Genomic DNA, 115343 nt, shown 5'->3' on the forward strand with positions numbered 1-115343 from the left:
GGTTTACCTGGCTGCACCCCATCTCTCAACTCGTGGTGAGCATCGACGACTTGCTCGACAATGAGTCAGAACTCTCGCCCGTTGAGGTGGAGCACTTTCTCATAGAAGCCCGAGCCCTCATCCGTCCTTCGGAGGAAGGAGACGGATTCGAACGGTGTTACTACGAAGCGCTTCAGCGGGAACCGGACGTCATCTTCGCCCACGTCGAAGTCAAAAAACTGCTGACCAACATCGCCGCGTAATCCCTTCTGCATCCGTCTGTCATTCCATTTCCACCCCTCAGCGCATAGAACTTCAGGCTATGGGCCTTCGGCCTATCCTGTTCAAACTTGTGTTACCGTGAAATATGCTCTTCATGGAGGCCCTCTATGAATTTCCTGACCCCTCGATTCCTGTGTGTGCTGGCCAGCCTCTGCCTCTTCGCCAGCATGGCTGTGGCCCAAGGCCATCGCGGAGACGTCACGATCGCAGTGATGCACGACAAAATCATCGCGTTGCCGGCCGGCGGGAGAGGGATGGAGGAATCTCTCGGGCTGAATGAAACCGTCATCGTCGCAGAGGCATGGGGACAAACCGCATTTGCCCAGACCACCAACCGGCTCTTGGGATTTCCTTCTGAGCTTCGACGGTGGACAGACGTACAGCTGGACAGCGGGGAAGAGGTCGGACGCCATCACGTCCTACCACGATTAATTCTCGCGCAAAGCGACCGACGGGTCTATGGATTCCAGGAGGGGCGAGGACATTGGACGGCTGAACCGCTCGGAACCAGGGAGACCGTGAAGCAGCTGCATGACCGGGGACATGTCGCTGTGGCGATCACGGCCGAACGCGCCATGGCATTCTCCTCCTACACAGGTGGCATCTTCTCCATCCCCTGGTCGACCGACGAAAAGGTGTTGTCCGTAGAAGACTCACACGACTCTTATATGGTCCGGACCTCGACTCGCATGTTGGTATTCCGCTCACAGAGTACCAAATGGATGGAGGTGAAATAGGCCAAAACAGTCTACGGGCCATCCGGCCCCTCGTCAGCTGAACCGAAAACTTGAGCCTCGCCCCTCACATTGCAGTAGCCACAAATCAAGTTTTTCTCGCCTCTACCGATATCCTCTGTAGAATTCAATACGGAGGTCCTAGCAATGCAACCACGATGTCGTCTTCGAGTGCCGGTCGGCTATGCTGCCCGTATCCAAAGCGATACCGGCGCAGGAGAAGGGGTCTTGCTCGACCTCTCGCCCACGGGCTGCAAGATGCGCAGCGACATTGCGCTGAATGCAGGGGCTTACCTCACATTACACATTGCTGTCGCTCAAGAACCAACCCCCCTCGCAGTGGAAGTCTCGGTGGTGCGCTGGTGTAAAGACGGCCACATCGGCGTAGAGTTTCTTCGGTATAGACAGGGAGACCGTGAACGAGTCACCGACCTTGTCGAGCCCCTGCCACAGACTGAACTATCTGCCCATCCCGATTACGCCACATCGACCTTAACCGCCGTCAGCTCTTAATTCGCTGTTCGTGCGAGACTCGCGAGACTTGCGCGAAACGCGAAGCGAACGAGACCGGAGACAGTTCGAAGTTCGAGGTTTTCTGAACTTCGAACCTAGAACTTCGAACCGCGCCTATCGCGCACATCTTGCCCGTCTCGCCCACAGCTCTACAAACACGAAGGCGGCCGGCCCTGAAGGACCGACCGCCTCGTTTTCAACCTATGCTACCGAGTGGCGCTATCGCTTAGTGCTTCTCGCCCTTGTCGCCCTCTTCGTGCTTGTCGCCATGCTTCTCACGGTCTTTGTGCTTTCCACCCTTCTTATGCTCGCCATCTTTCCGGTGCTTTCCGCTCTTGCCATGCTTTCCCTTCTCGCCTTCGCCCTTAGGCGCTTCCACCGCTGGAGCTGGAGCAGGAGCGGCTGCAGGAGCCGTAACCTGAGGAGCCGGGGCGGCTGGTGCTGCGGCTGGAGCCGCATCAGGCGCTTGGGCCAAGGCACCGGTAAAAGCGTACAACACGGCGGCAGCCGTCAAAGAAGCCACTGTTCTGGTCATGCGAATCCTCCCTGGATTTAGTTCAAATAGTGAGGTGGCAACCACCCCTCGGCCTCATCATCGCAAGGCCAATGCCACGGTTATGCCACAAATCGCTGCAAATTTCTCAAGAAACTAGAAGGTCACCCCTGCCACAGAACAAATCCACTCAAAAAATGAGGCAATATGGCTGGTTCTTCCTCCATCCCGCCCCAACGAGATCAATCGAGTTAGATGACGGTCTGGCAAGGCTTTCAGCCCCTCAACGCCAGATGAATCAGCCTGCGAATTTGAGATCCTATACCTAGGCTGTTCAAAATGGCCGTTCAGCAAGGCCGCAGCGAGTGAAGACCGGAGACGTACCCTCAGGGGTACGTTGAGGATCTGAACGATGCGAGAACGATGCTGGCGGACTTTTTCAACAGCCTAGAGACGTCCTTCGTCGAGTTCGATCGCATCCACCCATGTCGAAGCAGGAGGGAGAGAGCTGACCGCGACGCCACGCTTCTTGGCAACATCATCCAGCCGCCCCTGAAGCCGGGCACGAGTGGCGTCATCTTTCGGACCGGACGACAGCAGCCCCTGCGTCCACTGCGCGATCTCCTCGTGCGAATGCGGCTTGCCATTCGCCACGACCCAGGCGAGCAACTGCTCATCCGTCCCACCGGCCAATACTTGTTGCTCAAACGCCTTCGGATCGATCTGCAGAAAATCGACCAGGTACTTATCGAACCCAGCGGTGATGTAGTTGTAGTCCTGAATCTTGCCTGCATGCCGCAGACGAATCTTATCGATAAACCGCCCCAAGTGGGCAATGCCACCGAGAAGGGCTTTAGGACTACGGGGATAGGTTTGTTGCGTCATCATCATTTCTCCAGATTTGTGATTGTTCAAAACATACAGATGAGGAAGAGAGAAGTCTAGGAGGGGTAATCCACTTGACGAGCGCTGACATGCTGCCGCTGCTCCCCACCTCCCAGAACGGCCCTTCCGGGCTTGGCAGAGCGGAAGCCTTCTGGAATTCCTTCGGCTGCGGTCAACGACCGCAGTACCTCAGTCAGTTCCAGCTTTCCCAGCGCGCATGATCCATGAGGGCTCTACTGCAACTGCAGACACGCCGCTACGACAAGCCAGTATGCTCATAGTCTACATACTGGCGGGCGGGCTCGCCCCTCCCGACCTCAACGTACTGCTTCGAGTACGCCTCGGCCTCTCGGGGCTCCGCGCGCCCGTCTCGCTTGGCGTCTCCACAGTTTCGTAACGAGCCCCCATGAATCAAGCACGCTAGCCAAGCCTCGGTGGGTCCCCGTTCTTCCGGTGAGGTCGCGCGGCAGCATGCCAGCGCTCGGAGAAATCAACGGTTCGTAAATTCTTTTCTTTGCATGAACCTATTCTTTGCCGAGCGCCAGTCTTACGTACACATTTGCGGGTTTAGCGTTGGCGGTAACCGGCCTGCCGGAGGCAGGTTCGGTTGCCAGAAGGGTTAGGCAAATGAATCACTTGCAGCTGAATTGAACTTCAGCACCGGCGAACGAAGAGTAAGGCATATAAGGTTTCGCATCCGAGCTTTGTACTGACATTTGCTTTTCTTGCTTCGCACAGAATGCGGCGGCCTCTTTTAAAATTTCTACTTTCGTTGCGTTTCCGTTGTAAGCCCATGCATCCTCTTTTGCATAGACGTAGTTACCTCCACCGAGATCAACGATGCCTGAATTTGTTGCGCACCCAGACAGTGCCAGTGGGATAAGTGCAACAATAATAATTCGCATATTTACTCCTCGAAGATTGAGTTGCCTAACAATGTTCAGGCCGATCCGCATAAGAGCCGAGCCTGCCATTTCTGTCCGCGTAACACGCCATCAATGATCGTGAACAATATCCCATAATCGACGGGGGTCCTATGCGGATCCGCATAACAGCACCTCCGAAAGGGGGTTCAAAGTCCGTCCAGCGGACTGCGAACAGCCCCTGGCCCTCGGCTGAGCACATGCGTGATGATCATTGTCGTTTTGACGTCGCGATGCCCCAAGAACTCCTAATGGTTCGAATGTCAAAGCCGCTTTCGGGCAGATGCGCGGCAGAAACAACTGTGGCTGCCACCTTTGCTTTCTCCACGAGAGATACAGGAGCCTGATTACTTTATTTTTCCTGCTCAACAAGATGCAAAGTCAAGCAACGCCCCCGCACTTTGACGTGAGGTGCGCGTATACGCGCGTCGCTCTCAATCCGCGGGCTAGACCTTATCACCGACCATCCTTTCGGCGTGTTGTAACAGCTTGACCCAGAACTCCAAACCACCGACGTGCTCCGGTTTAACACCGTCGCCATCGAGAGCTGTTGCGTCAAACGTGAACGTCGAGCCGTTATCAAGGACGATTGGATAAGCATTTCGGTATTTCTGGAACACGAGCCACTTGGGGCGCCACGGATTGTGGGCGAACGCGTTACGCAGTTGGCTCACCATGACTCTGATCCCGACCCGATTAACATCAGTATCAGCTGATAGCTTGTCGAACACTTGATCGAATGTTTCGTCGACAGTGAGGGCAGAGGCGCTAAGCGCAATGAGAACGAGGTTGGACGCTCCGAGTTGGAGGTCTTGAGCTGTTCCTTCCGGAAAGGATGGAAGAAACACGCCAGCACCTCCAGTAATCACACTGACCTCGTGCTTGAATATCCCTGCATCGATCCGACCGGACAGTACCTCGGCATTCAGCCGGAACGCCAAATTCAGAACCGCTTGTGCGGTAGCGATCTTGTTCGCTGGATTTTCGATACCATGACCGCTTGCCATAGAGATCTAACGGGAAGCTAAGGGTCGCCGCGCTTGCGTGGCATCCCGCTTGAGCGCATGGTTAGACTTAGCCATTGGTTGGCAAGACCATTGGTATGGTGAACTGTATGCGAGATTGTGAGGTATTGGACGCATCACTCTTTCCCTGACTGCCAAGTGCTACCATGCCAACCATCAAGCCTACTCCACCTTTAGTTTCGGTGCCTTGAGCAACGGAAACAGCAACATCAAAATTTATACTTTGAACAGCTTGGCGCATCTTTTTATCTTCGGATACATAACCATAGACCTTTGCATCAGCTGTTCCATGAGCTCCGACTACACTACGAGGGTTTACAATTGCACTTGTCCCCTTAAGCGCGATACTTGCCTCGTCAATGCCCTGAGCGATTTGCACTAAAGTTTCTTTAATGAAATTTCGTAAGTCCATAAAAATTCCTCTATGTCTAACTATTAAGTGAGCAGCGGAAGGGACATGGCTACAGGTAACCTATCCCTGCCTGCGCCAGAACTCTGGTTACTGAAAAGCTGAGAGATCATCCGCATTTCGAGGATCTGTGTCAATAACGACCCACAAGAATACACTGCCATTCGCGCGACCTATCTTCCTATTGGAAGATTCAAATGGCGGCTGGAACTGTTTCAGACTTCAATTAGGTGTGTCGGAGCGAAGAGCGAACTTTTCGAAGGACCAGGGATGGGGGCTGATTGATCTTCCACCGCGCGCGTCTTCTCACTTCCCCATTTCATTTTCAAGGGTAGCCTGGTCGATCCTCAATTGCGCGCGTCGAACGAGCACATTCTGATCGTGCGCGTTCCGCGAGCAGGAGGACGGCAAGGCTATCCTTCCCATCCTTCGGAGGCCGCGCGTTGCGCGAGCACAGAAGAGCATCAGGCTCCATCCCCTCCGCATTCTGCGAGCAGAGGAGATTGACCAGGGTGGACTTAGATTTAATCGAGGGGGGGGGGAATTTAGGAGGCTGACTTTTTGGCAGACTTGCCTGCACGCAGGTATTGATCAACCCCCGCCGCCATCTTGCGCCCTTCGGCAATCGCCCAAACGATGAGTGAGGCGCCGCGCTTGGTGTCGCCGCCGGCAAAGACGCCGTCGAGGTTGGTCATGAAGCCTTCGTCCACCGACACGGCACCACGGGCGTCATACTTCACGCCAAGGCTATCGAGCAGGCCGTTCTTCACCGGGCCGGTGAAGCCCATCGCCAGTAGGATCAAATCCGCATCCATCGTGAAGTCGCTGTTGGGAATCGGCATGAACTTACCGCCTTCGAACTTCACCTGATTGCCGTGAAGCTTCGTGACCTGGCCATTCTCGCCGGTGAACTTGGTGGTCGAAATGCTCCATTGCCGGTCGCAGCCCTCTTCATGCGCATGCGAGGTGCGAAGCTGCATCGGCCACAGCGGCCAGGGTGTCGAACCCGCGCGGGTTGGGGGCGGCTCCGGCATCACTTCAAACTGATGGGCTTCGACGCAGCCCTGCCGATGGGCGGTACCGAGACAGTCCGAGCCGGTGTCGCCGCCGCCGATGATGATGACGCGCTTGCCCTTCGCCAGGATCGGCTCGTCCGTCACGGGAAGGCCCGACGTGCGTCTGTTCTGCTGGGTCAAGAACTCCATCGCGAGATGCACGCCCTTGAGTTCGCGGCCAGGAATCGGCAGCTCGCGGGCCTGCTCTGCCCCCATGGTCAGGCCGACGGCGTCGAACTGCTTCCGCAACTGCTCACCCGTGATGTCTGTCCCAATCGTCACGCCGGTCTTGAACTCGACCCCCTCGGCCTTCATCTGATCCAGGCGCCGGTCGATGACCCACTTTTCCATTTTGAAATCGGGGATGCCGTAGCGCAGCAGGCCGCCGATACGATCGGACTTCTCGAAAAGCGTGACGCGATGGCCGGCACGCGCAAGCTGCTGCGCAGCGGCCATACCCGCCGGACCTGACCCGATAATCGCCACCGTCTTGCCCGTCTTCACCACTGGAAGAATCGGTTCGACGTAGCCCTCATTGAAGCCACGATCGATGATGTTCCACTCGAGAATCCGAATCGAGACCGGATCTTCGTTGATGCCGAGCACGCAGGCCCCTTCACAGGGCGCCGGGCAGAGGCGGCCGGTGAACTCGGGGAAATTGTTCGTCGTATGGAGCGCCTTGAGCGCGTCTTTCCAGCGGCCACGATAAACGAGATCGTTCCACTCGGGAATCAGGTTCACGACCGGACAACCGGTCGACCCCTGACAGAAGGGCACGCCGCAATCCATACAACGCGCGCCTTGCGTCTTGAGCTTCTCCTCGGCGAGCGGCTCGTACATTTCCTTCCACTCAAGCACGCGCAGCTCGACCGGTTTCCGCTTGGGGCCCTCACGGGCGAATTTCATGAAACCTTTTGGATCACCCATTTCTTCTAGTCCTACGTGCTGAGTTCTGAGTGCTGCGTGCTGAGTTCTGAGTCATATGTCCAACATACTGAGACCTAAGTATCGATTCTGAAAGACTGACGTCTCAGCACTCAGGACTTTGAACTCAGCACTGTCCCCTTATCCCTTACTTGATCGAGGCCGCTTTCTTCTTCCGCTCTTCCAAGACTCGCTTGTAATCGACCGGCATCACCTTCTCGAACTTCGGCAGGATCGCCTCCCAGCTATCCAAAATACGCTTGGCGTTCCTGCTGCCTGTATGCATAAAGTGCGACGTGATCATCTCATGCAGTGTCTTCTTGTCTTCTGCCGTCGTCACCTTTTCTAATTCCACCATACCGAGGTTGCAGCGGGATTGAAACTTGTCGAGTTCGTTCAACACGAACGCGACGCCGCCCGACATGCCGGCCGCAAAGTTTCGTCCCGTCCGGCCCAACACCACGACCACCCCGCCGGTCATATATTCACAACCGTGATCGCCGGTGCCTTCGACTACCGCTCTGACACCGCTATTCCGCACCGCAAACCGCTCGCCCGCCATGCCGTAGCAATAGGCTTCACCCTGTGTACCGCCATAGAGCGAGGTATTGCCGATGAGAATCGTTTCTTCCGGCACATAGAGCGCCTGCTTCGGTGGAAATACAATAATCTTTCCGCCAGAGAGTCCCTTGCCCAGATAGTCGTTAGACTCGCCTTCCAGGATGAGCGTGATGCCGCGAGACAAGAACGCGCCGAATGACTGTCCGGCTGACCCCGAGAACTTGATCGTGATGGTATCTTCCGGCAATCCCTCAAGCCCGTATCGTTTCGCCACACGGCTGGACAGCATCGTCCCGACCGTACGATTCACATTGCGAATCGGCAGATCGAGCGTGATCTTCTCTTTCTTGTCCAACGCCGGCTTGCAAAGTTCAATCAATTTGTTGTCGAGCACGCCCGCAAGACCGTGATCCTGCTTCTGCACACAGTAGCGAGCAATCTCCGGCCCGACATCGGGAGCCTGCAAGAGCGGGGTCAGATCGAGCCCCTTGGCCTTCCAATGGTCGACGGCTTTGTGGACTTTCAATTTATCGACACGCCCAACCATTTCGTTGATAGTCCGGAAACCCAGCTTGGCCATAATCTGGCGCAGCTCTTCGGCGATGAAGAAAAAGAAGTTCACGATATGTTCCGGCTGTCCGGCAAACTTCTTTCGCAAGGCCGGATCCTGGGTCGCAATGCCGACGGGACAGGTATTGAGGTGGCATTTCCTCATCATGATGCAGCCTTCGACGATCAAGGGCGCGGTCGCAAACCCGAATTCTTCGGCGCCCAACAACGTGGCGATCGCCACGTCGCGCCCGGTCTTCATTTGCCCGTCGGTCTCCACCCGGATGCGGCCGCGGAGATCGTTGAGCACGAGGGTCTGATGCGTTTCCGCCAGGCCCAGTTCCCACGGCACTCCCGCATACTTGATAGAGGAAAGCGGTGACGCGCCGGTGCCGCCGGAGTCGCCGCTGATAAGCACCTTGTCCGCATGGGCCTTGGCCACCCCGGCCGCAATGGTGCCGACCCCCACTTCCGACACGAGCTTCACGGACACCGCTGCGTCAGGATTGGAGTTCTTCAAATCGAAAATGAGCTGCGCCAGATCCTCGATGGAATAGATATCATGGTGCGGCGGCGGCGAAATGAGCTGCACGCCCGGCGTGGCGTAACGGAACTTCGCAATGTTCTCATCGACTTTGTGTCCCGGCAACTGCCCGCCCTCGCCCGGCTTCGCTCCCTGCGCCATCTTGATCTGAAGTTCTTTGGCATTGACCAGATAATGGCTCGTCACGCCGAACCGCGCGGAAGCGACCTGCTTGATATAGCTGTTCTTCGAATCCCCGTTGGGCATCGGCTTGAATCGCTCGGGATCTTCCCCGCCTTCGCCGGTGTTGCTCTTGGCGCCCAGGCGGTTCATCGCAATGGCCAGCGTCTCGTGCGCTTCCTTGCTGATCGAGCCGAAAGACATGGCGCCGGTCGTGAACCGCTTCACGATCTCCTTGGCCGATTCCACTTCCTCGACCAGAATCGGTTCCGGCAGGAACTTGAACTCAAGCAGCCCGCGCAGGTTCGAACGCCGCTTACTCTCGTCGTTCACGAGCTGGGAGAATTCGGCGAAGGTCTTTGGATCGTTCGCCTTCGTTGCATGCTGCAGCTTATAAATCGTGTCCGGATTCCAGTTGTGATGCTCCCCCTGGATGCGATAGTGGATTTCCCCGCCGAAATCCAACTGTCTGATCGGCGCCGGCTCATAGGCCAAACGATGCCGTCGCAATGTTTCGTCCCCGACCTCGCGGATGCCGATTCCCTCCACGCGCGACGGGGTACCGGTGAAGTAGCGGCCAATGAGTTCACGATTCAATCCGATCGCCTCGAAGATCTGCGCGCCACAGTAGGACTGCACCGTCGAGATGCCCATCTTCGAGAAGATCTTGAGGAGCCCCTTATTGATCGCTTTGATGAACTTGCCTTCCGCGGTCTGCGCGTCCAACCCCTCGGGGAAGTAGCCATCGCGCTCCAGGTCCACAATCGACTCGAACAGGAGATAGGGATTCACGGTTCCGGCTCCGTAGCCGATCAAACAAGCGAAATGGTGCACATCGCGGGGTTCGCCGGTTTCCACAATGAGGCCGACTTCGGTCCTCGTGCAGTCGCGCACCAGGTGATGGTGGACGGACGCGATGCCCAGGAGGCTCGGAATCGGCGCCCATTCTTCGTTGACCCCGCGATCGCTCAGGATCAGAAATTTGTAGCCTTCTTTAATCGCCAGGGAGGCCTGTCGGCAGAGATCGTCGACGGCGGCTCCGAGCCCCTCAGGCCCCTCAGCCACCTTGAACAACATCTTCAGCGTCTTACTCTTAAAATGCGGATCGGCGATCTCGCGAATCTTCTGGAGCTCGGCATTGGTCAGAATCGGCTGTTTGACCCGGATGCGTCGGCAGGACTCCGGATGTTCATCCATCAGATTCGGCTTGGGCCCGATGCTGGTCGTCAGGGACATGACCAGTTCTTCGCGGATCGGATCGATCGGCGGATTGGTCACCTGAGCGAATAGTTGCTTGAAATACTTAAAGAGCAATTGCGGCCGCTCAGAGAGCACCGCCAGCGGCGTATCCGTGCCCATCGACGAGGTGGCTTCCTGCCCCTCCACCACCATCGGGGTAATGACCATCTTCAACTCTTCAACCGTGTAGCCGAAGGCCTGCTGGCGCTGACGGATCGTCGGATGATCCGGCTGCGGCACATTGCTGGGATCGGGCAACTCGTCGAGCGAAATCCGATACTGCGTGACCCAGGACCGATAGGGCTTGCGGCTGGCGATCTCGGCCTTCACTTCCTCGTCGTCGATGATGCGCCCCTTCACCGTATCGACCATGAACATTCGGCCGGGCATGAGGCGCCCCTTTTGCCGGATCTTCTGAGGATCCATCGGCAGCACACCGGCTTCCGACGCCAAGATCACCAGGCCATCGGTCGTCACTTGATAACGGCAGGGACGCAGGCCGTTGCGATCGAGCGTCGCGCCGATGAACTTGCCGTCGGTGAAACAGACCGCCGCCGGACCATCCCAGGGCTCCTGCATCGCCGCGTGATACTCATAGAACCCGCGCCGGTCGAGATCCATTTGCGGATTCGCCACCCAGGGTTCGGGAATCAGCATCATCATCACGTGGGGGAGCGAGCGGCCTCCCATGGTCAGGAATTCCACGGCATTGTCCAAACAAGCCGAGTCGCTCTGCTGCTCGGACACGATCGGGTAGAGCTTGGCCAGATCCTCGCCGAACAATTCAGAATTAAGCCGGCCTTGCCGCGCGCGCATCCAATTCACGTTGCCCTTGAGCGTATTGATCTCGCCGTTATGGCAAATGTAGCGATAGGGATGGGCCAGGGGCCAGGTGGGGAACGTGTTCGTACTGAAGCGGGAATGGACGAGGGCCAGCGCGCTCGTCAAACGCTCATCCTTCAAGTCCTGGTAGTAGGCGGACATCTGCTCCGGGAGCAGCAATCCCTTATACACAATGGTGTTCGCCGACAGGCTCGAGATGTAGAAGTAGTCGCGCCCTTGAATCGCCGATTCACGAACGGCCTTTTCCACCCGCTTGCGAATGACATAGAGCTTCCGCTCAAACTGCCCTTCGTTGAGGACATCGCGGGCGATGAAGACCTGCCGCATAAAGGGCTCGGTGCTGCGGGCCACGGGGCCGATCGCATCGCTCTTGACCGGCACATCGCGCCACCCGAGGAGCCGAGCGCCCTCCTCGCCGATAATTTTACTAAAGAGCGCTTCACATTGTTGCCGCGCATCGACCTGAGGCGGAAGAAACACCATCCCCACGCCATACTCCCCGGCATTGGGTAACGTCACCCCCACATCGCCGGCGGCACGCTTGAGAAATTCGTGCGGGACTTGGAGCAGAATCCCTGCGCCGTCCCCCGTGCAAGGATCGCAGCCTTGCGCCCCCCGGTGGCTGAGATTCTCGAGAATCTGAAGACCCTGCTGCACAATCGTATGGGATTTTTGGCCCTTGATATTGACGACAAAGCCGATGCCGCAGGAGTCCTTCTCCTGTTCAGGGTCGTAGAGGCCTTGCTTCGGTGGAAGCCCGGGGATGCTCATCGTTCGTATCTCGTTAAAAAGGTAGGCGGTTAGAGTCCTAGACGGAGGCTACACCAGAGAGGCAATCGGGATGGATAACCCCGTCACTCACAAGGCTTATTCCGTTCGTCTCAGCTGCGCTCACCTTAATAGAAGGACGATTCTTCTGTCAAGATTCCCCCTCGCGCCGCTGCTCCTTCCCCACGTGCCCCCCAAAGGGGTGATTGGCTTGACTTTGTTTCCCCCTCTGCCCTACCATCCGCCGCATGCCCCAAGGCCCAATCACCTCCACTATCAACAACATGGCGGACGTCTGGGAGGCGTACCGCGATGAATTGGACGGTGTGGAGCGCCAAGTCCGAACGAACCTCGACTCCAGTGTCGCACTGGTCAATACCGTTGCCGCCCATATCCTGAACAGCGGCGGAAAACGAATCAGACCGCTCTTACTCCTCCTCTCTGCCCGTCTCTGCGGCTATACCGGCCGCGATCATCACCAGCTCGGCAGCCTGGTGGAGTTCATTCATACCGCGACCCTGCTCCACGACGATGTGGTCGACGATGCGGATATCCGCCGAGGCCAGCGAACCGCCCGGAAAATCTGGGGCAACCAAATCAGCATCCTCGTCGGCGACTACCTCTATTCCAAAGCCATCTGCCAAATCGTCGACTTCCGGAGCCAGGGGATCAACGAAGTGCTCGCCGAGGCCTGCAAGAAGATGGCGGAAGGCGAAGTGCTGCAGCTCTATTACAACGGCAACCCCGCCATGCCGGAATTGGAATATCTCAAAGTGGTCGAACACAAGACGGCCGGCTTGATTGCCGCCTCCTGCCGCATGGGCGCCATTCTCGCCGACGCCACAGAGGCCCAGCAGGACGCGCTCTTCCGGTTCGGCCAATATCTCGGGATGGCATTTCAAGTCGCCGACGATACACTCGACTACACGGCCAATGGCGAACGGTTGGGCAAGACGCTGGGACAGGACCTCCGCCAAGGCAAAGCCACGTTGCCGCTGCTCCATCTGCTGCGTCATTGCTCCGAGCAGGACCGGCAGATGATCATCGACCGCATGGAAACCAGGACGCTGACGGAGGAAGACCTCGGACGGCTGATTCGCCTCATGGAAGAGTTCGGCTCGATTGCCCATGCCATGGATCGCGCACGAACCTTCGTGGCCTCGGCTCAACAAGAACTCAGTCAGTTCGAAGACAGTACGGCCAAGCGAGCCCTTTCGGTGGCCGCCGACTATATGGTTACCCGCGATCGATAGCCGTTCCTCCCGCGTATCCCACGCCATGGGGCGTTGGAAGGCACCGCGGAGCGTGAACGACTCCATCCTTCTGGCCGCTGCGTCGCAACGGCTTCAACCACTTACGGAGTAGAGGACTTCGCTATGTCGACGATCATTCCATTTCACGGCACCAGGTACAATGCAACGGTTGTTGGCGATGTGAAACAGGTGGTGGCGCCACCGTACGACATCATCGACGCAGCCGGACAGAAGGCCCTGCACGATCGCCATCCGCAGAACATCATCCGCCTGGAGCTCGGCCTCGATCAGCCTGGCGACGGTCCGACGCACAATCGATATACCCGCGCCGCTTCGACTCTTCGCGACTGGCTCACGAGCGGGGCGCTCAAACGCGATGCGCAGCCGACCCTCTACTACCATACGATCGAATACCTGCCGCCCTATGCTCCAGCCGGTTCGCCGACGAAGACCCTGAAGGGATTTCTCGCCACCGTCAAACTGGAAGCGCTCGACTCGGGCCACATCTACCCGCACGAGAATACGCGCTCGGCGGCGAAGACCGATCGTCTGAATCTCCTCGAAGCCTGCAAGACCAACTTCAGCCCCATTTGGTCGCTCTACTCCGACCCTCAAAATACAGTCCTGGGGCTGCTGGAAGCCGCGATTAAAGGGAAGCCGGCTGATATCGACTTTCGCGACGATGTGGGATTCCGGCAACAACTCTGGGCGGTGACGGACCCAGCCGTCGTCACACAGGCGGTCGATACCCTCCGCAGCAAGCCGCTGTTCATTGCAGACGGTCACCACCGTTACGAAACCGCATTGAACTATCAGAAACTCCGCCGTCAACAGGCCGGGGCACCGGCAGGCCTCCAGCCGTTCGACGGCGTGCTGATGCTGTTGACCTCCCTCGAAGATCCGGGCTTGACCGTGCTCCCGACACATCGGGTCACGACGACGGCGCTGCCGTCCTATGACCGTGTGCAGGCATTGCTGGGCGCCACGTTCGACCTACGAGAATATCCGTTCACTGCGGCCACACAAACAGCCTCGCGCGCAACATTTATCGAGGCGATGCGGACGAATGGACGCACCGTACCGGTGTTCGGACTCGCGCTGAAGGGAGACAGCCGCTACACCACCTTGACGCTGAAAGCCTCACATCGCCCGAACGCGCAAGCCTCTCCCCGCACCAAGCTCGACGTGTCCCTGCTCCAACAACTCGTCGTCACGGCACTCTGTCCGACACAACAGGAACAAGAGGCCATCCTCTATACGAAGGACGACCATGAAGCTTTGGATTGGGTCGCGAAGGGAACGGGAACCGGAGCTTTGCTGCTCAACGCCACGAAGGTCAGCGAAGTACAAGCTGTCGCGACGGCCGGCGAACGGATGCCGCACAAGTCGACCTACTTCTTTCCGAAGCCGCTGACGGGTTTGGTTATTAACGTGATGGAGGGCTAGAGGCGAGGGGCAAGCGGCCAGGGGTAGGGAAAAGATAAGAACTTTCTGCCACTCGCCCATTGCCTCATGCCTTTCGCCTACGCTGGAGCGCGATGAAAGCGAAAATTCTCATCGTCGACGACGACCCCGACATCGCCACCATGTTGGAGGATCGCCTGCAGGCATCCGACTACGGAACCGTGATCGCACGGGACGGGATCGAAGCGCTCGAGCTGGTGGAGCAAGAAGCGCCGCACCTCATGCTGCTCGATCTGGATATGCCACGCATGACCGGCCTGGAAGTCCTCAAGCGGCTCCCGAAAGTCAGACCGGCCGAAGATCTTCCGGTGATTGTCATGACCGCCCATGCCTCGATCGATGCCGCCGTCGAAGCCATGAAAACCGGCGCCTACGATTTTCTCACCAAGCCCCTGGACAAGGATCACCTCCTCTTCGTGATCAACAAGGCGTTGGAACGAAACACCCTCAAACGGCAGGTGGCCTGTCTCAAATCTGAAGTCGACAGCCGGTATGCCTCGATTGTGGGCATGAGCACGAAGATCCGGGCCGTGATGGAGTCCGCTCAGCGCGCAGCCAACTCCGATGCCAGCGTCTTGCTGCTGGGGGAAAGCGGCACGGGCAAGGAACTCTTCGCCCGCTCCGTTCACCAATGGAGTCCGCGTCAGGCCATGCCGCTGGTCGTCATCAACTGTGTGGCCCTCACGGAGACGCTACTCGAAAACGAACTCTTCGGGCATGAACGCGGCGCCTTCACCGGCGCGGATCGGCTGCAAAAAGGCAAGCTGGAGATGGCGGACGGAGGCACGATCTTCCTGGACGAGATCGGAGACATGTCCCTCCCACTGCAGGCGAAGCTGCTGCGTGTGCTCCAGGACCGGGAATTCCATCGCGTCGGCGGCACGAAACTCGTGTCGGTCAACATCCGAGTCATCGCCGCCACGAACAAGGATCTCCGCCAGGCGGTGAAAAACGGTGAGTTTCGCGAGGACCTCTTTTTCCGGCTCAACGTCATCAGCCTGACCCTGCCCCCGCTTCGCGAACGAACCGATGACCTGCCTGCCCTGGCCAAGTTCTTCTTGAACCGGCATGCCAAGGAGGCGAAGCGTCCCGGCATGATGTTCAGCCCCGCAACCATGGACGCCATGGGCCGATACGGCTGGCCGGGGAACATTCGCGAACTGGACAACGTGATCGCGCGAGCCGTCATCCTGAACCAGTCGGACACGATCGAACCGGACATGCTCACGCTCGATGGAATGAGCCGCACCTCGCCGGGCGAATCCCTCCCCTACCTCTCACTCCCGTACCATGAGTCGATGGAAGAACATAGCCGTCACATCATCGAGCGAGCCATCAAGGAAGCGGAAGGGAATCAGACCAAAGCCGCAGACCGGCTCAAGCTCCAGCGCACCTACCTCGCCCGCTTGATCAAACAGCAGAAGACAAAAGAAGAGCAAGAATAGCTGTAGCAAGCTGCAGAAGAACTACTGTGGCCCCCTCGACCTTCAGTGTTCCCATCTGAGGAATGAACAGGAAAACATTCCCGCAGGAGGCTCAAAAAGGCCGTTCAGCAAGGCCGCAGGTGAATCGAAACCGGAGGCGTACCCTCGGGGTACGTTGAGGATTTCGATGAGCCGAGAACGAAGCTGGCGGGATTTTTCAGCCTCCTGCTAGGTGGGGAGCTGTCTGGCCGCAAGAGAAATCAGGCCAAGCGACGCATCATGTTCGGCCTGCGCATACCGTTCAGGAGTCCCGACATCCGACCAGTAGCCGGTACAATCGTAGCCCAACACCGTTTCTCCCCGCTCAATCGACGCCACATAGGGGTCGATGATGGTCGATGCCACACCCTTCGGCACCTCGCGGAGCAGCCGCGTACGGAGCACATGAATTCCTGCAAACATGCGAGGCCGGATCGGCACCTGATCCGGACGGCCACGTCCCGTGATTCGCACGATGCGATGGTCCTGATCCATCTCGACAAGACCCCACTGTGCCGCCTCAGGATCTTCGCGCAAGACCAACGTGGCCATGGCATTGCGCTCTTGGTGAAACGCACAGAGCGCTCCCAAGTCGAGCTCGACGAGGGTATCGGCGTTGAGCACCAAGACCGATTCACCGCAAAAATGCGGCTCTGCCTGCTTCAGCGCCCCCCCCGTACCCAGGATCACCGGCTCGCGCGAGTAAATGATCCGCAGCCCGTACCGGGAACCATTGCCGAGCGCCTGCTCGATCATCGGTCCGAGGTGATGCAGATTGATCACGACATCGCGGAACCCATGCCGCTTCAGCAGCAAGAGGTTCCAGACGATCAGGGGAGTTCCCGCAATGGGGAGGAGCGGCTTCGGAATCGAGTTGGTCAGCGGCCTCAGACGCGTGCCTAAGCCCGCTGCGAGGATCATGGCTTTCATCGATGGCTCGTGCTGGCAAGAGGCACGGGGCGAACGGCAAAAGGGAAAACAAGGGACAGAGGGCTAGCAGCTAGAGAGAAGATTATTCTACCCATTGCCTCTTGCTCCTCACGGGTCCGATCGCCCATAGCCCCTAGCCTCTTGCCACTAGCCTGGATTTTTCATTGCAACTCCGGCACATACCGGATTAACTGTGCGCGGAGCGCGGACAGCTCCGGATACTTCTGGAGATTTCGCCGGACATAGCCCAGCGTACGGGGGATGTCGGCCAGAAACTTGGGATTGCCTTTGATGCGATCGATGTAAACGAATCGCCCGGCTGCTTTGAGGTTGCGCTGGATACTCGTGAAATCGAAGAGGCGCCGAAAGGTCTCCCGGTTGATCCGGGCTTGCCCGGCTGTTGCCATTCGATCGAAGAAACGATCGATTAACCGGTCGATGAGCGCCTCGTCGAGTTCGATATAGGCGTCGCGCAGCAACGAGGCGAGATCGTACGTCGCAGGCCCCATCAAGGCATCCTGAAAGTCGATCACGCCCAACCGTGCGCCGTCCACCATCAGGTTGCGAGAATGGTAATCCCGATGGACAAACACCCGTGGCGCTCCCGCCAACAATTCGGCAATCTTCTCGAATTCGCCGCGAATCGTGCGTCGAGACTCGGCCTCGATCGGTGCGCCCCGCTGCGCCTCGATGCCGTACTCGAGAAAATGATCGAACTCCCACATCAGGAGCGGCACATCGAAGCTTCGGTGGAACGCGAGACAGTTCGGATCGGCTGGTGAGCTGGCCTTCGCTTGCATCTGCGCGAGGACATCGACCGCCTGCGTATAACGCGCTTCCAACTCCTTCGCACTCGCCTGACGACAGGCCTCCGACAGGGTGAGGTCCCCGAAATCTTCGAGATAGAGCAGTCCTGCCGCCCGATCATAATGATAGAGGCGAGGAACGGAGACACCGGCTTTGGATAGATGGGAGAGGATGTTCAGAAACGGCAACTCGGTGACCTGATGTGCCGCCCCGCTGACAGCTTCTTCCGATTGCTTGAAGGCCTCCGCCTCGGCCAACTGCATGAGAATCACAGGGCGAGCAGCGGGCCCGGTCAACTCGATGCGAAAATACCGTCGGTTGGAGGCATCGCCCGCTAATGGCGTGAGGGATTTGAATTGTCCCTGAAAGGGCAGTCGAGATTCGACTGTGGCTGCCACGAGGATAGGATCCGGCAAGGCCAGTGGCTGTTTCGGCGCGGCAGGATCGACAGTAGCCATTGGTCTCGCATTATACCGATGCAGTCAAACCTTGTCACGACATGGATATTCATTACGTGGTGCAGTGGAATTGGAGGGTGGGCTACCGGTCCCCGGTGCTCGTTAACCGCGCGCAGTGGAGGCCACCCCGCCGCATCATTCCGATCTGATGGACCGCCAGCTCATAGCCCCAATGACCGCACCAATGGTATCGGCCAGCCAATCCTGCCAACTGGACTCGCGAAGAGGGACGAAGGCTTGATGCACTTCATCCGTGATGCCGTAAACCGAAGCCGTCAGGATCGCGAGCACGACTGCCTGCCGGGCGATAGCCGGCCCTGCTGCCCAGCGAAATGCCCGGTAACAGAGCACGGCCAAGAGGCCATACTCCACCGCGTGCAAGACCTTGTCGCTCACCTCTTTGAACAAGAACGATGGTAGGTCATCTTCCGGATGCGACTGGGCCGACAGAAAAAAAATCAATCCGGCATACAGGGCCACCGGCAACCAATACCAAAGAACCTGAGTCGTCGTATCTTGCCTAGCCACGTCACACATTAATTTCCTCTCGCTCCGTCCCCTACCCTATGAGATACTTATAACGAACAGGTTGCGGAAAGACTATATCGATAGCCATGCAAAAACTTCCACGACCCTTTTGTGTAATGTAACCAACAGAACCCTACTCCTGCAGGAGGCTCAAACAGTTCGTCCAGCAAGGCCGCAGGCGAGTCGAAACCGGAGGCGTACCCTTGGGGGTACGTTGAGGATCTCGATGAGCCGGGAACGAAGCTGGCGGACTGTTTCAGCCTCCTGCTACTAGCATTCAACCATGAAAACCGCCCACATCTGTTTTCTCTGGCACATGCATCAGCCCTATTACACGGACCCGGTCGCGGGGTCTGCCAGCATGCCCTGGGTGCGGCTCCATGCCACCAAGGCCTACTACGACATGGCCTATGTACTGGAGAAGTTCCCCTCGATCAAATCCACGTTCAACTTTACCCCCTCGCTCCTGCGGCAACTGCAAGAAGTCGGATCAGGAGCCGTACGCGACCTCTTTCTCGAACATGCGCAGCGCCCGGCGGCGGATCTTCGTCCGGAAGAAAAAGCCTTTCTCATCCGCCATTTCTTCTCCGCCAATTGGGCCACGATGGTGCGCCCCCACCCGCGTTACCATGAATTGCTCGTGAAGCGCGGAACGGACGTCTCAGGCCGCGAACTGGAGCGGGTGGCGCGGCAGTTTTCCACGCAGGATCTGCTGGACTTGCAGACCTGGCACAACCTCGCCTGGTTCGGCTACGGCACCGTCAGTCGCTATCCACGCCTGGCAGCCCTGCGTGCGAAAAACCGGGGCTTTACGGAAGAGGACAAACAGGAGGTCTTGGCCCTCCAGCTCGTCGCAGTCCGGGAGATCGTGCCGCTCTATCGACGACTGCTGGAGCGTGAACAAATCGAGCTCACGACGACGCCGTTCTTTCATCCGATCCTGCCGCTCGTCATCGATACCGACTTTACTAGACGCGCCAGACCGGACCTTCCGCTCCCCTCACGATTCCATGCGCCGGAAGATGCCGAGACGCAGCTACGGCGTGCCGTCGAGTTTCATGCCGCCACATTCGGCCGAGCCCCGGTAGGCCTCTGGCCGTCGGAGGGCTCCGTCTGTCCGGAACTGATTCCCATGCTGCCGAAGGTCGGGCTGCGCTGGCTCGCGACCGACGAAGGCATCCTCGCGCGTTCGCTCAACGCGGCCCAGCAACCCTGGGAACGCCACCGGGATCTCTATCAGCCCTACCAGGTCGGGCCGGACGGCCAGGACGTCACGATGCTGTTTCGGGATCGGGAGATCTCCGACGCGCTTGGATTCGTCTACCACAAAACCACGCCTGAGATGGCGGCCGAGGATGTCCTGCGCCGGCTGCGCCAGATCATTCACGATGCGCCACAGGAACAGGTCACCATCGGGATCGTGCTCGACGGAGAAAACCCCTGGGAGCATTACCACGAGGGAGGCGAGCAGTTTCTGTCTCTCCTCTATAAGGCTTGCTCGACCGGCGCGCTCGATGGCCACGAGCTCCGCACCACCACCGCCACGATTTCCGACGCGCTCGATGCCGCGCCGGCCACCCGGCGGGTCAGCCACCTCCATTCAGGTTCCTGGATCAATCAGGACTATAAGATCTGGATCGGCCATCAGGAAGACAATCGGGGATGGGATCTGGTGAGCCACACGCGATCCCGCCTCGCCGAGATTTCTGCGACCCTCCCCGCGGATCGGGCCCAGGCCGCCTGGGATGAGCTCTATGCCGCCGAAGGCAGCGATTGGTTCTGGTGGTATGGGGACGATTTCGATTGCGGCTACAACGAGGAGTTCGACCGGCTCTTTCGCACCCACCTTCGCAACGTCTGGACGATCGCAGGACTGACGCCGCCGGATCTCTTGAATCAAGCGATCTGTAGTCCACGCGGTATGCCGGATACAGATCTGGTGACTGCGCCGCTTGCGTTGCTGAACCCCTCCATCGATGGGCGCGTAACCGACTTTTTCGAGTGGCGCGGAGCAGGGAAGATCACGACGCAGCCGCCGCTCGGTGCGATGTGGAAAGCCGAAGGCGTACTGACCGATATCCAGTTTGGCTGGAGTCTGGACCACCTCTATCTCCGGCTCGATCCGGACGAGCAGTCGCAGCCTCGGCAGGCAGGACTCACGGTCGAGCTGCAGCTGCACACACCCGAGCACCTCTATCGGCTGTCCTGTGCACTCGCGCCCTCAGCCACAGACCAATTTATCCTCTCGCAAAAATTGGCCAGTGGGTCGTGGCAGGAGATCGGCCCCTACTCATCGATCTGTCATCGGCAGATTCTCGAACTGGCTGTGCCGTTCAAGGACTTACAGCTCACGCCCGGGCAGGAACTCCGCATGACCATTCTGATCCTGGAACATCGCTTGGAAGTGGCACGTTACCCGCAGTACAAGCCCGCGATCTTTCTCGTGCCAGGCCCGGAGTTTGAAGCGAATCTGTGGCGCGTATGAAACTTTGGCGAGAGGCCAGAGGCTCGAGGCGAGAGGGAAGAGAAGACTTAACCGCTGGCCTCTAGCCCCTTGCCCCTAACCTGTCTGGAGGAAAAGATGCCTGATTTACGACGTGATCCGATTGTCGGCCGGTGGGTGATTATTTCAACGGAACGGAATGCCCGGCCACACGACTTCGTTCCCGTGCATGCCGCACGGCCATTGGCGGCGTCTCTCTGCCCCTTTTGTCCAGGCCAAGAACGATTGACGCCGAAAGAAATCATGGCCTATCGTCCGCAACCGCTGGAGCCCAACGGCCCGAACTGGACCGTGCGCGTCGTGCCGAACAAGTTCCCCGCGCTCCAAGTCGAAGGCGGCCTCGACCGCGAAGGCCTCGGCCTCTATGACCGGATGAACGGGATCGGCGCCCATGAAGTGATCATCGAAACCCCAAGCCACACCGATAGCCTAGCCGACATGCCGACGAAGCGAATCGAGGATGTCCTATGGGCCTATCGCGATCGCATGATCGACCTGAAGAAAGACCTGCGGTTCCGCTACATCCTGATTTTCAAAAACCAGGGTGCGTCAGCCGGCGCCACACTCGAACACAGCCACTCACAACTCATTGCCCTGCCGATTATCCCCACCAGCGTCCAGGAAGAACTCGATGGTTGTCGGGCGCACTACGAACAGAAAGAGCGCTGCATCTATTGCGACATTCTCCGACAGGATCTCGCAGATGGCGATCGCATCGTGGCGGAGAATCCGGAGTTCGTCTGCGTCACGCCATTTGCGCCACGCTTTCCCTTCGAAATGTGGATTCTCCCCAAGCGCCATGCCGGCTACTTCGAGGAAAGCCAAAAGACCCAATTCGAGTTTCTCGCGCCGATTCTCTCCGAAACACTCCGACGCATGAACAAGGTGCTGGCCAACCCCTCCTACAACTTCATCTTGCATAGCTCCCCCCTCCACGAGAAGACCGGGGACTTCTACCATTGGCATATCGAAATCATTCCCAAGCTGACCCAGGTGGCCGGCTTCGAATGGGGCACGGGATTCTATATCAATCCTGTGGCACCGGAAGAATCGGCGAAATTTCTGCGCGAAGCAGCGATCTAAACGACCGTCAGACGTGAAACGTGAGACGTCAAACGACATGACGGATGTCCGCACGTGTACCACAACAGAAAAACCCTCCCGCAGGATGCTCAAAAAGGCCGTTCAGCAAGGCCGCAAGCTCATCGAAATCCTCAACGTACCCCCGAGGGGTACGTTGAGGATTTCGATGAGCCGAGAACGATGCTGGCGGCATGTTTCAGCATCCTGCCAGACTTCGCCCCTTGCCTCGTGCCTATCGCCCAGCCTATGATGCCCCCATGCAAGTCCAACTCAGCCATCCAGCAAGAACAGTCGAAGTCAAAGGCCCCAAGAAGGTCAAAGATCTCTTGAGAGAGTTGAACCTCGTCGTCGAAGCACATCTGGTCATCAAGGGCGACGACCTCGTCACCGAAGATGAGATGCTGTACGACGCCGATCAGGTTGAAATTCGACCGGTCATTTCCGGTGGCTCTCCACATTTCACCCCGCATGGTTCACGCCTCACGAGCCAAGAATGAATTGCACAAAATGTAAAACCAAAGCGGTCATCGGTCTCCCCCGCCACAATGCGGCCTTCTGCAAAGGCTGTTTCAACGGCTTCGTGCACGATCAAGTGGCGCGGGCGATCAAGTCGGAATGGATGTTTGGGAAAGAAGAGCGGATTCTCGTCGCCGTGTCAGGCGGCAAAGACAGCCTGGCGCTCTGGGACATTCTCCTCAAGCTGGGCTATCGCGCCGACGCGCTCTATGTCAACCTCGGCATCGGAGCCTATTCCGAACAATCCCATGCCAAGGTGACGAAGTTCGCTGAGGCGGTCGCCGCCTCCCATGGAGCCAAGCTGCACCTCCACACAGTCGAACAGGAGGCAGGCGCAGGGATCAAGGAACTGGCCATGCTCATCCATCGCCCGACCTGTTCTACATGTGGGACCATCAAACGGTACCAGTTCAATCGCGTGGCGATCGAACAGGAATACGATGTCATGGCTACGGGCCATAATCTCGACGACGAAGCGGCCAGACTCCTGGGTAACGTGCTGCATTGGCAGGAAGAATACCTCGATAAGCAGGGCCCCTCATTGCCGGCCTCGGTGGCAGGCTTTGCCAAGAAGGTGAAACCCCTCTACCGGCTCTCTGAGCGGGAACTCGCAGCCTATGCGGTCTTGAACCGGATCGACTACATCGTCGAAGAATGCCCCATGGCCAAAGGTTCCAAGACGCTCCAGTACAAGGAGGTCTTGAACCGTCTGGAGACCGAATCGCCCGGCACGAAGCAGACGTTCTATTGGGGATTTCTTGAGAAGCAAAAGAAGAAGCAGCCCACTGCGACGACCATGACAGAGAAAGACCGGGCCGTCCTCCACCCCTGCACCTCATGCAGCCAGCCCACCACCGCCGAGATCTGCTCGTATTGCAAGATGATGGCGCGGGCCAAAGTCCTCCCTATTTCATGAGGGTTCGATCCCGCTGTCTCCTCGCCATACGGGCCGGTGTGCTGGCAGCCGTTGTTTGCGTATCCCCTCTTCTCGCTCGCGCTGATGAACCAAGCGCTCCTCCCGCCATCGGCACACAAGCGGTGGGGCTTGCGGCCGGCCCTTTCTTTCCCATTCGCCTACTGCCTGGCCAATCTTCCAAACTCTTCGGTGGCGCGGCGATACCATCCTGGGCCATGACGCTCACCGATCCAGTTGGCTCAAGCTGGTATCGAGGCCAGATCGCGTTAGGCGCCGAGCTGCTGGGGTTCCGGACATCCGAACCGAAGACGGCCTCTGGAGTCGGAGTGACGCCAAAACTGGAATACCGCCTCACCGGCTTCGGTCGGCTACGCCCGTACATCGAAGGCGGCGGCGGGCCGTTATGGACTGACCTGGGGGGCCGGGTCCCGGAGCAACCGGGACAGTTCAACTTCGTGGTCTGGGGTGGGGCCGGATGTGCGTGGCTTCTCACGCCCCAATGGGCCCTGAACGCAGGCTATCGATTCGTCCACATCTCCAATGCCGGCACACGCACACCAAATTCCGGCCTCAACTTCGGACTCCCTCTTGTTGGGATTTCCTATTCCTTCTCTTGATCATGTGCTCGGCTCTTGCAAAGATCCGACCGACCCCGTAAGCTGCTTTCTCGATAGTTGACCTGCGCTGAAACAACCTTATTTCCTCTCCCATGGCAACCACAGAACGCGATTACTACCAGGTTCTCGGACTCCCTAAATCTGCCTCGGCAGATGACATTAAAAAAGCCTATCGCCGTCTCGCCCGTCAGGTCCATCCCGATCTCCATAGCGGGTCAAAGAAGTCCGAGATGGAGAAGAAGTTTAAAGAACTGAACGCAGCGCATGAAGTCCTGAGCGATCCGGATAAACGCAAAAAATACGATCAGCATGGCGCCAACTGGGAGCAAGCCGAGGCCTACGAGCAGGCACGCCGCCAGGCCGGAGCCCAGGAGTACGGCCAGAACCAGGCGCCCGGAGGAGAAGGTTTCTCCGACATTTTCGAAAATCTGTTCAAGGGACGAGGGCGAGGCGGCAATGGCCGCGGTTTTGCCATGCAGGGCGAAGACCTTGAGACCGAAGTGCAGCTCACGCTGGCCGAAGTCTTCACCGGCGTGACCAAACGCATGACCCTGCAAGAGCCCGTGCCCTGTACGACCTGTCGCGGAAGCGGCGCCCTTCGTGGACGAACCTGTCCGACCTGCCAGGGGCATGGCGCGACGCTGCAACCGAATACCATCGAAGTGCGCATCCCCGCCGGGGTTCAGGACGGCACGAGAGTTCGCGTGGCTGGTAAAGGACAAGCCGGCACCAACGGCGGCAAACCGGGCGATTTGTACCTGCGCGTGACGATCGCTCCGGATCATGTCTTTCGCCGACAGGGGAGCGACATTCATGTCTCCCTCCCTGTCTTCCCTTGGGAAGCGGCCTTGGGCGCTGAAGTGATGGCCCCCACCTTGACGGAGCCGGTTCGGATGAAAGTTCCGCCTGGCAGTCGGGCCGACAGCAAGCTTCGACTCAAGGGCAAGGGCCTCCCTGCGGCAGCAGGCGGACACGGCGATCTCTTTCTGACCATTCAGATCGTGATGCCCCCCTCCTTGACCGACGAGGAGCGCACATTCTACGGCCAACTCGGAGCCATCGAACATCCGGATCCGCGAGCCGAGCTGCTCGCTCAGGCCCGCCGCCGATCGCACCCATGACGCTCACGGAATACGCAGTCTTGTCGTTCAGCTCTCTCTTTGTCATCGTCGATCCCATCGCCACGGTCCCGGCATTTTTGGCCATGACGGCGCGCGATTCGATCGGCCACCGGCTTCATATGGCTCGCACCGCCTGCCTCGTGGCCGTCGGCATCTTGATCGGATTTACGCTCATCGGCCAGCGATTCTTTACCCTCTTGGGGATTACGCTCCCAGCCATCCAAGTGGCCGGGGCGCTCGTACTCTTATTGGTCGCCCTCGATATGTTGCGTGCACAGCGATCTCCGGTCCAAGAAACGGCGGCAGAAACAGCCGAAGGCACGACGAAAGACGACATTGCCATTACGCCGCTGGCCGTCCCGATGTTGGCCGGCCCTGCCGCAATATCGACCGTGATTCTGTTGGAGGCGCAGGCGGGCTCCTGGGCTCAACGGGGGATGTTGTTGGCTTGCGTTGTCTTGGTCGGTCTGGCAAGCTACGTGACCTTGGCCATCGGAGCTTCCAGTGCGAAGTGGATGAGTCCTATCGTCGAGAAAATTATCACGCGCTTGATGGGGCTGGTGCTGGCGGCCCTGGCGGTACAATTCCTGTTCAACGGGCTCAAAGGCGAACAGGGGTTACTGGGACAATAGGCAGGTGACATTTTTCATGTTTTCATATCGGTTCAACCTAAGGAGGTCTTCATGACACGGAGAACAGGCACGATCGCGACACTCGGTCTCGCATCTATTTTTGCCCTCACCGTTGGGGTGACCGGAATCTGGGCTAACGAGCCAGGCTACGGCAAGGAAGGGCATGCCGAAGGCGGGCATGGTTCGATGGGGGGACATGGTGCGGGCATGATGCATAACAGCACCGGCCACCTCATCCGTCACCTGCTCAAGCACGAGAAGGAAATCGGGTTGACGGCGGAGCAAGTGGCGAAACTCAAGGAGATGCAGCTCAACCTGGACAAGACCCGCATTAAGAGCGAGGCCGACATTCAGGTGGCGGAGCGGGAGTTGAAGGCCTTGACCGAAGATGAAAAGTCGGATTTGGGAGCGATCGAAGCCAAGTTGAAGCAGAGCGGGGATCTGCAGGCCGGCTTACGCATGACCGCCATCAAAGCCAAGCGGGATGTGCTCGCCCTCTTAACTCCGGAACAGCGCGCCAAGGAGAAGGCCGAGCATGACAAGGTGATGCAGCAGCACAAGGGTGACAGCAAGGGTCACGGCAACCCCCATGGCGGCGCGATGAAAGAAAATCCTCACAAGAGCGGCGATGCGGCTCATCCGGCACCTCCATCGAGCATGAAAGTACAGTAGTTCGATACAGGACGCGCGAGCAGTCAACCGGGCCATCCACCGAGGAGGTGCACCATGAGAACGTTGGGAATTATCACAGCGGGCGTCGTGGGGTTCCTATTCGCCGTCGGCTCCAGTGCCTGGGCGGACGACAAGGAAGCGAAGGTTACGGACCTCGTGAAAGAGGCCAAAGTCACGATCGATCAAGCCATCAAGACTGCCTCCGAGAAGGTGCCTGGGACGGTCGTCGAAGCGGAGCTTGAAAAGAAACATGGCAAGACCATCTGGGAAGTCGAGGTCCTCGGCGCGGATGGAAACGTCACGGAAGTCCACATCGATGCCGCCACCGGCACCGTGATCGATACGGAAGCGAAGAAGGACGAGAAGAAAAAAGAAGGCAAGAAAGGAAAGTAGTTACGCCATGCCGAAAGAGTTGAAACTGATAAGCCGTGATTTGCTGGCCGGGCCCGATCGGGCACCGGCCCGTGCCATGATGAAAGCCGTGGGATTCACCGATGAGGACCTGTCTCGTCCGATCATCGGCGTCGCCAATACCTGGATCGAAGTCATGCCCTGCAACTTCCACCTGCGCCGATTGTCGGAGCGGGTGAAGGCCGGTATCAGAGCCGCAGGCGGCACCCCCGTCGAATACAACACGATCGCCGTGTCGGACGGTATTTCGATGGGCACCGAGGGCATGAAGGCGTCGCTGATCAGCCGGGAAGTGATTGCCGATTCGATCGAACTCGTGGCTCGCGGACACCTCTTTGACGGCGTGGTGGCACTCTCCGGATGCGACAAGACCATCCCTGGCACCGTGATGGCGCTCGCGCGCCTGAACCTGCCCTCGGTGATGCTCTACGGCGGCTCGATCATGCCGGGCCAGTTCCAAGGCCATGACGTGACCATTCAAGACGTATTCGAAGCCGTGGGGAAACATGCAGCCGGCACGATGAACGATGCCGAGCTCAAAGACCTCGAAGACCATGCCTGCCCTGGCCCCGGTGCCTGTGGCGGCCAGTTCACGGCCAATACCATGGCCATCGCGTTCGAGTTCCTCGGCATCTCGATGATGGGACGGAACGGCGTGCCGGCCATGGATCAGAAGAAAGACGACGTGGCCTTCGAATGCGGCGTGATGGTCATGGATCTACTGAAACGAGACCTGCGCCCCAAGCAGATCATCACGCGGAAATCGCTGGAGAATGCCATTGCCGCGGTCGCCACCACCGGCGGCTCGACGAATGCCGTGTTGCATCTGCTCGCCATCGCGCGCGAAGCAGGCATCAAGTTGAGCATCGACGATTTCGACAAGATCAATCGGAAGGTCCCGTTGCTCGCCGACCTGAAGCCGGGTGGACGATTTACCGCGTCGGATCTGTATGCAGCCGGAGGGACCACCTTGGTCGCCAAACGGCTGCTCGATGCCGGGATCCTGCACGCCAACCAACCGACCGTGACCGGACGAACGATTGGAGAAGAGGCCAAAGACGCCAAGGAAACTCCTGGCCAACAAGTGCTTCGGCCCCTCTCGAATCCCATCAAGAAAACCGGTGGGCTCGTCATCTTAAAGGGAAACCTCGCGCCAGATGGCTGCGTCGTGAAAGTGGCCGGACATTCGATCATGACATTCCGCGGCCCTGCGAAAGTCTATAATCGAGAAGAGGATGCCTTTGCCGCCGTGCAATCCCGCAAAATCAAAGCGGGCGATGTCGTGGTAATCCGCTACGAAGGCCCGTCCGGCGGCCCAGGCATGAGAGAAATGCTGGGCGTGACTGCGGCCATCGTCGGTGCAGGTTTGGGCGATTCCGTTGCGCTCCTCACCGATGGCCGCTTCTCCGGCGCCACCCATGGGCTGATGGCAGGCCATGTCGCACCGGAAGCCATCAAGGGAGGCCCGATCGGCGCCGTGAAAAACGGCGATATAATTGTCTTCGATATCGCCAAACGAACGCTGACCCTGGAGGTTTCGCAGAAAGAGATCAAGGCCAGGCTCAAGAAGGTCAAGCAACCGGCGTCACGCTACACCTCAGGCGTCATGGGCAAGTACGCGCGGCACGTCTCCTCTGCGTCGGAAGGGGCGATTACCACGTAGGAGTGAACAAGGCTGCGGCTGGAATATTCGGCTAGCCGTATAGGGGTATCAGTTCACAGCCTGTGCGTTCGGCATGTCGTGCCAGGCGCACAGGCTGTATTCAGGCACAGCTCTCTCTCACCTATCTCCCCTTCATCCGTCCACGCATCTCTGACATCATGCTGTCGAGATCGGCTTCCGCCTTCGCTCGATCGCTGACCAACTGATCGAGATTGTAGGAACGAGCCGGAGCCGGCTGAGGCGGGTCTGGCTTCATCATCTGCTTGAGCGGCAAATCGGGCTGAGACGGCGAACCCGGTTTAGCTTGTGACTGAGACAGCGGTTGGTCAATGATGGGCTGTGTTTGTCCAGTGGGCAGCGGAGTCCCTCGTCCTGCTCGTCCCCCCACTCCCTGCTCTCGCAACCATTGTGTGGCGACACTCGACTTGAGCGAGAAACTGATACTTGTGATCGGAAGGCCGTCCGAGGCTACCCGAGCAATCGCAGTATTCACCCCGACCATATGCCCTTCGCCATCGAGCAACGGGCCTCCCGAATTACCACGATTGAGGCCGGTCTCTGTCTGAAAGACATGCTTGCCCCTGACCCCGTTAAAATTATCGACCTCGGCGCTGATGACACCAGTGGTGAGGGTCCACAATCCACCTTGTTCGGGATGGCCAATCGCGACTACATGATCCCCGATCCTCGCCTGCCCTGATTCACGTATATCGACGACAGGCAGCGGTTCATTGACGCCATCGAGCTTCAACAGGGCCAGGTCTAATGGTTGCGAATAGGCCACGACCTTGGCGCGGACCATCCGTGAAAGATCGCTCTTTGAGTCTCCGGTGACCCGAGCTGGCTTGAGATACACGGCCAGACGAGCATAGGGCTTCCCCGTCTGCTCTTCAATCACCACATGCGCGTTGGTGAGGACCAGTCCGTCGGACTGAATGATCGAACCGGTTCCGCCACTCCCCTTCCTGCCGCCATCCGCATAGCCCATCACCATCACCACAGCCGGAGAGGCCTGTTCGTATATCTCACGAGGCGATAAATCCTTCGCAATGGCTATTGAGCTCCATAGCAAGGAGAGAAGACACAGGCCTCCCCACGTCTTTGACCTCATCACGGCCTCCTTTTTTTGGCGACGATGCTCGCCCCGATTCATGTTCATTGTACGATGAAACGCAGGAACGAACCGGACGTTGACGGGAGCAAGAGTTGACTGGCACGAGAACGTGGCGAGGATAGCGCTAGCCGCGCTTATAGAACTCCGCGATCATCTCCACCACATAAGCCTGCTGCGCTTCCGTCAATTCGGCGTAGATCGGAATAGACATGACCTCTTCCGCTGCCTGCTCTGACAGAGGGAACGATCCCTTCCGATGGCCTAAATCGCGATAGCAGTGCTGGAGATGCATCGGAAGCGGATAGTACACTTCCGTGCCCACGCCTTTCTCTTTGAGGAAGGTGCGCAATTCGTCGCGCTTCGGGACTCGCACCGTAAACTGGTTATAGACGTGGAAATTTCCAGGTACCGTGGACGGCAGCGTCACTCGATCCGTATGTTTCGTTCTGGAGAACAACTGCTGGTACCGTTCGGCATTCCGACGGCGGCCCTCGGTCCATTGGTCGAGATACTTCAATTTGATCTGGAGTACGGCCGCCTGAAGCGCATCCAGCCGGCTATTGATACCGATCGCCTCATGGAGGTAACGGACCTGACTCCCGTGCACACGGAGCATCGACATGGAGTCGGCAAGGGACTTGTCATTCGTTGTGATGAGCCCCCCATCGCCAAACCCGCCTAAATTTTTGGTAGGGAAAAAGCTAAAACAACCGGTGTCGCCAAGGATCCCGGCACGCTTCCCTTGCTGACCGGCGCCGATAGCCTGGCAGGCATCTTCGATGACGTGGATCTTCTTCCGCTTGGCAATCTCGTTGATCGCAGCCATGTCCGCACATTGTCCAAAGAGGTGCACGGGCATGATGGCTTTTGTGCGAGGCGTGATCGCTTGTTCGATCAGCTTGGGGTCGATGTTGAACGTATCCGGCTGAACGTCCACAAACACCGGCTTCGCGCCCAATCGTGAAATCGCGCCCGCCGTAGCAAAAAATGTGAACGGGACGGTAATGACCTCATCGCCAGCCTTCACGCCCATGGCCATGAGAGAGAGCAACAGGGCATCGCTCCCGGAGGCGCAGCCAATCGCATAACGAGACCCAATGTACCTGGCAACGGATTCCTCGAACGCCACCACGCGCGGCCCTAGAATAAACCCCTGCTCGTCACAGACCGTTTCTAGCTCCGCCATGATCTCGGCACGGAGGGGCTGGAACTGAGCTTTCAAATCAAGCAGCGGCACATTCATCAAAGCGGCTCCCTACAGGATGCTGAAAAAGCCCGCCAGCATCGTTCTCGCGTCGCTCAGAGGCTCAACGTACCACAAGGGTACGCCTCACCCCTTCGCTCGCTGCGGCCTTGCTGGACGGCCTTTTTGAGCATCCTGATGTTATTCTGGCCTCAGGACCATACGAAAGATTCCCATCATCTTTTCCGTATCAACCATGCTTTCCCACAGCCTACCGGAGTCAGTCCAAACGGTCGAAGGCTCAACAAGGCAATCGCGACACTCCCTTCAATACCTTGCTCCTTGACATAATGCAAGTGGAGAATCGGAACCGCGGGCTGGCAGGCTTAACGAAAATCTCGCCGTTGAAAAATGAGGCTGGCCATGAAGAGGAGCAATGCCGTATACGCCGCTCCGTAGAGGGCGATCAGCATCAGGTCCGAACCACTGACTTCCAGATGATGCACGACATGGCCCTTCAAGTTGAAGCGCTCGAGGTTTGGGAGGAGATAGTAGATCCCGTTCAAAATTCCCCGGCTAAGACCATCCATCTTCGCCCCGAATGTTTTCAGGTCTGCCGTGAGATGTCCGATCACATACAGCGCCAACGTGAAGATGGCGCTCAGCGTTGCGCTGCTAAAGGTTGAAAACATGAGGGCGACCGCTGTGACCACCATGAACTCGACGAAAATCAGCGCCAGCGCCTTGAAGAGCATCCCCTCGATGGGAACCTCTTGGGCATAGAGCACCACCAAGAGTCCCAGCGCCATAATCGCCGTGTTGACGAATAGAGTGATCGTGAGCCCCAGATATTTCCCAAGCAGAAATTGGTAACGCGCCACCGGCTTGGACACAATCGTGTAGATCGTCTTCTTTTCGATCTCCTTGCTCACCAATCCGATCCCGACAAATATCGCAATCAACACCCCGAAGAAATTAATACTCCCGAGCCCAATATCCAGAATGAGCCGATGGAACTCCCCCAAGGTGAGCCGTGACAGGAGCACCGAACTGCCGATCATGAGCAGGGCAAACACCAACAGATTATAGAGCAGCTTGTCACGCAGGTTTTCCCGAAATGTATTCAGTGCGATCGACAGAATCTTCATGTTCGATGCTCCGACGAACTCCGATGTTCTTCGACCTCCCGGATGAAGAGATCCTCCAATGAACCCTTCTGAGGATTGAGCGACACCAGACAAGCCTTCGCCGCGCGGATAATCTCCAGCGCTCCCTCCACTTGTTGCTGGCTTTGCAGCACCACCAACATCCGATCCCCCTGCATGACCACTTTGTCGGCGAGCGGACGGAGATGGTCCAATCCAGCAGGGGTCAGACGATCTACAACCAGTTCCACTTGATGGTTCGCTCCTTGATCCAGCAAATCGGTCACCCGGCCACAGGCTACCAGCCGCCCCTTCAGGATCATCGCGACCCGATCGCACAACACTTCGGCATCGTGCAAGATGTGGGAGCTGAACATGACCGTTTTCCCGGACTCTTTGAGACGGAAGATCAGATCGCGAACTTCTTTCCGTCCGATGGGGTCCAGCCCGGACATGGGTTCATCCAGCACCACCAACTCCGGATCGTTGATCATGGCTTGCGCGATCCCTATCCGCTGCAACATGCCTTTTGAGAACTTCCTGAGCTGGAGATCCTTCGCATGCGTCATGCCGACTAACTCTAGGAGTTCGTCAATTCGCTTATCCAAAACAGCGCCCCACAGCCCAAACAAATGTCCGTAAAACCCAAGAAACTCCCGGCTCGTGAGGTAGTCGTAAAAGTAGGGCGACTCGGGAAGAAATCCCAGCCTGGCCTTAGTCTCAGGATCGCCCAGATCCCGTCCGAACAGCTGCGCGCGCCCGCTCGTCGGATAGATGAGCCCCATCAACATCTTGATGGTCGTGGTTTTCCCCGCGCCGTTCGGGCCAAGAAAACCGAATACTTCTCCACGCCGGACTTCGAGACTGAGGCCATCCACAGCGGTAACGCGCTTTCCCCAAAATCCCACGTGGAAGATCTTCGAGAGTTGCTCAGTCTGTACGACAAGATCGGAACGAGGCGTCATGGCTCACTCCCAGGTCCTAGGGAAACTATAGGAAGGCTCTATCTTGGGAAACCTATAGGCCAGCGGTTTTTTACGTTTAAAAAACGTGCGCAGCCGTTCCGGATGGGTCGAGCTGGAAATTCTACCGGTCTTAGGGTCCAACCGGTAGTCTCCTCCGAACGGTTCCTCTGGCAGCAGGGGAAGAGTCCCCGACTGCACGAGATCCGCGAGGATCGCAGGGAGAGTCCGGTGTTGTGCCTGGTAGGCCTCCACCGCGCTTTCCAACATGCGAACATCCCGTTCAATGATAACTTCTTTCACCCGGTTCACCAAGATCTCTTGCATCTCCGGATCATGCGTCTCCCGCAAACGGGCTTCAAGAAACGCCAAGGCCGTGTTAGGATTCCCCGCCTCAGCCGCCATGCGAGTAGCGAGTCCTGGGAGATAGGTTGGGCCATCAGGCAAGCCGGCCGCCCGCATGATGGATTCGGCTCCCTTGGCAGGATCGCCGAGCAGAAAATAATAGTTGTATCCAAGCAGAAAGGGAATGTACCAGACCTCGGGATTGGCCTCGACCCCCTTTTCAAGCAACCGGTTACTCAAATCCGGTCGGTTCGCGAGATCGCCGAGGATATTCCCCCCGACATAATAGGCGTAGGCATATTGAGGATCGAGGGTGGTGATCACGTCTAAGGCGTGATACATCCATTCATACTCGTCCGCACTATTCCGTTTCTTCCCCACCACTTGCAACAGCCTCAGCCAGAGAAGATCGGCCCCTATGTGTTGATAGCCGAGCAAGGCCGGTTTCAAATATTCCCCCTTGGGAAGCTGCGCGAGGCTTTCGATCTGGACGACCGCCCGATCCTGTCGCAAATCGAGCTCCCCTTGCAGCCAGCCGATGCAAGCCAACAGGAGGATGCCCCCCATACCGAGTAGAAGCTGATTCACGAGCGCGGCGCTGCGATGATGTATCGTTGTTGAGACCGCCATGAGAGTGAAACCGGCAGGGTGAATAAAGCGGAAAGTCCCGGCAGCCAAATGGCTGCCGGGACCCCCTGACCTGACCTACAGCAAACTAGAAAATCCCGCTTGTGCAGTCCTGGGATCCCTGATCGCTACTCGACGCCCAGAATGAGAGAGCGCCATCGCCATCCAAATTCGATGAAGCGGTAGCGACAAACCCTGTGGCGTTCGCCACCACAGCCCCGGTCGCCGCAGCAGGACCGAGAATGCAAGCAGCAATAGGAGCAGCAACCGCTGACGGACCGGAGATATACTGAAAGGCGGTATTACCCGACGCGACAAATCCAATGTCGGTGAACAACCCGGCAAGCACCGCAACACCAGCAGGCGGAGCCACGCAAAATGCCGAACCAGCAGCCAGAACTGTGGCGGCATAAGGTTGTCCCACGGCCGTGGACGGCCAGCCAACAGGGATTGTCCTGACATTGACAGCCGGTACCGCACCAAGTGCGCCCATCGTGGGAATACCGAGATAGCAGCTTCGTTCAGCCTGAAAGGCGATATTCGACGTCTTAATCGCATTCAGGTTCACTTTGGCCTCCGACTGCCGCGACTTTAACTGATACTGCAGGAAGTTCGGGATGGCGATGGCCGCCAAGATTCCGATGATCGCGACCACGATCATCAACTCGATGAGGGTGAAACCCTCTTGTTTACGCAATGCCTTAAACATCGTACTGCCTCCTTGTTGATGGTTCACTGACCTTCCCCCTTCACACCCTGATTTTTTCTTACCAGGACTCACATCTGTTTCTGCTGCCTTACCCTTTAGCAGGTTCGATGCCGGAGATGAGAGCAGAGGGGTGAAAGCCTTAGTTAGATGAAATATCATATAGTTACGATGTCCATCCTACGAGGCAGCAGACCATGTGATGACAATTCACTCCGACTTTTATTCTAATCTGCCAATATTTGTCGTCCACTGTACAGAGCCTGGCACTCATTACGGCTTCTTGGATGTCCGGGATGGCCCAGATAGAGTCTCCAATAGTCTGAGTTGATAACCCTGTTGTAACAATGGGTTAGCTGATAATTCTGAGGCTAATAAGTCTCGTTCGCTGTGACATCGCTGGTTCCAATGGATCGCACCATCATATGGGTCAGCGTTTAGAGCAGAGGAGAGGTGAGGAAAGAAGAAATGCGATACGTGACTATGGATTGGGCGTATGGCTCTGTATCTTATCTGATACACGCCGCTTAGCCTGTTGGATACGTTCCTCATTGGCGGGGTCGCCCATCCCTAGGTCACGGAATCGGTCCATGAGCTTAGTATTGGAGGGATCAAGTTCCAGCGCATGGAGCCAAGCCTCGCGGGCCTCTGAGAGGTTCTGTTGCTTCGCGTAGATATCACCGAGATGCTCGTAGAGCACCGGATCGTTACCGGCGAGCGTAAGTGCACGTTTCATCTCGGTCAATGCCTCGGTCAACAAACCTGATTTAAATAGAGCCCAGGCGAGGCTATCGACATAGTACCCATTGCTCGGTTTCAGCGCGACGGCCTGCTTGGTCAGGGACAGTGCTTGCTCAATCTTGAGCCCCCGCTCTGCATAGCTATAGCCCAGATAGTTCAGCGCATCGGCATGATGCGGATCCAGCTTAATCGCAGCCTCCATGACGCGCACCACGTCCTCAAAGCGATTGAGCTTGTCGTAGGCCGTGCCGAGATTAAAGTGCAAGTCAGCGCTCGCGGGATTCTGGCTGATGCCTTCTTCAAGAGCCCTGACCGCATCGTCGAACTGGTCCTGCTGCAGATAGGTCAAGCCCAGCACAATGTGAGATTCTGGCTGCTTCGGATTGATCGTGATGGCCTTGGTCAAATGCGTAATGGCCTCAGGAAATTGCTTCAACCGATAGAACAACACGCCGAGATGCAGATGCCCCTCGAAATAAGAGGGCTCCAGTTGAACATTAAATGTATAGGTCTCGATGGCGCTCTTCGTGTCCTTAGACTCCTCGTAGAGAAACCCCAAATAGTCTCTGATTTTGAGCTCCGTCGGGCGTGCCTTGAGAATCTGGATCAACTGATCGATGGCCTTGGGATATTCCTTCTCTTCTCCATAGACTAGCGCCAGTCGAAGCTGAGCATCGAGGTCCGACGGATCTTCCGTCAGTAAATCGCTCAACTCTTTCCTGGCGCCCTGAAAATCTTTTGCCGCCACATAGAGCCGCACCAGCTGGTGCCGGATATCCCGGTTTCGTGGATTCACCGTCTGGAGATATCTCCGCAACACCGAGACCGCTCGCTCCTGATCCTGGCGTGATTCATACATCGAAGCGAGAGAAAGGTAGGCCGGCTCAAACGAGGCATTGACTGTAATCGCCCGCTCTAGACTCGCCGCCGCCTCTTCCCCTTTTCCCTCATCCAGAAGTATGCGCCCCAGATGATAATGACCGACAGCCGATTCGGGAACCCGTGCCAGACCAGCTCGAACAGCCTGCTCCGCCTCGGGCTGCCGCTTCAGATTCAGGAGCAATAGGCCCTTTGTAAAATAGGGGTCACCGGATGTTGGGTCGGCTTCGATCGCCCGATCCAGCAAGGTCACCGCCCGCTCTCCCTGCCCCGCGCTGGCTAAGATGCCGGCCATCTGTGTGAGGAGTTGACCGTCTTGGCTTGCTCCCTCTGCAGCCCGATCCGCATAACGAACGGCATTGGGCACATCGCCCAACGAGAAGTAAAGACCGGCCAGCCTTGCATTGACAGACTGAGACGTGGGATCCGTCTTCAGGGCAGCCTGATATTCCTGAATGGCACGATCCATGTCTTGCGCAAGTTCGGCTTGGTATCCGAGCATAAAATGGAAGGAGGCCGCGGCATCGGGAGAATGAGTCGAGGATGTTGCCTTGGGCACATTGGCAGAGGTGAGAGGTTCTTTCGGCGCGTGAGGCGCTGTGGCGCAGGCCAGGAACGCAAAGGGAACCAGCACGCCCGCCACTCCTCTGAGTAGTGAACTACCTCGGCTACTCGCCGTTCGGCTCAGGATGAAGTCTGTTATGAAAATATGCACGATCCCCTTGCTGGACGTCGCGTAACGACTCAGGTGTTCAGTCTAAAGACCGACGGCTAAAAGTCTTCAGCCTATCTACCTGCAGCCTCTCTGCCTGCATAGGTCAGAAAGATTATACGAGTGGGATGGGACCGGGTCAAACGACTTCGCGATTGTCGAGGCTTTCGAACTTAGCAAAACGATCGTGGAAGAAAAGTTCTTTTTTCCCAATCGGACCGTTCCGATGTTTACTGATGAGAATATCGGCAATGCCCTTCCGTTCGGAGTTCTGGTCATAGACCTCCTCACGGTAAATGAACATCACGACGTCGGCATCCTGTTCGATCGCGCCGCTCTCGCGGAGGTCGGCCAGCATCGGGACAGGCGGCTTTCTGGCTTCCACTGCGCGGCTGAGCTGCGACAGCGCCACAACTGGGACGTTGAGCTCCTTGGCCAAGGCTTTCAGCGAGCGAGAGATGTCGGAAATTTCCTGCTGGCGGGACTCGGAATCGCTCCGCCCCTGCATCAGCTGGAGGTAGTCGACGATTAAGAGATCCAGCCCCCGTTCAGCCTTGAGCCGACGCGCCTTACCCCGCATCTGCTGCACGGTAATACCACCGGTATCGTCGATGTAGATCTGCGCTTGTTCCAGTCGGCCTGCCGCCTCTGCAAGACGCCACCAATCCTCTTTCTGAAGCTTGCCGGTTCTGAGTCCATGGGAATCGACCCGCGCCTCTGAACTCAACATGCGCAACACGATCTGCGGCTTTGACATTTCAAGGCTAAAAATTCCCACCACCGCGTTCGCATGAATGGCGGCATGGACAGCCATCCCCAACGCCAGACTCGTTTTCCCCATGCTAGGCCGCCCCGCGATCACCACGAGGTCTGATGGTTGGAGGCCGGCGGTAATGTCGTCAAGATCGTAAAATCCGGTAGGAACGCCCGTGACATGTTCTTTTCTCTTCGACAACTTGTCGACGAGATCGAGACTTTCCTTAATAATGGAATTAATGGGGGTGAACGACCGATCCAGTTTCCCCTGGACAATGCCGAATACCGACCGCTCCGCGAAGTCGAGCAAGTCGTCGATTGATGAGCTGCCTTCGTAACCGCGCGTGAGGACCTCCGTCGAGGTATTGATCAGCTCTCGCAGCAACGCCTTGTCGCGAACAATCTTGCAGTGGTACCGAATATTGGCGGAGCTGGCCACGCTCTGCACGAGCTCCGCTAAATACGCCGCGCCCCCGACGGCCTCAATTTCGCCCAGCGCTTTCAACCGTTCCGTCAACGTAATCTGATCGATGACTTCGCCAATGTCCGACAATTCCAACATCGCACGGTAAATCTTCCGATGCGACGTCCGGTAGAAATTCTCTTCGACCAGCAACTCCATTGCCTTGGCCATCGCACTATTGTCGAGAAGAATTGCGCCGAGGACCGATTGCTCGGCCTCCACATTCTGAGGGGGAAGTTTGGGCTGTGAGAGATCGACGGCTGACATGGATTTCATGATCGTTTCTTGGGCTGCCGCAACGCGCGACGAGCCTCGGCCACTAGATCATCAAGCCCCATTTTCTGCGACTGACGGCTGCGATTGCCGGTTCGGCCGCCAGGCAGGTGAGCCGCCAGGGACTCGACCACCAGCACATCATCACGATCTACGCCTGGGGCACCCACAATGACTACAGACGAAGCGTGCTGGGCCAGCCCCGCCGTCGCTGCGGCAGTCACGAGCGCCGCGTCGCTCCCCTTGATCGTCTGCTGGACCACTCGGGCGCCTGTCTGACGCAACTGTGCGGCCACCTCCATCAAACGTGAAGTGGCCTTAGGTGGCGCAGCGACAAGATACTCGACTCGCGATGATCCTGCGCCCTCCTCAGGAAATGCCACGGTACGAAAGAGCCGATCGACGTCCAAGCCAAAACCGGTTGAGGGCAATGGCCGGCCAAATCGACCCATCAAATGGTCATATCGTCCGCCGCCGCCTAACTCCGCCCCCATCCCTTCGGCAAACACGTCAAAGACGACACCATCATAATAGTCGAAGCCTCTGAACTCCCCGAGATCCAGGAGGAGTGAATCCCGGTGGCCCGCTGCACAGAGCAACTGATACACCTGCGTAAGCCGTGCGAGTGGAGCGGCCAGTGCCGGATCACCAGCCGCGAGAACCCGTCCCCGTGCCAAGACCTCCTCTTGGCCATACAGCTCAGGCGCTTCCCGAATAGCACGCGCCGCCGTTTTAGAGATGCGTTCACTCGCCAGGACCTCTTCGAGTCTCGGCAAATCCTTTCGCGCAGCCGCTTGCTCAGCTAGCTTCTGCCCCTGCAGCGACAGTCCGGATCTCGAGAGAAGCCCCTTAATAAATCCGACATGCCCTAGAGATACTTTGAAAGACTGCAGGCCGATCGTGTGGAGACATTCGATCATCAAACCAATCACTTCACTGTCGCTCGTGGCATCGTCCAGGCCGATGAGTTCGGCTCCGACTTGAAAAATTTCGCGCCCTCGCCCGGCATGCTCCGTTTCATACCGAAATACCGAGGTCCGGTACGACAGCCGCAACGGCAACGTCGCGCCCGTGAGCCCCATCGCAACCGTCCTGGCGATCTGCGCCGTAGCATCCGGACGGAGGAGGAGCGTCCGCCCTGTCGTGCGATCGACGAATTGGTAACAGTGATCGATCAGTTCCGGTTCAAGCCCCGGAGCCAACACATCGAGATACTCGAATGTGGGAAGAATGATCTCGTCATAGCCCCAACGATTAATATGCGCGAGCAGCTGTTCTTCTAGGCGGCGAACCTGCTTCGCCGCATGAGGAAGTATCGTCGCCATGCCCACGGGCACGAGCGAACGCTCGCGGGACGACGAGACCTGTCCCGAAGAGGGGCGCGGCTTCGGTGGAACGGAGACCATAGCTGACCTGGTGGGTGGCGCGCGGGGTTAGGACAGAGCCGCGACTTTGACTGAAAGAATGTCCTTGCTGGATTTGATCGTCTCAAGCACCGTGTTCGGAAAAACCGCATCGGATCCAATGATGAGCAGCGCGGTACCGCCCCGCTTCTCCAGTGCACATTGCATGCGGACAATATTGATCTGGTTGTCGCCAAGGACCTTGCCCACCATCCCGATCACTCCTGGGCGGTCGACGTTGAGGATCAACAGCATATGTCCTTCCGGCACGACCTCGACATTGAACTGATCGATCTCGACCACGCGCGGATCTTTCTTGTGATAGAGCGTGCCGGCAACCTGATACGATTTCTTCCCGGCTTCCACTCGCACACGAATCAGGCTGGTGAAGTCTCCCGCATCGGAGCTCTTCACTTCCTTCACTTCGATCCCGCGCTCCTTCGCCACGATCGGCGCATTCACATAGTTCACGGGCGCTTCCATCATCGGACTCAGCAACCCCTTCAACACGGCGATCGTAAGTGGGGCGACAGACAGACTTGCCACCTCCCCGCTGTATTCGACGGTCACACGTTCAAGGCCGCCTTCGCATAACTGGGTCTGCAACTTCCCTAGCTGTTCGGCTAATGACAGGTAGGGCTGAAGCCGCGGGAGCAACTCGGGAGAGACAGACGGGATATTGACCGCCCCACGGGCAATGCCTTTGGTGAAATAATCGACGACTTGTTCCGCGATGCCGACGGCCACATTCTCTTGCGCCTCGGCCGTCTGGGCTCCGATATGCGGCGTACAAATAAAGTTATCCAGCGTCAACAACGGATTGTCCGCCTTCACCGGCTCTTCTTCAAATACGTCGAACGCAGCGGCCGCCACGCGCTTAACCTTCAACGCATCAAACAGATCACCCTCATGGATAATCCCGCCGCGGGCGCAATTCACAATCATCACCCCCGGCTTCATCGTCGAGATCGATTGCGCATTGATGAGCCCTTTGGTCTCAGGGGTCAACGGCGTATGCACAGAAATAATATCGGCACGTTTGAAGAGCTCATCCAGCGGCATCATGGTGACGCCCATCTTCTGCGCGCGCTCTTCGGCCAAGTAGGGATCGTAGGCGATGACGCTCATGCCGATCCCCTGAGCCAGCTTTGTGAGATGGCTGCCGATTTGCCCAACGCCGACGATGCCGAGCACCTTGTTATAGAGTTCGACGCCCATAAACTTATCTTTTTCCCACTTACCGGCCTTCACGGACGCGGTGGCTTGGGGAATACGACGGCTCATCGCCCAGATCATCGACATCGTATGTTCGGCAGTCGTGACGGTATTGCCGCCTGGCGTGTTCATCACCACGATCCCGCGACGCGTTGCGGCCGGCGTATCGACATTGTCCAGCCCCGACCCGGCACGCCCGACAATCTTCAACTTCTCGGCTGCCGCAATCAGTTCTGCCGTCACTTTGGTCCCGGACCGCACGATCAAGCCATCGGCGTCCTTGATCTCCTTGAATAGCTCTTCTTTCGCCATCTTGGATTTCACGACTACCGTGAATCCAGCCTTTTCAAGAAGCTCCACGCCCTGCTGTGACAAACTATCGCTGATGAGGATTTTCATGCCCATTGTGCCTGCCCTATGTATAAGTTTCGAGGCGTACCCGCTACGCCATCAAAATTTCTTGTGCCTTCGCCACGCCGCTTCCAAGTTTCACGGGATGACCCAGCCCTTTAAGCACCATTTCAACAGCTGCCACCGCCATGATGACATCGAAACGGTCCATGTAGCCCATGTGGGAGAGCCGGAAGATCTTTCCCTTCAAATGGTCTTGCCCGCCGGCTGCTGTAATGCCGTATTGCACACGCAGGTTCTTGTAGATCGCCTGTCCGTCCACGCCCTCCGGCGCTAAAACAGCAGTGAGGGCATCGCTGGGCGACTCTTTGGGAAACAACGCCAGCCCGGCACCCTGTAACCCTTCGCGCATGGCCTTCGCGAGCATGGCTTGACGTCCGAACACGCCCTCGAGCCCTTCCGCGCGCATCATTTTCAAGACTTCCTGCAACCCGACGATGAGGGACACAGCCGGGGTATAGGCTGTCTGATTCTTCTGCTGATTCTCATGCTCTTTCTTGAAATTGAAGTAGAACGCGGTATTCTTCGCTTTCTCCGCCAATTGCCAGGCTTTATCGCTCACGCTCACGAATGCCAGGCCCGGAGGGAGCATCAGCGCCTTCTGTGACCCTGTGATCACGACATCGATCCCCCACTCATCGGTCTTGATGTCGAACACGCCGAGGGCCGTAATGGCGTCCACTACAAGAATAGTTTCGCTATAGGGCTTCACGATTTCCGCAAGCGCCTTGATATCGTGGGCCACGCCGGTCGAGGTTTCACTCGCCTGCACATAGACCGCCTTAATTGAAGGGTCCTTCTTCAAAGCATCAGCCACCACTTGGGGATCGACGGCCCGTCCCCACTCCACCTTGATCTCGATGACCTCTGCGCCGAACGTCTTGCAGAGCTTCGTCCACCGTTCCCCAAACTTCCCGCCATTAATGGTAAGCGCTTTGTCGCCGGGAGAGAGGAAGTTCGAGACCGAACCTTCCATGCCTCCGGTTCCGGATGCCGCCAGCATGAGCACGTTATTTTTCGTTTGGAACAGCCACTTCAGCCCATCCCGGACTTCCGCAAACACCTTATCGAACTCGGGAGCACGGTGGTGGAACATGGGTCGCGCCATGGCCAACAACACTTCAGGGGGCACAGGCGTGGGACCGGGGGCTAGCAAATACCGCTTCAGCATCGACGGATCCTCCTCGGATAAAACGTGAAAAATCCTACGCGGGAAGGGGGGACGATACCATTGCCTCCCAAAAGCTGTCAAGGCAAGGAACCGCGTGGGCACGCGTGTTTTCAGACTGTTCCATCCTCCAGTTCCCGGCGTGATATCCGCTCATGATTTCCTGCAAACGTGAACGAGCCTGACCGCCATATGCCCACGAGCAGAATGCCAATCCTCTTGCAATTCCTTGACAAGCGCGAGGTCGCTCGGTAGTCTACCCTCACAGAATATGTTGAACCTCAGACACCATACTGAATAGTCAACGCATGTCCACGACGCCACTCAGACCAAGACATGCCGCCTTCCCGATCGCACTCTTCCTGGGAATGTGGCTCAGCCTCTCTCTGCCGATGGAAGGGCACAGCGCCACGTATCCCGAGCCCGTCTTAGCTGATCCGTCCACAGTCCTGGACGAGAACGCACCGGCAGCAGACGACCCGGACGACAATCTGGTCCCGCTCGATACGGTAGGCCCGGCAACGGAAGGCACCAATTCTCCCTCTGTACGAACGAGCAGCGTTCCCCGGGCTGAAGACCTCTTGCAGCTGAACCCAGCGGGAAACTCTCCAGCAACCGCACGCTTTTCAGATGCCTTGAATCCTCCGGCTGAACTGGCCCCGACTCAAGACGCCCCTCGAAGCGCGACAGCGGAATATGCCGCCTACGATATGCCGATCGTCATGGACTCCTCGGTGCAGGCCCACATTCGCTACTTTAATACCGGCATCCACGATCGCTTCGAGCAATGGCTCCTCCGGCTCAGCCGCTATCGACCGCTCGTCGATAAAATCTTCTCGGAGTTTCATCTCCCCAGCGACCTGGTCTACCTTTCACTGGTGGAGAGCGGATTCAACCCCTACGCCTACTCCAGAGCCAAAGCCACAGGCCCCTGGCAGTTCATGCAGGGCACGGCCAAGGCCTATGGGCTCCGCGTCGATAACTATGTGGACGAACGGCGAGATCCCATCAAGTCAACGGTCGCTGCGGCACGTTACCTCCGCGATCTCTACGACCTCTTTGGCGCCTGGCCGCTCGCAATGGCCGCCTACAATGCCGGAGAAGGCAAGGTGATGCGAGCCCTCCACAAAGCCCAGGTCGAAAGTTTTTCCGAGATTTCCAAGACACGATTGATTCGACGAGAAACGAAAGAGTACGTGCCAAGATTTATGGCCGCAACGATCATCGCCAGGAACCCCGATCGATACGGCTTTTCTCAGGAGTCCGCTGCCCCCCATGAGTTTGACGAGGCCATCATCACTCGAACCGTCCATTTCCGTGCCATCGCCAATGTAACCGGCATTCCTTATGAGGAGCTCCGGCTCCTCAATCCTGAGCTGCGCCGAGACGCCACACCTCCTGGCGACGAGACCTACCACCTCAAAGTACCGGTGGGAATGAAAGCGAAGGTGGAGCAGCTCCTTGATCGCATCCCATCCTATAAGTTCCCGCAGCTCCCGGAGAAGGCTCATCTTGCGGCAGCCGGGCCCTCTCGCTGGTATAAAGTCCGCGTGGGAGACACGCTGGGAAAAGTATCGAAACGGTTTCGCATCCCCATCAAGACGCTCAAGACGAAGAATAATCTCTCCAGCCCGACCATTCGACCAGGCGACTTTCTCGTCATCAGCCGCTAGATTCGGTCTTCCCTACTCCCCGTTCACAGGGCAGAGCAAACCACCAAGCCAAGGCAGCGAACAGCCTACCGGCTTAATAGATTGCGAAAAACGATGTGGGGTTAGCCCGCGAGAGCTTCGATAGTCGCAGCTGTGGCACGGGAACAGGCTCAGGATAGGTTGCAGGGATCAACGTGGAACGCTGCCGACGAGGACTACTTCTTGCCGGGTGCGGGAGGAGGAGACGCAGGACTCTTCTGTGGTGCAGCACCAGCCGGGGCCATCGACGAGGGCGCAGGCGTCGACTCCTGGGATTTCTTCACATCCATGATCTTGGTCCTAATCGTTGCCTCACTGGTGAAGGGAGAACTTGGATAGGTCTTGATCAGTTCCTGATAATGGGCTAACGCCCCTTCTGGCCGCGACTGAGACTCTTCCAACCGCGCCAACTCAAACAAGGCTTGATCTCGATTCAACGTACCGGGGGTCTCCAAGATGCCGGTCAATGCCTTGACGGCTAGATCCCGGTCTCCCTTGAGCAAATACACATAGGCCAACCGTTGTTGTACGAGCCCTGCCATTGAGGGATTCGAACCGTACAACATCAAGAATCGCTGATAGGCATCAATGGCCGCACTCAACTCATTGGTCTGGACCAACGTATTTCCCAAATGATACAACGCCAGTGGTGCTGAGGGGGTTCGAGGATATTGATCGACCACTTGCCGATACCGCGTGATCGCTTCCTTGAGCGCATGATCGGCCTTTTGAGGATCGCTGGCGGAAGGAGCGGTCAAGAAACGCATCGCCTCACGTTCAAGCTCTTGAGCCTTCTGCGCGGCCTGGCGGTCAACGTAGAACACCCCGCCAACCACGGCAGCCGCAAGCACCAACACCCCCAAACCGACCAGTATGGGGCGTCGATAGTTCTGGAGTCGGTGGAACGCATGGTCAAGCCCGCTCAGCATATGGGCTTCATCGACCGGAAGAACTTTTGCCGGGATCTTAATGCGGTAGCTCATGGATAGATTCGTCAGAGAGGGCGAGGCCCGTTTCGTTAAATAATGTCCGCGCCTTATACTAAGGATGTCACAAGGTTGTCAATGAGGCAGCGGTTTTCTCTCAGTTTTCAGATGGTAATCAGACCCCTATGTTTAATAAACAGCTCGACGAGTTGGCTGCGCGACATCTCACCAGACGGCTCACGCCGCTCCATTCGGGCGTCGGCCCGGTCGTTGAAATGGCAGGACGCCAAATCCTCCTCTTCGCCTCGAACGATTATTTAGGACTGGCCATGCATCCGGAGGTGATTCAGGCCGCCGTCGAGGCGACGCAACGATTTGGGGCCGGAGCTGGGGCCGCACGGTTGGTCTCAGGCTCATTGCCACCGCATCAGGAATTGGAAACCGCATTGGCACAATTCAAGGGAACAGAGGCTACCCTGACCTATGGCTCTGGCTATCTGGCCAACATCGGAACCATCCCTACATTGATCGGGCGAGGCGGATTGATTCTGGCCGATCGCCTCTGCCATGCAAGCCTGATCGACGGATGCCGACTGAGCGGAGCCGACTTTCGCATCTATCGACACAACGATACCGATCACCTACAGTCTCTCCTAGCCGCAAGACGCCAGTCACGACGCACCCTGATTGTGACCGACGGCCTGTTCAGTATGGACGGAGACCTCGCACCGTTGCCCGAACTCAACCGGCTAGCCCAGGAGTATGAGGCTGACCTCTATATCGATGATGCCCACGGCACAGGCGTAATGGGTCCGCATGGGCGAGGGACGGCCGAACACTTCGGGCTTGATGCACAGATCCCGCTTCAGATGGGGACGTTGAGCAAGGCCTTCGGCAGTAGTGGCGCATACATCGCCGGTCCCTCGACGTTGATCCAGTATCTGATGAACACCAGCCGATCGTTTATCTTTACCACGGCGCCGCCACCAAGTTCGGCTGCCGCTGCTACGGCAGCCTTACGAATCATCCAACGGGAGCCGGAGCGGCGAGCGCGCTTGTGGGCTAACCGTGAACGACTGTTCACGGGGCTAACACAATTGGGATTCAACCTCTCTCCCAGCGTCAGTCCGATCATACCGATCCTCATCGGCAGCGCTGAAACCGCACTCTCGTTCGCCGAGCATCTGTTTGCAGAAGGCATCTACGCTCCGGCAATTCGGCCGCCCACCGTTCCGGACGCCACCAGCCGTATCCGCGTCACGGTGACCGCTGAGCATACCGCTGGCCACATTGATCAGGCGCTCGCTGCATTCCAATGCGCTGGGCAATCCGCGAGACTGATCTGACCGAGAATTCGGGCAGACACTTCCGGCTATTTCCTTGCTTTCCCATCACCCTGTGGCATCATGCTCTCAAGCAGCCCTGAGGTCTGACAAACCAAGGCCCTGTCCATTCTCATCTTTTCTTACCGAGGAGTCCTCTTCATGGATATATCGAAACTCCTGACCTTCACGGCAAAGGAGGGCGCATCGGACTGTCACATCAGCGCCGGCGAACCGCCCATGATCCGGATGAACGGGGACCTCAAAAAACTCGATCATCCCCCATTGACCACAGAAGAAACACACTCACTCATCTACGACATGATGAGCGATACCCAGAGGAAGAACTTCGAGGAAAAACGCGAATGCGACTTTTCCTTTGAACTGGGTGACATCGCTCGGTTCCGCGTCAATGTCTTCGTCCAGAATCGCGGTCTTGGCGCCGTATTCCGAAACATCCCCACCGAAATCATTCCGATGGAAAAACTCGGCATGCCTCCTGTCGTGCGGCAGCTCTGTGATCGGGAAAAGGGGTTGATCCTTGTGACCGGCCCAACCGGATCAGGCAAATCGACGACGCTCGCCTCCATGGTCGACTACCTGAACAACACCTTCGAAGGCCACATCATCACCATTGAGGATCCAATCGAGTTCGTCCACAAGACCAAGAAGTGCCTAGTCAACCAGCGAGAGCTGGGCGTCCATACCCTGTCATTCGCTAATGCGCTGAAGTCCGCACTCCGCGAAGACCCGGACATCATCCTCGTGGGTGAAATGCGGGATCTGGACACCATCCAGCTCGCGTTGACGGCCGCAGAAACGGGACACTTGGTCTTCGGCACACTCCACACTTCCAGTGCGCCGAAAACTATCGATCGCATCATCGATGCCTTTCCCCCGAATCAACAGTCCCAGATCCGCACCCAGATCGCCGAGGCCTTGGAAGCCGTCATCACCCAGACCCTACTGAAGAAAAAGTCGGGCGGCCGTGTCGCCGCCCTCGAGATTATGGTCGCGACGACCGCGGTCAGGAATCTCATCCGCGAAGGCAAGTTGCACCAGATTCCCGGAGTCATGCAGGCCAGCCAAAAAGACGGCATGCAAACGATGGACATGGCACTGGTTGATTTAGTAACCCGTGGACTTGTCACGAAGGGCGAAGCCCAATCGCGCAGTATGAATCCCAATCTATTTGGATCCGCCATGGGCGGCGCAGCCTAAGAAACATAGCCGAGGGAACGGGGGTCGCAATGGATGTTCGCAGTCTCTTAAAAGTCATGGTGGATCAGGAAGCGTCAGACCTGTATCTGACCGTCGATTCAGCTCCGGCCTATCGCGTCCACGGCTCGACACAGCAAACCGACGCGCCGCCGTTTACCAACGAACAACTCGAAGCCCTCGCGCTGGCGCTGATGCGCGGCCAGCAGCGCGGAGAGTTCGAGGAAAAGATGGAGATGAATCTGGCTCTCTATTACAAAGAGCTCGGCCGTTTCCGCGTCAATATTTTCCGGCAACGGGGAAACGTCGGCTTGGTCTTCCGGCATATCAAAGCCGAAATCCAGACTGTCGAGCAGTTGGGCCTACCTCCGATCGTCAAAGACATCGCCATGACGAAGCGCGGGTTGGTGCTCGTCGTCGGGGCCACCGGTTCCGGAAAATCCACCACCCTCGCCGCCATGATCGACCACCGCAACACCGTCCATCCCGGCCATATCGTCACGGTAGAAGACCCGATCGAGTTCGTCCACAACCACAAGCGGTCGCTCATTACACAACGAGAAGTGGGCTTCGACACGCTCTCCTTCCAAAATGCGCTCAAGAATACCCTGCGGCAGGCACCGGATGTGATTCTGATCGGAGAAATCCGGGACACGGAAACGATGGAAGCCGCAATCACCTTCGCGGAAACCGGACACCTCTGCATCGGCACACTCCACTCGAATAACGCGAACCAAGCCATCGAGCGCATCATGAACTTTTTCCCGGTGGAGCGGCATGCACAGATCTATCTCCAGCTCTCACTGAATCTCCGCGCCATCATCTCACAGCGGCTCGTGCCGTCCATCGACGGGAAGCGAGCTCCGGCACTGGAAATCATGCTGGATACGCCTCGCATAAAAGACCTCATCAAGAAGTCCGAAGTCGATTCGCTCAAAGAAGCGATGGAGCAGGGAGTGGAGGAAGGCTGTCAAACGTTCGATCACGTCCTCTTCCAGCTCTACAAGGAAGAACGGATCTCGCTCGAACAGGCCTTGATCAATGCCGACAGCGCGAACAATCTCCGGCTCAAGATCAAGATCGAAGGTCTGAGAGGGGACGATGCGGTGAATGCACTCCTCGACAAGAAGTCTGGCGACGAGTCGAACAGTGCCTTTAAAATACAAGGCGGAGCCTCGGGGAATGTAACCCCTCTACGGAAACGATAGTCTTACCACCCTGCTCGAATCCGGCAGGAGCCATCGCACTTACGGTGTGGCGGATACCCCTTGCAACTCAAGATACGACGCAATTTTCTCCAGCGCGAGCGCGCTCAATTTCGCGCCATACCATGTCGGCATTGTGTGATCTGGATAGCCCGCCACAACAAACACCCCCGGCTCGATCACCGACTCGATCACATATTGATGCACCGACTGCGCATGGCCCCGGTACGATGGATCGGCCAACCGAAGAGGCCCCGTGACTCCTAACAGGAGAGTCGGCCCCACGCGTCCATCGGCTCCCGAAATACCGGGGACGGTGTGGCACACTGCGCAACCGGCTTTTGTGAAAATCTCTGTGATCGGTTCGTCTCCCGTGACAAGCGGAACCATGTCCGGCACAAGTGCTGCCACCGACGGGACAGTCACCGGCGTCACCGAAGAGGAATTGATAGAGTGGAGCGCCCACAGGGTCCCCAACACCAGTGCAATGATGATAAGAGGCGTAATCAATCGTTCAGACATGGAATCGCTTAAAGAAACAGCCTGGAGAGGTTGCGATGGAATGAAACATTGTGGCTGATTGGACCTGGCATCCTAGATATCGCCGACCTTCGCCAGCCATACCAGGCTGACCGCACTCACTTCGCCACATTCATCGCACAGCGAAATCCGATCGTCCGATCCTCATAGTCTGCTTCAGCTGAAAACCGTGCGGTCACGCGCAAGGCAGCCGGCAAATCTGCCCACGATCCACCCCGGAGGACTCGCTTTTCACCAGTGGCCGGGCCGGTTGGATTTTGCTCAGGACTCTTCTGGTAGTAATCGCGTCCATACCAGTCAGCCACCCATTCTGCCGCGTTCCCAGCCATGTGGGAAAGACCGAAAGGACTTTTCCCGCCCTCTTTCAGCCCATGCCGCACACTCATGCCCTCAAGACCGCTGGTGACCGCCACCAACGTGATGGCTTCATTCACCCACATGCCTCGATTATAGTTCGCAATATCGACGAAGGGCTGCATGTCTCCCCAGGGATACCGGCGCCCGTCGGTCCCCCGCGCCGCCTTCTCCCACTCAGCCTCCGTTGGAAGCCGCTTCCCTGCCCATTGGCAATAGGCAGAAGCCGACTCCCACTTCATCCCCGTCGCAGGCCGATCTCCCACGGTCGTCGCCGCCTCATCGTCCCAGGTTGTAGGAGATTCGTGCTTTCCCGATTCCAAAAACGTTCGATAGCGGCTAAGCGTGACTTCATACTGATCGATGAAGAAGGCATCCAGCATGACGCGATGTTCAGGTCGCTCGTTTGGGAGGCCGTCGTTACTCCCCATGATGAAGGGACCGGCAGGGATAAGAATCATCGGAGCACCATCCCGTCCTCGACCAGCCTCGAACCAAAGAGCCTGCCCGCCCTTGGCAGACTGTGGCTCTGCCGCCCCAAGGCACAGGATTCCCGCCACAAGGCTTATTCCTGCCCATACCATCATCTGTTGTCCATTCATCACCACCTCCATCGCGGCAGCATGCTAGAGCAGCCACTCAGCCACTGTCAGTCAGTGTATCCAGCTGAGGAGGCAAATTCAACGGAGCGAGAGGGTTGAAACAACAAGCCGGCAGCGGGAGAGAAGGAGAGAAATGTGGTGTCCCCAACGGGATTTGAACCCGTGTTACTGCCTTGAAAGGGCAATGTCCTAGGCCAGGCTAGACGATGGGGACGAAACGGGATCCGCAAAACGAAGTGGATTCTTATCATACTTCCGACTCATGTGTCACTAGAGCCCGCCGAGGGCCAGGGAGCTGGTCGCGTTTCCGCTCCGAATTCTGTAGGATAAACTTTGCCGAGGGCGTTGAACCTTCACCCGGTAGAAACCCAAGGAACACGACTCATGACCAGACCCAGACTCGTATCCTGTGCATCAATCCTGCTCGTCGCCTGCGGCCTGCTCATCGCGAGTTGCGCCCACGATACCTACCAGGAACGGGCGAACCTGATCAAAAATCATGCTGAAACGTTTTATGACAATCTGAAAACCAATCGCGTAGAATCCGCGATCCGAGCCAACGAGCAGATCGAAGCCATGGCAAGTCAGATAGGGGACACCGTCAAGAAACGGGCCGTGCAACAAGGCACGACACATGTCGAGCGCGAATTTGCGTTGATGAAAACGGCCAATGAAGCTGCGGCCACAAACTGGCTCGCACTGGGCCAATACTTCGCCATCAAGCGCCAGTACCCCCAAGCCCGCGCCACCTATCGACGCGTGATCGATACCTATACGAATCCCACAGACCAACCATACCGTGAGCAGGCTCTGCGCGCCTTGAAAGATTTGGACATGCTCAACCCACCCACGCCCGCCACGACGAACCCGTGAACGGCAACCGTCTCCTGCGCCAATCCACGGGATGTATTCTTAGCGGGCTCCTCTTGCTCAGCTGGGGCTGTGGCCATCGAATTCACGTGACCCCTGCACCCCTAGCTGTGGCACCGACCATCATCCCTCAATCCCTCTCTGTCGTGGTGCCCTTTCTCGCTTTGGAAGGAGCCGACCATATGCCGGGCATCGCCTTACTGGAGTGGCCGGCACAGGACCTACGCTCCGCCACGATCGATTACATCCAATCGCGCCAAACCTTTGCCTCGGCAGGAGACAAACCGGCCGACCTCACCCTAACCATCAAGGCCTGGCTGACGATGCGATCCCGAGGCAACTATCGCTACAGTCTGCGCTTGGAATCAGACCTTGGCGCATCGGACAAACCGCCGATCAAATCCTATTTGGTGGAAAAAGAAGCGATGGGATCGAGCGTCAGGTGGGTGACGTCTTCAGATCAGAGCCCCATCGCAGAGGCTGTCCAAGCCGCGTTGGACGATCTGCTCACGCAGATCGAAGCCGACTACCTGTTGTATCGAAAAGGACTGCGCTGAGGAGATATGAAGCGAGGACGATTCACGCACCAGAGCTTCTGGCGCGTGTGACGTTGTAGTAATCCGCTAGGAGGGGCGAGACCGTCGGTCGAAAAAACGCATCGCCAAACCTCCGGCTGCCAGGCCTGCAGCAAAAAGGGCACTGATCATCCACAAGGACGGAACGCCCGTTCGCCTTGGCTCACGACGGCGAAGCTCACGATTGAGATTCGGCATATGGGCCTCAGCCCCGAGCCATTCATCCTCAGGCGAGCCGTTCGAGCCTTTCTTCACGGACATGGCTGTTCTTCTTTCACTCATCGTTCCCCTAACTCTCATACCAACATATACCAACTTCGCATGAACAGGAGGGAGCCAACCTCTAGGCGATACGTGAACGGGAAAAATTGGCCCAGGCCGCATCGACCTGCGCGACCGGAGCCGCCTCGTATTCATGGCAATCCAAACGAAGCGAACGATCCCCGAACGACGCGTTCAAATAGTCACAATGATGTGGTCGATCCGCATTGTCATAGTGATTGGGACGAAAATACTGACAGGAGATACACATCCGCGCGACTGAAATCTCCCCCTGCTCCTGAAGACTGCGAATCACCTTGACCAAGGACGTAAGGAGAAGGACTTGCTCCGGTGACGAGAGGGTGTCCGTCGCGGTCGCCAGCCGATCCGGCATACCGGTCGAAGGCGTACAGGACCGATTTCCTTTGGCCGTCAATTGCGCCGTCACCACGCGTCCATCGCTCGTGTCTCGCCGCCTCCGTACCAATTGCTTCCGTTCGAGTGTCGCAATGACTTCCGACGCAGTGGGAAGCCTGACGGCTAATTCATTGGCCACAGTCGAGACGGTGGCGCGCTGGCCTGGCTTGGATCGAAGAAGCGTGAGGACCTGCCGCTGCAAGGGGCCGAGACCTGCTCGACCTTCACGTCGCCATGTCCGGCTTTTCATCGCCAGCCCGATCTTTTCCAGGCCGGCTACCAACTGAGTGGTCATTGCAACCGCATCCTGCAATGACGATGACTTCTTCCCGCTATTGAGTACGCGCAATTCAGCCATGGAGCACCTCCTTAAATACCAGTATTCGAAAAGTGTAGTGTCCACGCGATAGCCGCGTCAAGGTTTCGCGGGGCCAAATGACCGGCACCCACCAAGAGCGGGGGAGGGAACAAACGAACGCGCCCGCAAGCGCTCCTCGACCAGCAAACTACGATATAGAGCTGAACGGCACTACCGACGTGCAGACCTTTCTCAGTAACGAGTGCCAACGGAGAATATCAAGCTAGACCGGGCGGAAGGACCGGAGATTTTAGCAGACAGAAGACAGCCCCTTCGCTCAAGGTACATCACTGCCTGCCCTATCGCCGAAAGATAAACCGCGTGAATATTTCCTAGGCAACCGTCACGGAAATCTCATGGAGCCCGGTCGCACCGTCCGGAGCAGGATCTTGCTCGATCGACGTTTGGACTTTTCCCTCTCCATCGGTCGCGCGAACGACCAGCACATAACGGCCCGGCGGCGGCACCGCCCAGGTATAACTCCAGAAGCGCCAGGCCGCGTGAACAGTTGGCGGATCAAGCGTTGCGGCCATCCATTGCTCACCACCATCGACACTGCCCCTCCCCCACATTGCAGACCTCCCTGGTGCTCATAGAGAGTCAGGGGAAGAAAGGAACGTACGCTTACAAAAAATGCGTCCAGGAAAGAAAGTCTCCCGTAGTGGGTGGTATGTTGTAGCCGTTATTCCGCTCAATTCACACAAGGAGGCCGTTATGCCTATGATGGAACGTATTGGAATGGGATTGGGAATCGCGTTGGTAGGTGCGCTCAGCGGAGCGCCGGTCTTCGCGGCGGATGCCCCGATCGAAGACGGATCGAAGATCGTGATCACCTCCCCCAAGGATGGAGACAAGGTCGCTGATAGCTTCGAGCTAAAGTACGAGTTGACCAAGGGATCCGAGGCTGCACATGCCCACGTGTACCTGGACACTCAATATCAGAAGGGCTTTCCCGGATCGTTCAAGGGCCTGAGCAAAGGGACGCACCAGATCACCGTGACCGGCGCCAACAAAGATCACAAACTCGTCTCGGCAAGCCAGACCATCGCCGTCGAAGTCCAGTAGCCTTCACACCTGTCATCGCAATGCCGCCGGGGTCTCTAGCGAAAGAGGCCCTGGCGCGCTGGGCTGCCCATACCACTTCCACGATTACGCGATCCTCCCTCGAAACAACTTCGACATCCACTTCCTTGATTGATTAAAAAGAGTGAACGACGACGGAAATCAATCCTGCACGCATTCATATCCCCATTTTCGTTGTCACCTCGCCTTTGCTCTCAGCAAAACATGACTGCCGCACAAAATTGAAAGCATAAATGCAACAGAGCGTACAGGATTGTACGTATAAGTAGTCACCACAGTGCTAAGTGATTGATATTGCGACCTTGTCAAACTGGATCGTAAATTGCTTTACCATCGTACAAGTTCGCCTATCTAATTAAAGGAGAGACGACGATGGATTGTCCGAAGTGCAAAGGGCTGATGATGTTGGAACGATTCTCAGACTTCTTCTTGGTGTTCTATGCCTGGAAATGTATCAACTGCGGAGCGGTCATCGATCGAACGATCTCCAATAATCGGAGAAACAGCCTCGCCGCCAAAGCCGCGAAAGAAGCAGAAGAGGCTACGGTATAATTCTCGGACCGGCAGACATCGGAACGCTGTCCTCGCACCTGCAGGTTTCGGCAATGATCGGACCGGTGTACCTGGATACGCTTCTGACGGCAACAGACGATAGCCTTGGTGTGACAGCTCGGATTCCGCAATCACCTATCGACTCGTAGCGCGCGATCACTCCACCCCACCGTTGACACGACATTCTCTGTCCCCTAGCCTACTCCTGTGAAAACCTTTTGGCTCGCTTTCTTAGAAGCCATCGGCGGGTATCTCGTCGGGCTGTTTGGCGGGATGCTGCTCACTGAATTTTTCTCCAGCAACACCCATGACACCTCAGTGGAAGCAGCGATGACCGGAGCGTTTGCCTTCGGCCCGCTTATGGCGTTGATTGCCGTGATCGCAGTCTTCCATTCGCGGTACTCTCGCACAGATTAGCGCGCAGCGAATCGTGTTGAGGAAACTTCCAGGGGAGATCTTTGCATGAACATAAGACTGATGTTTGCGTTGGTCTTTCTCCTGCTTCTCAACATACCGGTCTCTGCAGAAAGCACTTGCATGGAATGTCTCCAGGCCTCTCAGGAAGAGCTGATACATTGCCTCGAAACGCCATTAGCGAAGAGGATAAGCTGGCTTGCGACGAGCGCCAGCATGAGCAGGCCACGGCCTGCGAAGACGGCGAATGCAAGACGGAAAGAGAAGAACGAGAGAAACGAACTGACACTCCCCTCACAAAAACAGATCAGGGATTGAGCTGCGCATCCTTGCCCCGCCCCCGTTGAGCTGACCTCCCCTTCTTCTGCTGAGGCGATGGAGAGGCCACTTCCTTACGCTGCCGCACAACCACTCGTTTTACCGCAACTTCTCCAGCATCGGTCTGAATACTGAGATCTTCGAGTAGCGCTCTAAGCGGTTCTGCCACCGACCAGGCTTGGGCGAAACAGCCACGCGGCTGATGGGGCGCGTCGGCATCGAAAATTTCCGACACCTGCCCCAGACAGCCTTCAGACAGATGCGCCTCAAGGCCTGCGAGAAAGCCACGGGCTTGCGTTCGTACCGCGACACTCCGACCGAATGTTTTTATCCAGGCTGTGACAAACGGACCCAACAAGAAGGGCCAAACCGTACCCTGGTGATAGGCGCCGTCGCGCTCCGTCACTCCTCCTTCATAGCGGGGCCGATAGCGACTATCGGCAGGCGAGAGCGTACGGAGCCCCACCGGTGTCAAAAGCTGCGCTTCGGCGAGACGAAGAATCTGCTGCGCGCGGTCGCGCGGGACCAGATCGTCAACGAGGGAGATGGCATAGAGTTGATTAGGTCGAAGCGACGCATCATTCCCCTCCGGCCCATCGATCACATCGTAGAGGTACCCGCCCTGCTCGTACCAGAATCGATTACGGAATGACGCGATCGCACGATTACGATCATTCCGGCACCGATCGGCGTAATCCGCTTCATCGAATCGTCGCGCAAGGGTTTCCCCCACCGCCAAGGCTCGGACCCAGAGGGCTTGGATCTCGACTGGTTTTCCATGGCGCGGCGTGACGACCCAGTCGCCGACCTTCGCGTCCATCCAGGTCAGTTGCGTGCCTGGGACTCCACCTGTAATCAATCCATCCTCATCCATCCGAATCCCATAACGCGTGCCTCGGCGATAGCTATCAAGAATCTGTTTGACCGCAGGCCAGGCAATCTCACGAACACGAGCTTCGTCTCCCGACGCCTCAAGATAACGATCGATGGCATGAATAAACCACAGCGAAGCATCGATCGTGTTGTACTCCGGCTGCTCACCCGCGTCCGGGAAACGGTTCGGCACCATGCCTTCCGAGACATGCGCAGCAAAAGATTCGATAACTTGCCAGGCGATATCCGTTCGGCCGGTGACGAGACAGAGGCCTGGCAACGAGATGAAGGTATCTCGCCCCCAATCAGTGAACCAGGGATACCCGGCAATGACCGTCTGCTGGCTCCCTCTTTGTGACAGATACTGTTCCGCAGCGCGCCACAGTTGATGTACCAATGGATCACTGCTGGGGGCTGATTGTTGAATACGCGCGCGGCGTTCCCGTTCGACATCGATCAGAGCCGCGACATCGAGTGCGTTCATGGACTCGGTGGTAAAGACCAGGGGTGCATCCTCTCCGGCCTTGAGCTGGTACGTGAGCTCACCGGGCGACCACCAGTCCTCTGCGTGATCGAGCCCTCGTTGTTGGTCGATGCTGAATTGGACCTGTCGAAACCAACTGGGCTCATGTCGGTACATTCCTGTATGGAACGCATGCACCGCCGGAAGATCGCGATAGGGATGCCAGATCACCGTCTGGTCGCCCTCAGTGACGTTGCTGTCGAGCGCTGCATTTTCATGATGGGCAGAATGGTAGTCGCGCCCGCTCAGCATTGGCCGTACGCGGAGCGTGACGGGGCATTTCATTTTTTTCAGCAGGCGCCATCGGACGATGACAAGATCGCGGCCTTGGACGCAGAGAATCTCTCGTTGGATCGAAAACCCGGCGCAGTCATAGGTCCAGGTCGGCCAGGGATCGGTGGTGAAACTGCCACAGGATTTGTATCCATCAGGATGGATGGTACCGGGATAGCAATTGCTCGAGAGGGGAATCGTCTGACCGTTCACCTCCACCCATTCTTCGAGGTGGTTGACCAGAACGAACCGTTCGCTCGGCGGCTTGCGGGCCACAAGCAACAACGCGTGATAGCGCCGCGTGTTCGCCCCGGCAACCGTGCCGGACGAGAATCCCCCGCGCCCGTTGGTCTCCAGCCATTCGAAGCTCAACGCTCGGCCTAAATCTTGACATGTGGTTGCGTCAACCTTCATGGCTTCTCTCTCATTCGGAGCGTATGGCCGATGGCAAGAATTTCTCGCTATACGCTATCAGCCATTTGCCATAAGCGCCCTATTCTCCGGATTGCTGAATCAGCTTCGCCACCAATCCCGTCCATCCCGTCTGATGGCTCGCTCCAATTCCGGCTCCATTGTCCCCATGAAAATATTCATAGAACAAGACGTTGTTGCGCCAATGTGGATCGTCTTGAAAGATCTTGGCACCGCCGAATACCGGACGTTTACCTTCCGAGTTTTGGAGAAAGATGTGCGTCAAACGGTGTGAGATCTCGGCTGCCACTTGCCAGAGAGTGGAGTGACGGCCCGATCCTGTCGGACATTCCACCCGATACTGGTCGCCGAAAAAATAGTGGAACTTTTGCAGGGACTCGATCAGGAGGTAGTTGACCGGAAACCAAATCGGTCCACGCCAATTCGAATTACCCCCGAACAAGCCCGTCCCGGACTCTGCCGGCTCATAGTCCACGCGATGCTCATGGCCCATAACCGACACCACATAGGGATGATCTTTGTGATAGCGCGAGAGGGCGCGGATGCCGTAGGGAGACAAAAACTCTTCTTCATCCAGCAAATATCCCAGCACAGACTTCAGCCGATCGCGGCTGACGAGCGAGAGAAAGCGCCGCACGCCGCCGTCGTAGGACTGCATTTCCAGATGCTGAGAAAAGTCAGGCCGGTTCTCGATGAACCATTGCATCCGGTGCTTGAAACGAGGGAGGCTGTCGATGAGCTCCGAATCGAGCGTCTCGACCGCGAACAGGGGAATAAGCCCCACCATGGAGCGGACCTTCATGTGCGTCGTTTCTCCGTTCGGCAAGTGCAGCACGTCGTAGAAGAACCCGTCCTCGCGATCCCACAACTCGATCTTCTCCCCGCCGATGTTATTCATTGCGCGACAGATGTAGACGAAGTGCTCGAAGAATTTGCTGGCGACGTCTTCGTAGGCCAGATTCTCACGAGCCAGCTCGAGCGCGATCGTCAGCATGTTGAGGCAATACATACCCATCCAACTGGTGGCATCCGACTGTTCGATATGGCCGCCGGTGGGTAATGGCGCGCTCCGGTCGAAGACCCCGATGTTGTCCAGGCCGAGAAAGCCGCCTTGGAAGATGTTCTTTCCCTCGGCATCTTTGCGATTAACCCACCAGGTGAAGTTCAGCAGCAGTTTGTGGAACACGCGCTCCAAGAAGCGGCGATCGCCGACCCCTGTGCGTTTCTTGTCGATCTTATAGATACGCCAAGCCGCCCAGGCATGGACCGGCGGATTTACGTCGCCGAAGGCCCATTCGTAAGCCGGAATCTGTCCGTTGGGATGCATGTACCACTCACGCAGCATCAGGACGAGCTGTTGTTTGGCAAAGGTCGAATCGACGAGCGCGAGCGGAATACAGTGAAACGCGAGATCCCACGCCGCATACCAGGGGTATTCCCACTTGTCCGGCATCGAAATGACATCGGCGTTATAGAGATGCATCCAATCCGAGTTGCGGCCGTGAAGACGCTCTCGCGGCGGTTCCTCTTCTGTCGGGTCGCCTTTGAGCCATCGGTTCACATCGTAGTGATAAAACTGTTTACTCCAGAGCAATCCGGCAAAGGCTTGCCGCTGCACCAGGCGCGCGTCCTCCGACAGATTGCTCGGGGCAAGACGGTCATAGAACTCGTCCGCTTCCTTGAGTCGTGTCGCAAACACGGTGTCGAAGTCTTGCTTCGCGAAACCCGGGCTCTGTGCCTCGTTGGTCAATCGCAAGCGAACGGTCTTGGCCTCGCCGGACGCGAGTGTGAGCACATACTGGGCCGCGGCCTTGGTGCCGAGGTGATCCGGATTCACCGCATCCTTCTCACCCTGCACGATATAGTCGTGAAAGCTGTCTTTCACATACCGGGCGCCCTCCTGATCGCCGTAGAGCCGGCGCGTGTTGGTGTCATTTTCCGTGAAAAGCAGGCTGGGCTCGCCCTCGCACAGTAGCCGGCGCAGGCCATAGTACTCATGCTGCGTCTCGATCACACTCATCCGGTCTACCGGCTCACCTTGCTTGAAACGGGGGCGGCGAATGTCCGAACCCCAGGACCAGGTATTGCGAAACCAGATGGTCGGAAGCAGCGTGAGTTCGGCCTGCTCGGGGCCACGATTCACGACCTGGATACGGATGCACAGATCTTCTGGCGACGCCTTGGCATATTCCACAAAGACGTCGAAGTAGCGGTTGTCGTCGAACACCCCGCTGTCGATCAATTCAAACTCCGGTTCTTGCCGCCCCCGACAGCGATTTTCCTCGACCAGCCGCGTATAGGGGAACGCCGCCTGCGGGTATTTGTAGAGATATTTCATGTAGGAATGCGTCGGCGTGGAGTCCAGATAGAAGTAGCACTCCTTCACATCCTCGCCGTGATTGCCTTCGTTGCCGGTAAGGCCGAACATGCGTTCCTTCAAAATAGGATCGCGTCCGTTCCACAGGGCCACGGCAAAACAGATGAGTTGGTGGCGATCGCAGATGCCGGCAAGCCCGTCCTCGTTCCAGCGATAGGCGCGTGACCTGGCATGATCGTGGGGAACGGCCTCCCAGGACGTCCCGTGAGGACTATAATCCTCGCGCACGGTTCCCCAAGCCCGTTCGCTCAGATAGGGACCCCATCGTTTCCAGTGGCGCTGACGCTTGGCGTCCTCTTCGAGGCGCTGCTGTTCTGCCAGGATCGGTGGTGGAGAAGCGGAGGCGGTCCGAGAATGAGAGGCCATATGACTCCTTCGGTAGAAACGGGACACAACTAGAGTCGGCCTGGGGCGGCAAGTCTTACAGCAGGCTAGTATTGGGCGCCCGTGGTAGTCAAGCGGAGACGATAGACCGATGAGCCCCCTGTGATGAACAGGGTCTACCAGTCTTCTGCCTGTGCGACATCGGACGGGCTGTCGGGTCCCGATCATGCCACTACAGGGGCACCCGCCTGACAGGTGCGCGCCCTTACAGCCTGCACTGAAATGAGAAAAATACGTGGGAGGATTATATGGTGAGCCGGCTGGGCCTCGAACCCAGGACCCTCGCCTTAAAAGCTCGAAAAGACCAATAATATCAATGGCTTGAAATCGTTAAGGTTTCCCCGTTTTTTCTTTACGAACAAGGACTTGGGACGTTTCTATGCATTCCATTGATTCTGTAGATTACGATCCATTGTGCAGAGTTTTAGCACAAATTTAGCACAGCGTTCGGGTGCCTCAGATCAACCCGCATGGTCTGTTGCAAATATGCCAGTTATGGCATAGCATGAAAATGTAATGAAGCCGGTTCATGTTGTTGGAACGTCTCGCGAGGATCTGCGTGAGCTCCCTGAGCCGGTGCAGGAAACCGCTGGCTTTCAGCTGTTCAAAATTCAACAAGGGAAAAAGCCTGATGAGAGGAAGGCCTGTGAAACGCGCCACGGTGACGAAGGGCAGTGGGAATATCTTTCGAGACATGGGGTTTTCGGAAGAACGGTCCGCGGAACTGATTCTGAAAAGCAGTTTACTGCAAGCGCTTCAGGAGACGATTAGGGGGCGAGGCTGGAAGCAGGCGGAAGCGGCAACCCAACTCGGTATTGACCAAGCCAAGATCTCGAAGATCCTCGCCGGCCAGATGGCCGGGTTCTCGGTTGAACGCCTGGTTCATTTTCTCTCGTTACTAGGCCAAGATGTAGAAGTGACCGTGCAGCGGGCTCCGCGCGGACAGCGATACGGAACAGTTCGCGCGAAGGGATCCAGACGAGCGAGTACGGTTTATGGCAGCTCGATCGAAGAACCTGTCATGATCAAAAACGGCATGCGGCCGGTTCATCCAGGAGAAATCCTGTTCGAGGAATTCATGAAGCCGACAGAGCCGCCGATCAATGCCAATATTCTTGCCAAGGCCCTCGAAGTTCCGGCGAACCGGATCACGGCAATTATCAAAGGCCAGCGAGGGATTACGGGCGATACCGCGGTACGTCTAGCGACGTTTTTCAACACCACCGCTGAATTCTGGATGAACCTGCAGAAAACCTATGAGCTGCGCCTGGCGGAAAGAGCTCTGCCTGGGATGGTCATCAAGCACATCGAACAGCACAGGGATGCGCTGGTATCGGCCGGATGATGGTGCGACATTCCATATTGGGCTATCTCAGTCCGATGGAGTTCGAAATACACGTTGCGTAGGCTGGTGTCAGCCAAACCGGCAGCATCCCATAGTCTGTCTGGTCTATCTGGTTGGGTTTTCGATTCGGCCAACGCAACAAACGGGACAGGCCTTACAAACTTGCGCCCCGTCTCGCTCGTCCAGTCTGTCTCGCATTTCTCGCGGCTCCGTTCTTGGACACGCGCAGAGGGAGACCCTCTAAAGGAAGAAAATAGAAGAATAGTGGTCTCAGTAGCAGAAAAGACTCCCGTTACATGTTCCGCGCTTCAATATGTCAATAGTCCTGCCTGACTCCGACTCCGGATCTTGGCAGCCATTTAGGCAGGAAATGTTCCTGTACTGTACCTCATCTGTCCAGAAAGTCCCTGGCCAACATTTGGGAAGCAGTGGATGCTGACAACACTGCACTTTTCCCAAATCTTGCCGCTACTTCATAACCCTCTTCACGAAACTGCTTAAGCTTTGAACTAATATCCTGAATAGAATCCACACAAAGGCTCAGACGAAGGGCTGTACCCTCAAATGGAATCTGCACATCAGTTTTATCTTTTGCCTTAAGGAGTAATCCACAATCGCCGCTTGCAATAAAAAAATTACCTCCATTTCTACAAAGGCGGCTGGTCATATACAGTCCAAACCCTGAATTAGCCCATACATTATATCTAGCTTCATTTCTTTGCTTATGAGCTTTCCCTGAAATTCCTGGCATCAATGCGAGACGTAACGCATCCCCACCTGAATCAAATTGTAGCTTCGGATTTTCCCTGAGGGCAGCACCAATTCCAATACCACGATCAACAAGTCCTAATTCGACAGTGCCCTTCTTAGGCCAGTATTGAGCACAAAGCCCGAACTGACTGGACTCACTATGTTCAACAACATTTCGCATAATTTCTCGAAGCGAGTAGGCTAGAGCATCGAATAGGGATCCAGAATCATTTTGACAAAGAATACTGGAGATATCTTGGCTTCTAGATTCAATTGTCTCAGCGACTGCCACATGAGATTCCGCAGCTTCTCGCCTAAGCTGATCACACTCAAAGAGAGTTATCGGAAAATGAGTTTGACTGCCAGGCGCCTCTCCGGGAGATTTCCCGAAATCCACACGGAAAGCCCTGAAAAACCCCATATGAGCTGCATAGCCCATGTGTCGATGATTACTAACTGAAAATTTAGCGGACGGATATTTGTCCACACATCGTTGAACTTCACTCGAGATATACAGGAGTGAAAATGGCGAAACCCAGCCTACTTTGCCAAAGTCAAAAAGGTACTCATCAGCTGGAGGTAAGGATCTCAACTGTATGGCAAACTCTATGCTTCCAGCAAGATTTAGCCCATTCGGAACATTCACAACATATTGCTGCATGCCATTTTCCTATGGGGAGCAAGATCGAACAGGCGCGGGGTCACATCTGCAAATCAGAGACTCTTCAGCCAAGAGTGGACAGCCTCCGCTATGAAATCCTCGATGACTCCGTGCCATACCAGGATTCTTGGCAGCATAGAGAGACAGCTTTCGCTGATTTCCGAAAATGTTTTTCCCTCCCCCACTAGACAGTTCGGTCGAAAGTTACATCATCAAGGAATACCCCAAGTATTTCTCGTTCTTCGACGAACTTGGTGCTCTCCATCGCCTTTCAATGCTAGTCACTTGGGCCATTCGGTTGAAACAAGACTGGGAAAATCCGATCGAGGCTGCCCCCCAGACCTCGTGAGATGGCATGCAGCTGGCAGGAGAGAATCAATTAGACGGGACTCTCGGAAATTGGTGCAACAACACTTTTCCGACAGTTTGAATCGCAGCGCCAACCTCTGCCTGGATCAAGCCCGATGCACCGGCATGACTGAGTTTATTCAGAACGGTTGACCGCATAGTCTCGACATCGTTTTCCAAAATTTCAGGGATGAGATCGAGAACATGGGAGCCTCTGTGCCTCTGCTCCTCGCGCTCCCGTTGGCGCTGGATGATCCCATCCCACAAAACCCCAGCACCGATTTTGTCTGCATCTGGTTTAAAGGGCACCTTGATACCATGCTTCTCGGACACAATGCGGAGCTTCCACTCGAATGCGGATCGCGCATAAACAGCCGCTGCCTTCAGGTCTCCGCTAGCGAGATGGGTCTTTGCCCGCTCCAAGTCACTCGCTGATGATTTCAGCTTGGGCACCAGTTGGCCGGTATCTTCGTCGGCTAGCAGTTCACGGTGGATCCATCCGTCTCTCTCGCGGAGATGTCCTCGCGCGAGATCGAACCAGACCCGGTCGTGAGTAAGCAGGAATATCTGGTAATTCTTGAAGCCCTCACTGGTCAGGATACGTAAAACTGGTAAGCGGTTTTGGAGCTCTAGCCCTATCAGCGCATCGTCCAGCACGAGAAAGCGCGGATACTCAGGATTGGCATAGTCATTGTCCGAGAGATGAACTCCGGCGAGGAAAAGGCAAATACTGAGCGCGGACAGCCTTGCCTCATTGAGGAACAGGTGGTGGTCAAGTACCTGCTTGCCACGAAAAGTGATCTCTGGAACTAAATCGGCGCCTTTGAGCTGGAGCGAGTCTTTTTCCCACGTGAGCGACACCGGCTGGAACTTGATGGTGAGCTTGTGGTTCTCGAAGTGATTGAGGAACTCGGTGACCTTCGCTTCCAACTGCGGAAGGATTGCGTTGAAAGCCTGACTGAAGGCATACGCAGCGTCGTTAGCGAGGCGTAGCGCCCACTTATATCGGCTGGGTGGTCGCGTCTCCCACACTCTGCGCATGAGATCGCCCATGGTTGATTCGCCTCCGACTGAGGTCGTGACTCGTACGCCTGCAAGAATCGCCAATGTAACCAAGTCAAAGAGTTGAGCCTCCAAACCCTCCGACTCCGCTCCATAGATGGTGTCATGAATCCGAGGGCCACGGTTTGAGCGAGAGAGCGGGGCGGACAGTAGATTCGTCCGAAGCATGACCCGATAGTCCAGGAACCCTGAACGGCGGGCTCCGTCCACCAACAACGACCGCAACTCCGGGGTAATGGGCCCTGTAGTTGGATCCTTGGGAATAGTCAATGGATGGCCGTCGGCAGCGTTCCAATGGTACTCCCGATCATGAGGAGTTCCCGTAGCGTCGGTCCCTTTGAGCCACAGCAACACATGGGCGGTGCGGGTTTCCAGAGCGAAATGATTACGATGGTTAGCGATGGCGTCGCCACGCTCTTCGAAGAAACGTTTCAGAGCAAAGTAGAGGGATGATTTGCCTGCACCGTTTTCACCGTGCAGCAGCAGATTTTTTCCGCCATTTAGATCGAGTTCGAAACACTCGTCGAAGGCGCGGAAGTTCTGCAGACTTATTCGCGTGATTTTCACTGCGATGTGCCTACTGAATCGTTTTCCCTGGCGGCTTTGAACTCATTGTAAGCCTCTTCCCAATTGATGCGCGGAAACGCCTGCTGAACCGATTCCAGAAAGTCGGGCCGGTCCAGCGTCTCGAACGTCATATCCTTATATCTCTCTTCCAAGGTCATACTGTGGATCAAATCCTTCGCGGCGGGGAAGACGGTAGAGATTTCCTCCTCGATCCATGACCGGATCGCGGCCTCATCGGTGCTTGGATTCAAGAGGCTTCCCAAGAGAGCATCTGGTGGGTTCTTAACAGCCAGCGGCAGATAATAATCCACGACCTGCTTCTCCGATTCATCGAGTTTCGTCTGTAGCTCAGCTTCTACCTTCTTTTGATGGGCCTCAAGCTTGGCACGCAGGCTCACTATGCGTTTGGTGAGGTAGGGCTTGGCCGATTTCAACACAACCCTGCCGTGATCCTTCCCCAGCGACGGCGTGAAATTCTTTCGGATGTCGTTCAACTCATCCTCCAGGATCTTCGATGATAGTGAGCTGCCTTTCTCGATCAGATCGAAGGTGGTCTTGAGCTTGCCCTCCAGGTCTTTGGATGCGCCGAGGTTTTGCAGAGCCTTCGGAATGCGCACCCGGTGCCGCTGCACGGCCGCGCCGGTAAGGGACAGTTCCACGTATTGCAAGTAGGGCTCGAAGACGCGCACCTGTCGGACGACGTCGAACTTGACGGGCGGGGCCGTCTCAATTGCTGCCTTTACTATATCGAAATGCGTTCTCTCGATAGGACTCATGCCCAGCTCCGTCTGGAGTTGGGCGATTTTCTTGGTCTCTTCCGGTGTTGCAGCCTGCTCAATAGCTTCCTTCTGAGCGGTAGAAGAAAGATGGATTGCCAGCGTCTTCACCTGTCCGGAAGACAACTCCACGGCATTCGGCGTCTCGTCGCACTGCGGCTCCTGTTCGAGGTAGAGGGCCGTTGGGGTAAAAATCCAGCCTCGGTCGTCCACGATGAGGATGCCGCAACGCAAGCCGGGGGAATGGGTGGGTTCAATGTCGGCCTTCCGGAGCATTTCAACCCCTTCGAGAGAACCGTATCCCATACGCAGGGTGTGTTCATCAAAATCGATGCTGACGGTTAATGACAGTCGAACCAACTCGCCCACTCGCTCGACAAGGGCTTTGGCTGTCTCAATCTGGATACCTGGAGCGGCGTAAATGACTCGACATTTAGCACTGCGAAACAGGGAGGCTATCCGACGAGAAGACAAGGCGGAAAGAGTGGATTGCGTGCTCATGCCTTGCCCTCGATAATGCGGATGATATCGAGGGTCTGAAGTTTGTCGAGAGCCATGCGGAGAGGATGGTCGCCATCGTACAGAGTCTCGAATATCTGGCGAAGCCGCGCGAGCTGGTCTGGTTCGAGAATGCTTTCGAGATCCGGCAGCCCGGCCTGCTCCACCAGCTTAAACAATCGAAGACCCGCCCCGTGCACTTCCTCCGGGAAATACAGCTCGTACACCAGTCCGTTCAACACCCGTTCCCAATACGCCAACATCAACGGATCACGTGTGGATAGGTTCTCAGCGTGGTCGGCATAGTAGCGATGGAGACTGATCAACCATTGCACGACACTGGAGACAACTTGCTCTAACTCTCGAACCGATAGCGGGACTGGAATGCGCTCGATGAATCGTTTGCCGTAGGACCAATAACCACCGCGAAATGGAGTGCTAATGTTACTGATGAAATAGTCGCAAATCCTTGAGTTCAGCAGTGCTTGGAGGAAATGAATCGGCCTGTTGCGGGCTTCACTATTCCAACGGACGCCGTAATACGGCCCATTACCGCCACCCGTAAAATAGAGACGGGATGCGTCAAAGGAAAACCTAGGCGATTGAGAAATCACTTGAACAATCAGCTTCGGGGAATCGAAAAGCGTCAAGTTTTTCCGGTAGATATACCCATACCATTCCAGACTGTCTGCTTTGCCGGATTCACGAGCCCGCAAATCCGCTTCGTTCGACTTTAAGTATTCCCAAAGCTTCGGGCATGCGCTTTTTAGCTCTTTCGCCGAAACGAGCTTCGCTTCGTGTTCGCTAAGTATGTAGGGGAAAATTAACCAGTGGTTAGAAGCTGGTGCTCGGTAAGGAGCGAGCGAGACATCGGCAAGGAAAGGCTTTAGGAATGTCGTTTCAACCTCCCATTGCACTCCATCCCTAGATTCAACTTTCGCTAGCCCAGACGAAGGAACAGCCCGTTCACGAAGCACGAAAAGCCTATCAGCACTCGTTTGTAGTCCAACGAAAATCGAGGCGACATCGCCGAGCCGTGTGGGACATTGGTCTAGTTTCGAAAAAACTGCTGCGTCTTTACCAACTGTAAAGTTCCATTCCGATCCAGTAATGCTTTCGGGTTGGAAGCGCCCATCGACACCGGACAGAGTCGCCTTCCATGCTTGGAAATCGTGTGCTTTGACAAAACGGCAATCGGGGCTTCCTCCGTTCGCCAAGAACAGCAAGCATGTGTAAATCGTCGCTCCTGGAAAGACCTGTTCATCGCCAAAATGGACCACATGTCGGAGGCGCTTTCTTCTCGATATAAGCTCACGGAGCGGTTCGCCATATTGGGAGTTGAAAAACTTGTGGGGGCAAATATAAGCCAGGTGACCGTCCGATTTTAGCAGGCGCAAACCGGCTTCGATGAAAACGACGTAGAGGTCATAATTGCCCTTGGCTGCGCTGGCATAATGATCTTTGAAGAAGGTGACGACCTTAGGGTCCTTCTTCTTCAACGTCTGGATGCGCACATATGGTGGGTTGCCTATAACAATGTCAAAGCCGCTCTCGACTTCTTGTGATTCTGAGGCCGTGAGTTCGGTTTGTCCGGCCGCTTCATTAACAAGTGTGAGGTTACCGAGGAGGGTCGCCGGGGCTTTACCGTTAATCTTCACCTTGCCTACAGGAAAGCCGAACATCCATTCTGAGTCGAAAAATGGGGCGAAAGCATTCTGGTCATAGGGGTCCCAAGCTGCGAGCTGGCGGGCGGCTTGCTTAGGAATCGCGTGCTCGCGTTCGAGTAGCTGGGCTATCTCCTGGCGCTTGGTGGCGTCGGCCTCGCGCCATTTGCGTTTGTTGCCAGGGTCGCGGGCGTTGAAGTGTTCGTGGCGGATACGAGTGAGGTCGGCGCGGAGTTGGTCTATTTCGCCTGAGTAGAGATCACTCTCGGCCTTCTCGATGGGGATAAGAGTATCGGCGGCGACGAGTCGAGTCTCGAGGTTCGGCAGCGGTCGGACACCGAGATTTTTTACCTGATGGTCAACCTTCTGGTCTACGACCAAGGAAATAAAGAAGCGGAGCTTGGCGATCTGGACGGCGACGGGTTGAATATCGACGCCGTAAATTGCGTTTTCAATGAGGTAAAGCTTGCGGGCAAAGTCGAGGGCGTGGAAACGGGTATCGAATGATTTCTCAATGTCGGCGATGCGCGCGTCGCAGGCGCCGATTTCCTCCTTGGGTGCGCCGGACTCCTCAAGTAGAGCTCGATAGCGGCGGGCCTCAGCAAGACGGTCGCGTTTCCAGGATTCGTTATTGGGGTCGAGCTTCTGGAGCAGGTCCACAAGACGGTGGAGCGCTCCCATGGGGAAGGCGCCGGAACCGCAGGCGGGGTCGAGGATTTTTACGCGGCCGATGGCGGCGATGAGGGCATCGCGGGTATCGGGCCGGATATCCCGGAGCGTAGCCTTGTTGGAGAAGAGGTCTTCCAGCGCGCCCTTACAGCGAGGTACCTGGCTCCCGAGGTAGGACTTGAGGGCCTCGTCCACCATGTAGGCAACGATCTCGCGCGGGGTGTAGAAAGCGCCAAGAGCCTTGCGGGCAGTCGTGCGAGTGTCCTCATTGAAGGAGGCGAGGAGGTTTTCGAAAACCTTCCCGAGGAGTTCTGGATCGAGGGCGATTTCCTCCTCAAGAGGGGTGTTTTCTTCGATGGTGAACTTGTAGCGGGAGAGAATTTCTATCAGGCCACGGACCTTGGCCTTCTTCGAGCGGGCAGTGCGGCTGTCTTCATCGCCATAGTCCTTCGAAAGGTCCACTGTGCGCTCTGGGCCGAAGAAGAGGTCATTGGGCAGATGGCAAGCAAGCTTCGGGTTGTCGGAGAAGCCATCAAGAATGAAGTTGTCCTTCTTCTGGCCGGTTTTGTCGTCGAGGCAGTCGAAGAGGCCGCCGTTCAGGAATGGCACACGGGCAGAGAGCGCGGTCCAATCGGCAGAATCACGAAATTCAACCTCGTACCGCCAGAGATTGGTAATGCCAAAGTTTTTATCGTAACGCTGACCGTCCTTCTTTTTTTCGCGGAAGGCGCGCTGGTCGGACGGCATGTTGAGAGTGCCAAAGAAAAGGTTTTGCAGGACGGCGTGATAGTAGGTAGAGGCTGCTGGTGACAGATCCTTGAGAAGCTTTTTCAATGTGTAGTCGCGGAATAGCTCAGCAGGCAGCAGGCGCTTCTCGACGAGGAACCAGCAGAAAATGAGACGGGTGAGCAGGCGGATGAGGAAGAGGGATCTTTCCTCCTCTGTGTCGCAATGCTGCGGGAGGCGGATGGTGCCATCGTCCACCTGATGATGCGCCCAAAAGTACCAGTCGGCGATCTCGCGGTAAAAGTCGTTGGAGAGTGCGTAGGAACCGAGACGCTTTTGCCAGGCGGTGTGAAGAGCGACGAAGTTGGAGACGCCAAAGTCAGTGTCGAGATTCGTCAAAGCGAAATCGTTGAGGATTTCGAGGTGGGCTCGAATGGGATCGGCAAAGGCAACGTCCTTGATGAGGGTGACTTTTTCCAGGACATCGCGGGTTTGGTCGCGCTTGTGCAAGCGGCGGTTAATGACGGCGAGCGTAAGGGTATCGCCGTGTCTGAATAAGATAAGGGCCGGCATGGCGAAGAGCTTATTCACCTCGCGGGTAATGTTGGCAAGAACGGTGCGAGTGTAGTGACTGCTCTTGAGTTCAATCGCAATAAAGAGGTAGCTCTCAATGACGGCGCCGTCAAAAGAGCCCTTGCTGTCGAAAAGAACCTTTTGAGAACCGGCGGCGCGTATTTCGTCGTCGGTGAGCTGGAATAGAAAGTCGATGGATCTCCATTCCTCGGGGATGGAGAGCTTGTAGTTGAAGGTTTTGCCTTGAGCGAAGTTGGCGAGGAACTGCTCGCTGGTGTTGGGCGTGAGCTTGAGGCGCTTTTGGCTGATATAGCCGAGGGACTCGAAGAGGGACGTGGCAGCGGTGGCCAATGGCTGATTTTCGAATTTCTTGAGCGTGGACTCGATGGCCTGCTTTATTTCTTGAACTTTCATGACTGTTTGATGACGAGCCAGGTGACGAGTTCGAGATGAGTCTTTTCGTGAACCTGTTCCTGTTCATCAGGCAAAACAAAGCCACGACCAACTTGGAGGCCCGAGGCGGCGCGTTTACGGAACGTCGCAACGACAGAGTCTACAGCTTTTTGCAGAAGCTTGTCGTAAGCTTTCATGTCGCTGCCGTGGTTCGTCTCCTGGTCGAAGAGGTTGCAAAGCTGCGTGTACGGCTCGCTCTTGCCAGAACAAAGCATGCGGTAGATATCAAGAATCTGCTTCGGATGTGCAAAGCCAAAACGGACATTACCATCGTCGAGAACATAGACCAAGAAGTAGGGCTGGAGCGGATTGATTGCCTCGGTGGCGTCGCCCTTGGTAGCACCAGTAACACTCGACCTCTTTTCCTGCCGAAAGCAAAAGATGACGCCGGGCGCGATGACTTTATATTCCAGGTTAGGCGGCACTACGGTGTAGAGGCCAAACGGAGCATCTTTAAGCACGTCACGATTGGCCTCGATGTATTTCAAAAGCTCAAGACGGAAGTCGTCAAGGGTGAACTCTGTGAGAGAGACGCTGTCGCCAAGGTCCTCCAAGTCAAGCACTTCATCTTTGAGCTTGAGCAGTTGCTTGTCGCGGTAGCGGAGGTCTTCGTGGATGAGTTCCTCAATTTCTTCGCTCTGAAGAATGTTGTCCTCGACAGTGGCGGCAATGTCCACGAGCGCCATACGAGCTTCCACACGATTTTTGAGATTGATGTATTTATTGAGGTCCTCGGTCGGCCAGAAATTGACGAGCTGGACTGAGTGGCTGGCGCTGCCGATTCGGTCAATGCGACCAAAGCGCTGAATGATACGCACAGGGTTCCAGTGAATGTCGTAATTGATGAGGTAGTCGCAATCCTGAAGATTCTGTCCTTCGGAGATGCAGTCCGTAGCAATTACAAGATCGATCTCCCCTTCCTGTGGCATGGTCGGAATCTTGTTTCGCTCCTTTGAGCGCGGAGAGAAATTGGTGAGAATCTGGTTGAAGGCTCTATCCCCAAAAGTAGTGCGGGTCTCTCCACCGCCGCAAACGAGCGCGATGTGGATGCCCAGATCTTTGCTGGCCCACTGCACAAGCGATTCGTAGAGGTAGGTCGCAGTATCGGCAAAGGCGGTAAAAACGAGCACTTTCTTGTTCGACTGGCCAAGCTTGTTGGTGGTTGGCTTGGCAACCTTTTCCGCGATGAGCTTCTTCAGGTCCTTGAGTTTTGCGTCTGTTTCTGGGGTAACGTTCTGCGCTGCATTCAAGAGTATGCGTAGCTGGTCCTTGTCCTTCTTTAGGTCCTTGAGCCAGTTCCTTCCACGGTCTAGTTCTAAATGCTCAAGACGATACTTCAGCTTGCCGCCGACCTGCAGGGCCTCTTCGAGCTCCTCGTCTTCGGCAGGATCGCCAAGATCGAATTCAATCTCGCTTGCGCCAGGACTCCCCGAGGCACCCGCTATGTAGGCATGAATTTTCTTTTCAAGGCCCTCAATCTTGTCGATCGTGCGTTCCATCGTGATCTCAAAGGACCTTACGGAGCTTTCAAGACGCTTCAGAAAGTTTACCTTCATCATGCCGATTAGGTAGTTCTCACGATCGGCTTGGCTGAACGGGTCACGGGTGCTCGTCTGATAATTCCCCTGAAACTGTTTCTGAACGTATTTGGATGGATTGAACAGTGAAAGCTTGTAGCCCGCAATTTCGTCGTTAATCTTGTCGTAGGAAAGGAATCGTCCTTGGGTGTCGATGGCCGAATAGACCGAAATTGGTTTTTTCCGCTGAGGGAACCCACCCAATTGCGCAACTGTCTCTTTATAATATTTCTGGATGTGCTTGCGCGAGCGGGCGATGGTGAGTTCATCCAGAAGCTTGAAGAAGGCGGCACTAAGCCTCTCCAACAGATCCCCAGTTCTTCGTTCCGAACTTTGTTTACGCGCCCAAAGTGAAAAGACCTTCTGGGCTGCGGTCAGCGTATCCTTAAGACTGCCAATACCCAGAGTTTCGGCGAAAGTATTGTCGCTGCCCTCAGTGAGAAAGTAGAGCTGATTTCGCAGGTCCTTCAGGTCATTATTGACCGGTGTCGCAGATAGTAGCAGCACCTTGGTGCGCACCCCGGCCTTGATGATGTCGTCCATAAGCCGTTGGTAGCGGCTTTTCCGTATGAGGTCTCCCGCTTCATCCCGTCTACCCGGCGTGTTGTTGCGAAAGTTATGCGACTCGTCGATGACGACGAGATCGTAATTGCCCCACTCCAGAGTTCCGAGATTGATGTCGGCGGAGTAACCCTTGTCTCGGCTGAGATCAGTGTGGGATAGCACGTCATAACGGTAGCGGTCAGACAGGAACGGATTGAGACTGCTGTTAGCTGTGTAGACAGTCCAATTCTCTCTCAATTTCTTGGGGCAGAGAACGAGCACCCGTTCGTTCTTCAACTCAAAGTACTTGATGACAGCAAGAGCCTCAAATGTTTTCCCCAGACCAACGCTGTCGGCGATGATGCAGCCGTTGTATCGGAGAATCTTATTGATAGCGCCCTTAACGCCATCCTTTTGAAACTCAAAGAGTTTCTTCCAAGTGTCGGTTTCAAAAAGGCTGGTGCGGCCGAGATCCGCATCGGTTTTGCCAGTGTCTTCCAGGAACCTTTCGAAGATGTGGAAGAGAGTCTTGTAATAGATGAATTCCGGTGCGTTGTTCTCGTAGAGCTGCTTGAGGTATTGCAAAACCTCTTCTTTTACATTTTTGACAAGATCTTCATTGCCCCAGAGTTCATCAAACCATTGCTTGAGCTCCTGGCGGTCGCGATTGCCATCAACGACAAGGTTCAACTCGATATTGTTATTGCCTGTTCCCAGACCAAGGCCGCGCACCGTGAAATTTGAGCTGCCAAGAATGGCGTCTTCTACCCCTGCTGTCGCTACGTGATACATCTTCCCGTGGAGCAGGTTGGATTGTTTGATGGTCTTGATGTCAACTTTTCGCTCTATCCAGTCAGCGCATTCTTTGGCAACGCGCTTTTGCTGAAGTTTATTGGCAAGCTCCAGCCCATCGGCATCAATGATGAAGGCTTTCTTCTCTGTTTTGCTGGGGTCAAGTCGATTGATGAAGGATGGCTCACCAAAAAGAAAATCAAGGTGTTCAATACGATCAAGGGTGTCCTTGAGTGCGTCATAGGCGTAAATCGTGAAGTAAGCGGAGACGATCGATAACCTGGAGCCATCCAGGATCTTCGCGCACAGGAAATCGGCGACAGTCCCTCGACTATGGTTATCACGGATACCGGAATCAGGCTTTGTTGTCATTCGAGAACACACAATCGTTTGACTTTGTAAGTATGGTGCGCAATGACGCCATCGGACAACACTAAGTCGCCCTGAGCAAATCTCGACGGCCGACATTCGGGGTCAAACGCGACCATTGAGTTCACATTATTGAGCCTTCATTGATCGTGATTCGCTTTGACCCAGGCCATAGGCAGATGTTTACGGCGCTTTTCTTACCCTTGGTGGTCGCGCGATTGTAACTATTAAGTCGCCCTAGCAACTGTCCAAGACCAAGGCTTAACTTGAGTGCTTCTTCAAAACTAATGGTGACATTGGTAGCTATGGGCATATCCGCCGGTAATGCTGGACTGAAGTGATCTACATTCAATGTTCCGAAACTCTTCTTCTCCTTGATTTTCTTGGTCATATCTACTTCTCCAAATTATAAGCACGCATCAAATGTGCGGCTGAAGCAGCACCTAGCAGGTTGTTGACAAACTACCAAGCCACTGCAGAAATGCGCATGCCAGAACAGTTGCAGATGCTGTCAGAAGTCGTCGCAGGCTGTTCAGAAAGGCCGTCCAGCAAGGCCGCAGCAAGCGGAGAGGTGAAGCGTACTCTCGGCAGTACGTTGAGCCTCTGCGCGCCGCGAGAACGCCGCTGGCGGCCTTTGTCAACAGCCTGCTAGGTAACTGCGGACGAAGAATACGCTTTCCCCTCTGCGAAAGCACCCACCTCGAATTTCATACTCGCCTTTGATTTATATGTTGTTCGAGCCTCTCAGTAGAAAGAAGTTATCCAATACTTTTGGTCCTACACCTCTTACTCGTTTGAGGAGCTCAGCTACTTCCGTTCTCGTTCCGTCCGTAAGGATACGCTCATTGGACGCGAGTTCATCGGCCAGTTGGCCCAATGATGACAACCGATCCGTAAAGATCGCTGTCATAGCGTGGCCTCGATCGTATCCGGCTGCTACTAACCTTCGGGCGATTTCCTCGCGATTCCAGCAAGCGAAGCCGCATGGATCGAATAGGTCATTGGCCTTAAGCGATTCAAAAAGGTTGAAGACTTTTATCAACGAATAGTTATTAACCGAAAGCATTGCAATTACTAGATCAGCCCAAGGATTCCCACGCCAATCTACTTTTTCTTTGGTCATTTGCATTCTCGGCTACTAAAACTCAAGCTCTTTCACTTTTTTGGTTAACTCGCAAATTTTTGAAATCTTGGATCCGGCCTTGCGATCATAGATTCATCCAGAGATCCTGCCTTCCCTGTTCGTTCTGTCCGAAACGAGCCCCAGATAGGCTGAGTTGCTACTCAACTATTGCTGGCGCAGAATACCCCTTTCCCAGCGAGAAATCATCCCGCTCTTGGAGTGGAATTGCTTGTTTTTCGGACACTTCCAGGGATCAACCTGATTGATATGTTGGTAGGCCCAGATGCGTCATTAATCTGCAGGCTTCCTGATTCATCGAACCCTCAAAAGCTTCCATGATAAAGTTGCCCCCATGTGTGGACGCTTTACCCAAACGGCTTCGCCAGCGGTGATCGCGGAACAGTTTGGCGTCACCGTGCCTCCCCTATTCTTCACGCCTCGCTACAACATTGCCCCATCACAGCCAGTCGCCGCGATCCGGATCGAGCCTGGGACGACGACCCGTCAGCTGGTGCAGTTACGCTGGGGCCTGATTCCCTCCTGGGCCAAGGACCCGAAGATCGGGCATCAATGCATCAATGCCAAAGCGGAGACCGTGGCGGAGAAACCTTCGTTTCGTGCCGCGTTCAAATCGCGGCGTTGCCTGGTGATTGCGACGGGGTTCTATGAATGGCAGGTCCAGGGAAAGGCGAAGCAACCGATGTGGATCGGCTTGAAGAGTCACCGTCCCTTTGCCTTTGCCGGTTTGTGGGAACAGTGGCAACCTCCGGAAGGCGCGGCCATCGAATCCTGCACGATCCTCACGACGGAGCCGAACGAGTTACTGCAACCGATTCACAACCGCATGCCGGTGATTCTGGCCCCCACAGCCTACGACCAGTGGCTCGATCCGACCGTCCTGCAGACCGCATCGCTGCAAGCACTTCTTCGCCCCTATCCGAGTGAAGAGCTCCAGGCCTACCCCGTCAGTACGCTCGTGAACAACCCGAAGCACGAGGCTCCAAACTGCCTTGAACCGCTTCCGGCGTAGGGCTACACTACGGCCTCTTTGTTACGAGGTCTTCAATGCCGATGAATGTGGATGCCGTCTACGCGCCCGATCTCTCGACGCGTTATGCCCTCCCCGTCTTTCTGGGGCGCTTGCCGGCCGGCTTTCCCTCCCCCGCTGACGACTATATCGAGGGCAAGCTTGATCTCAATCGTCATCTCATCAAGCACCCAGCAGCCACCTTCTTTGTCCGCGTGACCGGCGACTCCATGATCGGGGCGGGCATTCACTCCGGCGACCTGCTAGTGGTGGATCGGTCGCTCGACGCGGTCGATGGCAATGTGATCGTGGCGGCGCTCGATGGCGAACTGACGGTCAAGCGACTCTTCAGACAAGGCGAGATCCTGCGCCTGCTCCCAGCCAACACCGCCTATGAACCGATTGAGATTCTGACCCAGCAATCCTTTGAAATATTTGGTGTCGTCACCAACGTCATCCACTCGCTCTGAGGGTCCGATGCCTCCCGTCTTTGCCCTCATCGATTGCAATAACTTCTATGCCTCCTGCGAACGGCTCTTCAATCCAAAGTTAGCCGGGCAACCGATTGTGGTGCTGTCCAATAATGACGGCTGTGTGGTGGCGCGTTCCAATGAAGCGAAGGCGCTCGGAATCAAGATGGGCGTGCCGGAGTTTCAGATTCGTCCCCTGCTCCGCGCGCATCACGTACAGGTGTTCTCCTCGAACTACCGGCTCTACGGCGATCTGTCCCAGCGAGTGATGGAAACCTTGGAGCAGTTCAGCCCGGATCTCGAAATCTATTCCATCGATGAAGCCTTCTTGAGTCTGGTGGGGTTCGAACGACGCAACCTGACGAACTATGGGCGCACGATCCGCAAGACGGTGAAGCAATGGACGGGCCTCCCCGTCTCGGTCGGCATCGCCGAGACGAAGACGCTCGCCAAGCTCGCCAACCGGGTGGCGAAACGGACCGCGGACACAAACGGGGTGTTCGACCTGCTGGCCTGTCAGGACCGGGAGGCCCTCTTAGATGGAGTGGCGGTGGGAGATGTCTGGGGAATCGGGCCGAACTCTGTGCGTCTGCTCACGCAGCGCGGGATCACGACGGCCCTGCAGTTGCGCGAGGCGGACGAGCCTTGGATCAGGAAGCACCTGGGTGTGGTCGGCCTGCGAGTGGTGGCTGAACTCAGAGGCCAGTCCTGCCTCATACTTGAAGACTGTCCCCCGCCCAAGCAAGGGATTACCTGCTCACGGGCCTTTGGCCGATCCGTCAGTACGCTCGCCGAGATGGAAGAGGCGGTGTCGTCCTATGTCTCTCGTGCCGCGAAGAAGCTGCGGGATGAAGGATTGGCGGCCACGGTGCTGACCGTGTTCATCATGACGAACGCCTTCACAGATGAGCCACAGTATCGCAACTCGGTAACCTGTGAACTGCCGGTTGGCACGGATTCGACCTCGGAACTCATCAGGGCTGCATTGAAGGGACTGCGCCACATCTATCGGGACGGCTATCGCTATAAGAAAGCGGGGGTGATGTGCACAGCCCTCGTGCCAGCCGACCAGGTGCAGCCGGATCTGTTCGACCGGCAGGATCGTCCCAAGTCGAAACGGTTGATGTCGGCTTTGGATGCGATCAATGATCGCTGGGGAGCCGGGACGCTGGATTATGCGTCGAATGGATTGACGCAAGCCTGGCAGACGCACTGTCACCACCGTTCACCCGCCTACACGACCAATTGGGATCAACTGCCAGTCGTGACGGCCTGAGTCTTCTATCTCATCGAGTAAGACCACTTCCTCCCTTGTAATTACCCACTACTCACTTCTTCCTGTATCGTTTTTTTCGTCTGAGTATCTGTCCCGATACACGCCCATACCGACACAAGAAACTTGCTCATAGAAAATTCACGAACTTCCACACCTTGATGCCCTCTACACGCTCGGCATGAGGGTTGCTGAAAGAGCCCTTATTAGAGAGGTACTGGACCCAGCTCTAACCTACGAGGCAACACTATGAACAGGTCTGTGGCGATTGAAGAAGTTGAAACGGGAAACCACACCACGCCAGGCATCAGCGCGAGCCTCACTCGGGAACTGCTCCAAGCCTGGTGCGAAACCGAGCTGTCATGGCTAATCTACGAACCTCACCACGCGCCACCTCTATGGGAAATGGTTGCCAGACATGTTCGCGGCCACCTTTGCGCATTATGGGCGTTAGGGATGTTGCAAGGCCAAAGCCTGACGGAGGCGTTTGCTGTCAGGTGTGATCAGACGACGATGACTTCAGCCGACATACTCAACCGCCAGGTTGTTTGTCTTGTCGGAGTGGCATCTGTCACACCGAGGGAGTTTACCTGGTGGCGAATCCGCATACACTTGAAGCCAAAATAGCTGCTCGCTTCGCCACGATGTCGCAAAGCTGCTAACATTATGCCCTATGGTCATTGTCTGGGCAGTGCTCCTCACACTCTTTCAGGCCGCTTCCGTTTTCGCTGTCGATTTCTCTGGCCACATTATTTCCGTCCTCGACGGCGACACCATCGAAGTGCTCCACAACCAACACCCTGAACGCATCCGACTCAGCGGCATCGACTGTCCGGAGAAAAAGCAGGCCTTCGGCCAGCGAGCCAAGCAAGCGGCATCAGAGCTCGCATTCGAGAAAGACGTGACCATCCAGACTCACGGTCACGACAAGTACAATCGCACTATCGGGGAAGTAATCCTGCCGGATGGTATTAACCTCAATCAGGAACTCGTCAAGCAAGGCTGGTGCTGGTGGTATCGGAGGTATGCGCCTGGGGATACGGTGCTGGAGGGGCTAGAGAACGAAGCGCGAGAGGGGCGGAGAGGCTTGTGGGCTGATCCACAGCCGGTGCCGCCGTGGGAGTGGCGGAAGAAAAGCCGTTGAGACCAACGTATTTGTAGTAGTTCAGTCTCGACCTGGCAGTCAGTATCAGCTATCGACCCAAACCCGAAGTCCACGACCGACCGCTATCAGGTGGGCCAATCGAATAACGGCGCCATCGGGATCCCACGGGGTGTAAAAGAAAGAACGTTCACAGCAGCACTTGCGTCTTAAGTTAGTGCCGAAGGCGGGATTGTGTCGGAGGGGGTTGCCTAAGTCCTTGATGATTGGGCAATCCACTTCTCCTCCCGCTCCAGTGGCGGGGATGGTGAGTTGGTTCTCTTTGTTGCTCGTCGGTTCATTTCTGCCAGGTTTGCCGCTCTTCTTAACACTGGGATAACACCTGTTTCCTTGCAAGCGTCGAGGCCGCTCATGCACACCCACCTGGGGGCCACCCTTGTTCCCCCACCCCTCGCGTGTGGCCAGTGGGTATCAGGTGAAGCGAGTGCCGTAGCAAGGTTGGGAGAAATTTATGAAAACTAAAACTACCGCCGTAGCAGTGCGGCTTCAAATGCCGATAAAGTTCTTACTCGCATTTATCGAAAACGACTCGGCGTTTTATGGTTGCCGTGCGTCGCGCCATTTGCCTCGGAATTACTTTCTCTACAATCCCCTCTATTGTCGTCTCTTGTATTGTCCCCTTTTGCATGACGTTCAGTATTTCTCTAGGCCCGATTAGACCTATCAAGAAAAAATTGTCTTTGTCGTATAACTCAAAGGTCAGATAGAAGTCGCACTGGCTCAACTAGCCGGGGTGATGAGAGGGGGCTTCTGTGCCACTAAGGACGCGCAGGTTTGCCCCTTACAAGTCCACACTGGCAAACCCTGCGGGGCCCCTATTCCCCTACGAAAGATTACTCGCTTTGCTCATGACAAAGGCGCATGGTGCGCCCATTCGGGGAGAGGGTTACGATGTCTGGCTTTGGCTAGCTGGCCATGAAAACGATAGGAAACTATATGATGCGTCTTGCCGGTTGTGTCGTCGCGTTCGCGCTCTGCCTGACTGCTGCCTGCGGAGGTGGCGGAGATAGCACATCCCAAGCACCCCCTACCCCAGCAGCCTCAGCCCCTGCAATCACCACCACCAGCTTTGCGGTAACAGCGGCCACGCTTGGCTATAGCCAGCCCGTTCAAGCCGCTGGAGGCAGCAATGCGGGGTATACTTGGTCAGTGATTGGCGGGGCCTTGCCGACCGGCATTTTTCTGAGCAGTGGGACACCCGCAGCGACACTGCGGGGCACTCCAACAGTTATAGGTACATACCCGTTCAGGCTTCAGGTTCGAGATTCAAATGGGCAGGTTGGCACCCGTGATCTATCAATTGAGGTGAGACAGGCCGTTATCACCACCGTTGCTGGGACAGGAGTTCAAGGAGCCAGCGGGGACGGAGGACTGGCCACTTCCGCACAGCTGTATGGGCCATGGGGCGTTACCGTAGAGGCGGGAGGAAATTTCCTCATCGCGAATGCCACTATCCGACGGGTAGATGCTCAGAGCGGCATTATCACCACAGTGGCAGGGACAGAACTCATGGGGGCTCGCAACGTTGCCTTGGACCCTTTGGGCAATCTCTACATTGCGGATCAGGGGAGTAACCTTATCCGCCAGGTGAATGCCCAGACGGGCATCGTCACCACTGTGGCGGGCACAGGATCTCTAGGTTGCGTTGGTCCGACGTGCTTTAGCGGGGATGGGGGCGCGGCTACTGCTGCACAGCTATGGAGGCCATGGGGCGTAGCCTGGCATGGCGTTCTCTACATTGCTGATACGGAGAATCACAGCATCCGCCAGGTTAACCTCCAAACGGGCATTATCACCACCGTTGCTGGTAGGGGGTTCCAAGGCTACAACGGAGATGGAATAGTGGCCACCACCGCAAGCCTGTTCACCCCTTTGGCCGTCGCTGCGGATACGGCAGGGAATCTCTTCATTGCCGATACACAGAATCATCGAATCCGCCGTGTCGATTTCCTCACCCGCATAATCACGACAGTCGCAGGAAATGGGGTTGGAGGCTTTAGTGGCGACGGCGGCCCAGCCACCGCCACCGCACTTTGGAACCCCTCTGGTGTTGCCATAGATGGGGCAGGAAATTTGCTGATTGTGGATCAATATAATAATCGCATTCGTTCAGTGAATGCACAGACTGGCATCATCACTACGGTTGCCGGTGCGGGCACAGTTGGCTTTAACGGAGACAATCTTACGGCTACCGCAGCGCAGCTGTGGAACCCTTCTGGCGTGGCCATAGATGCGGCAGGGAGTCTGCTAATCGTAGACAATTTCAACAACCGCATCCGTCGTGTTGGGCCGTGACGAATCTTATAGCAATCGAATCTTCAATGTTTATGCGCGGTCCTTCTCCTGTGATTTCCCTCCCACCGAACAATACACGTTATTCCCTGCGCCCTGCCTTGCAGGTTTAGCCCGTAGCCTTCTAGAGTGCCTACCTTGTGAGGTGCTTATGTCGTTAAGATTCCCCATCGCTCTCGTGCTTTTGATCCTCTGTCTCGCCGTGCCCGCATGGGCTGATTTTCAAGCGGCCTTGGATGCCTACAACCATGGCGACTACGCAACTGCCTTAAGTGAAGTACTTCCAGTATGGCTTCCCCTCATTTCCACTATCCTAGCAGCCCTTTTTGCGCTTTCTTTGTTAATCCAACGCTTTGAATCAGGATTGCCGCTGTACCGTAAAAAGCCAGAGATTGCCCTACGATCCGTCAATTCAGTAATCATGCGGTATTTAGCTAGGCAATCTCTTGAAGAGAACAAGTGGGTCAGAATACGATTGCTTGGCATGCCGGATTCGGAGGAGAAAGCAAAGGCAGCAGGCATGAAAGGCTACTTAAGCGTAAAGGTTGTTGAATGTTTTTCGTCCAGCTGCGAAACGATAGAATACTGTGAGAACGGACCACAGATGCGAATCCAGTATGCAGACGTTACTGAAGCTGCGATCGCCCCCGAGGAAGATATTTTTTTCGATAGATACTATTACAGAACTGGCATACGGCGAGTCCCAACCTATTTTTTTGACGGTATTTCCATCGTTATTGGCATCGCATTCCTTCTTGGACTCTCTGGTTACTTTTGGGTTTGGTATCTAACAACGACCTACTCGGTTAGCGCCGAAATAGCCATTTGGTGGGTTGGGATCGCGCAGGCAATTACCTCGACGGGATTCGTCGTCTATAATTGGAGGGATAGCCCGCGTAATCTGTCGAATCTTTTGTTCGCTTCTATCTTCGGTATGATCCCGTTAGGTCTTCTTGGTCCAGGACTCGCGGGAATGTTCTTTTTAAGCCCTGGGTGGGCGCTTCCAATCTTAGCAGTACTTCTAACGGCAATGTATGTACTTGACCGGCTCGGCATCATATGGAAAATTCAAGGCTATTTTTCCGAAAAACTATGGCCAGGGCTTATGGCAATCATCTTACTAATAGTTTGGGCGTTAATCGCTTGGCGGTTTCAATGACCAAGTGCAAAAAGCGCAGCTTGATGCTGCCTGAAATCGAACGCATCCGGGGTGAACAACGCTGCGGTACACTTGAAGCCCAGCGACTTGCGTGGCCGGGTGTTCAGCTTCCAGGCTATCGCGGCCAGCTCTTCCTGCGTGAAGCCACTCAAGTCGCGGCCCTTGGGCAGATACTGCCGCAGCAGGCCGTTGGTGTGCTCGTTGATGCCTCGTTGCCAAGGACTATGCGGATCGGCGAAGTAGACCTTCGCCCCGGTGGCGTCCGTCAGCCGTTGATGCGCCGCCATTTCCCGGCCCTGATCGTACGTCAGCGACAGCCGTTGTTGCGCCTCAATCCGATTGAGTACATGACTGAATCCGCTCAGCGCCGCCTCGGCACTGGCATTGTCCATCCTGGACAGCACCGTGAACAAGGTCGTGCGCTCCACCAGCGTCCCGACGGCCGAGCGGTTCTGCGCCCCCTTGATGAGATCGCCTTCCCAGTGCCCCGGGATCAGCCGTTCCTCCACCTCCGGCGGCCGGTCATGAATGCTGACCATGTCAGGAATCCGTCCCCGCCGATCGTCGCCTCGCGCGCGGGGGCGCCGTTTGGCATGGCCGAAGCGCAACCAGCCGATCACGTCCGTCCGCAAGGCGCCACGGGGCATGGCGTAGATGGCGGTGTAGATCGTTTCGTGCGACACCTGCAGCGAGGGCGTATCCGGATGCACACCCGCCAGTGTACCCGCAATCTGCTCGGGCGAGTAGCCGGCCTTCAGGTAGCGGGTGACCTGGTCCTACAACGCGGTGTCGGGTCGCAAGCGACGCACCACACGCGGGGTGACCGCACAGGCGTGGGCGCGCGTCTGGGCCGCCGCGGCCCGGTAGCCGCCGGCGATTGGAGGTCGTCCGGGGACGCGGCGCGTGGTCGGTCGAGTCCAACCGTTGCGACGGAGTTCGCGAGACCGCGTCGAGGCCGAACGATTCAGCCCCCTGGCAATCGCCGCCGGCGTGAGGCCCCTCTCCAGTTGCGTGTGGATCATCGTGCGTTCGTGAACACTCAACTGCGTGTAGATGTTTCCCATGCAACATATTCTCCCAAACATATTCTCCCAAATATGTTGCACTTGGTGTTTGAGCGCGCCCTGCCTTAACTAAACAGCTGCGTAAAGAATTCACAAGACTTGAAACTGCGTTAAACAGTCTTCGATGCTTCGATAATAGCCTTCATTTGTTGCTGAATTTTGTCCCACGAATTTTCCATTCCTGGTTCTTCGCCTAACATTGCCGCAATCTTCTCCTCACCACCGGGAGCCAGAATAGCAGCTGCTGCTCTTTCCAGGGGTTCATCAGAACATGCGTCAGGATTGAAGTTAAGAACCTTTCCCGCCCATTCTGCGGCAGCCCTGTAGTCTCCCAACTTGAACAGCACCAGTGCCATGGTAGACCATGCCGTATATGCTCTGGGATGGAGAAGTAGTGCTAGTTCAAGTGCCATCTTGGCCGGTTGCAGCTGATCTGCATTAGCCATCGCATTGGCATAGCGAATAAGTGGTAGTGCTGCTGTGCCAAGCCATGTGTCAACCGTAAAATCTGGATTATTGGCGAGCGCAACGTAAAGTTTTGAAAGGGAACAGATATTGTTTCTGAGAATTCCTGTTCGCTCACAAAGGATGATAAATCTTACTACCATTTCTCTACTGCCAAGCCGGACTGACAGTGCTTTTAAGAATGTCGGTGGTAATGTCTTCCAGATCCCCCTGCTGATAAACATCTCATAAAGGCACTCCTCTTCGGTGAGGCCCTTGTGCTTAAAGGTGTTGTAGACGAAAAGCAACGCTCTAGCCGTCCACTTGGGACCGCCAAACCATCCAAGCACAAACCAGGTCGCTACGGCAGCGAGTAGAATCCAAAAGGCGGTCTGCATGTTGGCTTTCGTTTCCGAGGTGCAGGTTAGAGAACTGACGTTTTGCTATATTACAAGTTCCATCTCATGAAATTAATTTATCAAGTATGCGCCAGGGAATAGCCGAGGACAACTACTCAGTTGAATATCTTTAACCTAACTAAACCGTCAATCATCGACCCTATTGTATTCGCTACCATTGCTCCGCCAACCAATATGGCTGGCTTTAAAGCGTGGATAGAGTGCATATTGGCTGAAAGTATTCAACGTGTAGTGTGCCTACTTCCGCCAGACCAGTTACAAGACTTTAGCAGCCTACCGGGAGGCCTTTTAGTTCAATTGCATGAGCAATTCGGTGAAGCCAATGTATGTTGGGCTCCAATCAAGGAACTACATTACGCCGACCTAAGCACTCTGCGCTGCATCTTGGATTTCCTGGAAGATTCTGCTTTACGCAAACAAAAGGTTGTCGTCCACTGTCTGGCCGGGCTAGGACGAACAGGTCATGTCTTGGCAGCCTGGCTGGTCAGCCATCACGGCCTCTCCATCCAAGATGCCATCGCTAAAATGATCGCACTCGGCAGAGACCCTTGGGAGGCTGTAGCCTATGGAAATGCACGTCAAGAGGACCTGGAAAAGCTGCTAGCTCATTTTTTAAAATAGGGTTCATTCACGCTCGATCTGCTTCATGAGGTATTGAGCTAACGCCTATGCGTCAATTGCCATGAACTTCTCTGTGGCCTCGCCATCGCCGTCCTCGACGGCGATACCTTCGAATTTCTACACAACCACCAACCTGAACACATCCGCCTCAGTGGCATCGATTCCCCAGAGAAAGGCCAGGCCTACGGCAAGCGAGCGAAGCAAACCGCCTCTGACATTGCCTTCGGGAAAGATGTGACCATCCAGCCCCACGGCCACGACAAGTACGAGCGAACCATTGGGGAGGTGATCCTGCCCGACGGCATGAACTTGAATCAGGAACTCGTCAAGTAGGGCTGGTGCTGGTGGTATCGGAAGTATGCGCCAGGGGATACGGTGCTGGAGGGGCTAGAGAACGAAGCGCGAGAGGGGCGGAGAGGCTTATGGGCTGATCCGCAGCCGGTGCCGCCGTGGATCTACCGAAAAGCAAGGAGGGGGCAGTCCCTTGAAAGGTGACGCCGTAAGGCATACCATTTACGACTCATTGCGGGACACCGGCTATGCCCCTCGACTATCGACTCTCCCCTGACAGCCCCTTACTTCGTGAGGGAGTCTTTGAACGTATTACTCAGAAGCCCTGCAATGGAGGCCTCTACGACGCCGAGCTTGAATCGGAGTTAACCCTCAACAGGGTTCAGGGGCTCACGCACAAAGACCCTGCCCGAAACGATAGAGTCCGTTCACTAATGCAGGTCGATGAATACCTGGCACTCCTTAGTTTTCCAGGGGTGGTGTGGTTTGTCTCCCAAAGACCGGGCATTGAACCGAATCAAGCAGCGGTGGCCGTGCTCTCAGGGATGCCGTGGCCCCTATGGACCCGGGGACAACGCACACAATTACTCCTGAGCGTTTCAATGAATCAAGCAAAGTTCCTCAAAGAACTCTTCCAGCAACGGGCGGATGACCTTTCCTTGTATCTTTTAAGAAAGTACTCTTTCCCCAGTATCACTGAGACTGATGAACCGCAGGACCGCATTATGGATGGCTGGGTAAAGGAGCTTACCCGAAGACAACGGCAAGCAGCGTATGCATGGAAGAACTTGGCACGGCGAACACGGCAGGATGAGCGGGTCGTCTGTCAGACGGTCCGTGCCTTGCAGAACTACCTCAGCTGCCTTGACCGATATAGATGGCACGAGACCCTTTCTCAGCAGGAGAAATGATTAACATGGCAATCCGTCACTGGCACCTTTCGATTATCATCGGCTGCTGGTCCATTTTCTCGACCAGTTCGCCAGTCTTAGCGAACTTTGATACAGCCCTTATTGCCTACAAGAATGGGAATTTCACTGAAGCGTTCAAGCAACTCCAGCCCCTCGAAGAGCAAAGTCATCCTCAATCCCAGTTATTACTGGGGGTTATGTACTTGGAGGGCGAAGGTGTAAAACGGAATTACCAAACCGCTGCTCAATGGTTTCGGAAGAGCGCAGAACAGGGAGATGAAATAGCTGAATTTAACCTGGGATTACTGTACGAACGTGGCAAAGGCGTGCCCCGTGATATGTCCCAGGCGGTCTATTGGTACCGTTGGGCGGCTGAGGGTAGTCACCCGGACGCACAATTCCGTCTAGCCCGGCTGTATGTGACTGGAAAAGGTGTTAAGAGGGATACGGTGGAAGCGCTGGTGTGGCTTCATCTTGCTGCACGACTAGGACAGGAAGACGCATTGTTTCACTTGGCTCGACTGGCCCAGCAAATGACGAAGGCGCAGGTTGCCGAAGCACAGCGCCAAGTCAAAGAATGGAAGGCACTGTCACCAGTACAACTTGATTATCTGTTTTCAAAAGAGTGGGCACGGAATCTTAACATCGAATGAAATATTCCTACCTCCGCTGCGCAACCTTAAACCTGACATTTCTACTTGCGGAGAAAGCGGACATTTCTAAATTGGGTTGACAGACTTGAGGCATTGCCTTGACTCCTCGACACGAACGCCCTAGCTTTTCGCGTGAGTAACTGAAATCACCGAGGGTGAACGGTCCATGATTCTTGTTCGCGCCATCGCCCTTGCATTCTCAATCATCTGTCTTGCCACTTCCGCATGGGCCAACCTCCAAGCAGACAATGACGCCTATAAGAGTGGCGACTACGCAACTGCCTTGAGTGAATGGCGACCGCTAGCTGAGCAGGCACATGCCGTCGCCCAGTACAACCTCGGCTGGCTGTATTTTAAAGGTCAGGGTGTGCCCCGGGACTATGCTCAAGCGCGGCATTGGTGGAAGAAAGCCGCGGCCCAGGGACAGGCAGAAGCACAGCTTGCCTTGGCGCAGATGTATGAACGGGGGGAAGGGGTCAAGCTGGACTACACCAAAGCTGCCTCCTGGTACCGATTGGCGGCGGAACAAGAAGTTGCAGAGGCTCAATTTCGCCTGGGTCAGTACTACACCTCAGGGCTTGGAGTCGAAACGGACGAAAAAATATCAGGGCTGTGGTATCGGTTGGCCGCTAGGCAGGGACATGAAGAGGCGATACAGGCTGTCGGCCAAGAATTGACTACCGACGAAGTAGCACAACTAGAAGAGTTTTCCCGAAGCTGGAAACCCATGTCATCAGCTCAGCTGGATGAAATGCTACGAGAAGAAGGGAAACTCACGGTAACTGCGTCAGGAGAATATGGGCCTTTGTCTGCTGAACGCAGATGGCAACTTGCTATATTTGTTGTCGGTGCCGGGATCAGCACCTACATAATTTGTGGGCTTTTCTGGCTCCGCTTCAACAAGAAGAAGCCAGCTCCCTATCAGATTATGGCTTCTGATGCTGTGGTGATCCTCCTTTGGCCACTAGGTTTCTACAATGCGCATCTTCGGAAGTACTGGGCTCAAGACCGTTTCAGAATTTCTGACCCTGAGGCCAAAACCGGCATAGAATCCGTTGGATTTATCCAAAAATTCGGGTCACACAGTAGAATTACCGTAAAAAGTTGGAAGGAAGCCCTATCAAGAGCCCAAAATTTAGCATCTACATTAAACCATAGCGTTTATATTACTGACTCCGCGAAATACGATAACGATATTCTTGGTGGATACTGGAATCGACTGTATTGCGTAGAGGCTTCAGGCGAGGTCAGGATCATCTCTGTTAGCCCATCTCGTGTTATCAGAAAATGTAAACCGGAAAAGACAAGGCAAGACAGTTCTGGCGCAGCCGGAGCGGGAGCCAACGTGAAACAACCATTGGGAGCCGCTCAGAAAATTTCAACGGACATCTTGATAACCTTTCTGCATCCTTGGGTTCTAAAGGGGATCGCCACACTTGTCGGATTGGCAGGCTGGGGAATTCGGGGAGGAATTGCAGCCTTCGGTATTGCTTGGTGTGCCACTATGATTATCGGGAATGTTGTCAGGTGGATTGATGGAGGGATTCCGCCCAGATTCGCCCTGAGGCATGAAGCCAAGAGCATCCTGGAAGCACACCGAGAAACAGCAATTGCGGCATATCCTGGATTAAATGACCATGCTTTGCAAAACGCTATCGTGGGCAAGATTGAGGAAATATGCAGAGCTGCAGGAGACCAGAGTTATGGTGAGCTGATGGACGCTGCCGAGCGGCTTAAGAAGGAAGAAATAAACCCATTACGTCGCGACCTAATTACTGCGATTTGGACGCATATGGAGCGTAACATAATGGTGGCGCTAGGCCTTACCCCCCAATGACCTAACACGGTCCTGCCCACCCAGGTGGGCACGCTGGCCTCACTGGACGACCTGTAGCATCCATGCCTATCCCTGGCCCGTATGCATTCGGCGTGATCTGACCAAGCGCAGGACCACCAAAGTCAGGTTGCCACACGAATGGCCTACCTGTCGCATCCGCATTCATACCTGGCCCATACGCATTCGGCGTGTATCCTCCAAGGAATCCTCCTCCGGCAAGTCCTCCCTGTCCTGAGTCGGGAGTTCCTGGATTAGGTGCGCCTTGAGGTGAGCGCTGTCGCGGCCTAGAACTATTGGTGGCTTTAGACTGCTCTTCTAGCCATCCAAGAATCTCGGTATCTGTGGCCAATCTGCTATGGAGATTTCGCGCAGCGGTATCCGCACCAAATGTTGCTTTGGCGACTACTCGCGCAATGTCCTGATGTCTGTTAATTTCCCATCCTCGCCAATTTGGACCCGCGAGGCCGTGTTGCTCGTTCAGTGAGTCAATCCTTGAGTCAATCTCTCTTGTTACCTGATTGGCCGATGGGTAGTCATATCTGTTACTAGCAATACCGTGCTGCTCTTTCAAAAGACCCAGTTCCCCAAGTAATTCTTGCCCAACCCGATACTCAAACTTCCGAGTGGCAGCAATCACGTCGGGAACCGTCAACGTAGATCGATACCCACCAATGCGCCAGTTGCGAAAAGACTGCCGCTTATCGAACGTGAGGTATATCTCCCATCCTTGCCCTGCTTGGTCCGAAAGTCCTGTGCCGTTCGCTTTCCATAGCCAAAGCAGGTCTTTCCCATCAGCTGATACATTTCCATTACCGTCGCTAAACGTGACCTCATGCTGGGACACAGGCTCGCCCCATTGCTTTACATAGTAGGCCTGCTCATGGCTCCCAATTAGTTCGTCTAAATTTATCCAGGCCCCACGGTCTGACTTCGACCAAGTACCGTGTGAGGCGCAGCCGCCAAGCAGAAACAGACAGAGGGTAATGAGAGCGAAGGGTTTCACTGCGAGCCTCCCAGGGTGTGATGAGCGCATAAGAGTATGGGCCGATCACGAATTTCAGACAAGCGAAGCTTTCATGCTTATGTACAGTACTTTCCTGTGACACCCTCCCACCAATCAATACACGTATTCCCAAACGTACCATCTTGTGGTTTGATCCGTGCCCTTCTACACTGGCGCACACTATGAGTCCCTTATGTCCATTGCATTAAGATTCTAGCGTGGAGACCTACTACTCCATTCTGGAAGTCCCTGAATCAGCGACTCCCGAGGAGATCAAGCAAGCCCACCGACTGCTTTTACAAGTCTGGCATCCCGACCGCTTTCAACATAGCCCCAAGATTCTGCCGAAGGCAGAACAGAAGACCAAGGAACTTAATGCAGCCTTCGACACGCTCAGTAACCCGTCATTGAAGCAACGGTATGATGAAGGGCTCCGCAGCCGCCGCGCACGGAACGAGCAGCACAAGTACAAAACGTCAGGAAAAGAAGCCCGCACTACTCGATGTCCCAACTCGGTATGTAATTCGGTACTCCGAGTAAACGCTACGACTACTGGAATAGTGACTTGCCCCTCATGTCGGACAACATTCCGCTATGATCCTGAGCGAAATGAGAAATGGGACGTTAAACAGCCAGACTGGCACCGAGCTACAGAGAGGAGCGAAGAGAAGGCAGATCCCCATCCCAAACAACCTGCCAGCGCGGCGACTGAAGGGGGAAAGCTTCTAACTCCTGAGCGAATTGCCGGACTAGCCATAGGATTAGTTGTTGCCATAGTCGTCGTATTGACAACAGTGTTGATGGATGTTTCACATAAATCTGTCATGACAGATGTAAAGTGGAAGCTTCCACCGATGACGCAAGTTCCTGAGCGTGCGCTTGATTCGACGGAGGCAGCCTCAGACCTACAAAAGCTGGAGACGCAGGCCGCTCAGGGTAACGCAGAGGCACAGTTCGATCTCGGAGAGCTGTATGCCGACGGAGTGGGCGTCCAACAGGATTATGTGGTGGCGAGGCAGTGGTGGGAGAAATCGGCGGCCCAGGGCTTCGCCCGTTCGCAGTTTAAACTCGGCTGGCTGTATTCCGAAGGGGTAGGCGTTCCACAGGATCATGAACTGGCGCGGCAGTGGTGGGAGAAATCGGCTGAGAATTTAGGTTTGCCCGGTGTTCCGATTCCCGATGTTCCGATACCCGATTGAGCCCCTCGTGTGGTTGCGACCTATGACGTACCAATGGCCTCTCGTTGTGCTACTAGCTCTCCTGACGCCCTCTTTTGCTGTCGCTTTCTCTGAGTATCAAGGCGAGGTAGTCCGTATCCTCGACGGCGACACGCTCGAAGTCCTGCACGACCGTTGATGAGCTGACGGGGCTGCGGGAGTCGCTCGACAAGCTCCGCAATGAGTACGGCCTCGATGTTAAGTATCAGATTGAGCTGCTCGACGAGGATATCGCCGAGCGGGAAGAGGGATCGCGGAATCTGGAGGAGGGCAGCGGGTACTGGCGGGACCGGACACCCGTCCAGCATGACTTCGTCACGGATGACGAAGTGCGGGAGATGTTCCGGACACTCCGTGAAGGCATCTGAGGGTTTCTCTTGTGTCGCTTTGCGCACTCGCGGTGAGCCCCGCGTGTCGATTTGGGAAGGCGGCGCGCGCAATCGTGCGGCGCATCGAGAACACGACGAGTGCGAAGAGCGCAGTGGGGTGCCGGATCTCGGTCACCAGGAGGAACTTCAACTTCAAGCGATGGTAGCGCCTATCCTCCGCCACGAGGTTGCCAAAGACTGCCGAATAACAGCGTGGAGCCGACGCCTGAGGAGTGGCGCGGCTCACGCTGAGGCGTTAATGCGACAGGGATCAGGACCGCTTTATGTCGGTACGATCTCGGCGCCGAACTTCCGCACTTGGCCGATAGCGGTCATCGTTGAACTTCTGCCCCTAGGGTTCGGTGCCGAATTACGAGATTACACAAAAGTACTCTCTGCTACACAGCAGTGCCACGAGAGAGATTGTTGCCACTGCCCTTCCTCATCATCGGATCTCTAGTCTTTTAGCCACGTCACATCCCATGGACTAGGCCAAGCTGAAAAAGTAGAGTAGCTTGCCTATCATTCACTTCCAAGAACCAAACATTGGGTTATGGTCTTCCCGCGAAACACCCAGGCTACCTTTCTCCTTTTCCATTTGTTCCTTCTGTGCTGTGAGAACGGTTTCATTTATTCATGCAGAGCCCACTCGGCTCTACTCGACAGATTTTTCAGCCCTATTGATAAATAATTTCTAAAAACTGCTCATCGATTCAGCTCGTTGTTCTCAATTATCACTCATTAGTACCCATTTCTCTTCCTCTCTTCTCACAACTACATTTCAGCTCAAGCGCGAATCCTTGCATCAGGCCTGGTGTTTCTGATTAAAGAAAATTCGTAATACTAATCTACTGGACGAAGCTGCTGCTTGTAGCCCGCCATGCTCGCTGCAAGACAACTCACCAAATGATGTCCCTTAGTGACCTCTCATGACCTCTCCTGTCCCCTGCAGGGTCTCTTTCCACCTAATCATGACATCAGTATGGTCTCGGCCATGCTGCCTGTTGCGCTGAAGAGGAGTCGAATGAAGCAAACATGGCTTACGACGAATGAACTCGCGGCCCTTCTGCAGGTCAGTATCAAAACCATTCGGCGTGCCTATCGGAATGGGGAGATTCCGATCGTGCGGTTTCGCCGCATGGTGCGGTTCGACTTGGAGGACGTACGGCGGGTGATGCAACAGAAGAGCATCCGCCCAAACCTGAGAGTGATGGCACTGCAGCGCGCGACCGGCGGCGCCAGCCGGCGGCGCGCGCAGCCAAACGCCCCCGATCGGTAAAACGGGGGCTTCTATAGCAGAGGAGTAAGAGGACTGTTTATGGACGACCACAACTTTACAGAAACCATCGATTGGCTCGCGTTTACCGTCCCTCAGGCCACGGTCGACGAGATGCGTCTCGTGGTCGGTGGCGAGTGGTTCGAAACGACGACGGGCTTTCGTGGCTATCCCACCTGCTGGCTCACGAACCAAGGCCGCCATGGCGTGGGCAAACTCGGGACGGGGGCCCCTCGCAATGCTCAAGAAGTTCACGTCGATCTCTCTGCGGGGATTGTCTCCACCTGGGCCGAAGACAAGATCCGCTCGGTCCTGACCTGGGTCTTTGCCCGTGGGGGCCACATCACCCGCATGGATGTGGCCCTGGATGATCGGGTGGCGGGGGTCTCCATCGCACAGATCAAAGAGGCCGTCGTTGCCGGACAGGCCGTCACCCGGTCACAGAAGTTCAAGGTCGTTGCCGGGTCCTCGTTGCGCTCCGGCACCTCGACGGGCGACACGCTCTATTTCGGGAGTCGGGAGAGTCAAACCATGTTGCGCGTCTACGATAAGCGACTGGAGCTCGAACAGAAAGGCCGTGAAGAAGCCAAGGAGTTCGGTGTTCGGTGGGAATTGGAGCTGAAAAAGGACCGGGCGCAAGCCTGCGCCAAAGCCTTGCTCACGCTCCCGCCGGAGGATTGGCGGGAGTTCCTCGTCGGGATTCTCCGTTCCTATGTCGACTTCCGCGAGACGACCCGCGAGGCAGAACCCTGGGAGAAGTATCGGGCTCCGCTCTTGGCCTGGTGGGAGACCCTCACCGAGGGCTTCAAACGCTGCCGGCTCGTCGTCGAGAAGGTCCAGCAGACCTTTGATGAGATCTGCCAGTGGCTGGGCCAGTCGATCAGCGCCATGCTCGCTCTGGCGTATTTCCGACGGGGCGAACAGTTTCTCCAGGAGTTGATCTATGCCGGTTCCAAGAAATGGAAAACCCGGCACCTGGCCATGCTGCATGAGGGACGGCATATGCGACCGTATGTGCTTCGTCCCATCTAAGGAGTGGACACGGATGTGCCCAGGTTGTGGCGCGAGAGGCTGTGGGTGCCGATGGGAGCACGGGACGCTGGTGCTCACCTGTCAGGAGTGTGATTCGGAATTTAGGTTTCTATCAAAAACCCGGTCCATAGGCCGGGGCCACTGGGTCAGACAGAGTGCTGACCCGTTATCTCAACCAGGAGGTCCGCATCATGATGGTGAAAGCCGAAGGCAGCGTACAGGGGTATGTCGAACGGAAGGGCAAGGAGAACCGGATCTATCGGTCGATGGATCTGTACGTGAAGGGCAAAGATCCGGGGAACCTGCGGCTGAACATCCCGGAGGAACATCACAATCTCATCGAGGTCTGTAAGCAGTCGGAAGGCAAACAGGCGCGGGCGTCGGTGGAGATTCGCAAGTTCGAGCTCACCGGCAAGATCTTCTTCGATCTCGTCGCGCTGGAAATCCTGAAGTAAGGCACGGGACGGGAGGAAGGCCCATGGACCAGACGCACGCCCTGCTGACGGTCCTCCTCATGGCCTTCCTCTCCGGCCTGCTCCTGGAACGGTGAAGGTGCGTGATGGTGTGGACCGCGTTGACCGTCGTGAATCAGTTGGAGTTCGCGGCGTTGTTTGTCTTGTGTTTCCTGGTGGGGATCGTATGCGGAAAACGCTGAGTCTGGTGCTCTATATGGCACTCGTCGAAGTCATCGCGGTCGCTCTCGTGGTGTGCCCTGTGTATGCGTTCACCGCGTCGCAGTCGACCACGGGTTATGTGCGCACGCTCAATGCCTCGGGCGCGAGTGCGATGTTCTCGGCTCAGCGTCCGGCGCAGCTGACGGCGGTGGCGAATGCGGCGTCGGCGGGGGGCTCCTCGCTCGCGATCCGTATGGTGGCGGGGCTGGGGTGGGCCGGGCTCGGTGTGGCCGCCGGGCTGCTCTTGTATCAGTTGTACTATTCGCCCGCGGATTTGCAGGCCCTCAAAGACGGGGCGACCGTGCCTGGCCCCTGGTCAATTCCGGGCTATGCTGGGCCAATCCAGACCGTCGTGTCGTGTCCTGGTGGGGCGGACTGCGCGGCGGGCTATGACCAAGCGATGACGGCGGCCTGTACCGCCGGGAATCCTGGCACGGGGTGGCAGTTTTATACGGCGACGGGCACGGCACCGAACACGGTGTGCCATTATCGGCATATTGCGGGGAGTGCGTCCTCTCTGGCGCAGCAGGCCGCGGGCGCCGTGCCCACCGCGCAACAAATCAACGACTGGCTGAGTACCATCCCTGCCAATGACCCGCTCTCTGTGCCTGCCCATACGACGAGCGCGGGAGTGGGGGTCCAACCGCAGCCGGCCGATCAGGTCGTGAATCAGCCGGTACCCGCAACGCAGGTGACGACGCAAGTGGTGCCGGCCTCCACGGTGACGCCGAGTGATGTGGTCGTCAATCCGAACGCGCCGCCTCCCGCGGGACCCCTGCCGGTGCAGAACGGCACGCAATCCACCACGACCACGACGACGACCACCACGGTCACCAACCCTGATGGGTCCACGACGAGTACCGATACGCAGACCGATACGGCGCCGGTCCAATGCAACGCGGGCAATCATGAGCAGAGGACGTTCGGTGGCATCCTGCAAGATCATCTGGACCTCTGGCAAGGGTCCGGGTTGCTCAGTGCGCTCAACCTGCTCAAGACCCTGACCTGGCCCACGACGATTCCGACTTACTCGTTGCAGTCGAATCTATTCGGGACCTTCACGCTGGATTTCTCGGCCTGGTCCGGGATGCTGACCGCGCTACGGTCCATCATCATCGCGATCGCGGGGTTCGTGGCCTACAAGATCGTCTTTGTGGGGGCCCGATGACCGCCCTGCTGAATCTCATCTATTGCTTCCTGCTCGACATGATCGCGAGCTTCAAAGACATCTGGTTACTCGGGTGGGACTCCATCTTGGGGCCGGTGGATGCGCTCCTGGCGAGCGTGGGCACGGGTGGGCTGACAGTGCCCGTGATCGCCGACCAATACGCCTGGCTGCTCGGGGCAACCGGGATGTCTCAAGCGGTGGCGATTCTTGCTGGGGCCATGGGCGTGCGGTTCCTGTTGCAGTCGGTCCCGTTTGTGCGGTGGGGCTCATGATTGAAATGTTGGAAGGCGTACCTGGATCGGGGAAATCCTACTATGCGGTCTCAGAACGGTTTCTCGCGTGGGTCCGTGCGAATCGGAAAATCTATATTTATGTGGATGGCATCTTCCTGGATCGGCTCGGCGCGTTCGAGGGGCGTACGGTCGAGGACCTCTCGACACAAATCATCGTGTGGCAGACACCCGATGACGTGCGGACAGGGCTCTTACACGTTGAGAGCGGGTCGGCGGTGATCATTGATGAAGCCCAAACGATCTTTCGCAGCCGAGAAAAGGTGGACCCTGAACTCCTGCGGATGCTCGAAACGCACCGGCATAAGGGCATCGATCTCGTGATGATGTGCCAGCAACACGGGCAAATGACGTTGGGGGTGCTGCGTCTGGTCGAAGTGACTACCAAATTCCGCCGGCTGGATCGGTTTGGTTTGAAGGGCCGCTATCAGGCTCAGGTGCGAGGCAATCCTGAGGAAACGGACGTGATCCGGATGTTCACCGGCAAATACTCGCCGGGTGTGTATGCGTACTACTCGAGTTATTCCAATGCGGCCGTTCGTGAGAGTGCGCGAGGAGGAAGCATCTTGAAAAGTCCGACATTGGTGCTCGGGGCGCTCGGGTTGGTCGTGGCGGTGGGGTGGTTTGCCTTTGGGGGGTGGCTCTCCGGGGCGAAGCCGGCACACAAGGCCGCCGTGGCGACACGGTCGCCGCCGCCTCCCCACCCTGCGACCACCCGGTCTCAGCCGGTTGTGGTCGCCTCGCCCGTGCGGCCAGTGCGCATTCAAGGCGGGATGACGACTCTCCGGGGCGAGGAAGTGGTGTGGCTTTGGGTTTCGGACGAGGGGCAGCTGATGACGGAGGAAGAGATCGCGGGGGAGTCCGGCGGTACGGTCTCCTCGCGCATGGTGCGCGGCGTGCGGATGTTGTCGGGGTCTGGGGTGATCTGGGGCGGGGCGGACGCGAAACAAATGGCCGCTGCGGCAGGGTCGTTTCCGGTGCCCGCGTGGGCGAAGCCAGACACGGAAGAGCGGGCGCCGGGTGAAGCGGTCCAGCCGGTGCCGTCTGGCTCGCCTGGTGCCGAGGTGTTCGCGACACCTCCGGGTATCATGGCCACCCCTCCTGGCATCATGTCGACACCACCGGATCTACGGTAAGAGGGACGCATGGATCAAGCAGCCATCGATGCGCTGGTGTATTGGGCGGGGGCGTTTTTCCTGGGAGGCTTTGCGGTCGGTGTGATCGTGAAGTTGTTGCTTGGGAGTATGGAGTGAGAGGGGGTGAGGACAGATGTGGAAGAAGTTGAGCGTAGTTGTTCTGGGGCTCGCGCTGATGGCTCAAGAGGCCATGGCGCAGGTGTTCCCGGTGGACGCCGCGACGACCACCACGATCACGAGCGTCAAGAGTGACATTGTGGCGTGGGGCGTGGTGTTCATTGGGGTGGCGCTGACGATTTTCGCGTACAAGCGCGTGAAGTCGTTGGTCCACTAATCGGGTCGGTAGGACGGCAGTCTGTGCACGGGCTGCCGTCTGTCCTGGCAGGAGGGGTGATTGATTGATGGTACTCGCAACCGTCGCCACAGATTTGCAGCAGTTAGGGAACGCGCTCGCAGCGGATATCATCGGATGGGGTGCCGCGGTGATCGGCATCGCGCTGACCGCGTCGGCGGTGCTGTGGGTGCTCCGGCTCATGCGGGCCTAAGCCCTTAGGCACCGGGCCAGCCTTGGTCGGCGAAGCTGTAGCAGCGGGCGTCCGTGAGGATGAGATGGTCCAAGAGGGTGATGCCGAGCAGGTCGGCTCCCTGCCGCAGACGGCTGGTGAGCACGCGGTCTTCCTGGCTCGGGGTCGTATCGCCGGAGGGGTGGTTGTGGGCACAAATCCAGGCGCCGGCGCTCATCAGAATCAGGGGCTTGAACACCTCCCGCGGATGCACGATCGACATCGTGAGGGAGCCCACGGAGACGATATTGACGCCGATGATGCAATGTTTGGCATCGAGCCCGCAGACGAGGAATTGCTCGCGATCCAGACCCTCAAAGAGCGGTCTGAGCAGATCCGCCGCGCCGACCGAGGTCAGGAGCGGGGCAGAAGGCCTGGTGGCCCGACCGTCCCGCACCAGCGTGACACGATAGCGGGGGACCGCATAGGGGTTGCCCGGCTTCGGCTGCCGGAGAAGATTCACACTGCCCTGTAAACCGTGAATGGCCATATCCGCCTCCTTCTTCATCAAGATGTTTTAGCCCCACCCTTCACAACACAGGGGGTGGGGCGTCGAAGAAGAAGGCGGGATGGCGCTCTCGCGGGGGGCAGGCCTGAAACGGGAGGGGCCCTCCGGGAGGGTGCCCGAGAAAGGCCTGGCCGCTGCTCTTCAGCGACAGCGCGCACCCACTGGGGGCTCAGTCCGAATCCGACGCCGGCGGCAACGCGGGCGCATCTTGGGGGGATGGGGGTGTCGTAAGACTCCCCCGGTTTGTATCTCTATGCTTCTGACCATCAAAGACCTGGCGGAACAACTGCGAATTAAACCAGGGACACTCTATGCCTGGGCCGCGCAAGGCAAGATCCCCTGCCGGAAGATTCATGGGTTAGTTCGCTTTGATCAACATGACATCGACCGTTGGCTGTCCTCCTTCTCCCCGCCTCAGTCCGTCCCTCTCCAGATAGGGAACCGGAGGGCGGACCATTCCGACCTGGACAGGCTAATTGCGAGCGCAAAACGCGAGGTTTATAATTCTGCCCACGGGGAAACTAGACCGAGATCAAGCCTCATCAGAAAGGGGGAGCATGATGGGGCTCTTGAAGCGTAATAAGGTCTGGTGGATGAGTTTCATGTATCAAGGGCGACAGGTTCGCCGTACAACGGGTACGACGGACAAGCGACTGGCCGAATCGATCCTGTGCAAGGTGAAGGTGCAAATTGTTGAAGGTCGGTTCTTTGAGACGCGTGAGGAGCAGGAACGCACCTTTGGAGAAATGATGGATCGGTATCTCATAGAGCGTGCGGTTCTGAAGGCGCCAAAGAGCCACCAGCGAGATTGCCAGGCCTTGAACCATCTCCGACCAGTATTTGGAACGATGGTGCTTGCCGGGGTCTCGCCGAAGTTGCTGGCGGGCTACAAGACGCAACGGCGCATAGAGAAAGCGGCCCCTGCCACGATCAACAAGGAACTCCAGCTCGTACGCCATGCGTTTAACGTGGCGATGCGCGAATGGGAATGGTGCCGGGAGAACCCCATGCACCGAGTCTCCATGGAGCCAGTGCACAATGAAGTGGACCGTTGGCTGACGGCGAACGAAGAGGAACACCTCGTAGCGTCGTCGTCGCCCTGGCTTCGAGAGATGATTGGATTCGCGCTGAATACCGGCATGCGGCAAGGAGAGATCCTCAACCTGCAATGGCAGGAGGTGGATTTTGCGCGAGGCGTCCTGATGGTGATGAAGAGTAAGAACGGCACTCGCCGGACGATCCCCTTGAATGCAACCGTGTACGAGCTGCTGGCGGCCAAGCAAGCCACGACGGGAGCCTCACGCGGTCCCGTGTTCAGAACCCCCCTCGGGAATGAACTCCAGGTACGCTACCTGGTTCGAGAGTTTTGCGAGGCGCGCGATCGGGCAGGTATTCCAGACTTCCGCTTTCACGACATGCGGCACACGTTCGCGACTCGCTTAGTGCAACGGGGAGTGGATTTGTACAAGGTACAACGTCTGCTCGGGCACAAGACCAGCGTGATGACGCAACGCTATGCGCATCATTCGCCGGAGAGTTTGCGAGAGGGCGTGAACGTCTTGGATCTGCCTCAACAGGAGCGGTTTAGCACAAATTTAGCACAAGGGCGGGTTTGAGCGGGGTTGCGAGAGCGAGGAATCTCGCAAGTGATTGATTTTTATGGTGAGCCGGCTGGGCCTCGAACCCAGGACCCTCGCCTTAAAAGGGCGATGCTCTACCAACTGAGCTACCGGCTCACTGAATGTAGGGGCCGAATTCTACCACCGACGATCGGCCTCTGCCTAGAGAGAAAATTCACCAATTACCGCGCTCGTGGGCGGGTCTTGAGGGGGTTACGGAGTATGATGGTTTCACTGCGTTTCGAACCGGTCGAAATCATATCGATGGGACATTCGGCAATATCCTCAAGGTATTGGAGATACCGCTTGGCCTCCGCGGGAAGCTGCTTATAGGTCGTCGCGCCAGTGGTCGCGCCGGACCAGCCCTTGAACGTCTTGTAGACCGGCTCGCAATCGGTCAGCGCCTGGAGATCGGAGGGCATGTCCCGGTAAAGCTTTCCCTGATGCCGATAGCCGGTACAGACCTTGAGTTCCTTGCAGCCGTCGAGCACGTCCAGCTTCGTCACGGCCAGAGACGTCAACCCATTCACTTTAGTGGCATACCGCATGACGACGCCGTCGAACCAGCCGCAGCGGCGCGCGCGTCCCGTCGTCGAGCCGAATTCCTTGCCTCGAGCCTGGAGCCCCCCGCCCACTTCATCGGTGAGTTCCGTTGGAAACGGTCCGCTGCCGACACGTGTCGTGTAGGCCTTGACGATCCCGAGCACCGCGTCGATCTTCGTCGGTCCCACGCCCGTTCCCGTCGAGGCGCCTCCGGCGGTTGAACTGGAGGAAGTGACGAAGGGATAGGTGCCGAAGTCCACATCCAAGTGCGTGCCTTGTGCCCCTTCGAACAAGACCGTCTTCTTCCCATCGATCATCTTATTGACGAGCATCACGGTATCGACGATATGGCTCTTCAGCCGATCGGCATAGCCCATATATTGCTGGAATATTTTGTCGACCTCGAACCGCTCCATCTTGTAGAGCTTCTCGACAAACCAATTGACCTCGACCAGGTTCTCTTCGAGTTTGGTTCGAAAGGCTTTCGGATTGAGCAGATCGCCCATTCGGATGCCAATCCGCGAAATCTTATCGGCATAGGAAGGGCCGATCCCGCGCCCCGTCGTGCCGATTCTGCGAGACCCCTTCGACTGCTCAGCCGCTTTATCGATGGCCTTGTGGTACGGGAGAATGAGATGGGCGCGCTGGCTGACGACAAAATTCTTTCCGATCTTCACCCCTTGAGTCTGGAGATGGTCCATCTCCTCGATCAATGAGGCCGGGTCCACGACGACGCCGTTCCCGATGACGCAGAGCGTTCCGCGATAGAGAATGCCGGAGGGGATGAGGTGAAACACGAAAGTGCCCTGGTCGTTGATCACGGTGTGCCCCGCGTTGGACCCACCCTGATAACGCACCACTGCATCGACGTCGCGAGCCAAGATATCCACAATCTTGCCCTTGCCTTCGTCACCCCACTGCGCCCCGATGACTACGAGATTTCCCATCGCCTGGAATGCCCCCCAAAAAAAGAGCCCTGGCCAGACCGAAAGCCAGAGCCGAGGGGCCATGGTAGGGATGCCTCTATCGTTTGTCAAGAACCGTGATGGGGCATCACCGGTTCGTTTTGTCCTGCGCGGTTCAGTTGGCACGAAGGCGGGAGAGCCGACCCAATCCCATTTTCTTGACTGCTGAGGGAATGCCGTGGTAGCATCACCGCTGTTTCGCAAGGATTTTCGCCTATTTCCAAGCCAATCGACGTGGGGCTGTAGCGCAGTTGGGAGCGCGCGTGAATGGCATTCACGAGGTCGCCGGTTCAATCCCGGCCAGCTCCACCAAATTTTCAGGTCAGCGGCACGGGGCAAGGGGTTAGAGGTACGAGCAATCTTCAGAAGTAGCTCCTAAGTCTCACGCCAATCCAGACTCCTCAACTCATCGCCTCTAGCCTTACGCCGCTAGCCCCTAGCCAGTCCGGGGAAACATGCTCCAAATCGAGTCAGTTTATAAACAATATTCCACGAGGGTTCTACTTGAAGGTGCCACGGCGCATCTCCGCCCCGGCTCACGGGTCGGCCTGGTGGGGCCCAATGGCGCCGGCAAAACCACGCTCTTCCGCATGATCCTCGAGGAGGAATCGCCGGACAAAGGCACCATCAGGAAGCGGCCTCGACTCCGCATTGGGTATCTCCCTCAGGAACTTGAAACCATCACGGGCAAGAACGTCCTGGACGCCACGCATCGCGATCTCTATCCAGAGCATGAGGCCGAACGCATCCTCATGGGGCTTGGATTTTCCGAGATCGACTTCACCCGTGAAGTCGAAAAGTTGTCAGGCGGCTATCGCATGCGTGTGGCCTTGGCGCATCTGCTGCTGACCAAGCCAGACGTCCTCATGCTCGACGAGCCGACCAACCACTTGGACAAACCGACACAACGCTGGTTCGAGCAATTCCTTCTGGAGTCGGAGATGACGCTGTTGCTCATCAGCCACGACACGGCATTTCTCGATCGTGTCGTCACCCACATCTGGGATCTCCGGCACCATAAGATCGAAGAATATCGCGGCAACTATACCTCGTTCCAAAAGATCCGCGCCGAGCGGGACGCGCAGCAAGAGGCCGCCGCGGGACGCCAGGCCAAAGAGGTCGCACGAGTCCAAACCTTTGTGGATCGATTCCGCTACCAGGCGAACAAAGCCAGCCAGGTCCAATCGCGCATCAAGCAGCTTGATAAGGTCAAGATGATTGAGGTGAAGCGCGATCCCAAGCGGGTGAAGTTCAAATTTCCCGTCCCCCCAGCGAGCGGCAGGCAAGTGCTCGAACTCCAGGGCGCGTCCAAGCGTTATGGAGAAAAAGTGGTCTACGAGAAAGTCGAGTGCTCGATCGAACGGGGCCAGCGAGTGGCGCTGGTGGGAGAAAACGGGGCCGGAAAAAGCACATTGCTCAAGATGCTGGCAGGCGCGCTGGAGCCGGACAAAGGCAAGCGAACAGTCGGTCATGGTGTCACGCTGCACTATTTTGCTCAGCATCAGGCCGAGACGCTGAACCCGGAACATACCATCCTGGAATCTCTCACCGAAGTGTCCAACCAGGCTGAAACGAACTTCCTCCGCGGAATTGCCGGCGCCTTTCTCTTCACCGGGGACGATCAAAAGAAACCCGTCAAGGCACTGAGCGGAGGGGAGCGCAATCGCGTCGCGCTCGCACGGATGTTGGTCGAACCGGCAAATACGTTGCTGCTCGACGAACCGACCAACCATCTCGATCCGGCGTCGGTCGATATGCTGACCGATGCACTCTCGGAGTTCCCCGGTACGATCATTTTCATTTCCCACGACCCCACCTTTCTCACCAGAGTCTGTACGCGCGTCATTGAGATCGAGGAGGGCAAGGCCCGCAGCTTCACCGGTGACTATGAATATTACTTGTGGAAGAAAGCGCAGGAACTCGAATCCATCAAGGAATCGAGTGACGACCTGAAGGGAGTGGATCGCGGAAAGACTGTTGGGCCGACCAGAGCCATGGCGTCGCAAGCCCCGGCCAAGTCCTCATCCGGAGATCGCCGTGATTTGAGCAAGGCCCAAGCCCGCCTGGAGAAGCAGCTCGTGCGGGCAGAAGCCGAGATTGCCGACTGTGAAACAAAGATCAAAGCACGGGACCTCGAACTGGCCAACCCCGCACTCTACAAAAATGAATCCACCAAGTGGAGTGCGCTGCAGATCGAGTATGACGGCTGGAAGAAGGATCTTGTGCGGCTCACGGCCAAGTGGGAAACACTCTCAGCTGAACTGGAAGACGTGAAACAAAAGCTGACGGCTTTCGCGTAACGGACGGTCTTACGAACCTAGGTAAGGGCTTAAAGAACAGGCTGCTCAAAAAGGCCGCCAGCAAGGCCGCAGCGAGTGAGGGTCCGAGGCGTACCCGTAGGGTACGTTGAGGATCTGAACGACGCGAGAACGAAGCTGGCGGAGTTTTTCAGCAGCCTGTTACACAGAGGATCTGACCGTCTCTTCGAGGTAGTAATACAACCAGCGGTTCTTCTCTTTCGTCACCAGTTCGTCCCAGACGACGCCGATCAAAAACCCCTTCTCCCACGGCTTCACCCAGGCGACTTTCCCGTCGAGACGCTCCATCTGTTCCGCGCGATCTGAATCGAGAAACGCCAACGACACCGTCACGGGCTGGGCCACCGCCAACTTCTCTTTCGTGTGCAGGCCCGCGCCGACTTTGTTGACGTTATCCAACACCGCCGTAATCGCCTTCGATCCACTCTTCGGCGAAATCAACGCGGAACCGACCAATGTTGCCCGAACAAGCTTACGCCGTTCGTTTGTCGCGGCGATCGATGCAGCTGACTTCGGACTCTGTCGTTTCATGGGCCTAAGTATAACCGATTAGAAATCTTTGTCCACCACTCTGCCAGCTCCCCTATTTATGCGTCTTTAGGCCGGTAGTACCGGCGGCCCTTGAGCGATTCAGGAAGGTGATCCTGCACCTTGGCCTGTGGATCGTCATGGACATAGCGATAACCTTTGCCATACCCAAGCCCCTTCATCATCGAAGTCACGGCATTCCGCAAATGGAGTGGAACCCCTAGATTTCCATGGGCTTTTGCATCTTCCATCGCCTCAAGCAGCCCGACATAGGAGGCATTATCTTTTGGCCTGGTGGCGAGATAGGTCGTCCCCTGGGCTAGATTGATCTGCGCCTCGGGGAGCCCCACAAACTGCACGGCTTGGGCAACCGCGGTTGCCACGACCAGCCCAGTTGGATCGGCATTCCCTACGTCTTCGGAGGCAAAAATGACCAAGCGACGAGCGATAAACTTTGGGTCCTCCCCCCCCTCCAACATCCGGGCGAGCCAATAGAGGGCGCCGTCCGGATCGGAATCTCGCAGGCTCTTAATGTAGGCAGAGATGACGTTGTAATGTTCTTCCCCGGACTTGTCGTACCGGATCGACTTTTTCATCAACGCGGCCTCCAACGCCGGCCCATCGATCACGCGCGTCCCATCAGGCCCAGCCGGCTGCTGTCTGACGACAAAATCCAGCGCGGTCAGGAGCGCCCTCGCATCCCCGTTGCCATAGGCCGTCAATCGCTGCCTGGCCTCTGGCGAGAGGCGAGCATTCCATTTCCCCAGTCCAATCTCAGGATCTGTGATTGCCCGATCCAGAATATGCTCCAAGGCCTCATCCGACAGGGGCTTGAGCACAATGAGCAGGGAACGAGACAGCAACGGTGAGATCACCTCGAAGGAAGGATTCTCCGTTGTCGCGCCAACCAGGATAATGGTTCCCCGCTCGACATGAGGGAGAAAAGCATCCTGTTGCGCCTTATTGAAGCGATGAATCTCGTCGACAAAGAGAATCGTCCGTTGACCGTTAATCGCTTGACGTTGCTCCGCGGTCTTGATGATAGCCCGCAGCTCTGGGACACCACCCGTAACCGCCGAGAAGGGCACGAACTGCGCTTTGGTATGACGCGCGACAAGATGAGCCAGAGTCGTCTTGCCGGAGCCTGGCGGCCCCCAGAAAATGACGGAAGAGAGTTGGTCTGCCTCGATCGCCCGGCGCAAAGGCCGATCCGGCGCAGTAATCTCCTCTTGCCCAACAAAGTCCGCAAACTCCCGCGGCCGCAGACGCTCGGCTAATGGAGCTTCAACGGATTTCTCTCCCTCGGGAGTCCCAAATAAATCGGGAGCCTGATCGCGTGAAGTGGTCATCTGAATCCTCAAGAATGGGGAGAATTGTATACGCCAGTCAGTCTGATCGCAAACGCCGCACACCTGGCGAACCTGGAACAGCCAGAAGTCTTCAATCAGATCGTTGCTGTCTTTGCATTAGAACTCGGGCGGTAAGCCAGATACCCACTGCCTATAGTGATTCGGAACGCGGGTGGAGCTCGTCCGTAGCCGGAATGGCTGGACTGAAATAGGAGAGAGCCTGCAGGACGTTCAAAAAGGCCGCAGCGAGTGACGGTCCGAGGCGTACCCTTTAGGGTACGGTTGAGGATCTGAACGATGTGACCTGCCTGCGCGAAGCCGCTTCGGCGAAAGCAGGGAATGCAGCTGGGCGACTTTTTCAACGTCCTGTTTAGTCGGAATCGCCGACGCTGCCTCGTCGGATCAGCTTCAGAAACTCCAGCCTGGTTTGCTGCTGGCTGCGGAAGGCGCCTAACATCGAGCTGCTGACTGCGACCGTGTTCTGCTTTTCAACGCCCCGCATCATCATGCAGAGGTGTCTCGCTTCGACGACCACACCCACGCCATGCGCATTGAGCTTGGTCTTGAGAGTTTCGGCAATCTGCACCGTCAGCCGCTCTTGGACTTGGAGTCGTCTCGCGAACATATCCACGATACGCGGAATCTTGCTGAGTCCCACCACCTTCTTATTGGGCAGATAACCCACATGAACCTTGCCGAAGAAGGGCAGCAGGTGATGTTCGCACATGCTAAAAAATCCGATGTCCTTCACGATGACCATCTCGTCGTACTCGATCGGAAAGAGCGCCCCGTTCAAGAGCTGATCGATATCTCGCTGGTATCCCTGTGTCATGAAGGCGAGGGCCTTGGCCACTCGCTCAGGCGTTTTCACGAGCCCGTTGCGGCCAGGCTTTTCGCCGAGGGCCAGCAGCATCTCGGTGACGAGAGATTGCAGCACATCCAAATCGGCCGGTTTACCGCTCCCGTTGACGTCTTCTATCTGCCGCTGATTGCGCTGCTTGACTCCCTGCTTAGCCATGCCGTCCCTCTCTGAGCACCGGGGCATGACTCGCCGACCCCGTATACTCGAAGTAATTGTCGCGTGTTTCGATGAGCCCAACCTTTTCCAGCTGCCCATTGGGAAGGTGTTTTACGAGGAGGTCCCAGATCAGCAACACCAGATTTTCCCCCGTCGTGGTGAGATCGGCAAACTCAGGATCTTGATTAAGATCCTGATGGTCGAACCGCGTAATCACCTGGTCGGCTACAGTCCGATCCAGCTGATCGAGGTCCCCCCCTTTACTCGTCGTGGTCGGAACCGTACTCTTGACGGTCACCAATACGACATAGTTATGGCCGTGTCCATTGGGATTATTGCACTTCCCAAACGCCGCCACGTTTTCAGCGGGGGATAATTGATCCGTATGCAGCCGATGAGCCGCGCAAAACCGATACCGCCTCGTCACACTCGCCTGTGCCATCGTGGATTCAGCTCACATTCATCCGGAAAAATGGAAAAGCCAGGATTGCCCACATACCGGACAATCCTGGCTTCCCCTATTCATTCAACGAAACAGCTCGCGCCACTCCAGCGCACCTTCCTTAGGCGCTGAAAGAACTGCCGCAGCCGCAGGTCGTCTTCGCTTGTGGATTCTTGATCGAAAACCCGGACCCTTGGAGGCTGTCCACGTAATCGACTTCGGCGCCCTGCAACAATGGCGCGCTCTGCGAATCCATGATGACCTTGACGTCACCCTTCTCGACTACCGTGTCGTCATCGCCCATCTTGGACTCGAAGGCCATCCCGTATTGATACCCGTGGCAGCCGCCGCCCTTCACGTAGACGCGCAAGCCGACGATATCCTTCTCTTCGACCATCAATTCCTTGATCTTCTGCTCTGCAATCGCCGTAATCGTAACCATTATGATCCTCCTCGTGTGACCAGGCCGTCCTTCGAAGACCTGCCTGGAATGGCTTAGTGTAACATCTCTTTACCGAATTTCAATACCCTGCGACTCCACCTGCGTCGTCGTAGGCGCAACCCACTTACCCTCTGGAACCAGAACTACCACGTCTCCGAGCACTTTGGCTTGGCATCCAAGCCGATGCCAGGGCTCACTGAGCGCTTCCCGATCGAGAAGATCCTGCTCATCGAAGTCGATCTCCGACAGGTTCTCGGCGCCCATCTGCACTTCAACCCGACAGGTGGTGCAGGAGGCATTCCCACCACAATCATTATTCAATGTAAACCCGAGAACCTTCGACGCGTCCAACAGGGACGTATTCGCCGGAACTTCTCCGCTCTTGCCATCAGGATGGAGAAATGTCACGCGCGGCATCGCAATCCCTCTCAGTGCGCCGTTGCACCAGCCGCCACCGGCTGATAGGGACAGCGCTGCAATCGGATATGCTCCTCGAACTCGTGACGGAACAGTTTCATGCTGCTCTGCACCAACACCGCAGCTCCGGTAACCAGCGTGCAATAACCCGTCCCCTTCACAAACCCGCAGAGCTGAAGGAGACTATCCAAGTCTTTCTGCGTCCCCTCTCCCTGCTCGATCTTGGTCATCAGTGCAGCAAGGTTAATAGTCCCCATTCGACAGGGTGGGCATTGTCCGCAACTCTCGCCTTTGAAGAAATTCGAAAAATGCAGGGTCTTCGCCACCATGCAGGTGGCATCATCGACCACGATCATGCCGGCTGACCCGAGTCCGGTGCCGGCTTTCTTGAGCGAATCGAAGTCCATCGTCAGATCGAGCTGATCGGCCGTGACCATCGAAAAGGCTGGCCCACCGGGAAACACCGCCTTGATCTTGCGTCCGCCAGGCACGCCACCACCGCACGTTTCAATGAGTTCCCGGATCGTGATGCCCATCGGCCGCTCGTACACACCCGGCTTGTTGATGGCACCGCTGAGCGAGAACATCATCGTGCCAGGGCACTTTTCCGTGCCGACCTGCGTAAACCAGGCTGCGCCTTTTTGGATGATCCGCGGAATGTTGCACAAAGTTTCGACATTGTTGACCAGGGTCGGCTTCCCGTAGAGGCCAAAGTCCGTTGGGTAGAACGGCGGCTTCTGCCTTGGCATCGCCGGCCGCCCCTGCATCGATTCGAGCATCGCCGTTTCTTCACCGGCCACGTAACTTCCATGGCCTTCGAACACTTGCAGATCGATGTCCATGCCACTGCCCATGGCATTCTTGCCCAGGAACCCTCGTTCCTTCGCCTGCGCCAATGCTTTCTTCAGATTCTCGCGTTCTTCGTGGTACTCGTGATTCACATAGATAAACGCCGCCTTGGCTTGCACCGTATAGGCCCCGATGAGGCAACCTTCGATAAGCTGGTGTGGCGCTAGCTTGAGTAGATGACGGTCTTTAAATGTGCCCGGCTCATGTTCGCCCGCATTGCAGACGAAGTAATGCTCTTTGACCCGGTGGTTGAGGACTTTTTCCCACTTGATACCGGTGGGAAAACCAGCCCCCCCGCGTCCACGGAGCCCGGCTTTCTTCAGTTCGTTAACGATATCGTTAGGACTCAGCTCTTTGACGCACTTTTCCCAGGCTTCGTAGCCCCCGATCCTTAAATAAGCATCGATATCCCAAGGAGCCCCGTCAAGCGTTTGGAGAACTCGTGGATCAGTCGCAGTCGTCATGCGCCCTTCCTTACCGGTTTAGCTCACAGTGCGGAGCGTTACTATACGGCTCCTGGCCGGCCTTCGTCAAGGTAATGGCCCGATAATAGGCCTGAATCTCAACGACTTAGGGCCAGCGGCCCATACAAAACAGGGCATATGGGCCATCTGGGCATGGCATGGGAACGATGGGGGCTGAGGCAGGGACGGGAAGAAAGGAACAAGGCCGGCAGGTCTCCCCGCCGGCCTTGCTGCACCGCATCTTACTTGATGTGGCTACCGGCTCCCATGAATAACAACATGGGAATCGACAACATAAAATTCACCCGCGAAGCGAGAAGCGCGGTCCGCCCCCATTGGGCCATTTCCGCCGGAGCAGGAGTTCCCTGGGCTGCCGCCGTCACTGCCGCAATAATCTTCTGTTGGTTCGGCCAAATGATCGCATGGACGTTGATCATCATGATGAGGCCCAAAAGCCCGCCGATTCCCAACGCGATCGCGCTGGATCGATCTTGGGGCAGGTAGAAGTACAGCGCGATCCCGGCAAACACCGTGACCGTCGCGCCATGACGGAACCAGTTCAATGCGGCAGGCATCAACTTGGGAATCACGATGTTTTTGGTCGGACCATCCAAGCTCTTCAAGAACCCCGCATTGATCAGGTTGAAGAAATACAACAAGCCGATCCAGGTGATGCCGGCCAAGAAGTGCACCCAGCGCAACAACAGACCGGCCCAGTTGGCATCACCAATCGCAATGCCGGCCATACCGAGATAGCCCACAATCAACACCGCGGCGAGCGCGAATCCTACGCCCATCGTTTGCATCGGATTCTCAAGAAATTTCATTGTATCTCCTCATTAAGTGTACTGCTCAGTCGCTGTCTCTACTGCATGCCCGCTTCTTCTGTCAAACGGACCTCGAACACGACCACGTTAGGCCATCAACCGATCGACTGTCGCGCAGAGCTCGCGCACGGCATGAGCAGACTTCGCCAACCCAGCCTGCTCCTCTGCCGTCAATTCATATTCGACCACCTGTTCCGCCCCGCCTCGACCCAGCTTGACCGGAACCCCGACCACCACATCCTTCAATCCATACTCACCCTCACAGAGCACCGCACAGGGCAACACCCGCTTCTGGTCCTTCACAATCGCCTCGACCATGTCGACCACCGAAGCCGACGGGGCATAGAACGCGCTGCCGGTCTTCAAGAGGCCCACGATTTCGGCGCCGCCTTCACGTGTCCGCTTGACGATCGCATCCAACCGCTCCTTCGATATCATTTCCGAAACGGGTTTCCCCTTCACCGTCGTATAACGAGCCAGCGGTACCATCGTGTCGCCATGTCCCCCCAAGACCATTGCATGCACGTCTGGCCCAGGCACATTCAGTTCGGCAGCGATGAACGCACGCATGCGGGCAGAATCGAGCACTCCCGCCATCCCCAAGACCCTGGATTTCGGCAAACCACTGACCAGCCGCGCCACATGGACCATCGCATCCAACGGGTTTGTGACGAGAATCAGGATAACGTTCGGCGATCGGGACACCAATTCCTTGACGACCGACTTCACGATCTTGGCATTCGTGGTCAACAACTCATCACGGCTCATCCCCGGCTTGCGGGGAATACCGGACGTGATCACCGCCACGGCTGAGCCGGCCGTTTCATCGTAGCCGTTGGTGCCCACTACCTGGGTGCTATAGCCGCAGACGGGACCGGCCTGTGAGATATCGAGCGCCTTCCCCTGCGGGACCCCCTCGACAATGTCCACAAGTACAACCTCGTACTCGTTCTTCTCTGCCAGCCGTTGCGCCGTCGTGCCCCCGACGTTCCCCGCACCCACCACCGTAATCTTCGGTCTCCCCATCATCTCACCTCTATGGTTCGTACTGGCTCCCTACCCTCAGGGCGCGGTGTGCCCTCACCTGCACACCGCGAACAAGCCCGCCTCATCATTCGCATTCTGCAGGGCCAGAATGCAACCGGCTTGTGTTCAATGCCCCCCCTCATGCTCCGTCCAACCCGCAACTTTGAAATTGATCGTGCAAACGAAATTATCTCCGTCATAGAAATTGACTTTGATCTTCTTCTTGCCATAGTTCTTGGCAAGAAAGGCATCCGGATCGTCGACCAGCTCTTGAAACCCTCCCGCTGGATATTCTCCAAGGTCGTGGAAAACCACAATCATCCCCACTTTGACTTCTTGAAGAATCTTGGCCCAACAGCGGGGATAGACCTCCCAAAACTTGGCCTCGATCATCTCCTTCGTCGGCTCTTGGCGATCTTCCCCCGGCTTGGTCGGCTGGGCAAACTTCGCCAAGCGACGCACATAGGGATACTGATTCCCTGAAAACAACTTATAGAGCCAGGGCGGCACAGTCGGTCGGTCAGTTTCATTGGCCATGTTGTATTTCTCGTGAAACGTGAAATGTTGAGCCCAAAAGTGCGACGCGATCCTTCCGCAACATCCGACCTTTCACGTATTACGTCGTGAGCCGTTGGTAAATCTTCGGCAAGCGTTTCGGCAGCGCTTCCAGATGATCGATGACGGCAAACTGCACGTCCCCGTACATTCTCCGGACGTACCCGTCGGCCTCCCGATCGATCGTAATACAAAACGGATGAACCCCCCGCTGACGCGCCTCTCGTAACGCCGCCTTGGTGTCTTCCAGTGAATACTCGTCTTTATAACCGTCATCGAGCGGACGTCCATCGCTGATGAGAACGAGCAGCCTCGTCCGCGCTTCGCGCGCCAGCAATTTGGCGGTCGCATGGCGAATGGCCGCCCCATCACGATTTTGCTGCATGGGGACCAATCCGCCCAACCGCTGCGCCGCTTTCCCGCCCAACGGATCGTCGAAATCTTTGATCACCAGAAAGTCCACTTGCCCGCGGCCTTGGCCCGAATAGCCATAGAGCGCATATTGATCTCCGACCGCCTCAAGCGCTTCGCACAGCAACACAAGCCCCTCTTTTTCCAGGTCGATCACGCGGCGGCCACTTTCTAACTGACGACTGGTTGACCCGCTCACGTCGACCAGAAAGGCAGCCGCAACATCCCGTTCTTTTCGTTCCCGCCTGACATAGATCCGATCCGACAGATCAATGCCCGCCGCGCGCTCCGCACACATACGGACGGCCGCATCCACATCCAGCTCGTCGCCATCGGCTTGGCCCGGCACCCGCCGCAGCCCCGGTGGCCGCAGACCTTCAAAGAACCGTCGAAGGGCGGAAACCTCACTGCCATGGGCGCTCAACGTCGCCGCGACAATATCCCCGCTCCCCTCCTCCGCAGCCCGTTCGGCGACGCGACACCAGTTCAGGCGATAGTCGTCAATCCCTTGATCCCATTCCGGATAACGCACGGCACGATCGCCCGGCCCGGCATGATCGATCGGCGCCGGCTGCTCGACCTTCACGGCCAAGAGCTCTTCCACCTGGGACGGCAACTGCCGCCCCCCGGCGAGCCTATCCCCCTCCGTCTCCGTACGTGTGCCCCCTCGATTCTGTTGACCCTGCGACGAGGCCTCCTGCGATCCGCCTGCCGCGCTTGCCATCCGTTGAATCTCGTCTGACTGCTGCTGATCGTCCGCCTGCCGTCCATCCTGCGCATTCTGACGAATGAACTCAGGGTTCATCGCCCCACGGTACACCCAGTTGGTGACGGGGCGATAGTCCTCACCCGTCTGATCGGAAGCGGAGGGGCCGACACCCAGCTCTTCTGACACGTCACCGGCCTGATCGGCCAGAATCATCGCCCCTTTCGGCGCCAATAATTCTTCGAGCTTTACATAGAGCGCATGGGCCAGACGCACGGCCTCTTCCGCCGTCGCCGTTGGAGCCAGAATGACCTGGCACATCGGCCAGAGGATGGCGATCTCGTCCTTGATGGCCTCATGAATCGCAACAGGCTGCGACGCGGCGGTCGACAGCTGGAGCAGTTGATCGACGACGAGTTCTTTGACCGTCAGCCCATGTGTCAACGACCGCGTCGTGATGGCCTCTCGCGCGAATTGTTGGAGATCCCGCTGGAGCCCCGGATACTCTCGCTGCAACAAATACTCAACCCGCGCATCCTCCACCAGCGTCCATAAGTCCTGGATCAGGCCCGGATGGGGATAGAAACGAAATAACGCCACCAAACTGTCCGGTTCAACCTGTTTCACTCGACCGTATTTCTGTCGCAGGGCCAGGACCAGGTCCACAAACGGCTCAAGGGTCAACCGATAGGTCCCGAACTCCACGTGCCCCGCTTCGTGAGCGGCCATCACCAAATACAACCGCGTATTCTCCTCGGCCGTGGGATAGCGGCGGAGGAGCGCCGGCAGCGAGATGATACGCCCATTCTGGCTCACTGTAGCTCGCGCAGCAGTTTCCTGGCTCAGCGAATCGGGAAGCGCCTGAATCGTCAAGTCCGTGCCACAGAGCCCTTGCACGAAGAGCTTGATGGTCCGCGCGACGTGCCGCAACGGCACACCGCTTAAGGCCGCTTCCACCGAGGTCAGCGCCTTCTGCGACTCCAGTGCAAAATAGGCCCTGGCTCCCTCGACACTGTAGGCCAGCACTTCCATTCCCGCGGTAAACCAGGCCTCAAATCGAACCATGGCTTCGGCAGACTCGCCGATCACCGTCACCAATTCAGGCGCGCGCCGCAAATAGGCCAACGCCGTATCGGCATCGCGCTCGGCCACTAAAGCCCCGTACTGCAATATTTTCAGTCTCCAGCCCTCATTCGGCACGGCACGCAGCAGACGCGGCGATTCCGATAACCAGGCGATGCCGGCCCCGGGATCCCGTTCAGCCAGCAACGACCCGACCGTGACGACCTTGGCCCGCACCGACTGGTCGTCAAGATCGCCGAGAATGAGCGGGCTGGTGCGGAGGAATTCAATGGTCCCAAAATAGTCCGTCTTGCCGAAACTATTCTGGGAAATGAGTTTCATCCCGAACGTCGCCCAGGCTCTAGCCTCTTCGATCGGCAATACGCGGGCGACCGCGGGGATTTGGCGGATATACTCCAGGGCGACGACAAAATCGACCTGCGTCAGTTCGAACCCGATTTCCAACCAGGCCTCTAGCTGATCCGGCGAAATAACCGTGACCGCTTCCGCCGACACGCGGAGGAATTCTAGCGCCACATTCGCATCCTGCTCGGCCAGTTCCAACGCAGTTTTCAGAACCAACGACCGGCCAGATGGAGGCTCGATCAAGCCCAACACCAGCGGGCTCTCCTTGAAATATTTCAATCCGATCGCACCGGATGAGCCGGCGAGCGCAATCCCCAGATCCAGCCAGGCCACCGCATCGCTGAGCCGATCCCGGCGCTGCAGGTCAGGGAACGACTCGATCGCAGCGCGGGCAACCTTCGGAGATATTTCATGTAGCTCATCGAGCAGCAGCAACACGCCTTCCGCTTGATTCGGCTTTACCGAGGCCTCGACGAGGCGAGAGACCAGGTGCTGGGCCGTGGCTGGCCCTAGCTCCTCCGCCAGCTTTGCGATCAATTGCTGATGGGTATCCGACATCTCGATTCTCGATCCAATCCTACGGAATGTGAGGGGAGGGCTGGATTGTAAAGGACGCCCTGGCGCTTGTAAACTAGGCGCTGACGCGCAGGCATGGGGCGAGAGGCAAGGGCTAGGGGGCAGAAATCCTCGTCCTTCCTCTCGCCACTAGCCCCTGGCCCCTTGCCAAAGGAGTTGTGATGGCCGAGCCCAAGCAAGAGAGTCTCGACAAAATGTGGAAGTACGTGAAGGGCTTTGCAGACAAGAGCGGAACCGCCATGCATCCCATGCCCGCCGTCACCGAAGCCGTGGTCAAAGGCCTCGCGATGCACATCGACGAGCTGGGCAAACCCCTCTGCCCCTGTAACTTCTACAAGGATAAACAGGCAGAAGCCAAACTCCGTCGCTGGATGTGCGCCTGCGACGAGATGCAGATCTACAAATATTGTCACTGTCTGTTATTCGTGCGAAAAGACGGCCTACCGATCACCGAGTATCTCCCGGAAGGCCACGAAGGGCGGGAGATCTATGGCGTCGTCACAGACCCAACTCCCGACAAAGGCCGAGCACTCAAACACAAAGCGGCAGCTGCACCACAGACAGCGGACAAGGATTCGTCAACACCAATCGCCTGATGCTCATGCGATACCCTAATCGACTCCAGTTCGGATCCGTGCTCTTCCTTCTCCTCATGAGCCTATGCCCCCTATCGGGACAAGCGCTTGAGCCAACCCCATCGAACCCGCCACCGTTGAACGAAAAAGACTTCTTCTCCTACAAACAGAAAGGGCGAAGTAGTCTGACCGGGCAAGCGTTTCTCAGTTCGCCATCAGGAAAAGCCATCACACAAGCAGGCGCGCCAATCCATCTCATCCCCATGACTCCCTACACCCGTTATTGGTTCGACCACCAAGTCAAAATTACCTCCTGCTCAGCAACGGGAACTCAAGTC

General features: G+C 56.6%; 98 protein-coding genes, 3 tRNA genes and 3 pseudogenes (2 of these 104 cut by a window edge). 52 read left to right on the forward strand and 52 right to left on the reverse strand.

Going from position 1 to position 115343, the window contains the following annotated elements; all coding sequences use genetic code 11:
- From Q7U76_03615 to Q7U76_03625, 3 genes are all read left to right on the forward strand, one after another.
- Window positions 1-242: the 3' portion of a hypothetical protein gene (locus Q7U76_03615; protein MDO8355461.1), read on the forward strand. The gene continues 190 nt to the left of window position 1, outside the view; 242 of the gene's 432 nt are visible here — the last part of the coding sequence; its start codon lies off the left edge, out of view; it ends in the stop codon at window positions 240-242.
- 126 nt (window positions 243-368) lie between these two features.
- Window positions 369-998 (forward strand): hypothetical protein, encoded by a 630-nt coding sequence (locus Q7U76_03620; GenBank protein MDO8355462.1) that lies wholly within the window; start codon window positions 369-371, stop codon window positions 996-998.
- A 144-nt stretch (window positions 999-1142) separates the two neighbouring features.
- A complete protein-coding gene (locus Q7U76_03625; protein ID MDO8355463.1) occupies window positions 1143-1508 on the forward strand; it encodes a PilZ domain-containing protein in 366 nt (121 codons plus the stop codon).
- 226 nt (window positions 1509-1734) lie between these two features.
- On the opposite strand, the gene Q7U76_03630 is transcribed toward Q7U76_03625, so the two are convergent.
- From Q7U76_03630 to gltB, 7 genes are all read right to left on the reverse strand, one after another.
- Entirely contained in the window at window positions 1735-2043 is a 309-nt protein-coding gene (locus Q7U76_03630; protein MDO8355464.1) for a hypothetical protein, read from the reverse strand.
- Between the two features lie 405 nt (window positions 2044-2448).
- Window positions 2449-2889, reverse strand: a complete 441-nt coding sequence (locus Q7U76_03635; protein MDO8355465.1) for a DUF5069 domain-containing protein — start codon at window positions 2887-2889, stop codon at window positions 2449-2451.
- A gap of 629 nt (window positions 2890-3518) precedes the next feature.
- Window positions 3519-3791, reverse strand: coding sequence for a hypothetical protein (locus tag Q7U76_03640; protein ID MDO8355466.1), 273 nt, complete (start codon window positions 3789-3791; stop codon window positions 3519-3521).
- Between the two features lie 464 nt (window positions 3792-4255).
- Window positions 4256-4816 (reverse strand): hypothetical protein, encoded by a 561-nt coding sequence (locus tag Q7U76_03645; GenBank protein ID MDO8355467.1) that lies wholly within the window; start codon window positions 4814-4816, stop codon window positions 4256-4258.
- Window positions 4817-4883: 67 nt separating this feature from the next.
- Window positions 4884-5246, reverse strand: a complete 363-nt coding sequence (locus Q7U76_03650; protein MDO8355468.1) for a hypothetical protein — start codon at window positions 5244-5246, stop codon at window positions 4884-4886.
- 542 nt (window positions 5247-5788) lie between these two features.
- A complete protein-coding gene (locus Q7U76_03655; GenBank protein ID MDO8355469.1) occupies window positions 5789-7225 on the reverse strand; it encodes a glutamate synthase subunit beta in 1437 nt (478 codons plus the stop codon).
- A 145-nt stretch (window positions 7226-7370) separates the two neighbouring features.
- Complete coding sequence (gene gltB / locus Q7U76_03660) at window positions 7371-11888, reverse strand: glutamate synthase large subunit (protein ID MDO8355470.1); 4518 nt, start codon at window positions 11886-11888, stop codon at window positions 7371-7373.
- Window positions 11889-12133: 245 nt separating this feature from the next.
- On the opposite strand from gltB, the gene Q7U76_03665 reads away from it, so the two are divergent.
- From Q7U76_03665 to Q7U76_03675, 3 genes are all read left to right on the forward strand, one after another.
- Complete coding sequence (locus Q7U76_03665; GenBank protein MDO8355471.1) at window positions 12134-13138, forward strand: polyprenyl synthetase family protein; 1005 nt, start codon at window positions 12134-12136, stop codon at window positions 13136-13138.
- Window positions 13139-13261: 123 nt separating this feature from the next.
- A complete protein-coding gene (locus tag Q7U76_03670) occupies window positions 13262-14584 on the forward strand; it encodes a DUF1015 domain-containing protein (protein ID MDO8355472.1) in 1323 nt (440 codons plus the stop codon).
- Between the two features lie 92 nt (window positions 14585-14676).
- On the forward strand, window positions 14677-16047 hold the full coding sequence (locus Q7U76_03675) for a sigma-54 dependent transcriptional regulator (protein MDO8355473.1): 1371 nt from the start codon (window positions 14677-14679) through the stop codon (window positions 16045-16047).
- A 207-nt stretch (window positions 16048-16254) separates the two neighbouring features.
- Here Q7U76_03675 and Q7U76_03680 read toward each other — a convergent pair whose 3' ends face one another.
- The 3 genes from Q7U76_03680 to Q7U76_03690 all read right to left on the reverse strand — a co-directional run bounded on the left by Q7U76_03680 (window position 16255) and on the right by Q7U76_03690 (window position 18788).
- Entirely contained in the window at window positions 16255-16995 is a 741-nt protein-coding gene (locus tag Q7U76_03680; protein MDO8355474.1) for an NDP-sugar synthase, read from the reverse strand.
- 161 nt (window positions 16996-17156) lie between these two features.
- Entirely contained in the window at window positions 17157-18260 is a 1104-nt protein-coding gene (locus Q7U76_03685; protein ID MDO8355475.1) for a phosphotransferase, read from the reverse strand.
- Between the two features lie 135 nt (window positions 18261-18395).
- Window positions 18396-18788, reverse strand: a complete 393-nt coding sequence (locus tag Q7U76_03690; protein MDO8355476.1) for a VanZ family protein — start codon at window positions 18786-18788, stop codon at window positions 18396-18398.
- A gap of 283 nt (window positions 18789-19071) precedes the next feature.
- On the opposite strand from Q7U76_03690, the gene Q7U76_03695 reads away from it, so the two are divergent.
- From Q7U76_03695 to ilvD, 10 genes are all read left to right on the forward strand, one after another.
- Window positions 19072-21273: a glycoside hydrolase family 57 protein gene (locus Q7U76_03695; protein ID MDO8355477.1), complete on the forward strand. Its 2202-nt coding sequence runs from the start codon at window positions 19072-19074 to the stop codon at window positions 21271-21273.
- Between the two features lie 96 nt (window positions 21274-21369).
- Entirely contained in the window at window positions 21370-22374 is a 1005-nt protein-coding gene (gene galT, locus Q7U76_03700) for a galactose-1-phosphate uridylyltransferase (GenBank protein ID MDO8355478.1), read from the forward strand.
- A 191-nt stretch (window positions 22375-22565) separates the two neighbouring features.
- A complete protein-coding gene (locus tag Q7U76_03705) occupies window positions 22566-22871 on the forward strand; it encodes a MoaD/ThiS family protein (GenBank protein ID MDO8355479.1) in 306 nt (101 codons plus the stop codon).
- Complete coding sequence (locus Q7U76_03710) at window positions 22868-23806, forward strand: ATP-binding protein (protein MDO8355480.1); 939 nt, start codon at window positions 22868-22870, stop codon at window positions 23804-23806. The genes Q7U76_03705 and Q7U76_03710 overlap by 4 nt, the downstream gene beginning before the upstream one ends.
- A complete protein-coding gene (locus tag Q7U76_03715) occupies window positions 23803-24423 on the forward strand; it encodes an acyloxyacyl hydrolase (GenBank protein MDO8355481.1) in 621 nt (206 codons plus the stop codon). The genes Q7U76_03710 and Q7U76_03715 overlap by 4 nt, the downstream gene beginning before the upstream one ends.
- Window positions 24424-24515: 92 nt before the next feature.
- The gene (locus Q7U76_03720; GenBank protein ID MDO8355482.1) at window positions 24516-25544 is read left to right on the forward strand and encodes a DnaJ C-terminal domain-containing protein; all 1029 of its coding nucleotides are present in this window, start codon (window positions 24516-24518) and stop codon (window positions 25542-25544) included.
- A complete protein-coding gene (locus Q7U76_03725; protein MDO8355483.1) occupies window positions 25541-26176 on the forward strand; it encodes a MarC family protein in 636 nt (211 codons plus the stop codon). The genes Q7U76_03720 and Q7U76_03725 overlap by 4 nt, the downstream gene beginning before the upstream one ends.
- Before the next feature lie 51 nt (window positions 26177-26227).
- A complete protein-coding gene (locus Q7U76_03730; protein ID MDO8355484.1) occupies window positions 26228-26848 on the forward strand; it encodes a periplasmic heavy metal sensor in 621 nt (206 codons plus the stop codon).
- 54 nt (window positions 26849-26902) lie between these two features.
- Window positions 26903-27241 (forward strand): PepSY domain-containing protein, encoded by a 339-nt coding sequence (locus tag Q7U76_03735; GenBank protein ID MDO8355485.1) that lies wholly within the window; start codon window positions 26903-26905, stop codon window positions 27239-27241.
- 7 nt (window positions 27242-27248) lie between these two features.
- Complete coding sequence (gene ilvD / locus Q7U76_03740) at window positions 27249-28922, forward strand: dihydroxy-acid dehydratase (GenBank protein MDO8355486.1); 1674 nt, start codon at window positions 27249-27251, stop codon at window positions 28920-28922.
- A gap of 121 nt (window positions 28923-29043) precedes the next feature.
- Here the strand turns inward: ilvD and Q7U76_03745 are convergent, their stop codons facing one another.
- From Q7U76_03745 to Q7U76_03795, 11 genes and pseudogenes are all read right to left on the reverse strand, one after another.
- Window positions 29044-30033, reverse strand: a complete 990-nt coding sequence (locus tag Q7U76_03745) for a serine protease (protein ID MDO8355487.1) — start codon at window positions 30031-30033, stop codon at window positions 29044-29046.
- A 127-nt stretch (window positions 30034-30160) separates the two neighbouring features.
- Window positions 30161-31279, reverse strand: coding sequence for a DegT/DnrJ/EryC1/StrS family aminotransferase (locus Q7U76_03750; protein MDO8355488.1), 1119 nt, complete (start codon window positions 31277-31279; stop codon window positions 30161-30163).
- Window positions 31280-31605: 326 nt separating this feature from the next.
- On the reverse strand, window positions 31606-32367 hold the full coding sequence (locus Q7U76_03755; protein ID MDO8355489.1) for an ABC transporter permease: 762 nt from the start codon (window positions 32365-32367) through the stop codon (window positions 31606-31608).
- On the reverse strand, window positions 32364-33329 hold the full coding sequence (locus Q7U76_03760) for an ABC transporter ATP-binding protein (GenBank protein MDO8355490.1): 966 nt from the start codon (window positions 33327-33329) through the stop codon (window positions 32364-32366). Before Q7U76_03760 ends, Q7U76_03755 begins: the two co-directional genes overlap by 4 nt.
- 3 nt (window positions 33330-33332) lie before the next feature.
- Window positions 33333-34301, reverse strand: coding sequence for a hypothetical protein (locus Q7U76_03765; protein MDO8355491.1), 969 nt, complete (start codon window positions 34299-34301; stop codon window positions 33333-33335).
- A gap of 541 nt (window positions 34302-34842) precedes the next feature.
- A pseudogene (locus Q7U76_03770) lies at window positions 34843-35007 on the reverse strand (prepilin-type N-terminal cleavage/methylation domain-containing protein).
- Window positions 35008-35485: 478 nt separating this feature from the next.
- Window positions 35486-37258: a tetratricopeptide repeat protein gene (locus Q7U76_03775; protein ID MDO8355492.1), complete on the reverse strand. Its 1773-nt coding sequence runs from the start codon at window positions 37256-37258 to the stop codon at window positions 35486-35488.
- A 217-nt stretch (window positions 37259-37475) separates the two neighbouring features.
- Window positions 37476-38831: a replicative DNA helicase gene (dnaB, locus tag Q7U76_03780; GenBank protein ID MDO8355493.1), complete on the reverse strand. Its 1356-nt coding sequence runs from the start codon at window positions 38829-38831 to the stop codon at window positions 37476-37478.
- Complete coding sequence (gene hisZ / locus Q7U76_03785; protein MDO8355494.1) at window positions 38828-40153, reverse strand: ATP phosphoribosyltransferase regulatory subunit; 1326 nt, start codon at window positions 40151-40153, stop codon at window positions 38828-38830. The genes dnaB and hisZ overlap by 4 nt, the downstream gene beginning before the upstream one ends.
- A 108-nt stretch (window positions 40154-40261) precedes the next feature.
- Entirely contained in the window at window positions 40262-41845 is a 1584-nt protein-coding gene (gene serA / locus Q7U76_03790) for a phosphoglycerate dehydrogenase (GenBank protein MDO8355495.1), read from the reverse strand.
- A 43-nt stretch (window positions 41846-41888) separates the two neighbouring features.
- Window positions 41889-43028: an alanine--glyoxylate aminotransferase family protein gene (locus Q7U76_03795; protein ID MDO8355496.1), complete on the reverse strand. Its 1140-nt coding sequence runs from the start codon at window positions 43026-43028 to the stop codon at window positions 41889-41891.
- A 305-nt stretch (window positions 43029-43333) separates the two neighbouring features.
- Here Q7U76_03795 and Q7U76_03800 point away from each other — a divergent pair, with 305 nt between their 5' ends.
- Entirely contained in the window at window positions 43334-44698 is a 1365-nt protein-coding gene (locus Q7U76_03800; GenBank protein ID MDO8355497.1) for a transglycosylase SLT domain-containing protein, read from the forward strand.
- A 194-nt stretch (window positions 44699-44892) separates the two neighbouring features.
- Here the strand turns inward: Q7U76_03800 and Q7U76_03805 are convergent, their stop codons facing one another.
- Window positions 44893-45699, reverse strand: coding sequence for a tetratricopeptide repeat protein (locus tag Q7U76_03805; protein MDO8355498.1), 807 nt, complete (start codon window positions 45697-45699; stop codon window positions 44893-44895).
- Window positions 45700-45827: 128 nt separating this feature from the next.
- Here Q7U76_03805 and bioF point away from each other — a divergent pair, with 128 nt between their 5' ends.
- The 3 genes from bioF to Q7U76_03820 all read left to right on the forward strand — a co-directional run bounded on the left by bioF (window position 45828) and on the right by Q7U76_03820 (window position 49390).
- Entirely contained in the window at window positions 45828-46988 is a 1161-nt protein-coding gene (gene bioF / locus Q7U76_03810) for an 8-amino-7-oxononanoate synthase (protein ID MDO8355499.1), read from the forward strand.
- Between the two features lie 138 nt (window positions 46989-47126).
- The gene (locus Q7U76_03815) at window positions 47127-48185 is read left to right on the forward strand and encodes a type IV pilus twitching motility protein PilT (GenBank protein MDO8355500.1); all 1059 of its coding nucleotides are present in this window, start codon (window positions 47127-47129) and stop codon (window positions 48183-48185) included.
- Between the two features lie 29 nt (window positions 48186-48214).
- Window positions 48215-49390, forward strand: a complete 1176-nt coding sequence (locus Q7U76_03820) for a PilT/PilU family type 4a pilus ATPase (GenBank protein ID MDO8355501.1) — start codon at window positions 48215-48217, stop codon at window positions 49388-49390.
- A 39-nt stretch (window positions 49391-49429) separates the two neighbouring features.
- Here the strand turns inward: Q7U76_03820 and Q7U76_03825 are convergent, their stop codons facing one another.
- The 3 genes from Q7U76_03825 to Q7U76_03835 form a co-directional block, all read right to left on the reverse strand.
- Window positions 49430-49909 (reverse strand): hypothetical protein, encoded by a 480-nt coding sequence (locus tag Q7U76_03825; protein ID MDO8355502.1) that lies wholly within the window; start codon window positions 49907-49909, stop codon window positions 49430-49432.
- Between the two features lie 116 nt (window positions 49910-50025).
- On the reverse strand, window positions 50026-50883 hold the full coding sequence (locus Q7U76_03830) for an SUMF1/EgtB/PvdO family nonheme iron enzyme (protein MDO8355503.1): 858 nt from the start codon (window positions 50881-50883) through the stop codon (window positions 50026-50028).
- A 136-nt stretch (window positions 50884-51019) separates the two neighbouring features.
- Window positions 51020-51097, reverse strand: a tRNA-Glu gene (locus Q7U76_03835).
- A 170-nt stretch (window positions 51098-51267) separates the two neighbouring features.
- On the opposite strand from Q7U76_03835, the gene Q7U76_03840 reads away from it, so the two are divergent.
- Complete coding sequence (locus Q7U76_03840) at window positions 51268-51756, forward strand: hypothetical protein (GenBank protein ID MDO8355504.1); 489 nt, start codon at window positions 51268-51270, stop codon at window positions 51754-51756.
- Window positions 51757-51863: 107 nt separating this feature from the next.
- On the forward strand, window positions 51864-52310 hold the full coding sequence (locus Q7U76_03845) for a hypothetical protein (GenBank protein ID MDO8355505.1): 447 nt from the start codon (window positions 51864-51866) through the stop codon (window positions 52308-52310).
- Between the two features lie 66 nt (window positions 52311-52376).
- Here Q7U76_03845 and Q7U76_03850 read toward each other — a convergent pair whose 3' ends face one another.
- From Q7U76_03850 to Q7U76_03860, 3 genes are all read right to left on the reverse strand, one after another.
- Complete coding sequence (locus Q7U76_03850; GenBank protein ID MDO8355506.1) at window positions 52377-52589, reverse strand: hypothetical protein; 213 nt, start codon at window positions 52587-52589, stop codon at window positions 52377-52379.
- An 82-nt stretch (window positions 52590-52671) separates the two neighbouring features.
- On the reverse strand, window positions 52672-53364 hold the full coding sequence (locus Q7U76_03855; GenBank protein ID MDO8355507.1) for a MarR family transcriptional regulator: 693 nt from the start codon (window positions 53362-53364) through the stop codon (window positions 52672-52674).
- A gap of 332 nt (window positions 53365-53696) precedes the next feature.
- Window positions 53697-53897, reverse strand: coding sequence for a hypothetical protein (locus Q7U76_03860; protein ID MDO8355508.1), 201 nt, complete (start codon window positions 53895-53897; stop codon window positions 53697-53699).
- Between the two features lie 187 nt (window positions 53898-54084).
- On the opposite strand from Q7U76_03860, the gene Q7U76_03865 reads away from it, so the two are divergent.
- From Q7U76_03865 to Q7U76_03875, 3 genes are all read left to right on the forward strand, one after another.
- Window positions 54085-54429 (forward strand): hypothetical protein, encoded by a 345-nt coding sequence (locus tag Q7U76_03865; GenBank protein ID MDO8355509.1) that lies wholly within the window; start codon window positions 54085-54087, stop codon window positions 54427-54429.
- A gap of 390 nt (window positions 54430-54819) precedes the next feature.
- On the forward strand, window positions 54820-54999 hold the full coding sequence (locus Q7U76_03870) for a hypothetical protein (protein ID MDO8355510.1): 180 nt from the start codon (window positions 54820-54822) through the stop codon (window positions 54997-54999).
- Between the two features lie 207 nt (window positions 55000-55206).
- On the forward strand, window positions 55207-55416 hold the full coding sequence (locus Q7U76_03875) for a hypothetical protein (protein ID MDO8355511.1): 210 nt from the start codon (window positions 55207-55209) through the stop codon (window positions 55414-55416).
- Window positions 55417-55720: 304 nt separating this feature from the next.
- Here Q7U76_03875 and Q7U76_03880 read toward each other — a convergent pair whose 3' ends face one another.
- A complete protein-coding gene (locus Q7U76_03880; protein ID MDO8355512.1) occupies window positions 55721-57814 on the reverse strand; it encodes an amylo-alpha-1,6-glucosidase in 2094 nt (697 codons plus the stop codon).
- A gap of 79 nt (window positions 57815-57893) precedes the next feature.
- The gene (locus tag Q7U76_03885) at window positions 57894-60575 is read right to left on the reverse strand and encodes a glucosidase (GenBank protein ID MDO8355513.1); all 2682 of its coding nucleotides are present in this window, start codon (window positions 60573-60575) and stop codon (window positions 57894-57896) included.
- A gap of 712 nt (window positions 60576-61287) precedes the next feature.
- Between Q7U76_03885 and Q7U76_03890 the strand changes: the two are divergent.
- Window positions 61288-61509: pseudogene (locus tag Q7U76_03890) on the forward strand (helix-turn-helix transcriptional regulator).
- A gap of 105 nt (window positions 61510-61614) precedes the next feature.
- Window positions 61615-61938: a HigA family addiction module antitoxin gene (locus Q7U76_03895; protein ID MDO8355514.1), complete on the forward strand. Its 324-nt coding sequence runs from the start codon at window positions 61615-61617 to the stop codon at window positions 61936-61938.
- Window positions 61939-62326: 388 nt separating this feature from the next.
- Here the strand turns inward: Q7U76_03895 and Q7U76_03900 are convergent, their stop codons facing one another.
- From Q7U76_03900 to Q7U76_03925, 6 genes are all read right to left on the reverse strand, one after another.
- Entirely contained in the window at window positions 62327-63349 is a 1023-nt protein-coding gene (locus tag Q7U76_03900) for a hypothetical protein (protein ID MDO8355515.1), read from the reverse strand.
- Window positions 63350-63724: 375 nt separating this feature from the next.
- A complete protein-coding gene (locus tag Q7U76_03905) occupies window positions 63725-64750 on the reverse strand; it encodes a hypothetical protein (GenBank protein MDO8355516.1) in 1026 nt (341 codons plus the stop codon).
- A gap of 572 nt (window positions 64751-65322) precedes the next feature.
- Window positions 65323-66603, reverse strand: a complete 1281-nt coding sequence (locus tag Q7U76_03910) for a hypothetical protein (GenBank protein MDO8355517.1) — start codon at window positions 66601-66603, stop codon at window positions 65323-65325.
- Entirely contained in the window at window positions 66600-70646 is a 4047-nt protein-coding gene (locus Q7U76_03915; protein ID MDO8355518.1) for an Eco57I restriction-modification methylase domain-containing protein, read from the reverse strand. The genes Q7U76_03910 and Q7U76_03915 overlap by 4 nt, the downstream gene beginning before the upstream one ends.
- A complete protein-coding gene (locus Q7U76_03920; GenBank protein MDO8355519.1) occupies window positions 70643-73969 on the reverse strand; it encodes a phospholipase D-like domain-containing protein in 3327 nt (1108 codons plus the stop codon). The genes Q7U76_03915 and Q7U76_03920 overlap by 4 nt, the downstream gene beginning before the upstream one ends.
- Before the next feature lie 121 nt (window positions 73970-74090).
- Complete coding sequence (locus Q7U76_03925) at window positions 74091-74357, reverse strand: hypothetical protein (protein MDO8355520.1); 267 nt, start codon at window positions 74355-74357, stop codon at window positions 74091-74093.
- A 1084-nt stretch (window positions 74358-75441) separates the two neighbouring features.
- Between Q7U76_03925 and Q7U76_03930 the strand changes: the two genes are divergently transcribed.
- From Q7U76_03930 to Q7U76_03955, 6 genes are all read left to right on the forward strand, one after another.
- On the forward strand, window positions 75442-76119 hold the full coding sequence (locus Q7U76_03930; GenBank protein ID MDO8355521.1) for an SOS response-associated peptidase: 678 nt from the start codon (window positions 75442-75444) through the stop codon (window positions 76117-76119).
- A gap of 35 nt (window positions 76120-76154) precedes the next feature.
- Window positions 76155-76586 carry a translesion error-prone DNA polymerase V autoproteolytic subunit gene (gene umuD / locus Q7U76_03935; GenBank protein ID MDO8355522.1) on the forward strand — a complete coding sequence of 144 codons (432 nt, stop codon included), beginning with the start codon at window positions 76155-76157 and terminating at the stop codon, window positions 76584-76586.
- 7 nt (window positions 76587-76593) lie between these two features.
- Window positions 76594-77862 (forward strand): Y-family DNA polymerase, encoded by a 1269-nt coding sequence (locus tag Q7U76_03940; GenBank protein ID MDO8355523.1) that lies wholly within the window; start codon window positions 76594-76596, stop codon window positions 77860-77862.
- 670 nt (window positions 77863-78532) lie between these two features.
- A complete protein-coding gene (locus Q7U76_03945; protein ID MDO8355524.1) occupies window positions 78533-79003 on the forward strand; it encodes a thermonuclease family protein in 471 nt (156 codons plus the stop codon).
- A gap of 1323 nt (window positions 79004-80326) precedes the next feature.
- Window positions 80327-81316: a hypothetical protein gene (locus Q7U76_03950; GenBank protein MDO8355525.1), complete on the forward strand. Its 990-nt coding sequence runs from the start codon at window positions 80327-80329 to the stop codon at window positions 81314-81316.
- A gap of 148 nt (window positions 81317-81464) precedes the next feature.
- Window positions 81465-82472 carry a hypothetical protein gene (locus tag Q7U76_03955; GenBank protein MDO8355526.1) on the forward strand — a complete coding sequence of 336 codons (1008 nt, stop codon included), beginning with the start codon at window positions 81465-81467 and terminating at the stop codon, window positions 82470-82472.
- Here Q7U76_03955 and Q7U76_03960 read toward each other — a convergent pair.
- Window positions 82466-83536, reverse strand: a pseudogene (locus Q7U76_03960) (IS30 family transposase). The gene Q7U76_03955 and the pseudogene Q7U76_03960 sit on opposite strands and share 7 nt — an antisense overlap.
- A 110-nt stretch (window positions 83537-83646) precedes the next feature.
- Window positions 83647-84378: a tetratricopeptide repeat protein gene (locus tag Q7U76_03965; protein MDO8355527.1), complete on the reverse strand. Its 732-nt coding sequence runs from the start codon at window positions 84376-84378 to the stop codon at window positions 83647-83649.
- Between the two features lie 120 nt (window positions 84379-84498).
- Here Q7U76_03965 and Q7U76_03970 point away from each other — a divergent pair, with 120 nt between their 5' ends.
- From Q7U76_03970 to Q7U76_04030, 13 genes are all read left to right on the forward strand, one after another.
- On the forward strand, window positions 84499-85020 hold the full coding sequence (locus Q7U76_03970) for a dual specificity protein phosphatase family protein (protein ID MDO8355528.1): 522 nt from the start codon (window positions 84499-84501) through the stop codon (window positions 85018-85020).
- A 725-nt stretch (window positions 85021-85745) separates the two neighbouring features.
- Window positions 85746-86222, forward strand: coding sequence for a hypothetical protein (locus Q7U76_03975; protein ID MDO8355529.1), 477 nt, complete (start codon window positions 85746-85748; stop codon window positions 86220-86222).
- A 5-nt stretch (window positions 86223-86227) separates the two neighbouring features.
- On the forward strand, window positions 86228-86875 hold the full coding sequence (locus tag Q7U76_03980) for a tetratricopeptide repeat protein (protein ID MDO8355530.1): 648 nt from the start codon (window positions 86228-86230) through the stop codon (window positions 86873-86875).
- A 166-nt stretch (window positions 86876-87041) separates the two neighbouring features.
- Window positions 87042-88712, forward strand: coding sequence for a tetratricopeptide repeat protein (locus Q7U76_03985; protein MDO8355531.1), 1671 nt, complete (start codon window positions 87042-87044; stop codon window positions 88710-88712).
- 1827 nt (window positions 88713-90539) lie between these two features.
- On the forward strand, window positions 90540-90914 hold the full coding sequence (locus Q7U76_03990) for a tetratricopeptide repeat protein (GenBank protein ID MDO8355532.1): 375 nt from the start codon (window positions 90540-90542) through the stop codon (window positions 90912-90914).
- Between the two features lie 1410 nt (window positions 90915-92324).
- A complete protein-coding gene (locus Q7U76_03995) occupies window positions 92325-92579 on the forward strand; it encodes a helix-turn-helix domain-containing protein (GenBank protein ID MDO8355533.1) in 255 nt (84 codons plus the stop codon).
- 39 nt (window positions 92580-92618) lie between these two features.
- Window positions 92619-93608: a replication initiation factor domain-containing protein gene (locus Q7U76_04000; protein MDO8355534.1), complete on the forward strand. Its 990-nt coding sequence runs from the start codon at window positions 92619-92621 to the stop codon at window positions 93606-93608.
- Window positions 93609-93799: 191 nt separating this feature from the next.
- Window positions 93800-94063, forward strand: a complete 264-nt coding sequence (locus Q7U76_04005) for a hypothetical protein (protein MDO8355535.1) — start codon at window positions 93800-93802, stop codon at window positions 94061-94063.
- Window positions 94064-94247: 184 nt separating this feature from the next.
- Entirely contained in the window at window positions 94248-95450 is a 1203-nt protein-coding gene (locus tag Q7U76_04010) for a hypothetical protein (GenBank protein ID MDO8355536.1), read from the forward strand.
- Window positions 95447-95722 (forward strand): hypothetical protein, encoded by a 276-nt coding sequence (locus Q7U76_04015; GenBank protein ID MDO8355537.1) that lies wholly within the window; start codon window positions 95447-95449, stop codon window positions 95720-95722. The genes Q7U76_04010 and Q7U76_04015 overlap by 4 nt, the downstream gene beginning before the upstream one ends.
- Window positions 95719-96876, forward strand: coding sequence for a zonular occludens toxin domain-containing protein (locus Q7U76_04020; protein MDO8355538.1), 1158 nt, complete (start codon window positions 95719-95721; stop codon window positions 96874-96876). The genes Q7U76_04015 and Q7U76_04020 overlap by 4 nt, the downstream gene beginning before the upstream one ends.
- A gap of 133 nt (window positions 96877-97009) precedes the next feature.
- Window positions 97010-97210, forward strand: coding sequence for a major capsid protein (locus tag Q7U76_04025; protein ID MDO8355539.1), 201 nt, complete (start codon window positions 97010-97012; stop codon window positions 97208-97210).
- A 67-nt stretch (window positions 97211-97277) separates the two neighbouring features.
- Window positions 97278-97421 (forward strand): hypothetical protein, encoded by a 144-nt coding sequence (locus Q7U76_04030; GenBank protein MDO8355540.1) that lies wholly within the window; start codon window positions 97278-97280, stop codon window positions 97419-97421.
- 4 nt (window positions 97422-97425) lie between these two features.
- Here Q7U76_04030 and Q7U76_04035 read toward each other — a convergent pair whose 3' ends face one another.
- Window positions 97426-97929, reverse strand: a complete 504-nt coding sequence (locus Q7U76_04035; GenBank protein ID MDO8355541.1) for a JAB domain-containing protein — start codon at window positions 97927-97929, stop codon at window positions 97426-97428.
- Window positions 97930-98200: 271 nt separating this feature from the next.
- On the opposite strand from Q7U76_04035, the gene Q7U76_04040 reads away from it, so the two are divergent.
- Both Q7U76_04040 and Q7U76_04045 read left to right on the forward strand, forming a co-directional pair.
- Window positions 98201-98527, forward strand: coding sequence for a helix-turn-helix domain-containing protein (locus Q7U76_04040; protein ID MDO8355542.1), 327 nt, complete (start codon window positions 98201-98203; stop codon window positions 98525-98527).
- Window positions 98505-99563, forward strand: coding sequence for a site-specific integrase (locus Q7U76_04045; protein ID MDO8355543.1), 1059 nt, complete (start codon window positions 98505-98507; stop codon window positions 99561-99563). The genes Q7U76_04040 and Q7U76_04045 overlap by 23 nt, the downstream gene beginning before the upstream one ends.
- A 44-nt stretch (window positions 99564-99607) precedes the next feature.
- On the opposite strand, the gene Q7U76_04050 is transcribed toward Q7U76_04045, so the two are convergent.
- Window positions 99608-99683: transfer RNA gene (locus Q7U76_04050), tRNA-Lys, on the reverse strand.
- Window positions 99684-99748: 65 nt separating this feature from the next.
- Window positions 99749-101056 carry an adenylosuccinate synthase gene (locus Q7U76_04055; GenBank protein MDO8355544.1) on the reverse strand — a complete coding sequence of 436 codons (1308 nt, stop codon included), beginning with the start codon at window positions 101054-101056 and terminating at the stop codon, window positions 99749-99751.
- Between the two features lie 254 nt (window positions 101057-101310).
- Here Q7U76_04055 and Q7U76_04060 point away from each other — a divergent pair.
- Window positions 101311-101386: transfer RNA gene (locus Q7U76_04060), tRNA-Ala, on the forward strand.
- A 143-nt stretch (window positions 101387-101529) separates the two neighbouring features.
- On the forward strand, window positions 101530-103374 hold the full coding sequence (locus Q7U76_04065; GenBank protein MDO8355545.1) for an ABC-F family ATP-binding cassette domain-containing protein: 1845 nt from the start codon (window positions 101530-101532) through the stop codon (window positions 103372-103374).
- A 159-nt stretch (window positions 103375-103533) separates the two neighbouring features.
- Here the strand turns inward: Q7U76_04065 and Q7U76_04070 are convergent, their stop codons facing one another.
- From Q7U76_04070 to Q7U76_04120, 11 genes are all read right to left on the reverse strand, one after another.
- Window positions 103534-103923 (reverse strand): PilZ domain-containing protein, encoded by a 390-nt coding sequence (locus tag Q7U76_04070; GenBank protein ID MDO8355546.1) that lies wholly within the window; start codon window positions 103921-103923, stop codon window positions 103534-103536.
- Between the two features lie 56 nt (window positions 103924-103979).
- Entirely contained in the window at window positions 103980-105269 is a 1290-nt protein-coding gene (locus tag Q7U76_04075; GenBank protein ID MDO8355547.1) for a replication-associated recombination protein A, read from the reverse strand.
- Window positions 105270-105639: 370 nt separating this feature from the next.
- The gene (folE, locus tag Q7U76_04080) at window positions 105640-106287 is read right to left on the reverse strand and encodes a GTP cyclohydrolase I FolE (GenBank protein MDO8355548.1); all 648 of its coding nucleotides are present in this window, start codon (window positions 106285-106287) and stop codon (window positions 105640-105642) included.
- The gene (locus Q7U76_04085) at window positions 106280-106729 is read right to left on the reverse strand and encodes a 6-carboxytetrahydropterin synthase (GenBank protein ID MDO8355549.1); all 450 of its coding nucleotides are present in this window, start codon (window positions 106727-106729) and stop codon (window positions 106280-106282) included. The genes folE and Q7U76_04085 overlap by 8 nt, the downstream gene beginning before the upstream one ends.
- 121 nt (window positions 106730-106850) lie before the next feature.
- Entirely contained in the window at window positions 106851-107171 is a 321-nt protein-coding gene (gene erpA / locus Q7U76_04090) for an iron-sulfur cluster insertion protein ErpA (protein ID MDO8355550.1), read from the reverse strand.
- Between the two features lie 69 nt (window positions 107172-107240).
- Window positions 107241-107588 carry a 2Fe-2S iron-sulfur cluster-binding protein gene (locus Q7U76_04095; protein ID MDO8355551.1) on the reverse strand — a complete coding sequence of 116 codons (348 nt, stop codon included), beginning with the start codon at window positions 107586-107588 and terminating at the stop codon, window positions 107241-107243.
- 11 nt (window positions 107589-107599) lie between these two features.
- Complete coding sequence (gene nuoF / locus Q7U76_04100) at window positions 107600-108901, reverse strand: NADH-quinone oxidoreductase subunit NuoF (protein MDO8355552.1); 1302 nt, start codon at window positions 108899-108901, stop codon at window positions 107600-107602.
- Between the two features lie 242 nt (window positions 108902-109143).
- Entirely contained in the window at window positions 109144-109728 is a 585-nt protein-coding gene (locus Q7U76_04105; protein ID MDO8355553.1) for a urate hydroxylase PuuD, read from the reverse strand.
- Window positions 109729-109815: 87 nt separating this feature from the next.
- Window positions 109816-110754 (reverse strand): malate dehydrogenase, encoded by a 939-nt coding sequence (gene mdh, locus Q7U76_04110; GenBank protein MDO8355554.1) that lies wholly within the window; start codon window positions 110752-110754, stop codon window positions 109816-109818.
- 126 nt (window positions 110755-110880) lie between these two features.
- The gene (locus tag Q7U76_04115) at window positions 110881-111291 is read right to left on the reverse strand and encodes a hypothetical protein (protein ID MDO8355555.1); all 411 of its coding nucleotides are present in this window, start codon (window positions 111289-111291) and stop codon (window positions 110881-110883) included.
- Window positions 111292-111370: 79 nt separating this feature from the next.
- The gene (locus Q7U76_04120; protein MDO8355556.1) at window positions 111371-114412 is read right to left on the reverse strand and encodes a VWA domain-containing protein; all 3042 of its coding nucleotides are present in this window, start codon (window positions 114410-114412) and stop codon (window positions 111371-111373) included.
- Window positions 114413-114591: 179 nt separating this feature from the next.
- On the opposite strand from Q7U76_04120, the gene Q7U76_04125 reads away from it, so the two are divergent.
- Together Q7U76_04125 and Q7U76_04130 are read left to right on the forward strand one after the other, a co-directional pair.
- Window positions 114592-115026 carry a ferredoxin-thioredoxin reductase catalytic domain-containing protein gene (locus Q7U76_04125; GenBank protein ID MDO8355557.1) on the forward strand — a complete coding sequence of 145 codons (435 nt, stop codon included), beginning with the start codon at window positions 114592-114594 and terminating at the stop codon, window positions 115024-115026.
- Window positions 115027-115082: 56 nt separating this feature from the next.
- Window positions 115083-115343, forward strand: the 5' end (the start) of a protein-coding gene (locus Q7U76_04130) for a hypothetical protein (GenBank protein ID MDO8355558.1). 303 nt of this gene lie beyond the right edge of the window; the window shows 261 of its 564 coding nt (coding positions 1-261); it begins with the start codon at window positions 115083-115085; the stop codon falls past the right edge of the window.

It is taken from the genome of Nitrospirota bacterium (assembly GCA_030645475.1).
Classification (GTDB): Bacteria; Nitrospirota; Nitrospiria; order Nitrospirales; family Nitrospiraceae; genus Palsa-1315.

Coding starts and splice junctions, on each gene's coding strand:
- Q7U76_03620 (MDO8355462.1), top strand. CDS start 369: ATGAATTTCCTGACCCCTCGATTCCTGTGTGTGCTGGCCAGCCTCTGC.
- Q7U76_03625 (MDO8355463.1), top strand. CDS start 1,143: ATGCAACCACGATGTCGTCTTCGAGTGCCGGTCGGCTATGCTGCCCGT.
- Q7U76_03630 (MDO8355464.1), bottom strand. CDS start 2,043: ATGACCAGAACAGTGGCTTCTTTGACGGCTGCCGCCGTGTTGTACGCT.
- Q7U76_03635 (MDO8355465.1), bottom strand. CDS start 2,889: ATGATGACGCAACAAACCTATCCCCGTAGTCCTAAAGCCCTTCTCGGT.
- Q7U76_03640 (MDO8355466.1), bottom strand. CDS start 3,791: ATGCGAATTATTATTGTTGCACTTATCCCACTGGCACTGTCTGGGTGC.
- Q7U76_03645 (MDO8355467.1), bottom strand. CDS start 4,816: ATGGCAAGCGGTCATGGTATCGAAAATCCAGCGAACAAGATCGCTACC.
- Q7U76_03650 (MDO8355468.1), bottom strand. CDS start 5,246: ATGGACTTACGAAATTTCATTAAAGAAACTTTAGTGCAAATCGCTCAG.
- Q7U76_03655 (MDO8355469.1), bottom strand. CDS start 7,225: ATGGGTGATCCAAAAGGTTTCATGAAATTCGCCCGTGAGGGCCCCAAG.
- gltB (MDO8355470.1), bottom strand. CDS start 11,888: ATGAGCATCCCCGGGCTTCCACCGAAGCAAGGCCTCTACGACCCTGAA.
- Q7U76_03665 (MDO8355471.1), top strand. CDS start 12,134: ATGCCCCAAGGCCCAATCACCTCCACTATCAACAACATGGCGGACGTC.
- Q7U76_03670 (MDO8355472.1), top strand. CDS start 13,262: ATGTCGACGATCATTCCATTTCACGGCACCAGGTACAATGCAACGGTT.
- Q7U76_03675 (MDO8355473.1), top strand. CDS start 14,677: ATGAAAGCGAAAATTCTCATCGTCGACGACGACCCCGACATCGCCACC.
- Q7U76_03680 (MDO8355474.1), bottom strand. CDS start 16,995: ATGAAAGCCATGATCCTCGCAGCGGGCTTAGGCACGCGTCTGAGGCCG.
- Q7U76_03685 (MDO8355475.1), bottom strand. CDS start 18,260: ATGGCTACTGTCGATCCTGCCGCGCCGAAACAGCCACTGGCCTTGCCG.
- Q7U76_03695 (MDO8355477.1), top strand. CDS start 19,072: ATGAAAACCGCCCACATCTGTTTTCTCTGGCACATGCATCAGCCCTAT.
- galT (MDO8355478.1), top strand. CDS start 21,370: ATGCCTGATTTACGACGTGATCCGATTGTCGGCCGGTGGGTGATTATT.
- Q7U76_03705 (MDO8355479.1), top strand. CDS start 22,566: ATGTTTCAGCATCCTGCCAGACTTCGCCCCTTGCCTCGTGCCTATCGC.
- Q7U76_03710 (MDO8355480.1), top strand. CDS start 22,868: ATGAATTGCACAAAATGTAAAACCAAAGCGGTCATCGGTCTCCCCCGC.
- Q7U76_03715 (MDO8355481.1), top strand. CDS start 23,803: ATGAGGGTTCGATCCCGCTGTCTCCTCGCCATACGGGCCGGTGTGCTG.
- Q7U76_03720 (MDO8355482.1), top strand. CDS start 24,516: ATGGCAACCACAGAACGCGATTACTACCAGGTTCTCGGACTCCCTAAA.
- Q7U76_03725 (MDO8355483.1), top strand. CDS start 25,541: ATGACGCTCACGGAATACGCAGTCTTGTCGTTCAGCTCTCTCTTTGTC.
- Q7U76_03730 (MDO8355484.1), top strand. CDS start 26,228: ATGACACGGAGAACAGGCACGATCGCGACACTCGGTCTCGCATCTATT.
- Q7U76_03735 (MDO8355485.1), top strand. CDS start 26,903: ATGAGAACGTTGGGAATTATCACAGCGGGCGTCGTGGGGTTCCTATTC.
- ilvD (MDO8355486.1), top strand. CDS start 27,249: ATGCCGAAAGAGTTGAAACTGATAAGCCGTGATTTGCTGGCCGGGCCC.
- Q7U76_03745 (MDO8355487.1), bottom strand. CDS start 30,033: ATGAGGTCAAAGACGTGGGGAGGCCTGTGTCTTCTCTCCTTGCTATGG.
- Q7U76_03750 (MDO8355488.1), bottom strand. CDS start 31,279: ATGAATGTGCCGCTGCTTGATTTGAAAGCTCAGTTCCAGCCCCTCCGT.
- Q7U76_03755 (MDO8355489.1), bottom strand. CDS start 32,367: ATGAAGATTCTGTCGATCGCACTGAATACATTTCGGGAAAACCTGCGT.
- Q7U76_03760 (MDO8355490.1), bottom strand. CDS start 33,329: ATGACGCCTCGTTCCGATCTTGTCGTACAGACTGAGCAACTCTCGAAG.
- Q7U76_03765 (MDO8355491.1), bottom strand. CDS start 34,301: ATGGCGGTCTCAACAACGATACATCATCGCAGCGCCGCGCTCGTGAAT.
- dnaB (MDO8355493.1), bottom strand. CDS start 38,831: ATGAAATCCATGTCAGCCGTCGATCTCTCACAGCCCAAACTTCCCCCT.
- hisZ (MDO8355494.1), bottom strand. CDS start 40,153: ATGGCGACGATACTTCCTCATGCGGCGAAGCAGGTTCGCCGCCTAGAA.
- serA (MDO8355495.1), bottom strand. CDS start 41,845: ATGAAAATCCTCATCAGCGATAGTTTGTCACAGCAGGGCGTGGAGCTT.
- Q7U76_03795 (MDO8355496.1), bottom strand. CDS start 43,028: ATGCTGAAGCGGTATTTGCTAGCCCCCGGTCCCACGCCTGTGCCCCCT.
- Q7U76_03800 (MDO8355497.1), top strand. CDS start 43,334: ATGTCCACGACGCCACTCAGACCAAGACATGCCGCCTTCCCGATCGCA.
- Q7U76_03805 (MDO8355498.1), bottom strand. CDS start 45,699: ATGAGCTACCGCATTAAGATCCCGGCAAAAGTTCTTCCGGTCGATGAA.
- bioF (MDO8355499.1), top strand. CDS start 45,828: ATGTTTAATAAACAGCTCGACGAGTTGGCTGCGCGACATCTCACCAGA.
- Q7U76_03815 (MDO8355500.1), top strand. CDS start 47,127: ATGGATATATCGAAACTCCTGACCTTCACGGCAAAGGAGGGCGCATCG.
- Q7U76_03820 (MDO8355501.1), top strand. CDS start 48,215: ATGGATGTTCGCAGTCTCTTAAAAGTCATGGTGGATCAGGAAGCGTCA.
- Q7U76_03825 (MDO8355502.1), bottom strand. CDS start 49,909: ATGTCTGAACGATTGATTACGCCTCTTATCATCATTGCACTGGTGTTG.
- Q7U76_03830 (MDO8355503.1), bottom strand. CDS start 50,883: ATGAATGGACAACAGATGATGGTATGGGCAGGAATAAGCCTTGTGGCG.
- Q7U76_03840 (MDO8355504.1), top strand. CDS start 51,268: ATGACCAGACCCAGACTCGTATCCTGTGCATCAATCCTGCTCGTCGCC.
- Q7U76_03850 (MDO8355506.1), bottom strand. CDS start 52,589: ATGTCCGTGAAGAAAGGCTCGAACGGCTCGCCTGAGGATGAATGGCTC.
- Q7U76_03855 (MDO8355507.1), bottom strand. CDS start 53,364: ATGGCTGAATTGCGCGTACTCAATAGCGGGAAGAAGTCATCGTCATTG.
- Q7U76_03860 (MDO8355508.1), bottom strand. CDS start 53,897: ATGGCCGCAACGCTTGATCCGCCAACTGTTCACGCGGCCTGGCGCTTC.
- Q7U76_03865 (MDO8355509.1), top strand. CDS start 54,085: ATGATGGAACGTATTGGAATGGGATTGGGAATCGCGTTGGTAGGTGCG.
- Q7U76_03870 (MDO8355510.1), top strand. CDS start 54,820: ATGGATTGTCCGAAGTGCAAAGGGCTGATGATGTTGGAACGATTCTCA.
- Q7U76_03880 (MDO8355512.1), bottom strand. CDS start 57,814: ATGAAGGTTGACGCAACCACATGTCAAGATTTAGGCCGAGCGTTGAGC.
- Q7U76_03885 (MDO8355513.1), bottom strand. CDS start 60,575: ATGGCCTCTCATTCTCGGACCGCCTCCGCTTCTCCACCACCGATCCTG.
- Q7U76_03895 (MDO8355514.1), top strand. CDS start 61,615: ATGATCAAAAACGGCATGCGGCCGGTTCATCCAGGAGAAATCCTGTTC.
- Q7U76_03900 (MDO8355515.1), bottom strand. CDS start 63,349: ATGCAGCAATATGTTGTGAATGTTCCGAATGGGCTAAATCTTGCTGGA.
- Q7U76_03905 (MDO8355516.1), bottom strand. CDS start 64,750: ATGGGCGATCTCATGCGCAGAGTGTGGGAGACGCGACCACCCAGCCGA.
- Q7U76_03910 (MDO8355517.1), bottom strand. CDS start 66,603: ATGAGCACGCAATCCACTCTTTCCGCCTTGTCTTCTCGTCGGATAGCC.
- Q7U76_03915 (MDO8355518.1), bottom strand. CDS start 70,646: ATGAAAGTTCAAGAAATAAAGCAGGCCATCGAGTCCACGCTCAAGAAA.
- Q7U76_03920 (MDO8355519.1), bottom strand. CDS start 73,969: ATGACAACAAAGCCTGATTCCGGTATCCGTGATAACCATAGTCGAGGG.
- Q7U76_03925 (MDO8355520.1), bottom strand. CDS start 74,357: ATGACCAAGAAAATCAAGGAGAAGAAGAGTTTCGGAACATTGAATGTA.
- Q7U76_03930 (MDO8355521.1), top strand. CDS start 75,442: ATGTGTGGACGCTTTACCCAAACGGCTTCGCCAGCGGTGATCGCGGAA.
- umuD (MDO8355522.1), top strand. CDS start 76,155: ATGCCGATGAATGTGGATGCCGTCTACGCGCCCGATCTCTCGACGCGT.
- Q7U76_03940 (MDO8355523.1), top strand. CDS start 76,594: ATGCCTCCCGTCTTTGCCCTCATCGATTGCAATAACTTCTATGCCTCC.
- Q7U76_03945 (MDO8355524.1), top strand. CDS start 78,533: ATGGTCATTGTCTGGGCAGTGCTCCTCACACTCTTTCAGGCCGCTTCC.
- Q7U76_03955 (MDO8355526.1), top strand. CDS start 81,465: ATGTCGTTAAGATTCCCCATCGCTCTCGTGCTTTTGATCCTCTGTCTC.
- Q7U76_03965 (MDO8355527.1), bottom strand. CDS start 84,378: ATGCAGACCGCCTTTTGGATTCTACTCGCTGCCGTAGCGACCTGGTTT.
- Q7U76_03975 (MDO8355529.1), top strand. CDS start 85,746: ATGCAGGTCGATGAATACCTGGCACTCCTTAGTTTTCCAGGGGTGGTG.
- Q7U76_03980 (MDO8355530.1), top strand. CDS start 86,228: ATGGCAATCCGTCACTGGCACCTTTCGATTATCATCGGCTGCTGGTCC.
- Q7U76_03985 (MDO8355531.1), top strand. CDS start 87,042: ATGATTCTTGTTCGCGCCATCGCCCTTGCATTCTCAATCATCTGTCTT.
- Q7U76_03990 (MDO8355532.1), top strand. CDS start 90,540: ATGACAGATGTAAAGTGGAAGCTTCCACCGATGACGCAAGTTCCTGAG.
- Q7U76_03995 (MDO8355533.1), top strand. CDS start 92,325: ATGAAGCAAACATGGCTTACGACGAATGAACTCGCGGCCCTTCTGCAG.
- Q7U76_04000 (MDO8355534.1), top strand. CDS start 92,619: ATGGACGACCACAACTTTACAGAAACCATCGATTGGCTCGCGTTTACC.
- Q7U76_04005 (MDO8355535.1), top strand. CDS start 93,800: ATGATGGTGAAAGCCGAAGGCAGCGTACAGGGGTATGTCGAACGGAAG.
- Q7U76_04010 (MDO8355536.1), top strand. CDS start 94,248: ATGCGGAAAACGCTGAGTCTGGTGCTCTATATGGCACTCGTCGAAGTC.
- Q7U76_04015 (MDO8355537.1), top strand. CDS start 95,447: ATGACCGCCCTGCTGAATCTCATCTATTGCTTCCTGCTCGACATGATC.
- Q7U76_04020 (MDO8355538.1), top strand. CDS start 95,719: ATGATTGAAATGTTGGAAGGCGTACCTGGATCGGGGAAATCCTACTAT.
- Q7U76_04025 (MDO8355539.1), top strand. CDS start 97,010: ATGTGGAAGAAGTTGAGCGTAGTTGTTCTGGGGCTCGCGCTGATGGCT.
- Q7U76_04030 (MDO8355540.1), top strand. CDS start 97,278: ATGGTACTCGCAACCGTCGCCACAGATTTGCAGCAGTTAGGGAACGCG.
- Q7U76_04035 (MDO8355541.1), bottom strand. CDS start 97,929: ATGGCCATTCACGGTTTACAGGGCAGTGTGAATCTTCTCCGGCAGCCG.
- Q7U76_04040 (MDO8355542.1), top strand. CDS start 98,201: ATGCTTCTGACCATCAAAGACCTGGCGGAACAACTGCGAATTAAACCA.
- Q7U76_04045 (MDO8355543.1), top strand. CDS start 98,505: ATGATGGGGCTCTTGAAGCGTAATAAGGTCTGGTGGATGAGTTTCATG.
- Q7U76_04055 (MDO8355544.1), bottom strand. CDS start 101,056: ATGGGAAATCTCGTAGTCATCGGGGCGCAGTGGGGTGACGAAGGCAAG.
- Q7U76_04065 (MDO8355545.1), top strand. CDS start 101,530: ATGCTCCAAATCGAGTCAGTTTATAAACAATATTCCACGAGGGTTCTA.
- Q7U76_04070 (MDO8355546.1), bottom strand. CDS start 103,923: ATGAAACGACAGAGTCCGAAGTCAGCTGCATCGATCGCCGCGACAAAC.
- Q7U76_04075 (MDO8355547.1), bottom strand. CDS start 105,269: ATGACCACTTCACGCGATCAGGCTCCCGATTTATTTGGGACTCCCGAG.
- folE (MDO8355548.1), bottom strand. CDS start 106,287: ATGGCTAAGCAGGGAGTCAAGCAGCGCAATCAGCGGCAGATAGAAGAC.
- Q7U76_04085 (MDO8355549.1), bottom strand. CDS start 106,729: ATGGCACAGGCGAGTGTGACGAGGCGGTATCGGTTTTGCGCGGCTCAT.
- erpA (MDO8355550.1), bottom strand. CDS start 107,171: ATGGTTACGATTACGGCGATTGCAGAGCAGAAGATCAAGGAATTGATG.
- Q7U76_04095 (MDO8355551.1), bottom strand. CDS start 107,588: ATGCCGCGCGTGACATTTCTCCATCCTGATGGCAAGAGCGGAGAAGTT.
- nuoF (MDO8355552.1), bottom strand. CDS start 108,901: ATGACGACTGCGACTGATCCACGAGTTCTCCAAACGCTTGACGGGGCT.
- Q7U76_04105 (MDO8355553.1), bottom strand. CDS start 109,728: ATGAAATTTCTTGAGAATCCGATGCAAACGATGGGCGTAGGATTCGCG.
- mdh (MDO8355554.1), bottom strand. CDS start 110,754: ATGGGGAGACCGAAGATTACGGTGGTGGGTGCGGGGAACGTCGGGGGC.
- Q7U76_04115 (MDO8355555.1), bottom strand. CDS start 111,291: ATGGCCAATGAAACTGACCGACCGACTGTGCCGCCCTGGCTCTATAAG.
- Q7U76_04120 (MDO8355556.1), bottom strand. CDS start 114,412: ATGTCGGATACCCATCAGCAATTGATCGCAAAGCTGGCGGAGGAGCTA.
- Q7U76_04125 (MDO8355557.1), top strand. CDS start 114,592: ATGGCCGAGCCCAAGCAAGAGAGTCTCGACAAAATGTGGAAGTACGTG.